At 42.2% G+C, this 115,343-nt stretch carries 92 protein-coding genes and 7 pseudogenes (2 of these 99 running past the window's edge); 60 read left to right on the top strand and 39 right to left on the bottom strand.

Going from position 1 to position 115,343, the window contains the following annotated elements; translation table 11 throughout:
• The 3 genes in view from pglX to brxL are tightly spaced (at most 42 nt apart) and all read left to right on the top strand, a layout consistent with a single transcriptional unit that may run on beyond the window.
• On the top strand, positions 1-1,548 hold the 3' portion of the coding sequence (pglX, locus tag JSY38_RS15150; RefSeq protein ID WP_205113932.1) for a BREX-1 system adenine-specific DNA-methyltransferase PglX. It extends 1,992 nt beyond the left edge of the window; 1,548 of the gene's 3,540 nt are visible here — the last part of the coding sequence; its start codon lies off the left edge, out of view; its stop codon occupies positions 1,546-1,548.
• A 4-nt stretch (positions 1,549-1,552) separates the two neighbouring features.
• Positions 1,553-4,105 carry a BREX-1 system phosphatase PglZ type A gene (gene pglZ / locus JSY38_RS15155; RefSeq protein ID WP_205113934.1) on the top strand — a complete coding sequence of 851 codons (2,553 nt, stop codon included), beginning with the start codon at positions 1,553-1,555 and terminating at the stop codon, positions 4,103-4,105.
• 42 nt (positions 4,106-4,147) lie between these two features.
• Positions 4,148-6,202 carry a BREX system Lon protease-like protein BrxL gene (gene brxL / locus JSY38_RS15160; RefSeq protein WP_205113936.1) on the top strand — a complete coding sequence of 685 codons (2,055 nt, stop codon included), beginning with the start codon at positions 4,148-4,150 and terminating at the stop codon, positions 6,200-6,202.
• Positions 6,203-6,353: 151 nt separating this feature from the next.
• On the opposite strand, the gene JSY38_RS15165 is transcribed toward brxL, so the two are convergent.
• Entirely contained in the window at positions 6,354-6,581 is a 228-nt protein-coding gene (locus tag JSY38_RS15165; RefSeq protein ID WP_338041432.1) for a helix-turn-helix domain-containing protein, read from the bottom strand.
• A 129-nt stretch (positions 6,582-6,710) separates the two neighbouring features.
• On the opposite strand from JSY38_RS15165, the gene JSY38_RS15170 reads away from it, so the two are divergent.
• From JSY38_RS15170 to JSY38_RS15185, 4 genes are read left to right on the top strand one after another with little or no spacing between them, the layout of a single operon-like run.
• Positions 6,711-6,950 (top strand): hypothetical protein, encoded by a 240-nt coding sequence (locus JSY38_RS15170; protein ID WP_067341394.1) that lies wholly within the window; start codon positions 6,711-6,713, stop codon positions 6,948-6,950.
• The gene (locus JSY38_RS15175) at positions 6,943-8,142 is read left to right on the top strand and encodes a site-specific integrase (protein WP_239543992.1); all 1,200 of its coding nucleotides are present in this window, start codon (positions 6,943-6,945) and stop codon (positions 8,140-8,142) included. The genes JSY38_RS15170 and JSY38_RS15175 overlap by 8 nt, the downstream gene beginning before the upstream one ends.
• A complete protein-coding gene (locus JSY38_RS15180; protein ID WP_205113938.1) occupies positions 8,139-8,663 on the top strand; it encodes a hypothetical protein in 525 nt (174 codons plus the stop codon). The genes JSY38_RS15175 and JSY38_RS15180 overlap by 4 nt, the downstream gene beginning before the upstream one ends.
• Before the next feature lie 45 nt (positions 8,664-8,708).
• Positions 8,709-9,107 (top strand): hypothetical protein, encoded by a 399-nt coding sequence (locus JSY38_RS15185; protein ID WP_205113939.1) that lies wholly within the window; start codon positions 8,709-8,711, stop codon positions 9,105-9,107.
• A 109-nt stretch (positions 9,108-9,216) separates the two neighbouring features.
• On the opposite strand, the gene JSY38_RS15190 is transcribed toward JSY38_RS15185, so the two are convergent.
• From JSY38_RS15190 to JSY38_RS15200, 3 genes are read right to left on the bottom strand one after another with little or no spacing between them, the layout of a single operon-like run.
• Positions 9,217-11,784 (bottom strand): site-specific integrase, encoded by a 2,568-nt coding sequence (locus JSY38_RS15190; RefSeq protein WP_205113941.1) that lies wholly within the window; start codon positions 11,782-11,784, stop codon positions 9,217-9,219.
• Entirely contained in the window at positions 11,771-13,855 is a 2,085-nt protein-coding gene (locus JSY38_RS15195; protein WP_205113943.1) for a hypothetical protein, read from the bottom strand. Before JSY38_RS15195 ends, JSY38_RS15190 begins: the two co-directional genes overlap by 14 nt.
• Complete coding sequence (locus JSY38_RS15200; RefSeq protein ID WP_072841228.1) at positions 13,852-14,802, bottom strand: hypothetical protein; 951 nt, start codon at positions 14,800-14,802, stop codon at positions 13,852-13,854. Before JSY38_RS15200 ends, JSY38_RS15195 begins: the two co-directional genes overlap by 4 nt.
• A gap of 469 nt (positions 14,803-15,271) precedes the next feature.
• On the opposite strand from JSY38_RS15200, the gene JSY38_RS15205 reads away from it, so the two are divergent.
• From JSY38_RS15205 to JSY38_RS15245, 9 genes and pseudogenes are all read left to right on the top strand, one after another.
• Positions 15,272-16,216, top strand: coding sequence for an IS1595 family transposase (locus JSY38_RS15205; protein ID WP_114413815.1), 945 nt, complete (start codon positions 15,272-15,274; stop codon positions 16,214-16,216).
• A 116-nt stretch (positions 16,217-16,332) separates the two neighbouring features.
• Positions 16,333-16,978 (top strand): annotated as a pseudogene (locus JSY38_RS15210) (IS5 family transposase); the annotation flags it as partial.
• Between the two features lie 342 nt (positions 16,979-17,320).
• Positions 17,321-18,577 carry a cytosine permease gene (codB, locus tag JSY38_RS15215; protein WP_205113945.1) on the top strand — a complete coding sequence of 419 codons (1,257 nt, stop codon included), beginning with the start codon at positions 17,321-17,323 and terminating at the stop codon, positions 18,575-18,577.
• Between the two features lie 3 nt (positions 18,578-18,580).
• The gene (locus JSY38_RS15220) at positions 18,581-19,732 is read left to right on the top strand and encodes a PucR family transcriptional regulator (RefSeq protein ID WP_205113947.1); all 1,152 of its coding nucleotides are present in this window, start codon (positions 18,581-18,583) and stop codon (positions 19,730-19,732) included.
• 39 nt (positions 19,733-19,771) lie between these two features.
• On the top strand, positions 19,772-21,022 hold the full coding sequence (gene codA / locus JSY38_RS15225) for a cytosine deaminase (protein WP_205113949.1): 1,251 nt from the start codon (positions 19,772-19,774) through the stop codon (positions 21,020-21,022).
• An 840-nt stretch (positions 21,023-21,862) separates the two neighbouring features.
• Positions 21,863-22,552: an isochorismatase family protein gene (locus tag JSY38_RS15230; protein WP_205113952.1), complete on the top strand. Its 690-nt coding sequence runs from the start codon at positions 21,863-21,865 to the stop codon at positions 22,550-22,552.
• A gap of 90 nt (positions 22,553-22,642) precedes the next feature.
• Complete coding sequence (locus tag JSY38_RS15235; protein ID WP_205113954.1) at positions 22,643-24,742, top strand: hydantoinase/oxoprolinase family protein; 2,100 nt, start codon at positions 22,643-22,645, stop codon at positions 24,740-24,742.
• A 13-nt stretch (positions 24,743-24,755) separates the two neighbouring features.
• Positions 24,756-26,519 carry a hydantoinase B/oxoprolinase family protein gene (locus tag JSY38_RS15240; protein WP_205113955.1) on the top strand — a complete coding sequence of 588 codons (1,764 nt, stop codon included), beginning with the start codon at positions 24,756-24,758 and terminating at the stop codon, positions 26,517-26,519.
• An 82-nt stretch (positions 26,520-26,601) separates the two neighbouring features.
• A complete protein-coding gene (locus JSY38_RS15245; RefSeq protein WP_205113957.1) occupies positions 26,602-28,050 on the top strand; it encodes an NCS1 family transporter in 1,449 nt (482 codons plus the stop codon).
• A gap of 561 nt (positions 28,051-28,611) precedes the next feature.
• Here the strand turns inward: JSY38_RS15245 and JSY38_RS15250 are convergent.
• Complete coding sequence (locus tag JSY38_RS15250) at positions 28,612-29,532, bottom strand: LysR family transcriptional regulator (protein WP_205113959.1); 921 nt, start codon at positions 29,530-29,532, stop codon at positions 28,612-28,614.
• A gap of 157 nt (positions 29,533-29,689) precedes the next feature.
• On the opposite strand from JSY38_RS15250, the gene JSY38_RS15255 reads away from it, so the two are divergent.
• Complete coding sequence (locus JSY38_RS15255) at positions 29,690-30,898, top strand: beta-ketoacyl synthase N-terminal-like domain-containing protein (protein WP_205113961.1); 1,209 nt, start codon at positions 29,690-29,692, stop codon at positions 30,896-30,898.
• A 249-nt stretch (positions 30,899-31,147) separates the two neighbouring features.
• Here JSY38_RS15255 and JSY38_RS15260 read toward each other — a convergent pair.
• The 10 genes and pseudogenes from JSY38_RS15260 to JSY38_RS15305 form a co-directional block, all read right to left on the bottom strand.
• Positions 31,148-31,636 (bottom strand): annotated as a pseudogene (locus tag JSY38_RS15260) (transposase); the annotation flags it as partial.
• Between the two features lie 356 nt (positions 31,637-31,992).
• The gene (gene ltrA, locus JSY38_RS15265) at positions 31,993-33,228 is read right to left on the bottom strand and encodes a group II intron reverse transcriptase/maturase (RefSeq protein ID WP_239543993.1); all 1,236 of its coding nucleotides are present in this window, start codon (positions 33,226-33,228) and stop codon (positions 31,993-31,995) included.
• Between the two features lie 609 nt (positions 33,229-33,837).
• Positions 33,838-34,365 (bottom strand): annotated as a pseudogene (locus JSY38_RS15270) (IS5 family transposase); the annotation flags it as partial.
• A 301-nt stretch (positions 34,366-34,666) separates the two neighbouring features.
• Positions 34,667-35,767 (bottom strand): Fic family protein, encoded by a 1,101-nt coding sequence (locus tag JSY38_RS15275; RefSeq protein WP_205113963.1) that lies wholly within the window; start codon positions 35,765-35,767, stop codon positions 34,667-34,669.
• A gap of 322 nt (positions 35,768-36,089) precedes the next feature.
• Complete coding sequence (tal, locus tag JSY38_RS15280; RefSeq protein ID WP_205113965.1) at positions 36,090-37,040, bottom strand: transaldolase; 951 nt, start codon at positions 37,038-37,040, stop codon at positions 36,090-36,092.
• 355 nt (positions 37,041-37,395) lie between these two features.
• Positions 37,396-39,411 carry a transketolase gene (gene tkt / locus JSY38_RS15285; protein ID WP_205113967.1) on the bottom strand — a complete coding sequence of 672 codons (2,016 nt, stop codon included), beginning with the start codon at positions 39,409-39,411 and terminating at the stop codon, positions 37,396-37,398.
• A gap of 180 nt (positions 39,412-39,591) precedes the next feature.
• The gene (locus JSY38_RS15290; RefSeq protein WP_205113969.1) at positions 39,592-40,542 is read right to left on the bottom strand and encodes a D-ribose ABC transporter substrate-binding protein; all 951 of its coding nucleotides are present in this window, start codon (positions 40,540-40,542) and stop codon (positions 39,592-39,594) included.
• Positions 40,543-40,636: 94 nt separating this feature from the next.
• Entirely contained in the window at positions 40,637-41,689 is a 1,053-nt protein-coding gene (locus JSY38_RS15295; RefSeq protein WP_205113971.1) for an ABC transporter permease, read from the bottom strand.
• Positions 41,690-41,716: 27 nt separating this feature from the next.
• Positions 41,717-43,258, bottom strand: coding sequence for a sugar ABC transporter ATP-binding protein (locus JSY38_RS15300; RefSeq protein ID WP_205113973.1), 1,542 nt, complete (start codon positions 43,256-43,258; stop codon positions 41,717-41,719).
• Complete coding sequence (locus JSY38_RS15305; RefSeq protein WP_205113975.1) at positions 43,255-43,905, bottom strand: DUF2291 domain-containing protein; 651 nt, start codon at positions 43,903-43,905, stop codon at positions 43,255-43,257. The genes JSY38_RS15300 and JSY38_RS15305 overlap by 4 nt, the downstream gene beginning before the upstream one ends.
• A gap of 641 nt (positions 43,906-44,546) precedes the next feature.
• Between JSY38_RS15305 and JSY38_RS15310 the strand changes: the two genes are divergently transcribed.
• From JSY38_RS15310 to derI, 7 genes are all read left to right on the top strand, one after another.
• Entirely contained in the window at positions 44,547-46,100 is a 1,554-nt protein-coding gene (locus JSY38_RS15310; RefSeq protein ID WP_205113977.1) for an FGGY-family carbohydrate kinase, read from the top strand.
• A 61-nt stretch (positions 46,101-46,161) separates the two neighbouring features.
• Positions 46,162-47,694, top strand: coding sequence for a glycerol-3-phosphate dehydrogenase (locus tag JSY38_RS15315; protein WP_205113979.1), 1,533 nt, complete (start codon positions 46,162-46,164; stop codon positions 47,692-47,694).
• 10 nt (positions 47,695-47,704) lie between these two features.
• Positions 47,705-48,637, top strand: coding sequence for a sugar phosphate isomerase/epimerase family protein (locus tag JSY38_RS15320; protein ID WP_205113981.1), 933 nt, complete (start codon positions 47,705-47,707; stop codon positions 48,635-48,637).
• A 126-nt stretch (positions 48,638-48,763) separates the two neighbouring features.
• A complete protein-coding gene (locus tag JSY38_RS15325) occupies positions 48,764-49,699 on the top strand; it encodes a sugar-binding transcriptional regulator (protein WP_205113983.1) in 936 nt (311 codons plus the stop codon).
• Positions 49,700-50,216: 517 nt separating this feature from the next.
• Positions 50,217-50,993 (top strand): DeoR/GlpR family DNA-binding transcription regulator, encoded by a 777-nt coding sequence (locus JSY38_RS15330; protein ID WP_114413445.1) that lies wholly within the window; start codon positions 50,217-50,219, stop codon positions 50,991-50,993.
• On the top strand, positions 50,990-51,775 hold the full coding sequence (locus JSY38_RS15335) for a triose-phosphate isomerase (RefSeq protein ID WP_205113985.1): 786 nt from the start codon (positions 50,990-50,992) through the stop codon (positions 51,773-51,775). Before JSY38_RS15330 ends, JSY38_RS15335 begins: the two co-directional genes overlap by 4 nt.
• A gap of 11 nt (positions 51,776-51,786) precedes the next feature.
• Positions 51,787-52,248, top strand: coding sequence for a D-erythrulose-4-phosphate isomerase (gene derI / locus JSY38_RS15340; RefSeq protein WP_205113987.1), 462 nt, complete (start codon positions 51,787-51,789; stop codon positions 52,246-52,248).
• A 476-nt stretch (positions 52,249-52,724) separates the two neighbouring features.
• Here the strand turns inward: derI and JSY38_RS18665 are convergent, their stop codons facing one another.
• From JSY38_RS18665 to JSY38_RS15365, 5 genes are all read right to left on the bottom strand, one after another.
• On the bottom strand, positions 52,725-52,916 hold the full coding sequence (locus JSY38_RS18665; protein ID WP_205113989.1) for a hypothetical protein: 192 nt from the start codon (positions 52,914-52,916) through the stop codon (positions 52,725-52,727).
• Complete coding sequence (locus tag JSY38_RS15350; protein ID WP_205113991.1) at positions 52,901-53,239, bottom strand: DDE-type integrase/transposase/recombinase; 339 nt, start codon at positions 53,237-53,239, stop codon at positions 52,901-52,903. Before JSY38_RS15350 ends, JSY38_RS18665 begins: the two co-directional genes overlap by 16 nt.
• Before the next feature lie 173 nt (positions 53,240-53,412).
• The gene (locus JSY38_RS15355) at positions 53,413-53,673 is read right to left on the bottom strand and encodes a helix-turn-helix domain-containing protein (RefSeq protein ID WP_205113993.1); all 261 of its coding nucleotides are present in this window, start codon (positions 53,671-53,673) and stop codon (positions 53,413-53,415) included.
• Between the two features lie 266 nt (positions 53,674-53,939).
• Complete coding sequence (locus JSY38_RS15360; protein WP_205113995.1) at positions 53,940-55,340, bottom strand: aminotransferase-like domain-containing protein; 1,401 nt, start codon at positions 55,338-55,340, stop codon at positions 53,940-53,942.
• An 86-nt stretch (positions 55,341-55,426) separates the two neighbouring features.
• Positions 55,427-56,344, bottom strand: a complete 918-nt coding sequence (locus JSY38_RS15365; RefSeq protein ID WP_205113997.1) for a LysR substrate-binding domain-containing protein — start codon at positions 56,342-56,344, stop codon at positions 55,427-55,429.
• 111 nt (positions 56,345-56,455) lie between these two features.
• Here JSY38_RS15365 and JSY38_RS15370 point away from each other — a divergent pair, with 111 nt between their 5' ends.
• The 11 genes from JSY38_RS15370 (at position 56,456) to JSY38_RS15420 (ending at position 67,877) form a co-directional block, all read left to right on the top strand.
• Positions 56,456-57,379 (top strand): carbon-nitrogen hydrolase family protein, encoded by a 924-nt coding sequence (locus JSY38_RS15370; protein ID WP_205113999.1) that lies wholly within the window; start codon positions 56,456-56,458, stop codon positions 57,377-57,379.
• A gap of 383 nt (positions 57,380-57,762) precedes the next feature.
• Positions 57,763-58,245: an MSMEG_0572/Sll0783 family nitrogen starvation response protein gene (locus JSY38_RS15375; protein ID WP_100188205.1), complete on the top strand. Its 483-nt coding sequence runs from the start codon at positions 57,763-57,765 to the stop codon at positions 58,243-58,245.
• 14 nt (positions 58,246-58,259) lie between these two features.
• A complete protein-coding gene (locus JSY38_RS15380; protein ID WP_100188206.1) occupies positions 58,260-59,300 on the top strand; it encodes a Nit6803 family nitrilase in 1,041 nt (346 codons plus the stop codon).
• Positions 59,257-60,426 (top strand): MSMEG_0568 family radical SAM protein, encoded by a 1,170-nt coding sequence (locus JSY38_RS15385; RefSeq protein WP_114413690.1) that lies wholly within the window; start codon positions 59,257-59,259, stop codon positions 60,424-60,426. Before JSY38_RS15380 ends, JSY38_RS15385 begins: the two co-directional genes overlap by 44 nt.
• Entirely contained in the window at positions 60,413-61,045 is a 633-nt protein-coding gene (locus JSY38_RS15390; protein WP_100188208.1) for an MSMEG_0567/Sll0786 family nitrogen starvation N-acetyltransferase, read from the top strand. Before JSY38_RS15385 ends, JSY38_RS15390 begins: the two co-directional genes overlap by 14 nt.
• Positions 61,026-62,018 (top strand): sll0787 family AIR synthase-like protein, encoded by a 993-nt coding sequence (locus tag JSY38_RS15395; RefSeq protein WP_114413691.1) that lies wholly within the window; start codon positions 61,026-61,028, stop codon positions 62,016-62,018. The genes JSY38_RS15390 and JSY38_RS15395 overlap by 20 nt, the downstream gene beginning before the upstream one ends.
• Entirely contained in the window at positions 62,009-62,296 is a 288-nt protein-coding gene (locus tag JSY38_RS15400) for an MSMEG_0570 family nitrogen starvation response protein (protein ID WP_100188210.1), read from the top strand. The genes JSY38_RS15395 and JSY38_RS15400 overlap by 10 nt, the downstream gene beginning before the upstream one ends.
• 11 nt (positions 62,297-62,307) lie before the next feature.
• On the top strand, positions 62,308-63,594 hold the full coding sequence (locus JSY38_RS15405; RefSeq protein WP_205114001.1) for an MSMEG_0569 family flavin-dependent oxidoreductase: 1,287 nt from the start codon (positions 62,308-62,310) through the stop codon (positions 63,592-63,594).
• 1 nt (position 63,595) lies between these two features.
• Complete coding sequence (locus JSY38_RS15410) at positions 63,596-64,561, top strand: Pnap_2097 family protein (protein ID WP_205114003.1); 966 nt, start codon at positions 63,596-63,598, stop codon at positions 64,559-64,561.
• Positions 64,558-66,627, top strand: a complete 2,070-nt coding sequence (locus tag JSY38_RS15415; RefSeq protein WP_205114005.1) for a methylmalonyl-CoA mutase family protein — start codon at positions 64,558-64,560, stop codon at positions 66,625-66,627. The genes JSY38_RS15410 and JSY38_RS15415 overlap by 4 nt, the downstream gene beginning before the upstream one ends.
• 2 nt (positions 66,628-66,629) lie before the next feature.
• A complete protein-coding gene (locus JSY38_RS15420) occupies positions 66,630-67,877 on the top strand; it encodes a methyl-accepting chemotaxis protein (protein WP_239543994.1) in 1,248 nt (415 codons plus the stop codon).
• Here the strand turns inward: JSY38_RS15420 and JSY38_RS15425 are convergent.
• The 6 genes and pseudogenes from JSY38_RS15425 to JSY38_RS15450 all read right to left on the bottom strand — a co-directional run bounded on the left by JSY38_RS15425 (position 67,874) and on the right by JSY38_RS15450 (position 72,580).
• The gene (locus JSY38_RS15425) at positions 67,874-68,392 is read right to left on the bottom strand and encodes a sugar ABC transporter (protein ID WP_114413696.1); all 519 of its coding nucleotides are present in this window, start codon (positions 68,390-68,392) and stop codon (positions 67,874-67,876) included. The genes JSY38_RS15420 and JSY38_RS15425 overlap by 4 nt on opposite strands.
• 178 nt (positions 68,393-68,570) lie before the next feature.
• Positions 68,571-68,912: a CoA transferase gene (locus JSY38_RS15430; protein WP_114413697.1), complete on the bottom strand. Its 342-nt coding sequence runs from the start codon at positions 68,910-68,912 to the stop codon at positions 68,571-68,573.
• Between the two features lie 130 nt (positions 68,913-69,042).
• Positions 69,043-69,489, bottom strand: a pseudogene (locus tag JSY38_RS15435) (IS5/IS1182 family transposase); the annotation flags it as partial.
• A 374-nt stretch (positions 69,490-69,863) separates the two neighbouring features.
• Positions 69,864-71,146: pseudogene (locus JSY38_RS15440) on the bottom strand (ISL3-like element ISPpu12 family transposase).
• Positions 71,147-71,167: 21 nt separating this feature from the next.
• Complete coding sequence (lspA, locus tag JSY38_RS15445; RefSeq protein WP_205114009.1) at positions 71,168-71,680, bottom strand: signal peptidase II; 513 nt, start codon at positions 71,678-71,680, stop codon at positions 71,168-71,170.
• Positions 71,681-71,683: 3 nt separating this feature from the next.
• Entirely contained in the window at positions 71,684-72,580 is an 897-nt protein-coding gene (locus tag JSY38_RS15450; RefSeq protein ID WP_205114011.1) for a cation efflux transmembrane domain-containing protein, read from the bottom strand.
• A 97-nt stretch (positions 72,581-72,677) separates the two neighbouring features.
• Between JSY38_RS15450 and cadR the strand changes: the two genes are divergently transcribed.
• From cadR to JSY38_RS15465, 3 genes and pseudogenes are all read left to right on the top strand, one after another.
• The gene (gene cadR, locus JSY38_RS15455; RefSeq protein WP_205114013.1) at positions 72,678-73,085 is read left to right on the top strand and encodes a Cd(II)/Pb(II)-responsive transcriptional regulator; all 408 of its coding nucleotides are present in this window, start codon (positions 72,678-72,680) and stop codon (positions 73,083-73,085) included.
• Between the two features lie 106 nt (positions 73,086-73,191).
• A pseudogene (locus tag JSY38_RS15460) lies at positions 73,192-73,368 on the top strand (copper resistance protein CopC); the annotation flags it as partial.
• A gap of 158 nt (positions 73,369-73,526) precedes the next feature.
• Positions 73,527-74,498 (top strand): IS5 family transposase, encoded by a 972-nt coding sequence (locus JSY38_RS15465; protein WP_067038543.1) that lies wholly within the window; start codon positions 73,527-73,529, stop codon positions 74,496-74,498.
• Between the two features lie 260 nt (positions 74,499-74,758).
• Here JSY38_RS15465 and JSY38_RS15470 read toward each other — a convergent pair whose 3' ends face one another.
• Positions 74,759-75,112 (bottom strand): helix-turn-helix transcriptional regulator, encoded by a 354-nt coding sequence (locus tag JSY38_RS15470; RefSeq protein WP_024024481.1) that lies wholly within the window; start codon positions 75,110-75,112, stop codon positions 74,759-74,761.
• Positions 75,113-75,438: 326 nt separating this feature from the next.
• Here JSY38_RS15470 and JSY38_RS15475 point away from each other — a divergent pair, with 326 nt between their 5' ends.
• The 19 genes and pseudogenes from JSY38_RS15475 (at position 75,439) to JSY38_RS18605 (ending at position 97,995) form a co-directional block, all read left to right on the top strand.
• Positions 75,439-75,858: a PHD finger domain-containing protein gene (locus JSY38_RS15475; RefSeq protein WP_147270570.1), complete on the top strand. Its 420-nt coding sequence runs from the start codon at positions 75,439-75,441 to the stop codon at positions 75,856-75,858.
• A 70-nt stretch (positions 75,859-75,928) separates the two neighbouring features.
• The gene (locus JSY38_RS15480; RefSeq protein ID WP_024024479.1) at positions 75,929-77,302 is read left to right on the top strand and encodes a TolC family protein; all 1,374 of its coding nucleotides are present in this window, start codon (positions 75,929-75,931) and stop codon (positions 77,300-77,302) included.
• Positions 77,299-78,852, top strand: coding sequence for an efflux RND transporter periplasmic adaptor subunit (locus JSY38_RS15485; protein WP_024024478.1), 1,554 nt, complete (start codon positions 77,299-77,301; stop codon positions 78,850-78,852). The genes JSY38_RS15480 and JSY38_RS15485 overlap by 4 nt, the downstream gene beginning before the upstream one ends.
• Positions 78,853-78,861: 9 nt before the next feature.
• Positions 78,862-81,990 (top strand): efflux RND transporter permease subunit, encoded by a 3,129-nt coding sequence (locus tag JSY38_RS15490; RefSeq protein WP_205114017.1) that lies wholly within the window; start codon positions 78,862-78,864, stop codon positions 81,988-81,990.
• Positions 81,991-82,102: 112 nt separating this feature from the next.
• On the top strand, positions 82,103-82,459 hold the full coding sequence (locus JSY38_RS15495) for a copper resistance CopC family protein (RefSeq protein ID WP_239543995.1): 357 nt from the start codon (positions 82,103-82,105) through the stop codon (positions 82,457-82,459).
• A gap of 81 nt (positions 82,460-82,540) precedes the next feature.
• Complete coding sequence (locus tag JSY38_RS15500) at positions 82,541-83,434, top strand: copper resistance D family protein (RefSeq protein ID WP_024024989.1); 894 nt, start codon at positions 82,541-82,543, stop codon at positions 83,432-83,434.
• A 57-nt stretch (positions 83,435-83,491) separates the two neighbouring features.
• Positions 83,492-83,887: a hypothetical protein gene (locus JSY38_RS15505; protein ID WP_024024988.1), complete on the top strand. Its 396-nt coding sequence runs from the start codon at positions 83,492-83,494 to the stop codon at positions 83,885-83,887.
• Between the two features lie 211 nt (positions 83,888-84,098).
• Positions 84,099-86,186, top strand: a complete 2,088-nt coding sequence (locus JSY38_RS15510; RefSeq protein WP_114413438.1) for a copper resistance system multicopper oxidase — start codon at positions 84,099-84,101, stop codon at positions 86,184-86,186.
• 12 nt (positions 86,187-86,198) lie between these two features.
• Positions 86,199-86,912: a copper resistance protein B gene (locus JSY38_RS15515; protein WP_024024987.1), complete on the top strand. Its 714-nt coding sequence runs from the start codon at positions 86,199-86,201 to the stop codon at positions 86,910-86,912.
• Between the two features lie 99 nt (positions 86,913-87,011).
• Positions 87,012-87,239 carry a hypothetical protein gene (locus tag JSY38_RS15520; RefSeq protein WP_100187602.1) on the top strand — a complete coding sequence of 76 codons (228 nt, stop codon included), beginning with the start codon at positions 87,012-87,014 and terminating at the stop codon, positions 87,237-87,239.
• On the top strand, positions 87,232-89,580 hold the full coding sequence (locus tag JSY38_RS15525) for a heavy metal translocating P-type ATPase (protein WP_168827392.1): 2,349 nt from the start codon (positions 87,232-87,234) through the stop codon (positions 89,578-89,580). The genes JSY38_RS15520 and JSY38_RS15525 overlap by 8 nt, the downstream gene beginning before the upstream one ends.
• Before the next feature lie 152 nt (positions 89,581-89,732).
• Positions 89,733-90,047 carry a DUF411 domain-containing protein gene (locus JSY38_RS15530; protein WP_205114019.1) on the top strand — a complete coding sequence of 105 codons (315 nt, stop codon included), beginning with the start codon at positions 89,733-89,735 and terminating at the stop codon, positions 90,045-90,047.
• 286 nt (positions 90,048-90,333) lie between these two features.
• Positions 90,334-90,545, top strand: a pseudogene (locus JSY38_RS15535) (transposase); the annotation flags it as partial.
• Between the two features lie 585 nt (positions 90,546-91,130).
• Complete coding sequence (locus tag JSY38_RS15540; protein WP_236037344.1) at positions 91,131-92,174, top strand: IS630 family transposase; 1,044 nt, start codon at positions 91,131-91,133, stop codon at positions 92,172-92,174.
• A gap of 606 nt (positions 92,175-92,780) precedes the next feature.
• Positions 92,781-93,410 carry a PAS domain S-box protein gene (locus tag JSY38_RS15545; RefSeq protein ID WP_205114021.1) on the top strand — a complete coding sequence of 210 codons (630 nt, stop codon included), beginning with the start codon at positions 92,781-92,783 and terminating at the stop codon, positions 93,408-93,410.
• Positions 93,407-94,744, top strand: coding sequence for an EAL domain-containing protein (locus JSY38_RS15550; protein ID WP_205114023.1), 1,338 nt, complete (start codon positions 93,407-93,409; stop codon positions 94,742-94,744). The genes JSY38_RS15545 and JSY38_RS15550 overlap by 4 nt, the downstream gene beginning before the upstream one ends.
• A gap of 3 nt (positions 94,745-94,747) precedes the next feature.
• On the top strand, positions 94,748-96,301 hold the full coding sequence (locus JSY38_RS18600) for a methyl-accepting chemotaxis protein (protein ID WP_205114025.1): 1,554 nt from the start codon (positions 94,748-94,750) through the stop codon (positions 96,299-96,301).
• 92 nt (positions 96,302-96,393) lie between these two features.
• Positions 96,394-97,362 carry a PAS domain-containing protein gene (locus tag JSY38_RS15560; RefSeq protein WP_205114028.1) on the top strand — a complete coding sequence of 323 codons (969 nt, stop codon included), beginning with the start codon at positions 96,394-96,396 and terminating at the stop codon, positions 97,360-97,362.
• Positions 97,363-97,593: 231 nt separating this feature from the next.
• Positions 97,594-97,995 carry a methyl-accepting chemotaxis protein gene (locus tag JSY38_RS18605; protein WP_420844532.1) on the top strand — a complete coding sequence of 134 codons (402 nt, stop codon included), beginning with the start codon at positions 97,594-97,596 and terminating at the stop codon, positions 97,993-97,995.
• A gap of 326 nt (positions 97,996-98,321) precedes the next feature.
• Here the strand turns inward: JSY38_RS18605 and JSY38_RS15570 are convergent, their stop codons facing one another.
• From JSY38_RS15570 to JSY38_RS15605, 8 genes are all read right to left on the bottom strand, one after another.
• Positions 98,322-99,575: a type II toxin-antitoxin system HipA family toxin gene (locus JSY38_RS15570; protein WP_205114030.1), complete on the bottom strand. Its 1,254-nt coding sequence runs from the start codon at positions 99,573-99,575 to the stop codon at positions 98,322-98,324.
• The gene (locus JSY38_RS15575; RefSeq protein ID WP_205114032.1) at positions 99,559-99,906 is read right to left on the bottom strand and encodes a helix-turn-helix transcriptional regulator; all 348 of its coding nucleotides are present in this window, start codon (positions 99,904-99,906) and stop codon (positions 99,559-99,561) included. The genes JSY38_RS15570 and JSY38_RS15575 overlap by 17 nt, the downstream gene beginning before the upstream one ends.
• 545 nt (positions 99,907-100,451) lie before the next feature.
• Positions 100,452-100,799, bottom strand: coding sequence for a rhodanese-like domain-containing protein (locus JSY38_RS15580; protein WP_168827386.1), 348 nt, complete (start codon positions 100,797-100,799; stop codon positions 100,452-100,454).
• A gap of 28 nt (positions 100,800-100,827) precedes the next feature.
• On the bottom strand, positions 100,828-101,052 hold the full coding sequence (locus tag JSY38_RS15585) for a DUF2798 domain-containing protein (protein ID WP_205114034.1): 225 nt from the start codon (positions 101,050-101,052) through the stop codon (positions 100,828-100,830).
• 1 nt (position 101,053) lies between these two features.
• Positions 101,054-101,638 carry a Crp/Fnr family transcriptional regulator gene (locus JSY38_RS15590; protein WP_205114036.1) on the bottom strand — a complete coding sequence of 195 codons (585 nt, stop codon included), beginning with the start codon at positions 101,636-101,638 and terminating at the stop codon, positions 101,054-101,056.
• A gap of 16 nt (positions 101,639-101,654) precedes the next feature.
• Positions 101,655-103,355: a SulP family inorganic anion transporter gene (locus tag JSY38_RS15595; protein ID WP_168827380.1), complete on the bottom strand. Its 1,701-nt coding sequence runs from the start codon at positions 103,353-103,355 to the stop codon at positions 101,655-101,657.
• 13 nt (positions 103,356-103,368) lie between these two features.
• The gene (locus JSY38_RS15600) at positions 103,369-104,949 is read right to left on the bottom strand and encodes a bifunctional protein tyrosine phosphatase family protein/NAD(P)/FAD-dependent oxidoreductase (RefSeq protein WP_205114038.1); all 1,581 of its coding nucleotides are present in this window, start codon (positions 104,947-104,949) and stop codon (positions 103,369-103,371) included.
• Between the two features lie 37 nt (positions 104,950-104,986).
• Positions 104,987-105,865 carry an MBL fold metallo-hydrolase gene (locus JSY38_RS15605; RefSeq protein WP_168827367.1) on the bottom strand — a complete coding sequence of 293 codons (879 nt, stop codon included), beginning with the start codon at positions 105,863-105,865 and terminating at the stop codon, positions 104,987-104,989.
• 203 nt (positions 105,866-106,068) lie between these two features.
• Here JSY38_RS15605 and JSY38_RS15610 point away from each other — a divergent pair, with 203 nt between their 5' ends.
• Both JSY38_RS15610 and JSY38_RS15615 read left to right on the top strand, forming a co-directional pair.
• Positions 106,069-107,418: a sigma-54 interaction domain-containing protein gene (locus tag JSY38_RS15610; protein ID WP_239543996.1), complete on the top strand. Its 1,350-nt coding sequence runs from the start codon at positions 106,069-106,071 to the stop codon at positions 107,416-107,418.
• A gap of 148 nt (positions 107,419-107,566) precedes the next feature.
• Entirely contained in the window at positions 107,567-108,220 is a 654-nt protein-coding gene (locus tag JSY38_RS15615; RefSeq protein WP_205114039.1) for a peroxiredoxin, read from the top strand.
• Positions 108,221-108,539: 319 nt separating this feature from the next.
• On the opposite strand, the gene JSY38_RS15620 is transcribed toward JSY38_RS15615, so the two are convergent.
• Positions 108,540-109,430, bottom strand: a complete 891-nt coding sequence (locus JSY38_RS15620; protein WP_205114041.1) for a nucleotidyl transferase AbiEii/AbiGii toxin family protein — start codon at positions 109,428-109,430, stop codon at positions 108,540-108,542.
• A 1-nt stretch (position 109,431) separates the two neighbouring features.
• On the bottom strand, positions 109,432-109,956 hold the full coding sequence (gene abiEi, locus JSY38_RS15625) for a type IV toxin-antitoxin system AbiEi family antitoxin (RefSeq protein WP_205114043.1): 525 nt from the start codon (positions 109,954-109,956) through the stop codon (positions 109,432-109,434).
• A 1,477-nt stretch (positions 109,957-111,433) separates the two neighbouring features.
• On the opposite strand from abiEi, the gene JSY38_RS15630 reads away from it, so the two are divergent.
• Entirely contained in the window at positions 111,434-113,065 is a 1,632-nt protein-coding gene (locus tag JSY38_RS15630) for a BCCT family transporter (RefSeq protein WP_239543997.1), read from the top strand.
• 326 nt (positions 113,066-113,391) lie between these two features.
• Here the strand turns inward: JSY38_RS15630 and JSY38_RS15635 are convergent, their stop codons facing one another.
• Positions 113,392-114,348 carry a sugar-binding transcriptional regulator gene (locus JSY38_RS15635; protein WP_110571597.1) on the bottom strand — a complete coding sequence of 319 codons (957 nt, stop codon included), beginning with the start codon at positions 114,346-114,348 and terminating at the stop codon, positions 113,392-113,394.
• A 317-nt stretch (positions 114,349-114,665) separates the two neighbouring features.
• Positions 114,666-115,343 carry the 3' end of an FGGY family carbohydrate kinase gene (locus tag JSY38_RS15640; RefSeq protein WP_110571598.1) on the bottom strand. 807 nt of this gene lie beyond the right edge of the window, so only the last 678 of its 1,485 coding nucleotides appear in the window; the start codon falls outside the window, past its right edge; its stop codon occupies positions 114,666-114,668.

Raw genomic sequence — 115,343 nt, forward strand, 5'->3', positions numbered from 1 at the left:
GGTCTGTCTACGGGAGACAATCCTAGATTTCAGCGTATGTGGTTTGAAATTGCCCGATGTAAGACTGCATTTGGAGCGAAATCCAGTGATGATCTAAGGGTAGAAAAGTGGGTGCCTTGTAACAGTGGTGGTGAGTATCGTCGTTGGTATGGAAATAATGAAGTGGTTGTTAATTGGGGTGACAATGGGCGTGAGTTAAAGGCATTTTCAGGCTCAGCAGTTCGTAATGAAGGTGACTATTTCAGGCAAGGGTTAACCTACAACAAAATTAGTTCTGGTAGATTTGCGTGCAGGTACAAAGACCATGGCTTTATCTTTGACGACACTGGAAGATCGATTTCTGTAAATCAGAAAAATATAGAAATAATTCAAGCGTATCTTTTATCATCTGTTGCCGATTGTTATTTAAAGATACTGGCACCAACTTTAAGCTTTACTAGCAATGAACTTTCAAATCTTCCATTTATAAAAAACATTACGTTTGACAAAAGTTTAGTGGCAAAGCTCATAGACATAGCTAAAGCAGATTGGGATTCGTCTGAGACCTCTTGGGATTTCACTACGAGTCCACTGCTCTCACCTGATTTCTGGGGCGAGAAGCTTGAGAATAGCTATGGTGCCCTCCGAGCTTATTGGCAGTCAGTTATAGATGAAACTAAAACGCTGGAGGAAGATAATAATCGCATCTTCATTGACGCCTATGGTCTGCAAGAGGAACTGTTTCCTGAGGTACCAATTGAGGATATCACCCTAACTTGCAACCCTGCCTACCGCTATGGCGTTAAAGGTACAGAAGATGACCGCAAGAAACACCTACTCGCCGACACTATGTCTGAGTTTATGAGCTATGCCGTTGGCTGCATGTTCGGGCGCTATTCTCTTGATAAGGAAGGCTTAATCTTGGCTAATCAAGCGGATACCCTCGAAGAATATCTTAAGCAGGTGCCTCAACCTTGTTTTATACCAGACGATGATAACGTTATCCCAATGATTGATTTCGAAGGTGACTGGTTCGAAGATGATATAAGCGAACGCTTTAAGCAATTCCTAAAAGTGACTTTTGGTGAAGAAAATTTCGTAGAGAATTTGGCTTTCGTTGAACAGGCTGTCGGCAAAGATATTAAAAAGTACATTGCCAAAGACTTCTATGTCGATCATGTAAAACGCTACAAAAAACGTCCCATCTACTGGCTATTCTCCAGCCCGAAAGGCACATTCAATGCGCTTATTTATATGCACCGCTATCGTCCTGATACGGTGAGCGTGGTATTGAATGATTACCTACGAGAATTCCGCACCAAGTTGCAAGCGCGCAAAGAGAGTTATGAACAAATTGACATCAGTGCCTCAGCCAGCCCAAAAGATAAAACACAGGCTATTAAAGCCATCGATAAGATCAATAAAATACTGGATGAGGTGAACGACTACGAGCGCGATATTCTTTACCCTCTAGCTGGCCAGAATATTGAGATTGACTTGGATTGTGGTGTTAAGCACAACTATCCGCTATTCGGCAAAGCACTAAAAAAAATAGCGGGGTTGAGCTAGAACGATGACTGAAAACCGCATTCAACAGGCGCTTAGCCGATTGTTTCAAAAGCACCGCATCGTTTTCTGGTATGACGACAAACAGGAATTGCGTGATGCTTTTGAAACCCTTGCTATAGAGGGGGTCGAAAAGCTTGAAATTCAAAACAATGAATTTGGCATTAAGCATAAGCTTTTGCGCGAGTGCCCCAAACAGTCCTTCTTGGTTTACAAGGAAGACAAGCAACCCGAGCCACTACAAAATTGGCTGTTAGATGTTGAACTGGCCAACATCACCTTTAGAACCGATCAAGTCGCCATTTGGCTGAGTGAACTGGAACTGCCCAACGAATTCACCGAGATTGTTGAGCAGCATACTGCCTTCTTCGATACAGCCAAGGCCAAGGTGCAAGCCGAAAAGCGTAAAAAAATACTTAAAAAGCTACTGAGTAATGAAGATACCCTAAGCAAGATTCGACTCAAAATGCTGGCCGTGTGTGTGGGTGCAATACAATTAGCCGATGCTCGAATTGACGTGATTTTAGAAGCCTTACTTGCTGAGCTTGTGAAACCAAAACAGCCTTTATTTGGCTTAATTCAGCGCTGCCATTTAGAAGACTTCCTGTGGCAACAGGTAGAGCGATTTTATGGTTACAGTAACGAACATCCAACGGTAAAAGACTTTGCTATAGAGCTGTTTAAATCCTGTTATTCCATGGGTGTGAATTCTTCACTGAATGGCGATGGGATTAATTTATCCAGCGATGCCTTGGTGTTTTTCAAGCGCTGGAAAGACAGCCGAACGCACCAAGAGGTATTCGAGGTACTATCGGATAACTATGCTGAATTGCTATCAGTAGAAGAAGACTTGAATAAACGAAACCTGAAGGAAGTGATCGAACTCGATTATTTTCGTTTAATCGATAAAAAAGTCATCTATGAGCTGGTAAAGACTGTTGAGCAGCGTACCTTGTCTGAAGGTGAGGTAACGCTTTGGTGTCGAGGTAGACGCCAAGGTCATTGGTTTGCTGAGTTCAAATATTTGTATGAAGCAGTAGATATTGCCAGTCAGTTCTTTGCGCTTTTGGATACCATTCAACTGGATATGGCAACCGCAAGTGAGGCTGTGCAAGGTTACGTGAGCCACTGGTATCGGCTGGATCAGCTGTATCGTCAATATGTTTATTGTTTGAAGGTATCCTCTCAAAATACTTTACTGAATTCTCTAAGTGAAAAAATCGAGAACCTCTATACCAATCGTTATTTGTTGCCACTGAATAACGCGTGGCAATCCCATGTGGATGGGATGTCAAACTGGCGAGTGCCAAATGTTGTCCCCCAGACACAATTCTTTGCTAACTGGGTAAAGCCCTATCTGGATAAGAATAACAAGATTTGTGTGATTATTTCTGATGCCTTCCGCTATGAGGCAGGTGAAGAGATGGTAGGCAGGATACGGCAAGAGGATCGCTACCAAGCCAAATTAGAGCATGCCCTTTCATCATTGCCAAGTTATACCCAGCTTGGTATGGCTTCGTTGCTTCCTAAAAGTCAGGTCGTATTAAGCTTCGCCGAGAATAAAACAGGCACTGTAAATGCTGGCGCACTATCCACACAGGGTACAGATAATCGCGATAAGGTATTGAAGTCTATTTTGGGTGAGCGTTCGTGTGCAGTGCAAGCTAAGCAATTCATGGAGATGACAATCCCAGAAAGTCGCGAATTAATTAAAGCGAACGATGTGATGTATATCTACCACAATCGTATTGACCACACAGGTGATAAGATGCAGTCCGAAGGTGAAGCATTTGAAGCGACTGAAAAGACATTTGATGATTTGATGAAGCTTATTAAAAAACTGGCGAATGCTAATGTGAATAGTTTTCTGATTACGGCTGACCATGGCTTCATCTATCAAAACAAGCCATTGGATGATAGTGACTTTCTTGCAAACGATGTTAAAGGCGAAGTGCTCTACAACGACAGGCGTTTTGTGTTGGGTAAGGGGTTGTCCTGTGGCCAGTCATTGAAGTCGTTCAGTGCTGAAGAGCTTGGTCTATCGGGTGACGTTCACGCCGCCATACCTAAAGGTATACAACGGCTTCGATTGAGAGGTTCAGGAAGCCGCTTTGTTCATGGTGGTGCTTCTTTGCAAGAGGTTATTATCCCCGTTATCTCGATTAATAAAAAGCGCCAGAGTGATATCGCTTTTGTTGAGGTCGACATTTTACGGGGTGGCACTAATGTGATTACGTCTGGCCAGCTATCTGTCACCTTGTATCAAACAGAGCCAGTAACCGACAAAATTCGCCCCAGACGCTTAAAAGCTGGGATTTACACCGAGGGAGGCACACTCATTTCCGATAAGCATGATCTGATCTTAGATTTAACATCGGAAAACCCACGTGAACGTGAATTGAAGCTTCGGTTTGTGTTAACTCAAGAAGCGGATGCGGCGAATAACCAAGAGGTGCTCTTGAAGTTGGAAGAACCTGAAGATGGTTCTAGTCAGTACCGAAAATACAAAGAGCTTCGCTATACAGTTCGACGTTCTTTTACCAGTGACTTTGATTTTTAAGTGTGTTTAATAAATAGAAAATGGATTTTCTGAGGAATGACGATGACAGATTTAGATAAAAAAATATGTGATGTGTTTGCGGGTTTAGTCGTTCGCAAAGATTTGGTTAAAACCGTAAAAGGAAATGCCATCGTTCCTTCCTATGTTTTGGAATATCTACTAGGTCAATATTGTGCGACAAATGATGAAGATAGTATTGAGAGTGGTATCCAAACAGTTAAAGAAATTCTTGCTAAACACTATGTACACAGAAACGAGGCGGGACTTATTCGTTCGACTATTCGTGAAAAAGGTCGCCACAAAGTTATTGATAAAGTCAGTGTTGCTCTGAATGACAAAAAAGACTGTTATGAAACCGAATTCGCTAATCTAGGGATCAAAAAAGTACTAATTGATTCAGGAACGGTCAAACAGCATCCCAAACTGTTAGTCGGCGGTGTATGGGTGATTGCCGATCTTGAATATGAGCACACTGAGGATAAAGATGCGAGTCCTTGGATATTAAGTACGATAAAACCAATTCAAATGTCACACTTTGATTATGACAGCTATATCAAAGCCCGTAGCCAGTTTACGTTAGATGAGTGGATTGATGTACTGGTTCAAAGTATTGGGTTTAATCCCGAGTACTTTGGCAAGCGAAGCAAGCTCACACAATTGGTTCGACTGATTCCATTTTGTGAACGAAACTATAACCTGATTGAATTAGGGCCAAAAGGTACAGGTAAGTCCCATATCTATTCCGAATTTTCTCCTCACGGTATTTTACTTTCTGGTGGTGAAGTAAGTGTGCCGAAGTTATTTGTCAATAACTCCTCTGGAAAGATTGGTTTGGTCGGTTACTGGGACACGGTGGCCTTTGATGAATTCGCAGGAAAGCAAAAGAAAGTTGATAAAGCACTTGTAGATATTATGAAGAACTACATGGCAAATAAGTCCTTCTCTCGCGGTGTGGAAACTTTGGGGGCTGATGCTTCAATGGTCTTTGTAGGTAATACTGAGCATAGCTTGCCATACATGCTTAAGCACAGCGATTTATTTGATGCACTACCGGCTAAGTTCTATGATTCAGCATTTCTTGATCGTTTACATTTCTATATACCTGGTTGGGAGGTAGATATCATTCGCGGCGAAATGTTTTCGGACGGTTATGGTTTTGTAGTGGATTACTTGGCTGAAATCTTGCGTCATTTACGCAATCAAGATTATTCAGATCAGTACAAAGAGTACTTCTCTTTATCCCAAAATATGTCTACTCGCGATCGTGACGCTATAAATAAGACATTTTCTGGTTTGATGAAAATACTTTTTCCGCAAGGTGGGGCGACAGAAGCTGAGGTTGAAGAGGTGCTTAAATTTGCAATGGAAGGCAGGAAGCGCGTCAAAGATCAGCTATTTAGAATTGATACAACTTACGCAGATGTAGATTTTTCATACTCTGACAAATTGGGGAAAGTAAAACCCATCGCTACTCTAGAGGAGCTTGAATACCCCAATTACTTTCATAAAACAGTATCAAGTGATGACACTAGCCTGCCTGATATGGATGCCCAAGCGCAGACTACTACTGGATCACCGACCACTGAAGCAGCAAATATAAGTGAGAAACAACCTACGGAAGGCCATTTAACTTTTGCCGAGAATCAGCGAGGTGTTTCTTATGACGACCTTTTCGCACCATATTTAAAGGGCGCTAAACATATCACCATTACCGACCCCTATATTCGCCTCTTTTTTCAGGCTCGTAACTTAATGGAGTTGCTCGAAACTATTATCAGAAACAAGGCAGAAGAGGAGGAGGTGGTTGTAATCTTGGTGACGGTTGAGGATGAATTTAAAGGTGATCAACAACGCGAATTTTTCGAGAAAATTCAGAATGAAATGTTTTCTGTCGGTATCAAATTTGCGTATTCATTCGATAACTCTGGCTCTCAACATGCTCGCCATATTGTCACCAATACTAGTTGGAAAATTTCGCTAGATCGAGGCTTAGATATCTTCCAGCAGTATGATATGGGGGATGCATTTCAACTGGCTAATCGTAATCAGAAATATCGCGCTTGCAAGGCTTTTGAGGTTACATATATTAAGGTATAGATATTTAAAGGCTTTATTCTCAGAATTTAGAACCATTTAAAGTTAATAAAGTATTTTTCTATTTATATAAAGTATTCCTCTATGTCATAACACATAAAGGCTTATTTTATTAGTAATTCATAATAATTAGTAAAGGTTGTTTATATAAACTTTAGTCATTTATATAAACAACCAAGTCCCCAACCTCACACTGAAAATACTTACAAAGTAAATTTATCGTCTCCGTTGTTGTGTTGTAGCCTGTTGGGTTTTGCAACCGTGACAAGGTAGTCTTATGGATCCCTGTAGCCTCTGAAACTTCCCCTAGTGTCACTCTTCTGCCTTCTTTGAAGGATTTATCCTGAATTAGCTCTTTCAGCCTGAATCTTAGCATCTGCATAGTCTCTTTAATTTTCAGCAATAATACCGTTTAAGTTGTTTAAAAAGCAAAAAAGTTCAAAAAGTGCTTGTCAGGAAACTTATTTGCTATATAGTTTCTTCATGAGCAATAAAATTCACTGGAGGAAATATGTCAACATATCTTACAGCACAAGAGTTAGGAAACCGTATTAAGTACCACCCTAAGTACATCAATGACGTTCTTAGAGATAACGTTTTTATTGAAGGCAAGCACTATATTCGCCCTTTCAACGCAAGAAAGGTTCTTTATTTATGGGAGGCAATCGAAGAGCAGATGATGACAAGTGCAAGAGAAAATGAAGTGGATGATTTGATCCCAATGGCCTCAGGAGGTGTTTACCGTGGCTAGTATAGGAGTTCGGCAAGATGGAAAGTTGTATTTCAACTTTCGTTATGAAGGGAAGCGTTTTAAAGAATACACCAAGTTAGAAAATACGCCTGCCAATATGAAGCGTATGGAGGCGGCGGTTAAAAAGATTGAATTAGCGCTCAAAACCGGAGAGTTCGATTATGAGAAGTTCTTTCCGGGCAGTAAAAAAGTACCGAAAGTAAAAAAGGAGGTGGTTCAACACGTTGTCACTGAGGTTCAAAAACGACCGGATACGCCGTTGTTTTCTGAGTTCTCACAAGAGTGGCTTGAAGAGAATGTTCTACGATGGAAACGGTCTTACCGGACTTCTATAAAAGGAACTTTAGATACCCGTCTCGTCCCATATTTTGGGGAAGAAAGAGTCGGCAACATAACCAAAGCCATGATCCTGAAATTTCGTGCATCTCTCGCCAAAGTGAACCACGAAACAGGGAACAGTGAGCTTTCTAACGATAGGATTAACCACATTATGACGCCACTAAGAATGATTTTAGATGATGCCGCCGACCGATATGAGTTTACGTCGCCTGCTATTGGATTAAAACCCCTAAAAGTGCCTAGAGTGGATATTGAGCCTTTTACGCTGGATGAAGTGAAGAAGATTATTCGCTATGTACGTCCAGATTTTCGTAATTACTACATTGTGCGCTTTTTTACGGGTTTACGTACTGGGGAAATAGATGGGCTGCAATGGCAGTACGTTGATTTTGAAAACCGACAGATTTTGGTGAGAGAAACCGTCGTTCAGGGACGTATTGATACAACTAAGACACTTGAATCACGTCGTGAAGTTGAGATGTCTCCACCTGTGTATGAGGCATTATTAGAACAAAAGAAAGTCTCGTTTGGACATTCTAAGTTCGTGTTTTGTAATCGTGCAGGTGGTAGTTATGAACACCGAAATGTTACTCAGCGCATTTGGTATCCAACACTTGAAAAAATTGGCATCAAAAGTAGAAAACCTTATCAAACAAGACATACCGCCGCGACATTATGGTTAGCAGCAGGGGAGAACCCTGAGTGGATCGCAAGACAAATGGGCCATACAACCACCCAAATGTTATTTACCGTGTATTCGCGCTATGTCCCCAACCTGACGCGTCGTGATGGTTCTGCGTTTGAAACACTTTTGATGTCCAGTGGTTTTGAAGTAAGTGGAGAGACGCTATGAGCAGTATTGTTAGTGAATTACCTCTGATCCACCGTTCAGTCCAGGATGTTATGTTCGACCTGTTGCACTCATTGAATGACGACGAACTAAAAAAGGTGGTTGAAAAGTTTGGTACAGGTTTGGGCGTTGTTGATGAATTGGCTTTTAGCTCTTGGGTCTCTACGCAAATAAACAGCTTAAATGAACATGAGGAGATGGTAGGGCTCAGCTTTCTTCTCGGGAGGCTGAATTTAGAGATACACGGTAATAAGGCCTTTTTCAAACCACCACAACTTAATAATGTAATTGGTTTATACCCATCCGTGAAAAGTATCCAGTCTTACAATGCTTTTATTGGAAGTTACCGCCTTGAGGGATTGGATAATAGTGCTTTGAACGAAACAACTCCCATTAAAATTTGTGATGCGAGCGGTGAGCTGTCTGTTTTATTAAGTTCAGGCCATTTGAAGGTCAAAAGCGGCTCAATACAATGCGTAAAAGGCATTAAAAATGGGGCGCATTATCTTATTGAGATAATTTAAAAAGGGCTGATTATTAAAAATAAATGTGTAATGAGGTTAGAACATATGACTAATGAAATCACACCGTATTTAAAAGCCATCACGTTTTGTATTAACTGGTTGGCTGATCAAGCGTCAGATGAAAAATGGGCATTATCTGATGAGGAAGTGTGTCAACTTTTGGGTGGCATTCCTTTATCTTTATGGCATGAGTGGAAGGAAATGGCAAAGGACAAACAGCAGTTTGAACTAAATCAAGATGTGATCGATAGGTTGATTCTGCTGTTGAAGGTCCATGAGAGTATTGCTATGAGCGCGCCTTCTGGTGCAATTTATGATTTTTTTAAAAGACCTATAAATCATCCGACGTTTGAAGGGAAATCCGCTAAGGAAAGCTTACTATTAGACAACTCCATGGATAATTTGAATAAAATTATGCTCTTTTTTAGAAGTAGAATCTTTTAATGCTACAAAGGGCTTGTTTGATTTTTAAACAAGCCCTTTTGCATGAAGAGTCGAAGTTTATGTAAACATCGTAAGATCAAACTTGGGTAGTCTATCCACCTCAATACCATCAGGTTTCTTTAGATTGAAAGAACTCCAATACCCCAACTAAACTTTTTTCTTTTATTTGAGAAATCGTTGTTCTGGACTTCATTTTAGGAATATTGGCTTGAATGAAACCAGTACTCACCGGCAAATTTTCCCATCCACGTTGCGCCATATATTTCTTCTGGGCATGGTTATAGACAACAAAATAAGAATGGCAATAGACTGCGAAAAAAGTGTCGACAAATCGATGTCCCATCGATTTCATGAGATGGACCATGTCCGTCTCTTTTGAATGGTTGACCACGCTTCCATGACGATAAATATGACGCTGTAACGCTAAGGCTTCATTAGAGTAGAACCATTCATTTCGATCCCTTAACTCATTAATGACACCAGGGTAGCGCATAGCATACCAACGTAAGAACATATGTGTGGCATAGCTGTGCCTAAGAAGGTACAAGTCCGCTCCTTCTCCTAAGATTAGCTTCATCTCTTCGCGAGCAATTCTTGTGACCTTTTCAGCATTGCTAAAAAGTGGAAATGTCCTTAAAAACTGTGCCTGCTCATCGCTAACTTCAGCAATTGCCAATAGTCTTTTCCTTGCTTCACTTGGTTTCCTGTCTTTGCCAAATGCTCTGGTCATCTTTAGTTTGCTGAATAGATTTAAGCGCTGAGAAATATATTCGAAGATCTCTAAACAAACCTCTGGTGGCGCTATTAGATGCACTGGAATGGTACGTCTTGATGCCGGTGTTTTAAACCGGCGGACTCTGATTAGTATTTCTTCCTCGCTGTGTGCTGAGATGTCGCCCAGCGTTAGCCGCGCTAACTCCCCAGGGCGAAGACCCGCATAAAAGAGGATTTTAAAAATTATAGTCGACACAGTGACATCAGACTGAACACTGTGATGACGTTTAAATGCGTCTATAAAAAGATTGAATTCTTGCTGTCCGAGGACTTGATTGCGGTTAGTGGTAGTTATTTGTCCGCTTCTTGAGACTGGGAAATGAACATCGTTCCAGATATCCAGATTTCTTCTACTAAAACCTAATAACGTTGAAAATTGAGATAGTCGATTTTTGTTAGTTGCTGAAGCTAAATCTGGGTTTAATAAAACCTCATGTATAAATAAGCTTGCATCTTCTTCATCCCAGTCTTCGATATTGTAAGCTGGCTCATAGTCAAATAGGCTTTTTGAAAAGAGACTGATGATTTTTGATAAAGCTGTATTTACCTTGTTCTTTCTAACAACTAACTCGTTATAAGCAAATGCAAACATCAATGAAATCGCGCAATAATTTCTAGGGCCATCACCAGAGATGAGTAAGATTTCAGCAACGGCAGGAAGTGTCTTTGGGCGTGTTTCACTAAGAGCCACTTGTATTCTATCAAGAGTTGAGTAAACCAAATCACTAACGTAGCGTTTATTGCATTTTGTTCTATTAAATATTCTCTCGATTAAGCCGTCCATTTTAGAGGTAGATAAATTGTACAACGGTTTAGCAAATTCTATTTCACTACTTTTTTTCTTATTTTGAATTTGTATTTTAATCCAATACTTAACATAGCCAAATAAATAGTAAGCCAATTCTTGCCAAGCGAGGAAACGTCTTTGTTTCTCGTCATCATCTAAATCTTCTGCGGACAAGCTTGCTACATTTTTGTCATTTTCTCGTTGATAAGACGTTTTTTCACTTGGTCCCAAAGTACGTTTGTTGCGTTTTCTATTGTATATTTTGTTAGATGGTAGTCCTATTATTGAACCATCCATATCGGCCCATGTTGGTGCTATTGGTAAGCTTATTCCGGATAAACGGCTATAGATAATGGGTTCTGTACCAAAAATACAAAACAGACTCGCTGTAGCTTGATAAAAAGTTTTCAGTTTGATTTTTTGAGTTATTTTCACCTTAGTAGGTGCTGTTAATAATCTTGGAATTGTATGCTTAGCTAGTTTGTGATGTTTAGGTGGCACGTAATTACGAGCATGGAGACACACACAGATAAAACGTGCTGTATTTGATGCGGTAATCGGTAAACATTTATCTGCTCTAGTTGACTCTCCTGACGGAACCAGTATTGAGCACTCAAATGGACTTTTTAGGAGCTCCTGTATGAATGATTCAGCTCTGTTCAGTGGTAGTCCTGTCGTTACACCAACTTCAATGAGTAAACGAACATATAGCTCATCACTATCAATAAGCACTTTTGATTTCAGAATTTTAGGCGTCTGATTAGTGATTGTTTTAATAGCTGCTCTAAGTTGTGCCTCGTCAGAGTTGGGCGATATAACGGTCGGTCGAATGGTTTTTGGGGAGCGATCATAAGATATAGTTGATGTGATAATTCCCTCTAATTTTGCAATGACATCATTAATAAACTTGAGCTGTTTTCTAGTAATTTTAGATTCGCTAGATATTTCGTAATACTCCGAAAATTTTGAAATAATTTCTGATAATGAATCATTATCAATGTTCATTTCATCATTCGCAGAATCGAGAATGATTTCAGCAACTCTTGCACTTTCAATATCTTTAAATTTTATTTTCTCTAGGTCTGGCCATTTATTCAGGAAATCAATCGAAATCATAGGTCAGCTCCTGCAACGAAAATTCTTGAATTAGAGTGTTGTAGTATTCAGATATGTCAGTGTGAATCGAAACGATGTTTGATGAAGACGCAGGAGAAGAATAGTAAAATCCATCCACATTGTGACCAAGTAGTGCTCGAGATGTAATAGCCTTGAATTTCAGTGCATTGCCTGAAAAATGTCTTAATGTATTGTTTGATGGACGTATTTCTTCAAGATTAAATGTTTTCAGAATCTCTAATATCTGTCTGTGAGGTGCTGATTTGATTTGATCATATACTTCGTCATTAAGAATATGAATTATGATTAAGTCATTTTTTGAAATATCTTCATCCGTAAAATTTAAGTGTTTATACAATGAAAATCTTACATTAGAAAGTATATCTTTTTGTTTTAAATATAAATCAGGTATGGGCAGCGCTTTATATTCTTCATAGTTGACAGAGTTTTTATCTTTTCTAATGAAAAAATCAGAAAATGTAGAAATGGATTTTTCGCCATTAGGGCGATTGGAGAAAAATAATAACTCTAAAAAATATGTATGTATTTCAATTAAATTGACTAGATCAACTCTTAGTTGATTCGACCTAGAAAGTGAAAATAATGCCTTTTTACTTTCAAAAATGACGCTTATATCTCTGAAGAAATCGGCTATTGAGCTCTGTGGTAAACGATTAGATCCAAGAGATTGATTTGCCAATGTAGAATCCCACTGCAGCTTTGAGAGTAGCCCTGGTACTTCCAAATGATTGGATAAAACATCAAATCGCTTTTGATATAAGTCTCCAATGTTCTCATTGGTCAGTGCAACGTACGAGAACGGCGCGCTCATGGAGAAACCGATTTTGGCTCTGAGGTAATGAACCCTCATGTCATCGACATGAGGTGTTAATAGTCGATTAGAATTTGATGCGATACGGTCAAAATGCAGAGAGTTACCGCCATTAAACTCCGAAAATTGCCTAGTTAAATAAGAAAATTTGTTAGCAATTTTATCGACTAGCTTTTTTATCGATAATGTCGGTTCATCTAAATGCAGAAGACTCGCTGGCGATATTTTCAATTCGATTTCTGAACATAGGTCCGAATCTGTTGGTGTATTTGAGATAGAAACAGTTAGTGATTTCTTGTTAGTACTAAAACGTATTGCAGAAAGTGCTTTTTTTAGTGTCATGCCCGTCAAAAAGCAAAGTATTAAAAGACTATTTAATTCAGATTTTTTTTCATCGACGAATGCAATAAATCCCACAACAGATTGTAGTGATAATGATGAATAATCAAATACGGACTCAATTTCTTTATTTGCAGTGGTCCAAGATTTCTTCTTTACGAGAAATATTTTCGGTATATAATTATCAGAATCTTGTGATTTTATATCTTGATCTTGATCTTTTTTTTTGCTAGATTTCTTCTTAATTTTTAGTTCTATAGGTTTGTTAGGTTCGTCTTTTTTTGATTCGGGAAGATAGTTAAACCCTCCCCAAAATGAAAATTCTCGAAAATATTCTGTGTTATTAATATAACTATGATATCTAGATATTTCGAAGTCACTTGGTTTTTTTAAAAATGAGACTTTTTCAATGTTACTCATTTTTTTTATTGTCTTTAATCTGCTAATCTCGCGAACAGCCAAAATAAGTTTATATATCTTTGTGTCATTTTCATAATAGTCAACTGTTTTAAGTTGAGTGTAGCAGTCAGAAACAAAAGTAGATATTAGTTCTGATAAATACTCAGATCCGGCTTTTTTATCTCTTCTGTAAACATCATAAACACCAAAATATACTGGATAGTCGACACCTATGTTGAATGACACTTCAGTTGTCTTTTTATACTTTATGTTTTTAAAAATAAATAGAATAGCTTCTATTTCATCCATTTCTAATAAAAAATCCGAATGATAATTTAGCTTAATGATATGTAAAATGGATCTTTGACGTTGTATTGATGGCGGGACTGTTAACAGTGTTAAAAACTTTTTAAGTAATGCTTCGTTGTCTTTCCAAATCCCCAACTCATCCCAGAAATTTATTGTCCATCCTAGTGACTTTGTGAAATTACTTTCGCTCATATGATTTCTTTATTTTTTAAAATTTTCTCAGATAAGAAGTCAACAATTTTTTTAGTTATTTTTTTGTCTGATAATGAATTTTTTATAAAATCATAATTTTCTGAATTGTCTTCTTGATGTCTATTTCTCACCGATTCAATCTTTTTTATCTCAAATATTAGTTCAACTAAACTTAAGTTCGAATTAATTTTTTTATTTATCATAGAAATTAGTTCTCTAAGCTCTTCTAATGTCTGAGTGTTTAGATTATTGTTCTTTTTTAGATAATCTATAGTTAAAAATATATCATTCAATCCCGTTATTCTTGACTCGTAGATTGAATGAATGATTGATAATAAATTAATTTCTAGCTTGTTTGTGTGTTTTTTGTTTAGAAAACCATCTAGCTCCGACGTTAAAAATTGAAAAGAAAGATCATCGAAATTTACTATTCCATTAACGTAAAAAAATTTTAAGCAGAGATTAAAATGAATTTCTTTATTCATTTGAGAAAGTTTTTGTGATGCTATCTCATTATCGCAAAATATTTTGTTAATGAATCCAAGTTGTCGCATTTTTTTTGGACATAGTATTTTTAATGCGGTGTTTTCTGATGTGATTTCTTCAATAATAGATTTGAATTTATTTTTTCTCGGTAGATATTTCAGTGTTTTCAATTTATAAAAATCTTGTATTTCTTGAATTGATCGGTTCGTTTGATTGATTACTAAAGCGAGTGTTCTATAGTTTTTATTAGTTTTTTTAAGTGCTTTCTTTAGTTCATAGTCGCAATCATTAACTAATAAAAACTCATGTTCTTTTTTGAAAATTATTGGGTAGTGTTCCAGGAAAAAATCTGAATTTTCTGCTTTGTTTTTTGATAGTCGATTATAGAAAATACCAATATTCATCATCTCAATTACAAAAAATGTCTCTGATAAGAACAATGTTTCGTCACTATAATTCATTAATAACTCTACTTTTATTATGTCTTTATAAGAATGATATTTAAAAACATATACCATAAAAAATTGAATGTCTAGTCTTTTTTTAAAACTAATTTAAGAGTTGACCTCGCTATATTGTTGTTAATTTATAAATAAACTAAAAAGATAATTTAGTTTATTTAAGTAGTTAATTTATATATAAACTAAAAAGATGGTTTGGATTATTTTAGTAGTTAATTTATATGTAAACTAAAAAGATGGTTTGGATTATTTTAGTAGTTAATTTATATGTAAACTAACTTATAATTTTTTAAAAAGTATAAGTTGTATATAATAGTTTATATTTAAATTAAATATTTTCTCGTCTGCTCATAATCAAATTAAAAAAATCACACTTACAAAAATTAACTTTGTTTTTGATGCTGCTTAAAACTAAACTGTATATCCATAAGGGCTATCCATTTAGAGCAACCAATGTCAATATATAGTGATGAACAAAAAATCTTCTTCACTCAAAGCGGGTATTGATTACCCTAAAAATTGGGGTCAATTTGTTGACTGGTTTCACGATGAGCAAGCTTGTCGTGATTATCTACACACGCTTCGTTGGCCTAATGGTTTCATATGCCCGAATTGTTTAGCAAATAATGTGCCCTATACTCTTCCCAAAAATAAACTTAAATGCGTTCAGTGTCGGAAACAAACTTCTGTCACAGCAGGTACTATTTTTGATAAAACCAGAACGCCTCTTAAGGATTGGTTTGCTGCGATTTGGTATCTCACCAATCAAAAAAATGGAGTGAGTGCGCTTGGCATACAGAGTTTGCTCGGGCTTGGCAGTTATCAAACGGCTTGGGCGATATTGCATAGATTACGTTACGCAATGATCAACCCTGAAAGAGATAAATTATCTGGACTTGTTGAGGTAGACGAAACCTTTGTTGGTGGTGTAGTCGATACAAATCAACAAGATAAGAAGAAATTTGTTGTGTTAATTGCAATAGAGTTAATAGAACCAAAAGGGTTTGGTCGCATTAGATTACGACAGGTCGACAAAGCGACAAAAAACAACATTGAGCAATTCATAAAAGATGTTATTGAGCCGAATAGTCAAATTCACACAGACGGATCGGCGGCTTATGGTTCCGTTGATAACATGGGATATTCAAGAAAAAAGACCGTACATCTTGGTTCAAATATACCAGCCCACGAAACCATGCCAGGCGTACACCGTGTGGCTTCTTTACTGAAACGCTGGTTGTTGGGAACCTATCAAGGTGCAGTTCAATCTAAACAGCTCGATTACTATTTGGATGAATATACCTTTAGATTTAATAGAAGAAAATCTCGGTCTAGAGGGCTATTGTTTTATCGATTACTTGAACAATCAGTCACAACAAAACCCCTAACCTATAAGGGCATTAAAACCAGATAAACACTAGATGTAGTGTCTGGTTGCTCTAAATGGATAGCCCTTATGTATATACAGTATAATTTCATACTTACTCAAATATCAATGATTTTAGAACTACTGCTTTTCGAGCCTGTGGCAATAAGCTCTCCCGTCACCTGCTCAATGAAGCCAACAAGTGCTTGTCCAGCGCTGGAGCTTATCTAAAAGAAGGCACGATTGTCGACGCGACTATTATCGAGGCGGCCAGTTCGACCAAGAATAAAGCGAAAGCACACGATCCAGAGATGCACCAGACTCAAAAAGGAAACAATGGTTCTTCGGTTTAAAAGCTCATATTGGTGTAGACGCGAGAACAGGCCTGACGCACAGTTTAAGTACAACAGCCGTCAACGTACATGACATCACAGAGACAGAAAATCTGCTTCATGGTGAGGAACGCTTTATCTCGGCGGATTTAGGTTATCGAGGTGCACAAAAACGAGAGGAATTAAAAGACATCGAGGCGGATTGCTGATTGCCGCTACTTATAAAAAGAAAGGGCCAAGAAAGGTGCGCCTTCTCAAGAAGCCCACGATAACAAATAAGCAACCTATCCGAACGGAATACATAAAAGCCAGTATCAGGGAAAAAGTAGAGCACCCGTTTCGGATCATAAAGCGTCAGTTTGGTTTTAGGAAAATCGTCTATCGCGGCTTAGAGAAAAATGATAACAAACTGGCGATGATGTTTGCCTTATCTAATGTATTTAGAGTTGACCAGATGATACGGGCAGCGAGGGGTTAATCCGTTTAAAAGCCCTTCAACAAGGTTGAAGGTCTAAAAGTAATGAAGTGGGTGACATTTTTATTAGCCGAGTTAGAAACACTGGCTACTGTTCAACTTCTTAATCCTAGTTTCCTTGGCTGCATCTGCACCAAATTAGTAATTTATGTACGCTGATAGTGCATTGGGATGTAATAAAAAATGATTGTAACAAGCAATAAATTTTAAGGTGTGCAAGTGGTACATTTTAGTGGCTACTAAATGACTTTTTTGTCAGATAATATTTTAATTTTAGGCGAGTAACTTTTTGGCATAAGCATTGCTATTTACTAGTTTTAAACCTTTAAAATATGGAAAATAATTATGAGTCAACCTAGTGATTACCCATTGAGCGCTGTACCAGTTGACCAGCGTAAAGGGATGTGGTCCATGATGTCTGTGCTTCTAGGCTTTACATTTTTTACTTCAACTATGTGGGCAGGAGGAACAATTGGTAGTGCATTTTCATTTTACGAACTACTTGGGGTCATTTTTATTGGCAATCTTCTTCTTGGTAGTTACGCGGCAGGTTTGGCCTATATCGCATGTAAAACAGGGTTAAATACAGTGTTATTAGGTCGCTACTGCTTTGGACTTAACGGCAGTAAGTTATCTGACTTTATATTAGGTTTCACGCAAATTGGCTGGTATGCATGGGGCACAGCGACCATTGCGATTATTATAGTAAAGTTACTAGAGCTGCCTGAAACATGGTTGACACCATTAATGATCTTTTTTGGCTTTGGTTTTTGTATCAGTGCTTCCATTGGTTACAAAGCGCTTGAGCTCCTCTCAAAAATATCAGTGCCTGTAATGTTATTCTTTATTGGGCTAAGCTTTTATAAAGGCATCATCGATGTGGGTGGTATTGCCGAATTTGTTGCCATAAATCCTACCGAAAGTATGCCTATTGCAGCAGCTATTACCATGGTTTTTGGCACTTTTGTTAGTGGTGGTACACAAGCTACTAACTGGAGCCGTTTTGCTAAAACAGGCAAGATTGCGGTTATTTCTACTCTAGCTGCATTTTTTGTAGGGAACGGTTTGATGGTATTTGTCGGTGCGTTTGGTGCATCTATTTATCAACAGGCTGATATCGTTGACGTATTGGTTTCTCAAGGGTTTATGCTGATTGCTATCCTTATGTTGTTCAGTAACATTTGGACTACACAAGATAATACTATTTATAATTTCGCAGCAGCGGGATGTAATTTATTAAGAACGGACAAACGTCGTATTGTGACGTTTTTTGGCGCTGCCTTAGGCACGGCTTTAGCGGTCATGGGAATGTACAACATGTTGATTCCGTTCTTGATTTTACTAGGAACGTTTATTCCACCAATTGGTGCCATTATTATGGCCGATTTCTGGGTGAAGTATAAAGGTAATATGCCCAGTTTAGACACTGTCAAGTTGCCAAAATATAATATGACTGGGTTGTCTGCTTACGTGATCGGCTCTGGTTGTGCCTACTTCTCACCATGGGTTGCACCACTTGTTGGTATTGTTGTCTCTGTTGTTGCCTATACCGTGTTGTTACGCTTTACGTCGGAAACAAAACTACAAGCTCAGGGCGCTTAGTTAATGATTTCAATTGAATCGTTAAACCAAATCAATGGTTTAGAAACACTGCAATTAAGGGCTGGCAAGCAAGGAGAGCGGAATGCTATACGCTGGCCCTATATTGCTGAAAGTACTGCTATTGAAGAGTGGACAAAAGGGGGAGAGCTAATCTTTGTTACTGGATTAAACTGGAATTGGAGCACGGCTGACTTTATCTGCTTAATTCAAAAAGCACAGCAACAATGCGCGAGCGGGATCGTCCTTTTGACACAATCGCCTTATTTAGAAAGTATTCCAAACGAAGTTTTAACTTTTGCCAATGAGCAAGGTTTTCCTCTAATCGAGCAGCCATACTCATTACCAATGGTCAATGTTACTGAACGGCTTTCTAACGCAATTATCATGGATGACCTTAATAACAAATCAAATCGCTGGTTTTTACAGCATCTAGCAGATACCCCTCATCTCTCTGAGATTGACTTGCTTAAAGCTAAGGAATTAGGAATTGCCCCTTGCCAGTCGTTATCAGTTGCATTTATTAATTTAAATAACATCGGTAATGAGGGTCTTATTAAAGTTCAATACTTACTTCGACAATTTATGGCGAATGAAGGTGTTGAATTCCCAGTCTGTGAATTTCATCAGGGCTGGTTAGCTGTAATGCCGATGACACAGTCATGTTCTGAAAAAATTGAAAAGATATGGAATAGCCTATATCAAATACTATCGAAACAAGGGTTTGATTGTAGCATTGGAATCAGTGACGCTCACGATATCAAAGGAATGTACAATACGGTTTCTCAAGCTAAGCAAAGTGCAGATTTTGCTCGTGCTAACCATAAAAAACAGGTCGTACACTACAACACCTTAGGAATCAGTCAGCTATTTACTCATATAAATAGCAGTCATATTCTTGAATCTTTTTGTCATCAGTATCTTGGCGATATGTTTAATAAAAATGATGCACAAACGATTACACTCAAAGCAACATTGCAATGTTATTTTGACAATCTATGTTCAATACGTAAAACCGCAACGGCATTAAATATACACCGTAACACCTTGTCTAAACGATTGGACGCAATTGAACAGATCAGTGGATCGAATTTAGATAATGCACAGCAAAGATTAAGTATACAGATAGCGCAGTTGGCTGAGCGATTTATTAGATAATGTATTTAATATTAGAAAAACGATTGATTAGGGAAAAAAATGATTATTAACAACGCAAAACTTCGTGGTAAACAGGGCATCTATACTATTACCTGTAAGGGCGGTCTTTTCCAGAGTATTGAGGAGCAAACAAATCCAATATTGGTGTCGGAAGAAAACATTGATGCAAAAATGAACTTATTATCTGCTCCCTTTGTAGAGCCACATATTCATCTCGATGCTGTTTTAACAGCCGGTGAGCCAAATTGGAATATGAGTGGTACCTTGTTTGAAGGCATTGAACGTTGGGCCGAGCGTAAACCAATGCTAAATACTAAAGATGTCGAACAGCGAGTATTAAAAACAGTTCAGTTGCTCATTGAAAATGGCATTCAACATGTGCGTACACACGTAGATGTAACGGATCCTGATCTTATTGCTCTAAAAGCGATTGTGGGCTTGAAAGAAAAGCTATCAAAATACATTGATTTACAGATCGTCGCTTTTCCTCAGGAAGGAATATTATCTTTTCCAAATGGTAAGGTTCTAATCGAAAGAGCGCTTGAGGAAGGGGCGGATGTCATCGGAGGGATCCCTCATTTTGAATACACCAGAGAGTATGGTGTTGAATCAATGCATTGGGTGATGGACCTTGCTGAAAAACATAATAAGCTCGTTGATGTGCATTGTGATGAGATTGATGATGGAGCATCGAGATTCTTAGAGGTGCTGGCAACTATTGCATTAGAAAAAGGTATGGGTAAACGAGTGACAGCAAGTCATACAGTGGCGATGCACTCTTACAACAATGCCTATTGTTACAAATTATTTAGATTACTGAAAAAATCAAAAATCAACTTTATTGCCTGCCCTACAGAAAGTACTCATTTACAAGGCCGCTTTGACGGTTACCCTAAAATTCGTGGCATTACTCGTGTTAAAGAGATCAAAGATGCCGGCATGAATATCTGCTTTGCACAAGATTCAATACAAGACCCTTGGTATACACTGGGCAATGGTAAGCTCCTACGAGTCTTAGATTCTGGTATTCATGCTTGCCATATGATGGGCTATGAAGACCTAGAGACAGCATTAGACTTAATTACAGATAATGGCGCAAAGACCCTTAATATTTACGAAAATTATGGTATTGAAGTAGGAAAACCAGCTAACTTCATTATTCTAGAAGGGGGAGATGACCTGGAAGTGCTAAGAAAACAAGGGGAAGTCCTATATTCTGTAAGGGCTGGAGAAATACTAATTTCTAGGCAGCCAGCTACCTTAACACAAACAGTAAATCTGGCTGAATAACAGAGTATGCTAATAAAAGTATAAAGTCAGTTAAGAGCAACTGAATTTCGCGACAGGGTTGCTCTGTATCTTTTTTTAAACATGAAAGTTCTTAGATCATTTTGCTTCTGAGCACTATCATGTTTTTCCCTTTTAGTTTGGTCGAGGTATTAAGAGGAGTAGCCTCTTAGCGAATGGTTAACAGAAATACGTATCAGAGGTTCTCATTAGATATATACTTTTAACCTTCGCGCCTGCCAATGACTACATCAATTCACATTTTCCTAAAGCGATATCTTTAATACGAAAGGCCTATATTAACACGAACTAATAGGTTACGAGCCTCCATGCATCACTATATATAAGCGTTTGATAACTCATGGATATAGCTCTATATCTGCAATTTACAGATAGTTTTCGAAGATACGTTGTTACAGATTCTTATAGGATAGACCGTCTAGCTCACGTAACTTTAAGTCTTTTATTCTATTGTAAAAATATCTAATTTTTCAGAAATTAAATATGTGATTAATCGATACTTATGAAATATTGTGATTTCAAGGTTCAAATTAGATATTTTATAAGTTGGAGTTAATGAATTTAAACTTTATTTACGCACAAGTTAGGAGCATAAAATACAGTTTTAGCCTCTAAGTCAGTCTTTGAGTGGCCCCATTTTGGTGAAATCTATTGATTCTTTTATGGTATTAATTGATTACTAATTAATACTTGTTGGATATCAATTTGATGGATATATTAATTTCCAAGGTACGAAATAAACGTACCTCAGAAAAACATGCAATTGAATTTTTATAGCAAAAATCGGCATGCTTTTACTTATTATTAATTTGGAGAATTATTATGTCAGATAACACTAAGCTAGAAGAATCTTTAAAAGCTGCTTTTGAAGAAGCTACAAAACTTTATCAAAACAATGGTTTTCAACGTCGTGTTGGTTTTGGTAAACGCCCAGCTCTTATTAATGTAGATTTAGCAAATGCTTGGACTCGACCTGGTAATCCTTTTTCTTGCGACAAAATGGATGATCAAATTATCCCTGGCGTTCAAGAGCTATTAAAAGCGTTCCGTGAAAAAAACCTTCCTGTTGTGCATGTTACCACTTGCTATCAAGTAACGGATCGTGAAGATCCAAATACAGACATGGGCTTATGGCATGACAAAATTCCAGTAGAAGTTGTTAATGAGTACGAAAACAAAGATCTATGGGCTATCGATTCACGAATTGCTCCGATCGAAGGCGAGCAAGTGTTGATCAAAAAACGTGCTAGCTCATTCCAAGGAACCTATTTGTCAGGTTTTTTAAAGGCTGCTGGGGTAGATACTATTATTGTCACAGGCGTTACAGCATCAGCTTGTGTAAGAACCACTATATGTGACGGTCTTGCTGATGGTTTCCGTACAATTGCTGTAAAAGAATGTATCGGAGATCGAATTCCTGGTGCAGTGGAGTGGAATTTGTTTGATATCGATGCCAAATTTGGTGATGTTGAAACTGTTGAAACTTGTGTTGATTATCTTAATAAACTTTAACTACTAAAGTTAATTCATTTAGTCGATAAACAGAATTAGGGAGGGCCAAGGAGGGCTCTCTTAATTGACCAACATATAAAAGGTAAAATTATGATTAAAATAGGAGTCGATGTCGGTGGCACATTTACCGACTTAATTTTAGAAAAGGGTAACGAGCCTGATAGTTCTAATAAAGAAGTTTTTGTCCACAAAGTATCGAGTACTCCTAGTGACCAATCAATTGGTGTGTTGAAGGGTATAAAAGAAATTTGTAATAAAGCTTCAGTTAAACCTTCTGAAGTTGATCTTATTGTTCATGGGACCACAGTTGCAACAAATATTACTCTTGAGCATAACGGTGCTGAAGTAGGAATGATAACAACTAAAGGTTTTCGCGATATTCTACACATTGGTCGACATAAACGCCCCCACAACTTTTCATTACAATTCGATGTTCCATGGCAGTCAACGCCTTTAGTTAAACGTCGTAATCGTATTTCTGTAAGTGAGCGAGTTTTACCGCCTACGGGTAAAGTTGAAATATCTTTAAACGAAGATGAAGTTCGTGAAGCCGCAGAATTACTTAAATCCCGTGGTATAAAATCTATTGTTATTTGTTTCCTATTTGCTTTCTTGAACGACAGTCATGAGAAACGTGCTAAAGAAATTATTTTAGATGTTATCCCCGATGCATATGTTTCAACTTCAAGTGAGGTTGCTAATGTTATGCGTGAGTATGAGCGTTTCTCTACTACAGCAATGAATGCATATGTTGGCCCTAAAGTCGCTTTGTATCTTAAAAACCTCGAAAGTAAATTTTCTAATGAAGGAATAAGTGCCAAGCTTCGTATTATGCAATCAAATGGTGGTGTTTCTACTGCTGAAGCCTGCTCTAAAGAAGCGGTTACTATTCTTATGTCTGGTTTGGCTGGGGGAATTATCGGTGGTCGTTATAGTGGTGGCTTGTCCGGTGTTAAAAATATTCTTACGGTAGACATAGGTGGCACATCTGCAGACTTAAGCACTATTCCGAATGGTGAAATTAAGATAATGAACCCACGTGATACCTATGTAGGTGAGTATCCCGTTTTAACTCCTATGATTGATATGATGACTCTAGGTGCTGGCGGCGGTTCAATTGCATATATTGATGAAGGTGGACACTTCAGAGTTGGGCCTCAATCTGCAGGGGCAGAGCCTGGTCCAGTTTGTTATGGAAACGGTGGTACACAGCCAACAGTCACTGATGCACAGGTTGTGCTTGGAAGATTAGACCCAGACCAATTTTTGGGTGGTGACTTAAAAATCGATTATGATTTAGCTTATAAAGCCATTAGAGAGAAAATCGCGGATCCTTTAGGGATCAACGTCATTGAGGCTGCCCTAGGCATTATTCGTATTATGAATTCGAATATGGCTTTAGCTATCCGAGCCAATTCTGTCGCGAAAGGCTATGACCCACGGGATTTCTCGCTCATGCCATTTGGTGGTGCTGGTCCCCTTAATGGTGTCGCACTAGCAAAAGAAATTTGTGCAAAAGAAGTTGTTGTACCACCGGCTCCAGGTATTACCGCTGCTATTGGTTTGCTTGCCACTGATATGCGATATGAATTCACAAGATCTGTCCCTACTGTTATAAGCACGGCTGAACAATCTGATTTCGATCGTATTAATAATGTAATAGAAACTCTAAAAGAACAATGCGCACATCGATTAATGTCTGATGGGGTCGAAGAATCTAAACATGAATATTCATATATTGCAGAATGTCGATATGAAGGCCAAGGGTTTGAATTACGTGCAGAGATTTCTAATGGTATTTTGAATAAAGATTCCTTAGTTGAAGTCGAAGAAAACTTTCATAAGCAGCATGAGCAAGATTATGGGTGGCGATTTGATGAGGTTGGTGTTCAGATAGTTACTATTCGTGTTATTGGTAGCGCTAAATCAGAGCCAGTACAGTGGCCGCGATTAAAAGAAGCTGAAACAGAGCAACCTAATCAGGCTGTAATGTATAGCCGAGACACCATATTTGATGATGGTGAGAAATATGACACACCTCGATATGATCGTAACAAGCTTTTATCAGGTCATAAATTACAAGGCCCTGCCATTATAATGCAACACAATTCAACCACTTTAATCCCTAAAGGCTATACGGCTGAAGTTCATTCATATGGAAACATTCATATATCTGAAACATTGACTTAAAGGAGTAATTAATATGACCGTTAAAAATATAGATCCAATTACACTACAAGTCATAAGTGGTGCACTTAATACAATCGCAGATGAAATGGCGCATGTACTTTACAGAATGTCTTTCTCTTCTATTATTAGAGAATCTCAAGATATCGGTGCAGGGCTTTTTGATACTCAGTTTAATACCTTGACTGAGTCCGAGGGTTCTCCTCTTCATATAGGTTCAATTCCAGGTTATTTGAGGGGAATTGACGAAACACTTCAAGGCGGAGTTTGGAATGAAGGCGATGTGGTGATTCATAATCACCCATACTTTGGTGCAAGTCATAGTCCAGATTTATGTATAGTAATTCCTATTTTTTATAAGGGAGTACTTGTAGGATTTTCTGCAAATACAGCACATCATGTTGATATTGGTGCAGCAACCCCAGGTTTAATTATAGATATCCCAGACGTGTTTGCCGAAGGAATGCTATTTGCCGGCATTAAACTTTTCGATGCAGGTGTCCGTAATGAAGGCATTTGGCAGTTCATTTCACACAATAGTCGAGTTTCTAAGCAGTTAAAAGATGATATTGATGCTCAAATTGCATCTGCAAGATTAGGGGTTAAACGATTTACTGAACTGCTAGATCGTTATGGTCAAGACACCGTATTAGACTCAGCTGCTGAATTAATTTCTTACACAGAAGGAGTTATGCGAAAGCGAATTTCTGAAATACCAGACGGCGAGTACTTTGCAGATGGATTTTTGGATGATGATGGCAAAAATCGTGAAGTACGTTTACCGATTAAAGTTTGTGTTCGTGTAAAAGGTGACAGTATTGAAGTAGATCTCACTGGATCAGCTGATCAAGTAGAAACTGCATTTAATGTACCTTTTGAAGGCTCTACTAAACCGGCATGCTACTGCGCTTTTAGAGCTATACTCATGGATACTTACACTGCTGAATATAAAATGCCACCAAATGAAGGGTCATTTAAACCTATTAATGTAATCGCACCAAAAGGCTCTATTTTTAACCCCACTTTTCCAGCCGCTGCTGAAGCCCGCTTTACACAGTGTAATAGGGTAATCGACTTAATTATTAAAGCATTGGCCCCTGTAATTCCTGAAAAAGTGACCGCTGGTAATTCTGCAAGTATCTCATTCGCTGCGTACTCAGGACTTAAGCCTAATGGTGATTATTGGGTGTTCCTCGAGGTAAATGAAGGAGCTTATGGTGGTCGACCATTTTCAGATGGCCCAGACTCAATAGATAATTTGATGGCAAATACTCGTAATAATCCAATCGAAGACCTAGGTATGAATTTACCAGTTATATGTGATCGATATGAATTACGTGATGATGTTATGCCTGGAGCTGGACTGCATAGAGGAGGAATTGGTGTTGTTAAGTCTCAACGATTACTATCCGAAGGCACACTTACTCATGAGAGTGAACGTCATTTTGATACGCCTTGGGGGGTTTTAGGTGGAACAGAAGGGGTTACTGGTAAGGCAGAAGTTTATCACTACGGTTCTGATACAGAAGCAACGGCAATTCCATCAAAAGTATCAAGCTTAAAACTATCTGCAAACCAAGGTATGACTTACTACTCTCCTTGTGGTGGGGGCTATGGAGATCCATTAAAGCGCAAACCAGAGCAAGTTTTTGAAGATGTATTAGATGAATTTATTTCCATTAAGCATGCTTTTGAGACTTATGGTGTCGTTATAACCCCTGATCACTCGCTAGACCTTGAAGCAACACTAACTCTAAGGGCTCAGTTAACAACTCAATAATCTTCTTATGAAAATGGGCTCGAGTTAAACCCGAGCCTTCCTTCTTTATTTTTTTGCATTGTATTTCCATAGGAGAATTCTAATGGGATCAGATACTCGTGTCCAAAATTTGGAAAATAATCCACTTTTTGAAGAGTCGTTAGCACCAATAACTCAATCGAAAAGAACAATAGGTGTTTTAGGCTACTGCTGGATTTGGGTTGGAATCGCTGTAATGATTGCAACATTTCAGCTTGGCGCAAATGGTGTTCAAGGTTTGTCGTTAATGACAGTTGTATTGACTATCTTTTTTGCCAACGTTGGACTTGCTGTGTTTATGACGTTGACAGCTGATATTGGTACAGAGCATGGCCTTTCCTTTGCTGTATATTTAAGAGCGCCATTTGGGACTGTTGGGACTCATTTTCCAGCGATCTCTAGAGCATTGGTTGCCACTATGTGGTTTGGTATCCAGACTTATTTAGGAGCACTTGCTTTAAATGGTATTGTTGAATATTTAACAGGCTTTAATAATTGGATAGTCTGGTACGCTTTGTTTGCACTGCTACAACTTGTTAATACCGCTTTAGGAATAAAAGCAGTAGAACGTGTCGCAGCCATTGCTGCTCCAGCCATATTAGCTATTTCTGTCTGGATGTACTACACGCTAGAAGGTGTAGCAGATATGAACGGTATTAATATCTGGACTTTTCAAGGCATGAGCGAAATTAGCTTGATCACATTATTCATAGCAAATATGGGATTTTGGTCAACTATGGCAATAGATGTTCCCAACCTAACGCGTTTTGTTAAAACACGAACTGGGACTAAAAAGTTTTTTAAGAGGAATAAATCAGTCCTTTTAGCTCAGCTTTTAGCCTTACCTTTAACCCAGGCTTGGGTCGCTATGATTGGAGCTGTTTCATTTATTGCTACTGGCGATTGGAACCCAGTTAATGTTATTCAAGGGCAGGGTGAAGGAATATCAATGGTTATATTGTTGTTATTGGTTGTTCTTGCTCAATGGTCAACCAATAACTCCGCAAACTTAATACCAGCTGCAATGATTTTTATTAATGTAGCACCGAAAGTATTAAATTATAAGGTAGCTGTTTGCCTGGCGGGCATAGTCGGAACTCTATGTATGCCATGGGAGTTACTTAATAATCTATTTACTTTTTTGTTTTATTATGGTGCATTTTTATCGTCAATAGGTGGCATCATGGTTGCTGATTATTATCTTATTCGAAATAGAAAAATAAATGTTCCAGAGTTGTTCAAAGTGCATGGCCAATATCGTTACTTTAATGGTTTTAACTTGGCCGGATTGATTTCTTGGATCATTTCCGGTGGTATAGCAAGTTATTTCGTTCAGTATTCGTTTGTTATTGGTTTTCCCTTAGGTCTGATAATTTACTTTTTCTCTATGAAATTTATTGTTATGAAAATTTATGATCAACCAGAAACAAGAGACAACTGCGATGATTTATATTTAGCGACATCTATAGGTAAAGACTGGATTATTGAAGGTGAAGAAATAAAGCAGTCTTAAAAATCCAATACTAAAATTTACTTATAAATATCAATAATATAAAGAGTTAAAAAAGTAATTTTTAGCCTTTATTTAATTAAAAGACTTAATTTTTTTCTTTCAAAAAGTAAAGTTAAGTCTTTTTTATAAAATTAATTTAAGAGTACAAGGAAAGTAGGCAGAATTCGCTGTCTACATACTATGTGTCGCACTTATTGCATATAGCATCGGTATGACATGAGCGACCTTGCTATAGAGCATTTATTGTATGCAATGAAGTCAATGTTTGACAAGCCTGCTCCGGAATATGAAAACGCGGCTCACCATATGTTTTCTCAGGCTTAACAGTAAGCAATGGGATAGACTCATCCTCACCTTCGATGCACTACTCTAAATAGAGTTAAAAACATTTTATTTAAAAATGTTTGACTGATTGCTATTACTCGCGTTGGTGTTGATAGTCAGAGTAAATGCTGCTGGTCTAGAAGATACTCTTGTGCTGGATGGGTCGATCAAATTAGGAAAAAAGTGTCTCAAGATGCAGAGATAGCAATGGAAGCTTGCGTGTCTGCTTATTATTAGTCAAGAGTCCTTATGAGGGTCGGATACAGGGACAAATTGTCGTTCCATTATTACCTCTCTAAAGCGAAAGCAACTACTGTTGTCATAATTTTTGTTCCAAATAGCTCGAATATATATCTTATTATGATGATCTTCCAATGGGATAGAGACAAGATCATTTCTCATTCTGTCAGCAAGTTTATGTACATAAAGAGAAATCCCCATTCCTGCTGAAATCAACCCTAAGATACCACTACTAGTTGTGGCCTCTTGTACAATTTTTGGATAAAATCCTGCCCCTTCACATAAAATGAAAATTTGTTCTCGGAATGCTTTCCAGTCACTTTCTGAGCCCATAATAAACGCTTCATCCTTAAGCTCCTTTAACTGAATAGATTTCCTATTTGCTAAAAAATGCTTTTTTGGAACAACAACAGAAATCGTCTCTTCAGATAACAATAAAGAATCTTTACGATATTCATTTCCCTGAAAATCCATTATGAAACCAATATCTATAGAACAGTCTTTTATCGCATCAATTTGCTTGTGTGTGGGCATATAGTTCAGTTCAATGTCAATATATGGAAATCTTTCTTTAAAGTTTTCTAAGACTCTGGGCAAATCTAAGTTAATTGAAAAATCATTATATCCTAAAACTAAATGACCTATATCTCCTGATGATACTCTGTTTACTAGATGAACTCCTTTTTCAAGGGTCTTTAAAGACAGCTCAACTTGTTCCAAAAAAATTTTACCTGCTTCAGTAAGTCGTACATTTCTTGTAGTTCTAATGAAAAGCTCGGCTTTTAGCTCATCTTCTAAATTCCTAATTAAACGACTTAAAGCTGGCTGTGTAATAAAGCTTTTCTGTGCAGCTTTGTTAAAGTGCAAGCACTCTGCAAGTGCTAAAAAAGCTTTCAAATGCCGAATCTCAAATTTCATATTAATTCCAAAATCACATCAATCAATGTTTTTAAATGATTAGACCCTATCAATCACTCAATTTATACTAAGTATTAGTAAGTAGTCAATGTGGAAAGAGTTTACTGTGCATTATCTAAATCCTAGCCACTACACAAAAAATTAACAGGTGTGTTTTATGCGAAGAGTTGTTGTTACTGGTATGGGGATTGTTTCAAGTATAGGAGACAATGTTGAAGAAGTAACAGAGTCTCTTCGTTTAGAGAAATCTGGCATTACCTTCAATCCTGAATATGAGCAACTTGGACTACGAAGCCATGTCTGTGGAAACTTAAAATCTCTTGATAAAGTCAATAGTATCCCCAAAAAAATGAAGCGATTCATGGGTGACTCTGCTGCTTATGGCTATGTAGCAATGCAGGAAGCCCTTGCTTCCTCGGAATTTCCTAAAGAGCTACTAAGTAGCAGTCGTACTGGATTAATATTTGGTTCTGGCGGGGCATCAACTAAGGACATCATTGAAGCCGCTGAATTGTTGCGTACAAAAGGAGTCAAAAAAGTCGGCCCCTACAGGGTCACTGCAACAATGGGCAGTTCAACATCAGCCTGCTTATCAACATCTTTTGGTATAAAGGGCATCAGTGTTAGTATGACTTCTGCCTGTGCAACCAGCGCACACTGTATTGGCTATGGAATGGAATTAATCCAGTTTGGAAAACAGGATGTAGTTTTTGCTGGTGGTGCTGATTCACTACACTGGAGCCAGACTTGCCTATTTGATGCAATGGGTGCGTTATCCAGTAAGTTCAACAATTCACCTGAAACAGCTAGCAGACCTTACGATCAAGACAGAGATGGATTTGTAATTGCGGAGGGGGCGGGTGTATTGATTCTTGAGGAAATGGAACACGCACTTGCTAGAGGGGCAAAAATATACGGCGAAGTGATTGGCTATGGCGCATCATCAGATGGTTACAGTATGGTAGCACCATCAGGAGAGGGTGCTCAACGCTCAATGAAACTAGCCATGGAAACTGTAAAAACCGAAATAGACTATGTAAATACTCACGGTACAAGTACACCGGTTGGTGACTTATTAGAACTAGACTCTATTAGCGAAGTCTTCAAAAATAAACTTCCGTATTTCAGTTCTACAAAATCATTAAGTGGTCATTCATTGGGTGCAGCGGGGGTTCATGAAGCAATATATTCTCTTATTATGATGAAAGAGGGGTTTATGGCCAGTTCTAGTAATGTTTTTCAGATTGACCCTAAAATTGCAGGAAGACCCCTACTGACTTCAGTTTTAGATGTCTCACCTAAAACAATCATGAGTAATAGTTTTGGTTTTGGTGGTAGCAATGTTAGCTTAGTATTCTCAAAGTAATAAGATAGATTTTTTAGTTAAAAACACAAATTACCATCTATTTCAGTACCTTTCCCACCTAAACAAGGTTATTTAACCTTGTTTAGGTGCTCCAAAACGGATCCCCTTGCGGTTCGTATCATTCGGTTGACTATAAAGTCAAATAACATTGCCAGCCTACTGTCACTCTTCGCTAGGGAAACTGCGATTAAGAAGTCGCACAGATGTGAGAGCTTCTAACTCGGTTAAAAAATCACAAAATATCACCCATTACAGTACTTTTAGCTCTTTAATAAGCTCATTCAGCCTTATTATAGCCTTTGCAGCTCGTATCATCTGGTTAATTCTAAACACATTAGCTAAGGCAGACAGCATCGCCAGTTTGTTATCATTTTTCTCTAAGCCGCGATAGATGATTTTCCTAAAACCAAACTGACGCTTGATGACCCGAAACGGGTGCTCTACTTTTGCTTTGATACTGGCTTTTATGTATTTCGTTCGGATAGGTTGCATATTTATTCTTGGATGTTTCTTGAGAGGGCGCACCTTGCTTGTCATTTCAGCAATCAACCAATCCGCTTTGATGTCTGTTAGCTCTTCTCTTTTTTGAGCGCCTCGACAACCTGAATCCGCCGAGATAAAGCATTCTTCACCATGAAGCAGATGTTCTGTTTCTGTGATGTCGTGTACGTTAACTGCCGTTGTGCTTAGACTGTGAGTTAGCCCTGTTCTAGCATCAACGCCGATATGAGCTTTTAGTCGGGTAAGGACAGTGTGTTACCACACCATCCTCCCCTAAGAACCGTACTTGAGAGTCACCCCTCATACGGCTCAAGCCTCTCAACAGCCTTAATATGAACGAGCCTCACAACGGGAAAATCGATCGATGGCGGCGCTCCAAATAAGCGTTCCATGTCGGATTATAGGGATTCACTGCACTACGTATTTTAATGTGCCTTACGATCAGAACGGTCGATGCTGAAAACAGCCGCAACCGTTGGCTTATGCCATTAATCCGATCATCAGACGCAAACACCCAGTGTCTTGGCCCTTCAACATGGAAGTATTTTTTTCTTTACCCATTTCGCACTTTTCATGGCGTGCCTACGCACTGCTCATCGCCACAGAATTCGCCAAATTTGATGGTCAATCCATGTAAAACGAGCCTTAGACACAATATGGCGGTGATACATCGCCCAACCTCGGATGACCGGATTGATATTCAGAATCAGATTCGCCTGTGTTGCCGACTTGTTTCCATTCACTATTTTCCGGACCTTATCTAAAAGCGCCTTCACGCTTTTACGGGCAGGGGTAATCAGTAGCTTGCCCGAATACTTACGTATATTTTGGCCCAGAAAATCGAAACCTTGTGCGATATGCGTGATCCTAGTCTTTTCGTCTGAAAGCTCCAGGCCCCGCGCCTTCAAGAACACCTCGATTGCCGGGCGAACTTGATGCTGCAAGACCTCTTTCGAAGCCCCTGTCACGATGAAGTCATCCGCATATCTCACGACGTGGATTTTAAACGGGCGTCGTGGTGTATCTTTTGGAGACACGCTTATATTGACTGCCTGTTCTAGTCCATCCAACGTCAAATTCGCCAATACCGGGGAGATGATTCCGCCTTGCGGCGTACCGGCCTCGGTAGCGAATAAGGTTCCTTTCTCTACATACCCTGCTTCAAGCCATTTACGCAGCACGACTTTATCCATGGTGATGTTTCTGAGCAGCCAATCGTGACTGATGTTGTCGAAACAGCCGCGAATGTCGCCCTCCAGCACCCACGTAGCGGATGTTCGCTTTGCGAGTGCATTGAAACAATGTGCGATGGCGTCTGCCGTTGAACGCTCGGGCCTAAAACCATAGGAGTTCGGGTCTGCTTGGGTCTCTGCAACAGGTTCCAGCGCTAATTTCCATAAGGATTGCATCGCTCTGTCTCGCATTGTCGGTATCCCAAGAGGACGCTTCTTTCCATTGCTCTTGGGTATGTAGATACGTCTTAGCGGTTGCGGTTGATAGCCGCGATGCTTTAACGTGAGTGCTCCCTTTGATTTGGCGGCCGGAGTCGACCATATCTTGCCGTCGATCCCCGGTGTTCTTTTACCTCGATTTTCCGTCACCCGTTTTACAGCAAGCATTTTGCTGTAAAAGGAGCGGGTTAGTAGGCGCTGCAAGGCTTTCACTTTGCCCCATCTACCTTCCTGTGTTGCTTTAGCGATACGCACTTGGAGTCGCCTCACGTCTTTCTCGATATGACACCAGTCTGCCCAGAGCCATATCAATTCTGCGTGCGAAGGTGCACCCACACCTGAGACCGGCGTCTTCGCGCTGATTGCCGATGCTGTCATCTGCTTTCCTCCGTTAAACAATTTTTCAAGTTATCTCGCTATGAAAGACCTCGTGGAAGTCTGCTCGCTTTCGCGCCGAGTGATGTTTCAACCCGTATTCTCTCGATTACAGAGAGGCATTCGCTTTTTCCACATTCCTTTATCCGCAGTACCAACAATGTTCCTCACGGTTCATCTGCCAACTATGGCAGTACTACGGACTTACCCTGTTCCGCATGTATTTCAGAGCGGAGCGGACCTCCCCATTTCGCCGGTGGCGCATCATTCACGATGGGTTATTGGTCAGAACCCATACCTGGCCACACACCTTTTGGTTCAAGCCTATCAGCATCTTTGGCTTGTCTGGTTTAACGACGTTTATAAGAGATTCACATCTGTTGGCCGTAGCCGCTCATTCCTAGCACCACTCCGCCTTAATGCTGGCAGATTCAGTCTTCTCTCACGGTTCGACTGACCGATAAAAATCGGTGGTTACATTGTCCCCGAAGCTTCGCACGGTGCTGTTACCAGCTCCGCACGTCCGAGTAGGAAACGGTTGGTGAAACAACCGGTTTCGTCAGGTAGACATACCCTGCGAAACAGAAATACTTGCAACTTTCAGGTCGCACAGCCAAAGAACCACTGCTTACCTTTTTGAGTTTGGTGCATTTCAGGGTCTCTTTCTTTAGCTTTGTTTTTCGTTGAGCTGGCCGCTTCAATAATAGTCGCATCCACAATGGTGCCTTCTTTGAGGTAAATGCCTGCATCAGACAGCCATCTGTTCACTTCTTTAAAAAGCTGGCGCGAGAGTTTGTGTTTCTCTAATAAGTGTCTGAAATTCATGATGGTGGTGTGATCAGGAATTGGGTTATCTAACGATAAGTCAGCAAATAAGCGCATGGATGTGATCTCATACAAGGCATCCTCCATCGCTGGATCACTCATGTTGTACCAATGTTGCATGCAGTGAATGCGGAACATGGTTGATAGCGGATAAGGTCTTCTACCGTTCCCTGGTTTAGGATAGAACGGCTCAATAACCGCTTCAAGTTGATCCCAAGGCATCAACTCATTCATGCGAGAAAGGAAAATTTCCTTACGTGTTTTACGGCGTTTGTTGTTGAACTCGCTGTCGGCAAAAGTGAGTTGGTGTGACATGGTTGAGGCTCGAAGACTAAAAAAGAGATTGTCTCATGAGAGGGACTTATTCGCATGTTCCCTAGGCGAGCGGTTGTATTTATGGATTTTATTTCAGAGATTTTTTCTGAAATCCCTATTTTAAATGAAAATGGCTTATCACTTTGAGCTTATTGGCTTAGGTTGATTATTTAGTGATGTTCAATAGGAGGCCATTAAATATCCTCTATTTTTTCGACTTGTGTGATTTTTTATCATTAGCAATCAGTTGATGAAGATGCTAATGAAAAAGCTATAGAAAAGACAGCCATAAGCTCAGTTTTTACTGAGCGAGCAAATACCGAGTACTGCGTCCGCCAGATTCAGATCGAACCAAACAACCTTGTTCAACTAAAGTCGCTAAATGGCGCGTCGCTGTCGGCTTACTGACTTTGGCAACTCTATGATACTGAGTCGTGTTAATACCTTGTTCAAAATCTCCATCGAGCATACGATTTAAGACTTTGACCTGCTCCGACGTTAGCTTTGTTTGGTCGATTTTTCGCCAGTAGTTTGATTTCAAAATGGTCTGATCTATTTCTCTTAGCACGTCATTAAAGGTTTCGTTTAGCGTAGTCAGAAACCACTCTAACCATGCTGTGATGTTTACGCTTCCCTTTTGCGTCTGTTCAAGTATTTCATAGTAGCTTTTACGCTTTGCCAATATGCTCACTGACATTGCGTAAAATCGAACCGATTGGCTCTCAGCTTGAGCTAATGCTAGGTCTGTAAGCAATCGAGTTATACGACCGTTTCCATCATCTAGTGGGTGTATAGTGACAAACCAAATATGAGTGATGGCGGCTCTTAGTAATGGATCTAGTGAAGTGTCTTTTTTTGAGTCATTAAACCATCGGATAAAATGCTCTAATTCTGTATTAAGCACTTCTCGTGGAGGGGCTTCAAAGTGAATGGTAGGTCGATCAATACGGCCAGAAACCACCTGCATGGGTTCACTTCCTCGTAATTGGCCACCCATGATAGGGCTGAGCATGGCATAGCCTTTAGGAAATAGTTTTTCATGCCAATTTAGAATTCTCTTTAGACTTAATGTTGAATCAAGGTTCTCAATGGCATCGATCATTATCTCAGCGATCCCATCGGTTTGCTCAGTAGTAGGATACGTGTTTTCTTCTGTTAAACCGAGTTTGTTAGCTAGTGAAGAGCGTACTGAAAAGGCATTCAGTTTTTCACCTTCAATGGCGCTTGAGTTCACGATGTTGGCCAAAAGTGTATCCAGCATACTTTGCTTTTTATCATGGGATTGACTGGCCATTTTACCCAATAGAACCCCTTGGTTAAGACGCGCTTCTCTTAACATGGGCTCTATAACGTTTTTATCCCATGTAAAGTTAGGCCAATTTTCTTGCTGCCATATCCACATAACACACCCTATAATTTGAATAACATGATTAATCTACTCACACTTTAATGTGAATAGTGTGGTTAATCAAATCAAAGTTTAATCTGAATGATGTTGGTAATCACATCATAGGCGTTGTGAAGAGTTAGTAAATGGAAGTCGCTATAAGGAAAAATTGAGCGTAAATAGAGTGGTGGTCTCGAGCAAATTATTTTATGAATTCTGGACTTCCTTAAACACCTATTAACGTTAAAATCTAGTTAAAAAAGGTGTTTTATGAAGTCCAGAAGGGCGAGGAGAATGCGTCTGCCCTACTCTAAATTAACAAAATTAGTTATATTCCCTAAAGTTTTGTTTCAAGCAATGCTTCCAATTTGCGCTGGTCGACAGCGAAGTTACGGATGCCTTCCGCTAGCTTCTCTGTTGCCATCGCATCTTCGTTTAGCGCCCAACGGAAGGCCTCTTCGGTGATTGCTGCACCTGCCGGTGTAACGTCTGTTGTTGGAACCAGTTTGCGCTCAAGCTTGCCGTCGTCTTTTTTCAGCTCTTCTAGCAGAGCAGGACTGATGGTTAGACGGTCACAACCAGAAAGTTGCTCGATCTCTCCGATGTTGCGGAAGCTGGCACCCATGACGATAGTCTTGTAACCATGTTTTTTGTAGTAATCGTAGATTTCTGCAACAGACACTACTCCTGGGTCCGTTTCCGAAGTGTAGTCTTCGCCGATAGACTTCTTGTACCAGTCTAGGATACGGCCAACGAACGGAGAGATAAGGTAAACGCCGGCTTCAGCACAGGCTTGTGCCTGAGCAAAAGAGAACAGCAATGTTAGGTTACAATTGATACCTTCTTTCTCTAGCTCTTCTGCGGCCTTGATGCCTTCCCAAGTAGACGCAGCTTTGATCAAGACTCGATCTTTAGAGATGCCAGCGTCTTCATATAGCTTAATAATGCGACGTGCTTTCTCAACGGTGGCTTCTTTGTCATATGACAAACGAGCATCTACTTCAGTAGAAATTCGGCCTGGTACGTATTTAAGGATTTCAGTTCCTACAATTACCGCTAGTTTATCGCCAGCATCAATGATTTGCTGTGCTTTGTTGTCGCTTTTCTCTTTTGCCCACTCGATTGCTTGATCGATAAATGGTGCATATTCAGGAATTTGAGCAGCTTTTAGCATCAAAGACGGGTTAGTGGTGGCATCTTCTGGACGGTATTCTTTGATCGCTGTGATATCACCCGTGTCGGCAACAATCGTTGTGAACTCTTTTAATTGAAATAACTTATTACTCATTGGTTTATCCTTTTCTTTATCTAGTTGTTGTTTTATCAGTTCGAAGGCTTCGATTGAGGCGTGTTTTTTTAACATCTTTTCGATGACCATCTTCTGAAAGGTATTGTCTAAACCGTTTTCCACTCGGTGGCCTCAGAAAAAAGGCGAGTATATCGTGGGCCAAGTAAATCAATCGTTTTTCCTTTGAATGTTACTTCTCAACATATGTACTTCAACAGAATATTAAAACGATCTTGGCTAGATTAAGGGCAACCAAACACGTTGATTTACATCGATTATGACCCACGGATGCTCTTCATATCCTTAATAGAATATTGCCTACTCAAACGACCTAGGTAATATTTAATAGGTAGAATTAATGAGCGTTTTGCTGAATGATGCGTTTGCTAGTTTCAACCACCTTTTCTTGTGTGAAGCCGAATAAGGTCATCAATTCACTGGCAGGGGCGGATTCACCAAAACGGTTAATGCCGATTACAGTGCCGTCGATGCCCACATATTTATACCAGTAATCGCTATGTCCGCATTCAACAGCAACTCGAGCGCGAATGTTAGTAGGTAGTACTTTGTCGCGGTAAGATTTTGGCTGTTGGTCAAATCGTTCAGCGCAAGGCATGGAGACCACTTGCACGCTGAAACCTTGTTGCTCTAAATCAGTAGCGCTGTCCATGGCTAATGCGACTTCTGACCCTGTAGCGATTAGGATCACATCTGGCGTACCTTTACACGCTTTGAGGATATAACCTCCTTTAGAAACGTTTTGCTGTTGTAGGCTATCGCGTTTTTGTTGGGGTAGGTTTTGACGTGACAAGATGAATGCGCTGGGGCCTTCGTTTCGCTCAAGAGCAGCTAGCCAAGCCACAGTGGTTTCGAATTGATCACAGGGGCGCCATGTTTGTAGATTAGGCGTTACGCGTAACGCCGTAATTTGCTCTATTGGTTGATGAGTGGGGCCATCTTCACCCAGTCCAATAGAGTCATGGGTGTAAATATGGATGACTCGTTGGTTCATTAAGGCGGACATGCGTACCGCATTACGGGCGTATTCCATAAACATAAGGAAGGTGCCACCGTAAGGAATAAAGCCGCCGTAGAGCGCAACGCCATTCATAATGGCGGTCATGCCGAATTCACGCACTCCATAATGTATGTAGTTACCATCAGGTTGAGCAGGAGAAATGGCTTCAGACCCATTCCACATGGTGAGGTTGGAGGGCGCTAAATCAGCTGATCCGCCCAACAGTTCTGGTATCTTATCACCTAGTAACTGCAGGGTATTTTGGGAGCATTTACGGGTTGCAACATCATCCGTTAGTGTCGATTGCTGGGCCAGAATGTCTTTCTTAATCTCGTCCCAGTCTGCTGGTAATGAGCCCTCGATACGGCGTAAAAACTGTGCTGCCAATTCAGGGTGCTTGGCTTTGTAACCTTCTAACAATTGCTTCCAAAGCGTCTCTAAAGTTTGCCCTTTATCGAAGGCATTCCATGCATGGGATACGTCCTCTGGTATTTCAAAGGGACCATGGTGCCAGTCCAATGCATGCTTGGTGGCTTGAATCTCATCCTTGCCTAATGGTGCCCCATGGCAATCATGACTGCCAGCTTTGTTAGGAGAGCCAAAACCGATAGTAGTCTTACAACAAATCAAAGTGGGTCGGGAGGAATCACGGCGAGCCTCTTCGATGGCGGCAATGATTGCTTTGGCGTCGTGGCCATCCACATTGCTGATTACTTGCCAATTATATGAGCGGAAACGGGTTGGGGTATCATCGGTAAACCAGCCTTCGATTTCCCCATCAATGGAAATGCCATTGTCATCATAAAAGACAATGAGCTTACCCAGCTCCTGAGTGCCCGCTAATGAGCATACCTCATGGGAGATGCCTTCCATTAAGCAGCCATCTCCAACAAAGGCGTAGGTAAAGTGGTTCACTACATCAAACCCTGGTTGGTTGAATTGCGATGCAAGGGTTTTCTCTGCTAGTGCCATGCCTACCGCATTAGCCAAGCCTTGTCCTAATGGTCCTGTAGTTGTTTCAACGCCTTCTGTGTAGCCATATTCCGGGTGACCGGGGGTTTTAGAGTGTAATTGGCGAAATTGTTTAAGGTCTTCTGTGGTGAGTGGGTAACCTGACAAGTGCAGTAGACTATAAAGCAACATGGAACCATGGCCATTAGAAAGAATAAAGCGGTCTCTGTTTGGCCAGTGAGGGTTCGCTGGGTTGTGTTGTAAGTAATCTCGCCATAGGACTTCGGCAATGTCTGCCATGCCCATTGGGGCGCCCGGGTGTCCAGAGTTGGCTTGTTGTACGGCGTCCATACTGAGGGCGCGCACGGCATTAGCGAGGGTTCTTCGTTGTAAAGTACTCATCAATATTTTCCTGCAGCATCATGTTTGCTGAACGGTTCTGTCAAAAAATGGATGGCCTAATTGGCTCTGTGCCTGAGAGGCGACACAGCGGTTTAAGGGTAAAGCGATGTTGAAAAAGAAGGGCTACATGAGTAGCCCTAAAGCTTGATTTTGGAGAGTGCCCTAACAAGAGCTAGTTGCTTAGTATTCAGACAAGGTGAAGGCGGTCGTATAGTTTGCAATGTTGTCTTTAGTGATTAGGTAGCAATCAAACAACTGCTTTTCAGTATCAACACCTGTTTTGCCTGTTTTGATGAAACTGTCCGCTTGACGAATCGCTGCAGCAGCAAAGATGGCAACTGGCTGAAGTACGGTGTATTCCATTTCGCCGTCTAGGATGGCATTAGCGGCGTCTGGAGAACCGTCAAAACCGCCTACTTTTACTTGGTCAAGTTTTCCCGCTTCTTTAAGTGCTGCAATAGCACCTAAAGCCATCTCATCGTTACCAGAGATTACGCCCTTGATGTTTGGGTTAGCCTGCAGGATAGACTGCATTTTGTTGTAGCCTTGTGTACGATCCCAATTAGCAACTTCTTGAGCCACTTTATTTAGATCTGGGTATTGTGTTAGTACTGTTTCGAAGCCATTAGAGCGTGTTGCTGCGTTGTTATCACTCGGTGCGCCGAATAGCTCAACGTAATCACCTGAATCGCCTACTGCGTCAACCCATTGCATTGCACCCAATGCTGCACCTTGTGCGTTGTTGGATACAAGCTGCGCTTTCGCAAGGCCACTTTGGTTCAATTCAGCGTTGATGATGATAACAGGGATGTTTGCTGCAATCGCTTTACGTACCGCACCAATGGAGCCGTCTGCGTTAGCAGGGTCAAGGATGATGGCTTTAGCTCGGTTGGTAATGGCTGTGTCGATCAGCTTACTTTCTGTGTTTGTATCGCCTTTGTGCGCGGCAACGTTTGCGTCGTAGCCCATGTCTTCGGCTGTTTGTTTCGCTACTTGACCCTCAGTGTACCAGTAAGGGTTTGAAGGGTCGTTGACGATAATCGAGATCAATCCATCAGCCCATGCACTGCTGGCCATTAGAGTCAAACTAGCAGTAGAGGCAACTAACAAACGCTTAGTAGTTTTAAACATTGTATTACTCCGATTTATTATTTTATGAGTTTGCCGAAGGTCGGCGACTTGTTTGGCGTGACTGTTGCTCACCAAAAGCCACGCCAGGGTTCATTTAACGACTCTTGCCAGATGAGCCGTATTGCAGGCTGTTAAGCAAAACCGCTAAAACAATAACGGTGCCGGTGAAGACTGTTTGCCAGTACGCCGAAACCCCAATAATGACAAGACCGTCTGATAGATAACCAATTACCAGTGCACCTAAGATGGTGCCGCGTACCGTACCACGACCACCGGTCAGAGCAGCTCCACCAATCACTACCGCAGCGATGGCGGTCAGTTCGTAGGTGGTACCAGCGGTTGGGCCAGCAGAGGTCAATTGTGAAGACAATACCAAGCCGGCTAGGGCAGCACAGACGCCAGACAGAAGGTAAACCGTCACTTTTACACGCTTGATTGGTACACCAGAAAGGTCCGCCGCTGTTTCGTTACCGCCAGAAGCGTACAACCAGCGACCGAAGGCGGTACGGCTGATCATCAGGCCACACAGTACTGCAACCACAACCAATACGATGACACTGATAGGGATGCCTGCTAAACGGTTGAAGCCCAACCATTCAAAGCCGGTGTTGCCAAGTTCAGGTTTGCCGTCTAATTGGTTGTATGTCAGGCCATTGGTCATGAGTAGGGCGATACCACGGGCAACATACATGGTACCTAACGTTGCCACGAATGCTGGGACTTTGAAGTGCGCGACCAGCACACCATTAACTGTGCCCACAGCTGCACCCAATAAGCAGGTCAAAACCACTACAACCCAAAGAGAAGGGTAAAAGGTCATACCAAGAAATTCGATATTGACACCTTGCATCAAGAATCCTGCAAAGACACCACATAGCCCAAGGGTTGAGCCAACGGAGAGGTCGATGCCGCCATTTAGAATGACCAACAACATGCCTAGCGCCAATAGACCAAAAATGGCCACGTGGGACGACATGATTAGGAAGTTGTTAACCGTAAAATAGTACGGCGACATAAAAGAGAAAAAGATGATGATCGCAATCAAAGCGAAGAATGCGCGTCCTTCAAGAAGTAAGCGGCCGATATCGATCTTTTTAGGTGGGGTGCTTACCCCTTGCACTGATTGCTTTTGAGCAGTTGAAGACATGGTATAACTCCAGTTTTTCTTATTGCCTTAATGGGTAACCGATTCGCCAGAGGCGGCCATAATTTGTTCTTTTGAAGCCGTGTGATCAAACTCCGCAGAGATTTTGCCTTTGTGCATCACTATGATGCGGTGGGCTATACTCAAGCACTCCGCTACTTCAGATGTCGAATAGACTACTGCTAGGCCATCTTTTGCGCGCTCGGCCAGCAGCTTGAACACCTCTGCTTTTGCGCCAATGTCGATGCCTCGGCTGGGTTCGTCTAGTAACAATACTTTAGGAGCCGTTGCTAGCATTTTACCGATGACGACCTTCTGTTGGTTACCTCCAGAAAGTGAGCCTATGGCTGCTTCTGAACCAGAGGTTTTCACTGTAACCGCTTTAATGGACGTATCAACTAGGTTGTCTTCATCTACTTTTGAGGTCAGCAACTTGCGAGTAAACTCACTGATGCTTGCCAGGGACAGGTTTTGCCCTACAGACATGGTTTGCACTAAACCGTCTTTTTGGCGATCTTCTGGAACTAATGCCAAACCTGCTTGAATGCGTTCTGCGATAGAGAGTTTATTTACGTCTTCTCCACCCAATAGAATGTGTCCTTCTTGGGCTTTTAAACGGCCCGCAGCACACTCCATAAATTCTGAACGACCTGCACCCATCAAGCCGTAAATACAGACGATTTCACCGGCTTTTACATCAATGGATAAGTTGTCGACGACATTGAAATCACCGCCCCCTGTATCTCTAATCACAAGGTTTTGAACGTGTAAGGCGGTGCCTCCAAAGTTATAACCCGTTGGTGGCGAACCTAGGTCGAAGTTTTCACCCACCATGTTGCGGACAATCCATTCTAGGTCAATGTCTTTGCGTGGGGCGTAAGCCGTCATAGTGCCGTCACGCAACACCACAGCGTGATCGGTAATGGTGAGGGCCTCTTCTAAATGGTGAGAGATGTAAACAATGGATACGTTCTTGGCAGTCAAATCTCGGATTACTTTAAACAGGACTTCTACTTCAGCCGCACTAAGAGCAGAGGTGGGCTCGTCCATGATCAGGATGCGTGATTTCTGGGAAATTGCGCGGGCAATCTCAATGATCTGTTGTTGACCTAAACGCAATTCTTCTAGGGGGGTCAACGGATCTATGTCTTCTTCCAGCTCGGCCATCAATTCACGGGCTTGGCGTTCTTCTTCAGCAAAATCCACCTGGCCACCCTTGATGATCTCCCGCCCCATAAAAATGTTGTCGCGTACGTTCATGTTGGGCGCGAGGCTCAGCTCTTGGTGAATGATAGAGATGCCTTTGGCTCGCGCTTCATTGGCGTTGTTAAAGAGAATGGCTTCACCATCCAAAACGATTTCACCTGAAGTGGGAGTAATCACCCCTGATAGAATCTTCATCAGGGTAGATTTACCCGCACCATTTTCACCGAATAGAGTAGTGACTTGTCCTCGGTGTATATCGAAGTTAACGCCTTTAAGGGCATGGGTGTTTCCGAAAGACTTGGCGATGTTACGCGCTTCCAGTACCACTTCATCCACTTTAGGAAGGTTGTCGTATGCTAGGCTCATTTCACGTCCATCCCTACTGGTGTAATCAGCCAATTTTTGGCGTTAATTAAGCGAAATACGCCCGTGATGGCTACGGTTTTGTCCACCAAGTTATCCCGGTCCAAATCGTCTAGGATTTCCGCTTTCATCACACGGTTCATCGCAGCGCCCACATCTTGGTATTCTATTTGGTTTTTGAATTTGCCAAACTTGATTTCCCCAGTGGCATCACGTAGGTCGGTACCATTTAGGGCTGGGCCAGTTTGTACACGTACTGTTTGATTGTCTGGGAAGTTGGGGATGCTGATTTTGAATATGCCTGAACGGCCTTCGATAACAGTGCCCTCTAGGGTCACAGGGATCACTGGGCCAATGCCTCCACCAACGCCGTATTTTTGTCCCGCTGCCTTCTTGTCTTCGCGTAAAGCGTTAAGGAGAACCGTTGCGTCGACCGCGTTGCTTTCTACATACTGCTTAATGTCTGGGTAATTGATTTTGGCGTAGTTGTCAGGTGAGAACGCTTGTTGGCGAAGGTCCTCAATGGAGCCATTAACGATCACTTTGGTGTCGAGTGCCATGGCGCCAGCGACTGCAGCCATTAGAATGCCCGTAATAAGGAACTTCTTGCGCTTTTTAGCCGCTAACTGGTTAGAAAGTTGAGTTTGCATCGCAACCTCCACCAATTAGGGTAAGCATTTGAGTCGATTCAACATGCGTCAAGCGCAGTAGCGCTGGACGATAGCTGGGTTGCACAGTGGTGTTTATCATTTTTATTTTACTCCGGCTGTTTTGCCTCTAAAAACTCGTGTATGTAGGGCACATAAGTCTTTGATCGAGCCAAGATCATCAATTTATTTTTAGAGGTCTGTGTGATCTTTGTACTTACAATGGGATAAAAATAAATCACTGTCAATGAAATTTATTACACAATGTATAAAAAATATCTAGATGTGTTATTTTTTCAATGATACTAGATGGAATATTGCGTGATGATAATAAGACCTAAATAAACATATTTTACAAACTTAGATTTAGATTAAGTTTTTGTTTTAATTTAACTTAATTTATTGGGATTATAATTTCAGTGTTGGTTTTTAAAGTGCTTATGTTTATTGATTGATATTCTATCTGTATGTGAGATAGGTAGTTATGGAGTTGACAGACGTTTAAAATTAGGAAATTATTATCACAATAAGAAAAATATTTCACAGCGAGGTTTTGTTCGCTGTCACAAGAAACGGGTATCAATCATGCTTCTAATAATAAAGTTGCCCCGCTTCACTTGCCTCTATAACAAGGAGGGTAATAAGTGAACTCACAATTGATCATAGGTATCGATGCAGGTACATCTGTTGTAAAAGCAGTTGCCTTTACAATCAGTGGTGAGCAAGTTGCTACTGCGTCAGTGCGCAACTCCTATCAAACGGGTCTAGATGGCTCGGCTACACAATCTTTATCTCAAACTTGGTCAGACTGCGTTAGAGCTATAAAAGGGCTTAGTGAAAAAATTGAGCGTTTTAAAGAGCGTGTGATTGCTCTGTCGGTGACAGGTCAAGGGGACGGTACTTGGTTAATCGATGAGGCCGGTCAACCAGTGGGTGATGCGTGGCTTTGGTTGGATGGTCGAGCATCAAGTACAGTCGATTTTCTTAATAAAGTAGCCACCGAACGTCAACGATTTGAGCAAACCGGAACAGGTTTGAACACCTGTCAGCAAGGGGTGCAAATGGCCCACATGGCCAAGCATTACCCAGAGTTACTGCAGCAGGCTAGCACAGCGTTTCATTGTAAAGACTGGTTATTCTTCAATTTAACTGGTCAACGGGCAACAGACCCTTCAGAAGCCTCTTTTACCTTTGGTGACTTTCGAACCCGTGAATACAGTGAGTCTGTAATCGAAAGTCTCGGTCTTAGCCAATACCGCACTCTATTGCCCTCCATCATAGATGGCTCCAAACAAACCTTTCCATTGACGTTAGAGGCTGCTGAACTGGCTGGATTGCAGGTAGGTATCCCGGTGTCCTTAGCTTATGTAGACATGGTTATGACGGCCCTTGGGGCTGGCGTTCATACCGGAGAGGATGATGTAGCTTGTTCCGTGATTGGCTCAACCGGAGTTCATATGCGCTCTGTGGCGGATAAAGATGTTTATCTAAACCAAGCTGGTACAGGTTATGTGATTACCTTGCCAGTGGACGGTCGCGTGACCCAGGTACAAACCAATATGGCGTCGGCGTTGAATCTAGATTGGCTATTAAATGTGGCTGCGGACTTGTTGAAAGATTTTGACTGCGAGTGTACCAGTTATAGCTTGGTGGATAGGGTGGAGCGTTGGTTAAAGCAGGCTGAAGCCGGACAACTCTTGTATCACCCATACATTTCTGATGCTGGAGAGCGTGGCCCCTTTGTTAATGGGCAAGCTCGAGCCGGCTTTACTGGTTTAACTTATCGTCATCGTTTTCCAGATCTAGTACGCGCTGTAGTTGAAGGCCTAGGCATGGCAATGCGTGATTGCTACGAAGCGATGGGCGGTACGGCGACAGAATTACGATTAAGTGGTGGCGCTGTACGCTCTCCAACCTTACGCCAGATTCTTGGGGCATCAGTTAATGCCAAGGTACGCGTTTCTGCCAGAGAAGAAGCAGGGGCTGCGGGGGCTGCCATGATGGCTGCGGTGGCCATCGGTTTATATCCAACCATGGATGATTGCATAAAAGAGTGGGTGGTGCCGTTGCTGGGTGACGGTGAAGTCCCTGACCAAGCATTGGCGGCCAAATACGAACGCTTATTTGAGGCGTTTTATGATCAGCGTCAGTCGTTCCCGTCTACTTGGGCCACCATGGAACACATCAAAACTATGTAATCAACAGAATGCACAGACAGATTGCAAGTGCGATCTGCGGCGATTAATTAAGGGGTTCGGTATGAGTAATGAACAAATGTTAGATCTGTTTGTAATCGGTGGCGGTATCAATGGTGCGGGTATCGCAAGGGATGCGGCTGGTCGCGGATTATCTGTGGTCTTATGTGAAAAAGACGACTTGGCACAAGGGACATCTTCCCGCTCAGGTAAACTGGTACATGGTGGGTTGCGCTATCTAGAATACTACGAGTTTCGTTTGGTTCGCGAAGCCTTAATTGAGCGTGAGGTCCTGTTGAATTCAGCCAGTCATATTATCTGGCCCATGCGCTTTGTGTTGCCTCACAGTAAAGAGGATCGCCCAGCTTGGTTGGTGCGTCTAGGATTGTTTCTTTATGACCACTTGGGAGGTCGCAAACGTTTGCCTGGCACTCGTACCTTAAATCTTCACCGTGATCCAGAAGGTGCACCGATTAAAGACCAATACACCAAAGGGTTTGAATACTCGGACTGCTGGGTAGATGATTCTCGTCTAGTGGTTTTGAATGCGTTAGCTGCGGCACAGAAGGGGGCAGAAGTTCTGACACGCACCCGTTGTGTGGCAGCAACGCGTCATGCCGATGGGTATTGGGAAATTACTACTGAAAACGCGATGACCAAGGAAGTGCGTACCTTTAAAGCCAAGCTATTGGTGAACGCAGCGGGACCATGGGTGCGCCGGATCGTTGATGACGTGGCTACATCAAAAAGTTCTCGTAATATTCAGCTGGTCAAAGGCTCCCACATTATCGTGCCGAAATTCTGGCAAGGGCAGCAGGCTTATTTAGTGCAAAACTACGACAAGCGCGTGATTTTCATTAATCCATACGAAGATGACAAGGCTTTGATTGGTACGACTGATATCCCTTATGACGGCAAAGTGGAAGATGTCAAAGCAGATGAGAGCGAAATTGAGTACTTGTTGGCTGCCGTGAATCGTTACTTTAAAGAAACCCTGCGTCGTCAAGATGTAATCACCACCTTCTCTGGGGTACGACCTCTGTTTGATGATGGTCAAGGGAATCCGTCTGCAGTAACTCGAGATTATGTGTTTGATATGGATGAAACCCAAGGAGTTCCTTTGTTGAACGTGTTTGGTGGCAAGCTGACTACTTTTCGAAAACTGTCGGAACATGCGATCCAAAAAATCGAAAAATATTTCCCTGAAATGGGTGGTAACTGGACCAGTGGCGCGGTGCTGCCGGGTGGGGATATTCCGAATGCGGATTTTCAGTCCTACATGCAGGCTTGTAAAGAGGACTATCCATGGATGCCACGGGCGTTACTTGTCCATTATGGTCGTCATTATGGTTCCATTATTAAGCAGATTGTCGCGGGTGTGGTGTCCATTGAAGGTTTGGGCCAGTATTTTGGTGGCAACTTATACGAAGCAGAAGTGCGTTACCTAGTGGAGTACGAATGGGCCATGACAGCGGAAGACGTTCTAGAGCGTCGTACTAAAGAGGGCTTGCACCTATCAGACGAGCAGAAAGCAACCTTCGGCCAGTGGTTTGCATCTCAATTTATCGAACATAACTCTGATCGTAAAATTTCGTAAGGAGGGCATCATGGCATTAACATTAGGATTAAATACCAACCCTTTAGTTAACCGCTTTGCTGAGCCAAAGCACTTAATTGAGACTATTGCACACGACATCAAGATTCGTGATGTGCAGCTGACCCATGAGTTTATTAACCCCAGTTGGCCAGCGTCCTTGATTCGTCGACTGACCCGAGAAATGCAATCCGCTCTGACACAAACAGGTGTACGAATTACTTCTGGAATGACTGGGCCTTATGGGCGCTTAAATCACTTTGGTCACCCTGATGCAGAGGTGCGTCGTTACTACGTGGAGTGGTTTAAGATCTTTGCTGACATTACTGCTGACCTTGGTGGGGAAGCCGTTGGAACCCAGTTCGCTATCATGACCCAAAAGGATTTTGACGATCCCAAGCGTCGCGAAGCACTAACGCAAATTGCCATCGATTGCTGGGCGGAAGTGGCAGAACATGCCAAGCAAGCGGGTTTAAAATATGTTTACTGGGAGCCAATGAGTGTTGGACGTGAGTTCGGTGATACCATTGCTTCTGCAATGAGCTTACAACAACGACTAACCGACGCAAATATGGCAGTGCCTATGTGGATGATGGCGGACATCGACCACGGTGATGTGATGTCCCAAAACCCTGCTGATTTCGATCCTTACGCTTGGGCAGAAGTTGTGCCTAAGGTGTCACCGATTATCCACATAAAACAAAGCTTGATGGATAAGGGAGGACACCGTCCGTTTATTAAAGAGTACAACCTTAATGGTCGAATTCAACCGGAGCCTTTATTGGGAACCCTAGCAAAAGGTGGTGCTAAGGATAATCAAATTTGCCTTGAATTGAGTTTTAAAGAGCGTGAGCCCACGGATCGTCAGGTGGTGGAGCAAATCGCAGAAAGTGTGTCATTCTGGGCGCCGCATATTGATAGTGGAGTTCAGGATTTAAATATTTGAGCCTATGTTATACGGGTTGCACTATGTCGAAGTTTTGTGGTTATTGGTGTAAAGTTCGTTTCGCATTGGAGCAGGTGGCATTAAATTTGATATCGGAGTAGAAGTTTGGATACGAAGGAGGGTCTTGTGGATTTCGATGATTCGTTGGCGATACGGGCTGCTTGGTTGCATTACGTGGGGGGGCTTACTCAAGCTGCTGTAGCTAAGCGCCTTGGGCTCACATCAGTAAAGACTCATCGTCTCATTTCTAAAGCCGTTGCCGAAGGTGCGGTGAAAGTTTCTATCGATGGAAAGATAACAGAATGCGTGAAGCTGGAAGAGCTGCTGATCGCTAGGTTTGGCTTAAAGCAATGCATCGTTGCGCCAGATCTGGGTGAAGAGGGAATCCCTCTGAAAACCCTTGGTCAAGCAGGCTCGACCTACCTTAAGAACCTTCTTACTTCTAAATCAGACATCACCATTGGCTTGGCACTTGGTCGAGCCTTGGCGGCTGTGGTGCATCAGTTACCGCGCCTCGATACTTCAAATGTAAAGTTTGTTTCTCTGTTAGGTGGCTTAACTCGGGATTACTCTATTAATAGGGATGACGTTTTGCATTGGATTGCGGCTAAAACCGGGGCTCCTTCTTACACTATGCCGGTCCCTTTATTGGCTAATTCAGTGGAAGATCGTACTGTGCTGTTGGCACAGAAAGGAGTGAAAGAGGTGTTCACCATGGCTAATAATGCTGATCTTAAGTTCATCGGTATCGGTACCGTAGCGCAAACAGCCCAGCTGGTGGCGTCTGGGCCTATTAAGCCGGAAGAAATTATTGAGATTGCTAGGGCGGGAGCTGTAGGCGAGGCCATGGGGCATTTTTTTGATGAGAAGGGTGAGATAACTAATACGTCTCTTAGCGCTCGTATGTTGTCTGTGTCTTTAGAGGGGAAGAGAGGTGAAATCATTGCCATCGCCGGTGGCGAAGAAAAGGTTGAAGCTATACGCGCAGTTTTGAATGGTAAACTGTTAACTGGTTTGATTACCGACGAAGTCACCGCCCGTGCTATTTTAGCCACTCTTTGAACGCTGCAGTCTTCCTTGGCCTTAATCAAGCAGAACCTTTGAGTTCTGCTTTTTTATTCCTGCAATCAAGGATAAAAATATCCCGCAGTACCTTTAAGGATACCGCGGGATTAAGGTCGAGGAAGATACTCAATGAAATTACATGATGGAATGTTTTAAATGTTACTTTGTTATAAATAACATGAAAATCACTTTTTTGCCTTTCTAAGTGAGATATCTTAGCCTCAGGGTGATCGAAGATCAGCAGAAGATATCTCAAAAGGCCCCATCAAAACCTATAAATTCCGTCAATTCAGCTCCCAAATACCTCCTAAGATGATATTCTTTTGCCTATTGAAACGGCATTAAAGTGTCATTTCCTCACAATTATGTGATTAATCCCGCATCTCTATTGAGTACGATGTTAAATTAACACCAAAAATCACAAAATAAAATAAAAAATGTTAAAAATAACTTTTAAAATGTGATCTTAAGGTTTATAACATACTCAAGAGATTTGCTATCAAGGCGAGTTGTTATGAAACGAGACGAACGAAGACAGCAAATTATCGATCTGTTAGTAGAGAACGGTGTAGTGGACTTAGAAGAATTAGCTCTGCGCTTTGATGTATCTAAAATGACTATTCATCGTGATCTTGACGAACTGGAAGCTGCGGGCTTGCTTAGAAAAGTCCGTGGCGGTGCGACCATCGAAGCAGGCATGCAGTTTGAAAGTGACTTCAGATTGCGTGAACGTCAAGGTGGTCAAGGTAAAGAGCATATGGCTGAGCAGGCTCTGACTTTGGTTGAGCCAGGCATGACAGTGATGGTGAATGATGGCTCTATGGCGGCGGTATTGGGTAAGTTGCTCCCAGCAAAAAAACCTCTGACCGTTATCACCAACAATGCGGCCATTATGGAAGCTCTTAAGTTCGAAAACGGCATCGATTTGATTGCACTGGGTGGAGAGTACTCTGCCAAGTATAACGGCTACTTCGGCGTCTTAGCGGAACAGAACTTAATCAGTTTGCGTGCAGACATTGCGTTTTTGTCTAGCCCAGCAGTGTCTGGAACCCAAGTGTTCCATATGGATGCGGATGTGGTACGGGTGAAAAAAGCAATGTTGAGTGCGGCGGTTAAAAAATGTTTGCTAGTGAATCATACCCGCTTTGATCGCGTGGCATTACACGTTTTGGCAGATCTCGAAGACTTTGACTGGGTCATCACAGACCAGGTTCCAGAGTCGGCTATAGAAGAGAATCTGTCTAATGCCGGCATTCAGTTAACGATAGCGAGATCACCGGAAGCCACATGACAACGACAGCGCAATTTTGGGTAGGCACAAGTTGGAAAATGAACAAAACCTTAGCTGAGGCGCAAGCCTTTGCCGCAGCACTTAAAGAAGTGAATGGGCAAGCCGAGGAGAGCATTCAACGATTTGTAATTCCATCTTTTACTAATGTCCGTGAGGTGAAACAGATCCTCAAAAGCACATCGGTCAAAGTAGGAGCTCAAAATATGCATTGGGCTGATCAAGGGGCATGGACAGGTGAAGTATCGCCACTGATGTTGAAGGACTGCGAGCTTGATATTGTCGAGCTTGGCCATTCGGAGCGACGTGAGCACTTTGGCGAAACCAATGACACGGTGGGTCGAAAGGTTGAAGCGGCGGTTCGTCATGGTTTAGTTCCTTTGATTTGTATTGGCGAAACTTTGGCAGACAAAGACAGTGGCAATGCTGCTGAAGTGTTGGCAGAAGAAGTGCGTGGTGCACTGCAATATCTAACTGACACTCAAAAAACTGCACCGATCTTATTTGCTTATGAGCCTGTATGGGCCATCGGTGAAAACGGCGTTCCGGCTTCTGCCGAGTATGCCGACGCGAGACAAGCTGAAATTCTGGACGTGGCGCACAGTGTATTGGGGCGTAAGGTGCCTTGTTTATACGGTGGCTCAGTGAATCCTCAAAATTGTGAAGAGCTCATCGCCTGTGAGCACATTGATGGCCTATTTATTGGCCGTTCCGCGTGGAATGTTGAAGGTTATGTAGACATTTTAAGCAAGTGTGCAGCAGTCGTTCGAGCGAAATCAAACTAGGAGATCACACCATGAAAATTGCAATTGCTGGCGATAGCGCAGGGGAAGTATTGGCTCAAGCCCTTGTTGAACACCTAAAAGACCGTTTTGAAGTGACGGATTTGTCACGTGATGAAGCGGGGAGCCCAGACGACTTTTATGCCAATATGTCGGATCGTGTGGCGAGTGCTGTACTAGATGGTCAGTATGATCGTGCCATTCTATGCTGTGGTACTGGTATTGGCGTATGCATCGCAGCCAGTAAAGTACCGGGCATTCGAGCGGCATTGACCCACGATACCTATTCAGCAGAACGTGCTGCACTGTCTAATAATGCCCAAATCATCACCATGGGCGCTCGAGTAATTGGCCAAGAGTTAGCGAAATCTATTGCCGATGCATTCCTGAAGGAATCTTTCGATGAGAATGGTCGTTCCGCTAGTAACGTAAATGCAATCAATGCCTTAGACCACAAATACCACACTCAAGTTTGACGTTATTATTAACTCTTCCCGCGCTCCGATTGATGCGGGAAGAGCCTTTATTATTTTTTTTATTTTAATTTTGGTGTCTACCAAAATTAAAATTCGCCTGATATCTATATGGTAGTATGAAGAAGTGCTTTCAACTTAAAGGAAAAGCAATAATTGATTCACATTTGTATGACGTATGGACTTATTCGTATATTTCCTAGATAGGCAGCTATTGCTGGTGATGAAGCGTCAAGCTATTCCTAAACAAACTCTTATTCTTACCTCTATTGAATGCTCGGTTTATTTTATTACTAGTCTTCCTCGTCATTTTGCTCAAAGAACAATAAGCCTAGATAGAACGATCAAAATAAAACTTGGTTCTATGAAGTATGGGTACTTGAAAAATCATTTGAAAGAAAGTCGATTTTTTAAATCGATAAAGAGTCTAGGTTTGCTGGGGCGGATTGCAAGTCTCAATATACCATTAGCATAAACCACTATAGAGCAAATGCTGGGAAGTCCAATTCACGATTTGATTTTTTAAAAGACTCTACAGGTCTCTTTCGATCTAAGCTTTCATGAGAGCGAAGACAATTATACTCATCTTTAAATCGATTAAAGGCTTGCTGTTGAGCAAAAAACGAATACTTCATTGGCTTCATTGTTTCCATCTTCAACGTCCGGTGCATTCGCTCATGACGACCATTTTGGGTAGGCTTTCCTTTTCTATTCGCTCCGGTGTTATTCCCAGCTTGATCAACCAAATTGAAAGATTACTTAGCCCTCCAACCGCACGAGTCGCGAACGGTGTTCCATTGTCACTTTTGATCACATCAGGTAAACCATAATCCGTAAATAGTCGCTCTAGATTTTCTTTGACTGGTTTTGCTTTAGTGCTTTTTTGCGCCTCTAAACACAATAAAAAACGGCTAAAATCATCTGTAATAGTTAATGGATAACACCAATGGCCATTCCCAAGCTTGGCTTGTCCTTTGAAGTCAATATTCCACACTTCACAAGAATGCTCAGATTTGGTTAATTTAGATGGATAGGCGCTGACTTTACTGCTTCTTTTCTTTGCTTTAACTAGCCCTGCTTTCTTCAGTATTTGCCCTGTTGTACTGTCCGCAGGACACTTCAGCCATGGTTTTTGAAGCTTTAATAAGTCATTAATCTTTTTGGGCCTCAGTAAGGAAAACCTTGCTTAAGCTTAATGAGTTCTGCAATCACTTCATCAGAAGTTTGATGAGGGCAGCTATGCGGCTGACGGCTTTGATCATATAAACCTTCAGCGCCACCTTCATCATAGCGACCTAACCATTTATTTACCGTCGGTCGACTAATACCATATTTTTTCGCAAGCATTGTTTTTGTATAGCAACCAGACAACCAATCTGAAACTAACGATACTTTTAAGTCCATAACACAAGTCTCATTCCAAGCCATAAACAGCCCTCCTGCTTATGGCATTTTAACTTATGTAAACTATGTACTCGGTTTGTTTTGGAAAGGATGTGGTCGGTCTATACATGAGGCGACAACGACCCTGACACAGGGGGGAAGCTTATTGAAGGCACGCACTTTTTGTAATAGACAAATTTGTGCTACAGAAAAAGTGCGCATAATAAATGGTGTTATTTATTTAGCATCTTGTTTTACAAGGCCTTTAAAACCAGTTAGGTATTTTATAAAGTTTGGGAAGTCCACCCTTTTTAATACATGACTCTGGCTAGGTGCGCAGGCTGGTTGAGTAGTTCAGATAAAATAGTCATTTGTTCTTGGCAATGTTGTCTTGAAGATGGACCACCAAAGCAAATTCTTAATGCTTGTGGCGGATTGTTGTCCGTGGCAAATGCCGCGCTAGAAACCGCATTAACCCCTAATGAACGAAGCTTTGTAGCCAAATCTGATGGATTCCAACCTAGGTGTTTAGGCAGTTTTATCCAAAAATGAAAGGCGTTTTCTTCCATCGATACACTGTGTATTTTTAACGTTTCTTTGATCATTACTTGCCGCGCATTGGCTTCTCTTTTAATTGATTGGATCATGTGATCTAACGTCCCTTCGTTTATCCAGCGACAGACAATGGCATGCATAATCGGGTTTTCCATCACATTCAAGGAGCGTAATGCGCCGGCTGTGTATTCGGCTTTACGATGCGTCGGGCACAATATAAAACCGGTGCGCATTCCGGGGCCAAAGCACTTAGATAAGCCATTGATGTAATAAGTTAATTCTGGTGCAAGCGTCGCAAAGGTGGGAGCCGAATCATGGCTGATTAAACCATAGGCATCGTCTTCGATTATTGGAATACTAAAGCGCAATGCGACGTCTGCTAACGCTTCTCGACGACTTTTTGAAATACTGGCTGAGGTTGGATTTTGCATGGTTGGGTTGAGGTACAGCGCGGCGACATCGTGGGTTCTGCAAGCGTCTTCAAAGGCATTCACCAATGGGCCGTCACTGTCTCTTTCCAAAGAAAAAAGGGTTTTGCCAAGTTGAGCGGCAATGGTTTTAATGCCCGGATAAGTAAGGCTATCGACACAGATAATTTGCTGATTACTGCATAACTGAGTGACCAAAGCGACCAAGCCACTGTGGATGCCGGGGCAAGAAACCACTCTATCTAAGGTGGCATTCATCACGCGTCGTTTTATTAATCCTAAAAAGCATTGTTTGGTTTCTGGGCTACCGCCAAAATCTTGGTAGCGAATACTGCTTAATAAGTCTGCCGAGGCAATGCTACTTAACGCACCGTCTTTTAGCTCTTCTAATAGCGTTGGAATCGATGGTTCGATCACCAAATTCATGGTCATTTCATAGGGTGCTAGACTCGGTTTTACCGCGGGTACTTTGCCTTTAATAAAACTGCCCGCGCCTGTGGTGGTGTCGATGAGTCCACGCTTTTTCGCTTCGCTATAGGCACGAGAAGCGGTTGAATAATTAATCCCTAAGGCTTCCGCAAGATCTCGCATCGGCGGCAGTTTATCTTGCGGTTGCAGTTTCCCTGACTCGATGTTTTCGTTTATCAGTTCGGCAATACGTTTGTAGGCAGGATATTTGCCTTTGTTATCGAGTTCTTTTTTCCAAGTGGCCAGAAGTGATGTCGACATAGTTGGCTCTTTCAGGTAGATAGATTGATTGGATTTTATTATGCAATCAATTTTATAAATGTCGCAAGTAGTTACTACTTTCTTTGTTAAGACAAAATGCTTTTAAGCACAGTTTTGACCGAAGCCACAACTGTTTGAATGAGCGGACTTTGGTCGTCTTTTGCTCGCCAAGCCGCTTCAACGGGGTAACTTTCTAGCTCAAGAGGACATGGCAGAACTGTAAGATCGTCTAGTTGTGCTAGGGCGGTTGCAGCGTGGGCTGGAATAGTTGCGATACGATTTTCTTGTTGCAAAAAAAAGGGTAAAGCAGCGAAATGTGTGGTTGAAGCAATGATATGACGCTTCAAATGATTTCTTGCTAGGGCATTATCGACAATGCCTACATAACCCGCGGACGACACCAAAACATGATCAAAGCTAATGAATTCTTCTAAGGTCAGTAATGGAAGTTTTTGGGTGTAACGACGGTTAATAATGCAACTGTAATGGCTTTTTCCCAATAATTGGCGGCGAATAAAGCGGCTATTTCCTGTGCCAGAAGTGATGGCAACATCAATAACGTTGTCTTGTAATAAGTCCGGCACAATGACGCTATAGGCTTGGCGAAAAATAGGACGTAAATGCGGTGCATCTAAGGCTAATTTTTCAATCAATTTACCGGCTAGCGCAATTTCAAAATCATCGGATAAGCCGATTACTATGGTGCGGTTTTGATAGTTGGTTGTGTTGTGATTGACCAATTGTAGGGTTTCACGAATTTTATCGAGAGCATCAAAAATCAGTGGTTTTAGCTGATGTGCTGTGGTCGTTGGAGCTAATCCCTTGCCTTCTCTTACAAACAAACGATCGTTATAAAGTGTTCTTAGTCGACGCAAAGAGGCACTCACCGTTGATTGAGTGAGGCCAAGTGTCTGCGCTGCCCGACTGGCGCTGCCTTCTATGTAGAGGGCTTCAAATACTTTTAACAAGTTCATGTCAGTCGATGAAATATTGATGTCATTCATAATGCTTAGTCATGGATTGGGATGTTGGAGTTTATCAAAAGACTTTACTCTGAATAGAGGTTTTGTGACCAATGCTTTCATCAAGAAAACATCGTTAACGAGGTAGTATTTATGTCAGCGTTTATCGTCTGTGCATTACAAATTGGCTCTCATCCTGAGGGCAAAGCTCGCACTTTAGAGCATATCTTATCTTTTGAAGAGCAAATCATTGCCTCTCAATCCAAGCTGGTGGTGATGCCGGAAGCCTTGCTGGGTGGTTATCCTAAAGGAGAAACCTTTGGTACTTACCTTGGTTATCGAATCGATGAAGGCCGCGAGACATTTGCCACTTATTTCGATAACGCTGTGACGGTCCCAGGTGAGGAAACCGATACTTTGGCTGAGTTATCAGCAAGAACCAAAGCGGCGATTGTTATTGATGTGATTGAACGCAGTGGTAGCACGCTCTACTGTACGTCTTTGTACTTTACTCCAGAGAATGGCCTTGAAGCGAAACATCGTAAACTCATGCCCACCGGAACGGAGCGTCTTATTTGGGGGCTGGGTGATGGTTCGACCTTACCTGTGGTAGAAAGTCAAGCAGGCCGATTGGGCGGCGCTATCTGTTGGGAAAACCATATGCCGTTATTACGTGCAGCCATGTATGCCAAAGGCGTGGATATTTGGTGTGCGCCAACGGTCGATGAGCGGGATATTTGGCAAAGCACCATGCGTCATATTGGTCACGAAGGCCGCTGTTTTGTGGTGAGTGCGTGTCAAATTCAGCCTTCGCCAGAAGTACTTGGTATTGATGTTCCTAATTGGGATAATCAACGCCGTTTGATCCGTGGAGGCAGTATTATTATCGATCCTATGGGCAATGTTCTCGCTGGACCATTGCAAGATAGAGAAGGTTTGCTTAGCGCGTCGATTGATCTTGCGGATATTCCTAAAGCTCGTTATGACTTAGATGTATGTGGTCATTATTCGCGTCCAGACATTTTTGAACTTACGGTGGACGAGCGCCCAAAGTCCGGTGTTGTGTTTCAAAAATAGTTTAATCAACAATGGCGCATTTCAAGGCAGGTTCTATAAATCTGCCTTTTTTATTTCTCTTCCTTATTTTTCCACGTTTTTCTAATTATTTACCTCTCCTTTTATGGATTGAGCGTTGTTTTATGTTCGTTTTTTGCACTCAATTGGTGACTGTCTGAGCATAATGAAACTTTATAGTGCGAAGTAGAGGTTAGGCTAGATCTAGCTTTAAACCTATTTTTATCTATTTTTAAAAAAAATTCTTGTGAATTTTTTCACTCATGTTTTGCTTTATCGCACATTGATTGCTTTTTGTCTTACGATCATTGGCACTCCGGTTGCAATACTCAAGTTGAAATTGAACACATCGGTTTCTTACACAACAACTTGATCGGAGAGAAAACATGCCAGAAGTAACACACACACTGAACAAAGATGGTGATTTCCTAGTTGATTACGAAGAAAAAGTCTTTGAAGACGTGAAAGCAGAAGCTGGTGAGAAAGCCTTAGTGACTTTTCACACGGTTGCCTTTGAAGGTTCCATTGGCTTTGTGAACATGCTGCAAGCCACTCGTCTACTTCGTAAAGGCTACGAAACCAGTATTCTACTTTACGGCCCAGGGGTGAACTTGGGTGTACAACGTGGTTTTCCTACTTTGGGTGACGAAGCGTTTCCGGGTCACATGAACTTCAACAATCAGTTGAAAAAATTTATGGCAGAAGGCGGGAAAGTTTACGCGTGTCGTTTTGCTCTTCAAGCGCTTTATGGTCACGGCGAACGCTCTTTGATTGAAGGGATTAGACCGATTAATCCATTGGATGTATTGGATCTTAAACTTCTACATCGTCGTGATAATGCGTTGATCATTGATACCTGGACAATGTAATAGGAGCCGCGGCGATGAGTGATTACCCAATCGTTCGCGCCGCGGCCGTCCAGATTTCTCCTGATTTGGAGAGTTTGGCCGGTACGCTGCGCAAAGTACTGAACATGATTGATGAAGCGGCTGAGAGCGGTGTAGAGCTCATCGTTTTTCCTGAAACCTTCATGCCTTATTACCCTTATTTTTCGTTTGTGCTGCCGCCTGTTAGCCAAGGCCCTGAGCATCTACGTTTGTACCAAGAAGCAGTTGTTGTGCCGAGTGCGACAACAGAAGCTATTGGTCACAAAGCCAAAGAGCGTCAAATGGTCGTCGTGGTCGGCGTGAATGAGCGCGATAACGGCAGCTTATACAACACCCAATTGGTGTTCGATAAAACCGGCGAGCTGATTCTGAAGCGTCGCAAAATCACACCGACTTATCATGAGCGCATGATTTGGGGGCAAGGTGATGCCTCGGGTCTAAAAGTGGTTGATTCTGCAGTAGGGCGAATTGGTGCGTTGGCGTGTTGGGAGCATTACAACCCATTGGCTCGTTATTCATTAATGGCGCAACACGAGCAAATTCATTGCGCGCAATTTCCTGGGTCGTTAGTGGGACCGATCTTTGGTGAACAAATGGACGTCACTATTCGTCATCATGCTTTAGAGTCGGGTTGTTTCGTGATTAATTCCACCGGTTGGCTCACCGAGGCTCAAATTCAAAGCATCACACCCGATCCAGCCATGCAAAAAGCCCTAAGAAATGGCTGCAATACCGCGATCATTTCGCCAGAGGGCAAACACCTTGTTCCACCTATGACTGAAGGCGAAGGTTTTATCTACGCGGATTTGGATTTCCGTTTGATCGATAAGCGCAAACGCATGATGGATTCCGTTGGGCATTACGCACGCCCTGAGCTTTTGAGCTTACAAATGAATGCTCAAGTATCGCAATACGTTGCAGGCTTACCCGAGTCTGAGCCAGACACTTTTCGTACCTCAGTGTTACCTGAATCATTCAATGGAGGAGAGTCACATGACGACACAACTCAAAATGAAAGCATCTCAATTCCTAACTGAGTTACAAACCAAAGGCTTGCGTCTGACCTCGTTGGATCAGGAGCACGTGAGTCGCCGTGGTGGCGCGGGTCCATCCGATCATCAAGCGATCACAGTGGATGGCACCACGTTAATGGTGCCGATTTATACCCAAACCGCATGGGCATCGCCGTTTACGCTTTCGAATGAAGAGATGTCAGATGAAGGTATTCATAATGCAGACGATACGGCACAAAATAAGCCATTTTCTCAATTGTTATCGAATAGTATCCCGCTGGCCGATGTGACTTTTGCCAAAGACCCTGAGTTTTACAAATTATCCACTGCTGATGGCATTCCCTATTCACATATTGCCACCTTGCACAGCACCGATGTGCTTGCTACCACGGTATTACAAACCTGTATTCGTTACGAAAGCCGTCGTAAAGCGTGTCAGTTTTGCTCCATCGGGCAATCGCTACGAGCAGGGCGCACCATTGCTCATAAAACACCGGAACAATTAGCGGAAGTGGCAAAAGCCGCGGTGGAATTAGATGGCATCAAGCACATTGTTATGACCACAGGCACGCCTGCTGGTGCTGATCGCGGGGCGAAAGTCATGTGTGAAAGTGCCAAAGGCATCAAAGCTGTAGTTGATGTGCCCATTCAAGGTCAGTGCGAGCCACCGAAAGATCCTATTTGGTATCAACGCATGAAAGACGCGGGTATTGATTCCTTAGGCATGCATTTAGAAGTGATTACGCCCGAATTACGCAAAACTATTACACCGGGTAAATCGGAAGTGTCTTTGGATGAGTATTTTCAAGCCTTTGAAGACGCAGTGGCGGTGTTTGGGCGAGGCCAAGTGAGCACTTATATTCTGGCAGGCCTTGGTGACACAGAAGAAACCATTATCGACACCTGTCGCAAGCTGGTTGCCATGGGTGTTTATCCCTTTGTGGTGCCTTTTGTGCCGATTTCTGGTACCCCGTTAGAAGATCGTCCTGCGCCAACGGCGTCTTTTATGGAGGCGGTATTGCGTCCTTTGGCGCAAGAATTGGTGAATCTCCATATGACTTCCGACAAAGTGAAAGCTGGTTGCGCACGCTGTGGTGCTTGCTCGTCTCTCTCTCGATTTGAAAAGGAGGCTGCCGATGTCACTGTCTAAACAAGGTCGTGTATTCCAAGTGAAATGGGCGACGAATGATTGGGAAATTGAGCAAGCCAATTGCATTCGCCGTGAAGTGTTCTGCGAAGAACAAGGCTTGTTCCAAGAACATGATAGAGACGACATTGATCTGATCGCGCAGCCATTAATTGTCACCACGTCAATCTTAGGGATGCCAGAAGAAGTGGTGGGCACAGTGCGGATTCATCAACCTGTGCCTGGTTTATGGTGGGGCTCTCGTTTGGCGGTAAAAAAAGCCTTTCGTCGCCAAGGTGTATTGGGCGCGAGTTTGATTCGCCTCGCCGTGTCCAGCGCCAATACCTTAGGTTGTCATACCTTTTTAGCCACGGTGCAAGAGCAGAACGAAGTGCTGTTTAAGCGGCTGCATTGGGCAACGATAGGGTATCAAGATATTCATGGCATGAAGCACGCCAAAATGCAGGCCGATCTTGAGCATTATCCACCATTGAGCCAGCCATCTTTAGGCTTTTGGGTTTCTGGTCGACCAGTTAAGGCGACAGAAGTCAGCCCATATTTGTTGGGTTTGGAACCCAATCTGATCAAATCCGATTTCGCGCACGGTGTTGGGGAGGCGTCTTATGCTTCAACAACTCATTGAGACCGTTCGCCATTACCCAGGAGTGGCATCAAAGGTGGCGTTGGCGCCGGTTATATCTTCATTTGAAAAGCGCAATGAGTCGGGTTTTTCAAATGGCGATGATACAGCGGTGCTGAAAAGCGCCAACGGCTATGACTTGTTTGCGATAGAAGGCTTTCTGCCAGATTTTGTCGCACAGGACCCTTGGTTTTCAGGTTGGTGTGGCGTCATGGTTAACGTCAGCGATATTGCCGCCATGGGCGGTCGAGCAAAAGCGGTGGTGAATGCTTTGTGGAGTGCGCAGGACGACGTCAGTGCGCAAATTTTTGCGGGTATGAACGCCGCATCTACGACTTATGGCGTGCCTGTTGTGGGTGGTCATACCAGCCATAACAGCAAAACCACACAGTTAGCTGTTTCAATTTTGGGTCATGCCAATGAAGTGTTAACCAGTTTCGATGCCAATACTGGAGACGCCATAGTGGTTGCCATGGATCAACGAGGGGCTTTTCGCGCGCCTTATCTTAATTGGAATGCCACGACGAACGCCCCCGCTGAACGGTTGCGAGGCGACCTAGAGTTGCTGCCGTTATTGGCTGAAAAAGGCTGGCTGACAGGCTGTAAAGACATCAGCCAAGCAGGGCTGTTGGGCACCTTAGCCATGTTTATGGATTGCTCGCAAAAAGGTGCGGATGTGTTTTTGCAGCAGATCCCAAAACCCGATCAAGTGAGTTGGTCAGATTGGCTGTGCGCTTTCCCAAGTTTTGGTTTTGTCATGACTTGTCCAGTCGACAAGGTGGATGATGTGGTGGCGCTTTTTCAAAGCCGAGACATTCATGCCGCCGCGATGGGACATGTGACAGAACGACCTTCCATTGAGGTGATAGACGAAGGTCAAAACGTCACCTTTTGGGACTTTGAACAAGCGGCCTTTTTAGGCTTTCGACAAGATAAGCAAGAATCGCGCGAAAAAGAGAGGATGTTATGCCTGTAGTGCAATTTGAAGTGGTTTGGCCTGATGGTAAAACCGAAGCCTGTTATTCCCCATCCAGTGTCATTAAAGAGCACTTTAGTGCGGGAAAAGAGTATCCCTTAAACGAATTTTTGGCGACCAGTGAAACGGCACTAAACGCGGCGAGCAATCGTGTTCGTGAGCGTTTCGGCTATGCCTGTTCTAGTGCCATGGATCAGCTCGGTGTCATCAAGACACGCTGCGCCAGTTATGAAACAACACCTAATGCATCTGTGAAAGTCACACGATTTATCGATTAGAGGAAACCATTATGCCTACTGCACAAAACAGCCAACCAACTCATTATTCCGTATTAATTGTCGGCGGTGGTCAAGCCGGTTTGTCCATGAGTGCTTGCTTGCAAGAGCAAGATATTGACCATCTGATTTTTGAAAAAAACACCATGATGCACAGCTGGAAAACCCAACGCTGGGATTCCTTCACCTTGGTGACACCTAATTGGCAATGTGAACTGCCAAACCATCCTTACGATGGAAATGATCCAAAAGGCTTTATGAAGCGAGAAGAGATCATTGGTTATCTGGATCGTTTCGCGGCCAAAGTTCAACCGCCAATTTTAGAAGGCGTGAGCGTTGAAAAAGTTAGCAAACTGGATAACGGTCAATTCCATGTGGTTACCACAAAAGGGGAATTTACGGGCGACCAAGTAGTTATTGCCTCAGGTGGTTACTTGAAGCCGATTATTCCTCGTATGGCTGAGCGCATTCCAGAAAGCGTACTTCAGATTCACTCTAATCAATATAAAAACTCACAGCAATTGCCTGATGGTGCAGTGCTGGTGGTGGGTTCGGGTCAATCAGGTGCGCAAATCGCCGAAGATCTGCATATTGATGGTAAAAAAGTCTTTCTGGCGACTGGCAATGCACCGCGTGTTGCTCGCCTATATCGCGGTAAAGATGTGGTGGAATGGCTGGATGACATGGGCTATTACCAAAAGTCTGTGGATGAACATCCATTGCGTGAAGGGGTTCGTGATAACACCAACCACTATGTGACAGGGCGCGACGGCGGTCGAGAAATTGATTTGCGTAAATTTGCCTTGGAAGGCATGGAGCTGTTTGGCTTGATGGAAAATTACCAAGATGGCCAATTTATTTTCAAACCCAACTTAGCCGCGAATTTAGACGCCGCTGACGATACTTACAAAAACATCAATGCGCGCATCGATGCTTATATCGAAAAAAACGGCATTGATGCCCCCGTTGAACCGCTTTATCAGCCAGTGTGGGAGCCAAAAGAAGAACGTGAAAACTTGGATTTAGCCGCGTCTAGCATTACCAGCATCATTTGGTGTATTGGTTTTACGCCTGACTTTTCGTGGCTGGATTTACCTGTTTTCAACGGTATGGGCGCGCCGGTTCACCGTCGTGGTGTGGCGAATGAAAAAAGCGTGTATTTTATTGGTTTGCCTTGGTTGTACACTTGGGGATCCGGTCGATTCTCTGGCGTGGCGGCTGATGCGGCGTATCTTAGCAATGTGATTCGTCAGGCTGTAGAAGAAAAAGAATCGACTGAATCTTTGTCTGAGGCGTCTTAATATGGCAGAAAAATCAATGGATTACGTTTCTGTCTCGCAAGACTATTTTATTGGAATGCCACAGTTAGCCTTGGGCGGTTTGAGTGAAAACTGGCTACTCAAGGAATGCGGTCATCAACATTGGCTTGCGTTAGCAAAACGCCTTGATTTACCTACTCCAAACTTTGTCGATCAACAAGGTCGACATATGTACGCCGCGTTTCTTGTGGTGAAAATCAGTTACGCGGCATTGCATCAAGTGACTGAAAACAGCCGATTATGGATAGAGACGCAGCTGACGCGTGTCTCACCATCTCGTTCATATAGCTGTCATGATTTTTATCTCGAAGAAGGCGATATGGATAGCGTTGGGATGGCTAGGCAGCCTATCGCTCAAGTGGCATTGTTATCCAGCTTTGTCAGCCGATCCGAACTTGGTAATAACCAAAGTGTTGCTCGTGGTGAAATGGCGAAGGGTGATTGGTTCGCTTGCGAGGCGGCAAGCCAAATGATGGCACAACACAAAGTAGGGCGAACCTTGTCCGATGTGGCACTGTCTGTCAGTGAGCGGCCTTTTTTGTATCAGCCTTGTCCTTATGCGGATTTTAATGGGGCGGATTTCTTATATTTCGCGCAATTTCAAGCCGTTATAGATCGCGCTGAACGCTTTTTTCAATCAGATTTACAAGCGCTCAATCACACTTCTGAGCGAAACAGTATGGCCTTGTGGCAAACCGTTGAACGTACTATTTGCTACTATGGCAATATCAATCTAGACGATGGATTAGAAGTTGACCTGTACGCCATGCCATCTGCTGATCAAGACTCATCATTGCTGAGCCATTGCGGGCGCCTTTATCGTCAATCGGATCACGCTCTTATTGCCAATGTCATCACTCGAAAACGCTATCTGGATCATTCACTTGTCCGATTTCAAGAGAAGCAAGCTGGTTTAAAAAATTCAACAGATGTAGGGGGCGAATCATGAAAGTGCCTTCTTTAGCCAAGATCGAAGGCGTGTATTCGATGGTGCCAGAAACGGCTGACTCTTGGCGTGATGCCCATGGAACGGCGCCTTTTGTGCGTGGCCCATATGAAAAAATGTATCAGCAAAAGCCTTGGACGATTCGTCAATACGCTGGTTTTGAAGGAGCACTGGAAACCAATGCGTTTTTTAAGCGCGCCTTGTTGCAAGGGCAAACGGGTTTATCGGTGGCGTTTGATTTGCCCACGCATTTAGGCTTTGACTCAGACCATGATCTGGCGGCCGCCGATGTGGGGCGAACGGGCGTTGCCATTGATTCTGTTGAAGATATGGCGGTGTTGTTTGATGGCATTGATCTTGGCAATGTCAGTGTGTCCATGACGATGAATGGCGCAGTGTTGCCTATTATGGCGTGTTATATCGTCGCTGCTGAAGAGCAGGGCGTAGCGCCTGATAAGCTTAGCGGCACCATTCAAAACGATATTCTCAAAGAGTACATCGCCCGCAATACCTATATTCACTCACCGGATTTTTCCATGGAAGTGGTGTCTGATGTGGTGGCTTATTGTTCGGAACACATGCCACGCTTTAATAGCATGTCGATTTCAGGTTATCACTTCCAAGAGGCCGGAGCATCCCCAGAGCTTGAGCTCGCTCTAACCATGGCCAATGCACGAGCGTATTTAACTCACTTTCAGCAGCAAGGTATCGACCTTGAATTCGTTGCTAAACGCTTGAGCTTTTTCTTTGGCCTTGGCATGAGTTTCTATAAAGAGGTGGCAAAGCTAAGAGCCGCGCGTTTTTTATGGAGTGAATTATTAGACGAATTTGGTATTCGTTCCGAGAGCGCAAAACGGCTGAAAATGCATTGCCAAACCTCGGGCGTGTCGCTAACCGAAAGCTCACCGCTCAATAACATTGTGCGTACGACTATCGAAGCCATGGCTGGCGTTTTCGGTGGTACGCAATCCCTGCATACCAACTCTTATGATGAAGCCATCTCTTTACCTTCGGATCAAGCTAGTAAAGTGGCATTAGAAACACAATTTATTTTGCAACATGAAACAGGCATCGGCGATGTGGTTGACCCTTGGGGCGGTTCTTACATGATGGAAAGCGCGACCCAAAGCATGATCGAGTATGTGCGAACCATGCAAAATAACATAGAGATAGAAGGCGGCGTGTTGGCGCTGGTGGCATCGGGCCAATTAACGGCTTTTATTCATCGGCAGGCGTTACAAACCGCCATGGATGAAGAAGCTTTAAACAAAAAGATCGTGGGCAAAAATTGCTATCAAAGTTCGTCATTGAGCCCTCAAAATGAGCGCGTAATCGCCTCGGACAAAACGCTGTTGCTACAATCAAAAAAGCTCGCCCTGTTAAAATTAAAGCGTGATGATGGTGCCGTTAAACGTGCTTTGCAGGCGTTGCAAGCCGCAGCGAGAAGTAAGCAAAACCTCATGCCTTTTACCATTGAGGCGATCCGAGCCAGAGTCACGGTTGGGGAATGCATCAAGGCGCTGACGGATGAAAACTCGCGTTACTTGAAACCAGAGCACATAGAACCAGCACTATTTTGCGCTCATCTTGATGCGGAGATGGTTAAGCGCTATCAAGCATTGTCGAGTCAGTTGGGTCGACCGCTGCGCTTTTTAGTCGCTAAGGTAGGCTTGGACGGCCACGACCGAGGTGCGAAAGTGATTGTTTCTTTACTTCGAGACCTTGGTATCGAAGTGGATTACTTGCCTATTTTTTCTAGCCTTGACGACATTATCCAGCAAGATGGGATGTATCAATACGATGGTATTGGCTTATCGATTTTATCGGGAGCGCATATTCCTTTTGTTACACAACTTACTCAAAAAATCCGTACTGATTGCCCCATTTTCATAGGTGGCGTGATTCCAGCTTCAGACAAAAATGCATTAGAGACGATCGGCGTTGAAGCTGTTTTTACGGCGAAGCATAGCCTAAATGATATTGCTATGAGTCTGTATGACATTCTTGTCGTAGCAGCAAAGATAAAGGTTAATCGGTTTGAAAATCAGCGAATTATGAAAGGATGTTAGAGATGAAAATAACGACTTTATTTAGTCAATTCATTGGTCAGCAAGCTCTTGGTCATCAAGTGATCGAAAACTTATCGTCTCCCGCTTTTATTAATTGCTTAGGTTCAGGTCGAAACAAAGGCTTAGCCTTTGTGAATAGCGCCATGTTGAAGGCGCTAGGTTATAAATCGGCGGCTCAGTTAAAAGGTAAACACCTTAATACGATTTTAAACGAGATTCAGCCAGGCGGAAGAACTCGTGATGAGATGATGGAAAAAGGCAAAGTTCAGCTGAAAAAGTATCGATATTGGCGTGGTGGTTTAACCTATAAAAAAGCCGATGGCAGTACTTTTACCACATCCGCCATTGTGACCTTGAGCATGGTTGGTAAAACGCCTTATACGATTTCGATTTTGGAAAATAAAGAGCTGTTAGAAGGTTTTACTAACCAATTTAAAGACGATGTAGAAAGTGTCGCCAATGACATTAATGATTCGGCAGCAAGCCTCAATACGTCATCTGGGCATTTGGTGACAGCGATTCAAACGACACTAAAAGAAGCGCAACGAACCTCGGAAATAACTGACGTCTCGGCACAAAACATGCAAACGCTTTCGGCCTCAGTTAGTGAGCTTTGGGAAGGCTCGCAAGTGATCTCTGATAAAATCTCTCAAGCTACAGATGCTTCTTTAACGGGTGTCGAAGAAGCAGAACGTTCGGATGCCTTGATTCAAAAAATGTCGTCTGCGGCGGTGAATATTGGTGAAGTGATTGGCTTAATAAAATCCATCGCGGATCAAACCAATTTATTGGCTTTGAACGCGGCGATTGAAGCCGCCCGAGCTGGTGAAGCAGGTCGAGGCTTTGCCGTGGTGGCGTCGGAAGTGAAAAACCTTGCTTCGCAAACTTCCCAAGCCACCGACAGTATTTCGGATCAAATTGAATTGGTTCGAACCACGATAGAACAAACCATCAAAGGATTAGAAAGCACGTCAGTGATTATTAATCAGATTAATAATATCTCCCAAGAAGTAGCCGACAGTGTTCAGCTTCAACGAACGTCAACCCATGACATTCGGGAAAGGCTGAACGCCTTGGTTCATCAAGCAGAGGATGCTCAACAGTCATCTAGTGAAATTTATCATCAAGCGCAAAGCGTCAACGATGAAGCGTTACAGATGAGCCAATCGGTAGAATCACTAAATGGCCAAGCGAAGATGTTAAGGGAAAAGTCTACTTTCTTTATTAATCAGTTATTGCAGCGGTCTTAAAAGCTTTTAAGTTGTTTTCCCATGGCTTGGTAGATATGGATTTTTGCTGAGCCAGCTTTGATTTCATCTAATGAGAGATGGCTAGCTACCGCCAACCAACGCTTTGCAGGATATTTATCTAATGCAATGGCGTTTAACCTAATGGGTTCCAACCCAAGGTCTAGCAAAGCTTGCGGCGATTCTTCGCTACAAAGTAAGTATTCATCGTCATTCACGGCTTGTGCTCGTTTGGGCATATCGTAAATATTGCGGTGCCAATCTGTGATGTGTTCTTGCCATTTAGCAAAGTTACCGCCGCCAGCTTGTTTGTAATGCTGGCTGGTTAGTACGTCTGCTTCGTCTATGCTGTGTATGGCGAGATAACGCGGGCAGTCTTTGGTTAATGCAATGAAGCGTTGAGAGGTGAAGAAACCGTTGACAGAAATAAGTGCGGGCAGTTTGTCGTTACTGTAAAACTTATTCCATTCTGCTTCTTTAGCTGGATCATTGAATGAGCATTCCACTGTGTAGATCATTGTTGTGGCCTTTGATGGAAAAGAAAAAGTACTGTCAAACGGAATTCTAGCGCTGAGTTAAGTTCCTCGTCACGATAAAATTTATGCTTATCTTGAATGTATTTTATACGGTAAAAAGGGCAAATTATCTGGAATGAGTTCGCCCTTTGGAAAAATACGATGGTATTTCGCTAGATACCTAGTTTGTGGCGCCTTGTTCTCGCATCTTGGCGATGTCTTGTTCTGAGTAGCCAAGCTCTTTGAGCAGTTCTGCGCTTTGTGCACCGATTGGCTGAGGGGCTTTGTTCACTTGTGCTGGGCTGCTGGATAAATTAAACGCAGACACTGGCACCTTTAAGCCATTTACTTGGCTGTCTGGATCATTCAGTGTTTGTATTGCATTACGAGCGGCGATTTGCGGATCGGCCATGACTTCTTCCATACGGCGAATACGAGCAGCAGGAATACGTCTTTCATTTAGAAATGCTTCCCAGTAATCGGCCGTTTGCGTTTTGATAATACTGGCTAAGGAACGTGCGATTAAGTCAGATTATTAGCACTAAGTCGCAGCTGGCCTGATTCGCTCTTTAATTTACTTAAAACCTCGGTTTTTAGTGTGTCTATTCCCTAGTTGGAGGCTTAAAAGCTCTAACTACCATCATCAAGACGGATTAACCCCGTGCAGACCTTATCATCTGATCCACTCGCAGTATGTTTCCCAGTGCAAACAACACCGCGAGCTTATTGTCATTTTTTGATAGACCTTTATAGACCACTTTGCGGAAGCCAAACTGGCACTTCAGTATCCGAAACGGGTGCTCTACTTTTGCTCTGATGCTCGCTTTTATGTACTCAGTATTGATGGGGATTTTATTAATACGGGGATGCTTTTTCCATTCCCGAACCTTGCTTGGCATCTCCGCAATCAACCACTCCAACGTCTTATCTTTGGTTTCCTCACGTTTTTCCACGCCACGGTAGCCCGAGTCAGCAGAGACAAACGTCTCATCGCCATGCATGAGCTCAGTGATTTGGTTTAGGTCATGTTCATTGGCAGAAGTGGTGGTGAAACTATGCACCAAGCCACGTTTGGCATCGACTCCAATATGTGCTTTTAGTCGGGTAAGGACAGTGTGTTACCACACCATCCTCCCCTAAGAACCGTACTTGAGAGTCACCCCTCATACGGCTCAAGCCTCTCAACAGCCTTGATATGACCGAGCTTCACAATGGGGAAATCGATCGATGGCGGCGCTCCAAATAAGCGTTCCATGTCGGATTGTAGGGATTCACTGCACTACGTATTTTAATGTGCCTTACGATCAGAACGGTCGATGCTGAAAACAGCCGCAACCGTTGGCTTATGCCATTAATCCGATCATCAGATCGCAAACACCCAGTGTCTTGCCCCTTCAACATGGAAGTATTTTTTCTGGGTATACGGATTTAATGGTTGATGGGGCACCTTCACCCCATCAATCTGATACCACCCTCAGATGGTTGATAGATCGACTCCGTAGTTGAGTTCCTCTGCGAAGTCCGGCAGTCCGTAACCGATGGTTTTCTTGTAGAAAGGAGAGACCTTCGCAGTCGGTGCCTTCTTCTTGTGCTTCGTGGTGTAGAGCATTCGTGCCCGCATCACCTCGAAGGAGTAACCGCGCCCTTCACGGTTCTTGTCCTTGGCCAGTCGGTTGATGGACTCCGTGTAAGCGTTGGTGACGGGCATGTCCGTCTCGAAGTAGGTCATGGTCTCTTCGCGCCAGTTTCCCGCTGCCCTGACCAGATCGCTCCAGACTTCCTTTTGGCCCTTCGGGATGGTGGCTATCCACTCGTCCAGGGCGGCTTCTGCCTGGAGCCGTGTGGTGGCGTCCCAGATGCCGTAGAAGCGCTCCTTGTGCTCGTAGGCGGCCAGCAGTTGCGGGAACGCGCCTGTCCAGGTCTCCATGATGAGGCGCTCCCGGTCTGAGACTTCGTGAGCGCGTTTCAGCAGGATTTTCCGGTCTCCCTTGAGAGCTGGGACGGTTTCAGCTCCTTTCTGAGGCCCTTGCGCACTCTCTCTAGGGCATCGTTGGCCATACGCACCACATGGAACTTATCGACCACGATACGGGCCTGGGGCAGCACAGCCTTGACCGCTGCCCGGTAGGGGTTCCACATGTCCATGCTGACGATCTCGACCTTCTGCCGGTCTTTCAGCTTCATCAGGTAGTTGGTCACCACGTCCTGGCGGCGGGTGGCCAGCAGGTCGAGCAGGGTTCGCTCCTCAATGTTGGTCAGAATGCAGCGGTAGCGCTTGTTCAGGTATAGCTCGTCAATGCCCAGGATGCGGGGCGTCTCGAAGCGGTGCCAGCGCCCCAGGAACTCGGCGCGGGTGTTGAAGATGTCGCGCACCGTCTTCTCGTCCAGGCCGGTCTGTGCCGCCACAAAGGTGTAGGGGTGGTTGAAGGATTCCTTCTCCACGTACTCATGCAGCCGCAGTGTCATACGGAATCCGTCCACCATCTCCGGTAGCTGGGGCCTGAATGTTGTCTTGCAGGCCCGGCAGGTGTATCGGCGGCGGACCACCCAGAGAGTGACCCGCTTGCCGTGGATGGGCAGATCACGATAGGGAACGTCACGCTTGCCGAACCGTACGAACTCACCCTGCACACCGCATTCCTCGCAGGCGATGGGATCGGGCACGTCCACCTGGAAGTGCATTTCGTCGTCGGTTGATTTGCAGCCCAGTACTTGGTATTGCGGCAGGTGAAGGATGTTGTCGGGAAGTTCGGTCATGGTGTTGTATAGGCGTAGGTGTCAGTCAGATCCATCCGACTCGACATTGGTGTTTGCTTTTTTACCCAACAAGCTGCTGGAAACGAAAAGTAAGGCACCGAGGACAATTGCAATATCAGCCAGGTTGAAGGCCGGCCAATGCCAGTCTCGCCAATAGAAATCAAAGGAATCCACAACATAGCCGCGAAAGACCCGGTCAATCAGGTTGCCCATGGCGCCACCGAGGATAAGACTGTAAGCGATGGCTTCTCCTTTATGACGATTTTCAAGGATCAGCTTGATCAGAAAAATCGAGACCACTACCGCGATTCCGATAAAAAAGTAGCGCTGCCAGCCTCCACCATTCGCAAAAAGACTGAATGCGGCACCGGTGTTCCATAGGTGCACCCAGTTAAAGAACGGGGTCACCGAAACATACTCGCCATAGGCCATTGATTGCTGCACCAGCCACTTTACAGCCTGATCAGACGCTGCCAGCAGGCCCGATATGGACAATAGGGCATACGGCGAGAGCTTTTTGCCAATAATGAGCATTATTTAACCCTTCAACGCCAGAATGCGTCTAGCACCGTTAAGTACAATTACCCCCGCGATGGTGCCGATAATCAGATCCGGATAATTGGACCCGGTCCACGCGACCAGAGCGCCGGCGGTGATGACCCCCAGGTTGATCACCACGTCGTTGGCCGAGAATATCCAGCTTGCCTTCATGTGCGCCCCGCCCTCCCGATGTTTGGATATGAGCAGCAGACAACTGGTATTGGCAATCAATGCGACGAATGCGATAGCCATCATCACCAGCGATTCAGGCTCACTACCGAATACAAAGCGTCTCACCACCTCTATGAGTACGCCCACAGCCAAGATCAGTTGCAGTACACCAGCAAGATGCGCGGCACGTACCTGCATTTTCACGCTATGTCCAACCGCATAAAGGGCAAGCCCGTACACCGCCGCATCGGCAAAATTGTCCAGGGATTCTCCAATCAGGCCGGTGGACCGGGCGATCAGACCGGCAGTCATTTCCACCACGAACAGAAGTGCATTGATGCCGAGCAACCAGCGCAGGGTCCCGGATTCTTGCTTAGCAGAAGCTGCCGAAAACTCGGCGGCCTTGATGGTCTCCGGATTTGCAGCGACGGTTTCCTGAAGCGAGGCGCCTAGCCCCAAGGTCTTCAATTTCGAGGTGACGGGCTCGACCTCGCCGTCATGCACGACCTTCAGCCGGCGGTTCGACAAGTCGAAGGACAGCGCCCGAATCTCCTCAAAGCCGTTCAGGGCTAGGCGAATCATTCGTTCTTCTGATGGACAGTCCATCTTCGGCACGGCATAAACACTGACCCATCTCCCTGGCGCCTCGGAGGAGGCCTGTATATCGGTATCCGCTGCGGACGTTGCATCAGCGCCACAGGCGCCACCACAGGATTTTCTCATGATACTACTCCACTTGAACAAAATGTTGTGGTACCATTTAAAACTATAAAGCTACTATAATGTCAATAGAGTAAAGAATCCGTTGGGGAGGAGGCTGATGCGCATTGGTCAGTTGGCGCAGTTGGTAGGGGTCGAAACACAGACGATCCGCTTCTATGAACAGCAGGGCTTGTTGCCGCCGCCTGATCGGCAGGACAACGGTTACCGTGTCTATACCAAGAAGCATGGTGAGGGGCTGGCCTTCATCCGTCGCTGCAGAATCCTGGGCCTGTCACTGGCTGAGATTCACGAACTACAGAGCTATCAGGACGACCCTCATCAGCCTTGTACCGCCGTCAACACCTTGCTCGATGATCACATCTCTCATGTGGGATCGCAGATAACCGCTCTGCAAGCGCTTGAGAAACAACTCGTTTCACTGAGAGCGAGTTGCAACGATGACCGGGAAGTTGAGGCGTGTGGGGTTCTTGCTGGAATTAGCGAAGGAAACATGCACCAGCAGTAGGTGAAGCATCAACCAGATAATCCGATGAGATGCCGGTCTGTCTCACTCTCATGCAAAGGTAAGATCAACCATTTAATCCGCTTACCCGAAAGTTGTAAGTCTCAAGGTAGTAGGATCTAAAGGTAAGCCCGTGTCGGTTCGGTTTAATCGTGACGGTGCAACAACGAAAAATTTTCAAACTATGTTACCAATGTTGGCGCCGGACAGTTATACAGTTCATTGGAAAGCAATGGGCGAAGATGGACACATGATGAAAGGCTCTTATGGTTTTATGCAGCATTAATTTGAACATTTAAACTGTTTAGTTCAACTGGCTAATTAGATTATATCTTTTAGGCTTTTCATTTTATAAAAAAGGGGCTGTATGATGTTAAGGAAACTGCGATTAAGTCCCCAATATGAGACAATGCCGATCTGACCATTACCTCAAGACCGAATGACATGAATCAGCTTTCCTTCGCCGATACCGAATTTACCAGCAAACGCCGCAAGACTCGCAAAGAGCTCTTCCTTGGTCGGATGAATGAGCTGATTCCATGGCTACAGCTCGAAGCTCAGATTGAGCCGTTTTACCCAAAAGCTGGCAATGGTCGGCGTCCATACCCTCTCGCTACCATGCTACGCATTCACTTTATGCAGAACTGGTACAACATGAGTGATCCAGCGATGGAAGATGCCCTTTACGAGATCACCTCTATGCGGCTGTTTGCTGGCCTATCATTAGAAGGTGCGATCCCAGACCACACGACCATCATGAATTTCCGTCACCTGCTTGAGAAGCATAAGCTGGGTCGTAAACTCTTCAAAGAAGTAAACAAATGGCTGTCTGATTCTGGCACCTACTTTAAAGAAGGGACAATCGTTGATGCGACGATTATTGAGGCAGCAAGTTCCACCAAAAATAAATCTAATGCACGCGATCCCGAAATGCACCAAACGCAAAAGGGAAAACAATGGTTCTTTGGCATGAAAGCTCACATCGGTGTTGATGCAAAGCGTGGGTTAGTTCACAGCTTCACCACGACGCCTGCCAATGATCACGATTTAAACCAGTTGACGGAACTTCTTCATGGCAATGAGTCATTTGTATCGGCGGACTCTGGCTACCGTGGCGTAGAAAAGCGCACAGAAACAAAAGATAAGAATGTCGATTGGTTAGTAGCTGAGATGCCCAGCAAGATACGTGCTTGGAAAAAGCACCCCCGCCTCAACAAGCAGCTGATCCGAACGGAATACTTAAAGGCGAGTATCCGAGCGAAAGTCGAGCACCCGTTTAGAATACTGAAATGCCAGTTTGGGTTCCGCAAAGTCGTCTACAAAGGCCTGTCTAAAAATGACAACAAACTCGCCGTGCTGTTTGCACTTGGAAATTTGTTACGAGTAGATCAGATGATACGTTCTGCACGGGGTTAATCCGTCCAAATAACGGTTGTAAGGTGCTTGAAGTACCTTACAAGTGGGTTAAGTGGTGATTAAATGTCGCTTCTGAGGAAATACTGTCACAAGCTGAAAGTCAGCTAAAAATTGTCTTACTTGTTCGTATGTTCCTTAAGCTAAAAGTGGGGCGCGCTATATTAGATTGAAAGCTTTCAGCAAAATGAAGAATATTACGTCCATTTTTTGCCCCCGCCAAATATCCCACTAGATGGCCATGTAACGTCAACTTAAGAACACTAATTTCCGTTGTCATCTTCGTCTCCATCTTTGTCTTCTAGTAATCCTTTCCATGGATCATCCGATAGTTGTTTTTGTTCATCAGAATGATCAGGCTGTTTGTGCGGTAAAGATGTGTTGTTACCATCACTTTCAAGAACAGCTAAAACAGCATTCAGCTTTTCTTTTGGAATCAGCATGACATCGCTATTGAGACCTTTGGCAATCAGTTCAAGAGTATCAAGTCTTGGGTTGCCTTTTGCTTCCAGCCGTTGGTACTGCTGCCTAGAAATGCCAATACGCATTGGCATTTCATTCTGCTTGAGTTTCAGTGCTAAACGACGATTTTTGATTTGCTGTAGTAGATTCATCATAAGGAAACTAATAAGTTGCTTTTTAATTTATAGAAACATATTAGTTGCTATTTCGATGTAAGGCAACTTAAGTGTTTCTTTTTTCGATATCTGAAAGTGCGGAAATATAAGGAAGTATTTTTTTAGTCCATGGATAAATGGAATGATGAAACCAATGGTGACGATATACTTGAAGTTTATGAAAACCTCGATTTAGATAGGTTTTTATGTCAATTGTTGTCTTGTAAAGTCTGGGAAGTCCAAATGATTATCAAAATTTAAGTTTGAGTTGCTTTAAGCTTTTTACTAACATATAGTTTGTTGATTAGTTGCAGAGAGTTTTATAAATGCCATCATTTGTTTTAAATAACATCAGCATATCAGCGAGAAAACACGGTTTCGTGTGCTTTTTGCTGTTTGTACTATCGTTATTTTCGATGGCAATGGCAACGAACAGTATGATGTTATCGAGCTCGAATATGATGTCTATGGAAATGCATGACACGTCAGAATTATCGGATCATGATATGTCTCCTGATAAGGGGATCTCTTGTACGTCTGATTCGATGGACGAATGCTCTAGTTTGACATCAGAGCACAATCACCAAAACTGTATGGACAATCATTGCAGTAGCTTTTCAGGCTTACTGGTCAGCTATCATTCTGATTCTGACAATATTTCTTCTGTTCACACGACTCTGTCGTCTGAATTCTACGTTTCTACCCACCCAAATACGCCTTATTTCCCCCCTATAGTCATTTCTTAAATTCGCAGTTTCACTCATCGCTTTAATGTGCGTTGAGATTTTATGAATTTAAAAATGAGTACTCAAGCCAATGGCCAAAAACAAATTTTTGGCATTCTGTCATGTATTACAGAGTGTCTATTGCCGTCAATTTTTAATCGGTAAAACGAATCGTATTGCCTCCGTTTTCTTATTGTCGTTGCTGCCACTTGTTGCGAGCGCAGAAGTGTTAAGCCTGCAACAAGCGGTGGAAAAAGCCGTCTCCCAAGATGACTGGTTGATTTCCAGCCAGCAGAAAGAGAATGCTATTCGCGCCTTAAGCCAAGGCATGACGGCGTTGCCGGATCCAAAAATCAATGTTGGTTTATTGAATATGCCAACTGACAGTTTTGATTTTAACCAAGAAGCGATGACGCAATTTAACGTGTCGGTATCGCAGATGTTTCCAGCTGGCGATACCTTACGTTTAACAGGGGAAAAGTACGCTGTGCAAGGCGATCAAATGCCCTTGATGCGAGATAATCGTCGCGCGATGTTAGCAATGGAGGTATCGAATCTTTGGCTAACGGTATACAGTTACGAAGAGAGCATCAAGCTCGTGAAGCAAAATAGAACCTTGTTCGAACAACTTCATGAGGTAGTGGAAAGCAGTTATAGCTCGGCGTACGGGCGAGCCAAACAGCAAGATTTAGTGCGTTCTGAACTGGAGTTGATTAAGTTAGATCATCGTCTAACTCAGCTTCGTCAAGCGAAAGAAAATGCACTGAAAAAATTGTCCCAATATATTCTTCCGACCATGGTTGATCAGAACACAGCTGATCAAGCAATCACTCTGAAAACAACGGGTGAACCCATTATGGTAACCCCGTCTAGTATTCTTCCACCAAATTCCTTGGCGGCTCGTCTGAGCCAGCATCCGTTGGTTCGCATTGTCGATGTTCAATCCAATACCGCGCAGATAGATAAATCGATTGCCGAGCAAAAGTACAAACCAGAATGGGGCGTTACCTTGGGTTACGGTTATCGCGGCGATGATCTAAGCGGCAAAGATCGAGCCGATCTGGCGTCGATTGCGGTGAGTGTCAGCGTGCCAATCTTTTCGTCTAGTCGACAGGATGCTCAGGTGAAAGCCGCGACCTTACAAGTCGAGTCTTTTCTTTCTGAAAAGCAGCTTGTGCTGAATGAACTCATGGCGAAATATCGTGTTCTGACATCTGATATTAACTTGCTAGATCAACGAATTCGTCTGTATCAAACCAAGTTACTTCCTAGTTACAGAGAAAGTGCGCAAGCCATGTTGAATGCTTATACCAGCAATGATGGTGTTTTCTCGGATGTAGTTCAGGCGCGCATCGATACATTAAATGCACATATTGAATTATTAAATATTCGTATCGAGCGCTTCAAGCGCTTAGCCGAATTGAATTATGTAATGGCACAAAGTGAAGAGGTGAAACTCAAATGAAAGTAATCGGGTATATCGGTGTATTTGTACTAGGTGGCGTTCTTTCGGCTACGGGTTATCACTTTGGTCTTCAAGCATTTAATGCTATGAACGGGGAAATGAATGCTGGTGCATCAGTCACGAAAGATGAAAAAGCACCTTTATATTGGGTGGCGCCAATGGACCCAAATTACCGTCGTGACAAGCCGGGTCAATCTCCTATGGGAATGGATTTAATCCCTTTTTATGGTGATGACCAAGGTTCCAATAATCAGGGCGCTGGTACTGTAAGCATCTCGCCTGAAGTGGTTAATAACCTTGGTGTGAGAACAGAAAAAGTGTTTGAAGGCGTGCTGAAACCAGACATTCGTACTGTGGGCTATTTGGCTTACAACGAAGACAAGATTGTTCATATTCACCCTCGTGTCGAAGGTTGGATCGAAAAGAGCTTTATTAAATTCAATGGTGATTCAGTTGAAAAAGGTCAGCCTTTGTTCGATTTGTATTCACCAACCTTAGTGAATGCGCAGGAAGAATTTGTCTTTGCGTTAGCGCGCAAAGACCAGCGCATGATCAACGCGGGTGAAGAAAGGCTAAAAGCTCTGCAAGTGTCGAGCAGTTTTATCCAAGCGTTAAAGACAAAGCGCAAAGTGTCTCAAACAGTGCGATTTTTTGCGCCACAAAGCGGCGTTATTGACAACCTTGGAATTCAAGATGGTTTCTATATTAAGCCAGGCACAACTTTGATGTCGATCGCGGATTTGAGTGAGGTGTGGTTGGATGCCGAAGTGTTTGAGCGCCAAGCGCATCTTGTCGCGGTGGGGCAACCGGTTGAGGCTGTTATGGATTTCCTACCGGGGAAAACTTTCAGCAGTAACGTGGATTTTATTTATCCGACTCTAAATGCCAAAAATCGCACTTTGCGTGTTCGCATTCGTTTAGATAACCCCGAGCAACTTCTGAAGCCAGATATGTTTGCCCATGTTCGTATTGAAACCACCGAGCCAGGTAAAAAACGATTGATTCCAAAAGAAGCTTTAATTCGTGGCGGCGAGCAAAGCCGCGTGGTACTGGCATTGGGTGAAGGGCGTTATAAATCGATTGCAGTCGAAACCGGCGCGTTCGGTGATGACTACGTGGAAATTTTAGACGGCTTGGTGCTGGGTGATGAGGTCGTGACATCGGCGCAGTTTTTGTTGGACTCTGAATCCAGCAAAAGCTCGGATTTCAAACGCATGAATATAGACAGTGAGCAGATGGCAATGCCTGCCAGCAGCACTGAAATGGCTAACACGGCAATGTCTGATAATGAAATGTCAGCAGCAGAACCTACCAACAATGTTTGGGTAGCCGCACGCATTAATCGTATTGATGCGACAACGCGGATGGTGAATGTGAATCATGATGCTATTACTGATTGGAAATGGCCAAAGATGACGATGGACTTTGAGTTAGCTGATTGGTTGACGCTGGATGAATTGCCAATTGGTAAAGATATTCAGCTTGAGATTACGCGGGAAAGCAGTGTGAAATTCATGGTCACTGACTATTTTGACGCTGACACGGAGTAGGGGAATATCATGATTGAAGCGATCATTCGTTGGTCCATAAACAACCGATTCATGGTGTTATTGGCTACTTTTATTTTAGTGGGCGCTGGCTTGTATTCGTTAAAGAATACTCCCGTTGATGCCATTCCTGACTTGTCTGATGTGCAAGTTATCATTAAAACCAGCTATCCAGGACAAGCGCCGCAAGTGGTTGAAGATCAAGTTACGTACCCGTTGACCACGGCGATGTTGTCTGTGCCCGGTGCTCAAACAGTGCGCGGTTATTCGTTCTTTGGAGATTCGTATGTCTACGTGATTTTTGATGAAGATACCGATATGTATTGGGCGAGAAGCCGAGTGTTGGAGTATTTAAGTCAGGTTGCGCCATCCTTGCCGAGTAACGCAAGGGCGCAATTGGGGCCAGACGCAACGGGTGTCGGCTGGGTGTATTTATACGCCTTGGTCGATAAAACCGGTCAAAACGACTTGAGTCAATTGCGTTCACTGCAAGACTGGTTCTTGAAGTATGAATTACAAACCGTGCCTGGCGTATCGGAAGTGGCGCCCATTGGCGGCATGGTGAAGCAATATCAGGTAAGTGTGAATCCAGATAAATTGCGCGCGTTAAACATGCCATTGAGTCACATTCAAAATGCCATTAAACGCGGTAATCAGGAAGTCGGCGCGTCGGTCATTGAAATGGCTGAAGCTGAATACATGGTTCGAGCGTCTGGTTATATACAGAGCGTCGAAGATATTGAAATGATTCCGCTTGGCGTCAGTGAAAGTGGCACACCGCTGACGATCAAAGATGTGGCAGACGTTGGTATTGGCCCACAAATGCGTCGAGGGTTAGCGGATCTAAATGGCGAAGGCGAAACCGTCGGCGGCGTGGTGGTGATGCGTTTTGGTGAAAACGCACAGAAAACCATCGAAGGCGTAAAAGCGAAATTGGAAACCTTGAAATCCAGCTTGCCAAAAGGCGTTGAGGTGGTGACTGTTTATGATCGTTCTGGTTTGATTGATCGTGCTGTGGAGAATTTATGGACCAAACTGCTGGAAGAGTTCCTTGTGGTTGCGTTGGTTTGTATGGTGTTTCTTTTTCATGTGCGTTCCTCTTTAGTGGCCATCATCAGTCTGCCTGTCGGTATTTTGACTGCCTTCATCGTCATGCATTTGCAGGGTATTAATGCCAATATCATGTCGCTTGGCGGTATTGCGATTGCCATCGGCGCCATGATTGATGGCGCAATCGTGATGATAGAAAATCTCCATAAGCATATGGAAAAAGTCGAAATGACCAAGGAAAACCGTTGGCAGGTTGTGACCGCCGCGGCTACCGAAGTCGGCCCCGCGTTATTCTTTAGTCTGCTGATTATCACCGTCAGTTTTGTGCCTGTGTTTACCTTGGAATCCCAAGAAGGGCGAATGTTTGGCCCGTTGGCCTATACCAAAACCTATGCAATGGCTGCATCGGCGGCATTAGCCATCACCCTCGTCCCTGTTTTGATGGGGTACTTTGTGAGAGGTAAGGTCTTGCCTGAGCATAAAAACCCTGTTAATCGGGCTTTGATTGCGGTGTATATGCCGGCGTTAAAAGCTGTGTTGAACTTTCCGAAAACGACCATTTTGGTAGCGATTGCTATATTCGCCATTGGTATGTGGCCGTTAAATAAGTTGGGAAGTGAGTTTATTCCTAACTTAGACGAAGGTGATTTGATGTATATGCCAACAGCGTATCCGGGGATCTCCATCGGACAAGCACGTCAGGTATTACAGCAAACCAATAAACTGATTGCGACCTTGCCAGAAGTGAAAACTGTCTTTGGGAAGGTTGGCCGTGCAGAAACCGCGACAGACCCAGCACCTTTGACGATGATCGAAACCTTTATTCAACTCAAGCCTCACTCTGAATGGCGAGACGGCATGACCAGCGACAAGATCAAGCAAGAGCTTGATCAGCTGGTCAAGATCCCTGGCATTACTAACGCTTGGGTAATGCCGATCAAAACACGAATCGACATGCTGGCAACGGGCATCAAAACCCCTGTGGGTATAAAGGTTGCAGGTCCTGATCTGAAAGTGATTCAAGATATTGGTTTGCAGCTAGAGAAAATCTTGAAACCAGTTGAAGGCACGGCATCGGTTTATTCTGAGCGTGTGGCCGGTGGTCGTTACGTCAATATAGACATTAATCGCGCGAAGGCATCGCGTTATGGGTTGAACATTCAAGATGTTCAAGAGCTTATCTCTTCGGCGGTGGGTGGCATGAATGTCACTAATACTATTGAGGGGCTTGAGCGCTATCCCATTAATGTTCGCTATCCACAAGAATATCGTGATTCACCAGAGCAATTAGCCCTTTTGCCAATCGTGACTCCGAATGGTTTACGAATTGCTTTAGGGGATATTGCTGATGTTTATGTGGAAGAAGGTCCGCCAGGATTAAAAAGTGAAAACGCGCGTTTAAACGGTTGGACCTTTGTGGACATTGAAGGTGTAGATATTGGCCGTTATGTCGAAAACGCACAAAAAATCGTAGCAGACCAAGTGCAATTACCAGCAGGTTATTCATTAAATTGGTCTGGTCAATATGAGTATATGCAACGGGCAAAAGAAAAGCTGACCTATGTGGTTCCGCTCACATTGGCCATTATCATTGTCCTCTTGTATATCAACTTCCGTAACTTCTCCGAGGTGGCGATCATTATGGGCACCTTGCCATTTGCTATGGTGGGTAGTATCTGGTTGATGTATTTATCTGGTTTCAACTTCTCGGTTGCAGTGGGGGTTGGCTTTATTGCGCTGGCTGGCGTGGCCGTGGAAATCGGCGTCATTATGCTGATGTATTTGAATCAAGCTTGGGCAGAGACACAAAAAAAATGCGCTGAAAAAGGCGTCTTACCTCGCGCGGACACGCTTTACCATGCGGTGCTTCATGGCTCTGGTATGCGAGTTCGTCCGGTGATGATGACGGCGGTATCCATCATTATCGGCTTGCTGCCAATTCTATATGGTACTGGAACGGGATCGGAGGTGATGAGTCGAATCGCCGCGCCTATGGTTGGTGGTATGGTGAGCGCAGTCGTGCTGACGTTATTAGTGTTGCCTGCGGTGTATTTTCTATGGAAAAAATCGTCATTGAAACAGATGTCTTAATTTAATCAGTATTAAAAGAGTGTTTTTTCGGAACTTTTAGAGATCGTTGATATAAAGAGATCCCCTCTTTGTATCCGTTTAAAAATTTATCAACAACGTAAAAGGTAATAACATGAAAACTATGAAAACTATGAAATTGGCATTTTCTACATTGGCTTTGGTGGCCTCCGTTAACGTATTTGCACACGGTATGATGACCATGACATACCCCAAAGACGGTGCCATGCTAATGGCTCAAGCAGAACGAGTAGAGCTAAATTTCCCGAACCCTATGAAAGTTGTAAGTCTCAAGGTAGTAGGATCTAAAGGTAAGCCCGTGTCGGTTCGGTTTAATCGTGACGGTGCAACAACGAAAAATTTTCAAACTATGTTACCAATGTTGGCGCCGGACAGTTATACAGTTCATTGGAAAGCAATGGGCGAAGATGGACACATGATGAAAGGCTCTTATGGTTTTATGCAGCATTAATTTGAACATTTAAACTGTTTAGTTCAACTGGCTAATTAGATTATATCTTTTAGGCTTTTCATTTTATAAAAAAGGGGCTGTATGATGTTAACGAACTGGGAAATCGCGCAATTATTGACACGTTGGTTATTGTATTTTGGTATATCAAGCGTTGTAGGTGGGCTATTTGCATTTTGTTTGTTGCGTCATCAGTCTGCTTTATTGAGTAGTATAAAAAGGTACGTACGAGGAGGTGCGTTGATTGGTTTAGTGGCGACAATAGCTTATTTTTTTATCCTCGTTGGTGGGGCGATGGAAGAGGGTCTATCGCTCATGTTTGACCCTATGATGGTCTCTATCTATTGGGATTCGCCTGCGGGCAGTACCTTAATCGCTAATGTGATTGGTTATTGCTTGGTGATCATAGCGTCATTTACCCTTGGGTCGGATCGTGCCTTCAGTCTGTGGCCATTTTCACGCCTTGCATTAATGGTCGCTTCCTTGGGCATAGCCAGTTTGATTTATTCGTTTTCATTCACGGGTCATGCGACAGAGCAAGCTTGGTATTATCAAATTATATTCTTTACTCATATCTTGATTGCTGCTTGGTGGTTAGGGTTGCTATTCCCTTTGTGGTTGGTTGCGCGAAAATCCACGCACCAGGAATCTAATCGAATCTTAGAGCGTTTTGGCGAACTTGCAGCGGTTGCTGTTTTGATTTTGATTATCTGTGGAGCATGGATGAGCTATGTTCTGACAGGATGGCAAGACTTATTCTCGTCAGACTATGGTTTCTGGTTGTTGGTGAAACTTGCTTTGGTCGTTGTTATTCTGGTGATGGCGGCATACCATAAATTACATCTTGTGCCGTTAATACTGAAACGCGGTAATACATTTCTTATTCAAAAATCTATTTTAATGGAAAAAATGATCGCTTCTTCTATTTTGGTGGTCACGGCGATATTTACGACGTTTGTTGGTCCTCCAATGCATTAATTAGAGGTGTATTTAAAGTGATGTTGTTTGGGGTGAAAGTTGATTGGGGGAAGAATAATGAGACAAAATAAAATCGTTATCATTATATTTGTTTTGCTCGTGTTTGTTAGCCAGACAATGACTTCTGTGGCTGGTCCAATGGCATATCACTCAATGCAACTTACTGCTACTGCTACTTATGGCTCGATGGTCGATCATAAGGCTTCGTTGCACAACGCGTCTGTTGAAACACACACAGATCAGTATGTTCAAATATTGCCGGTCACGAATGCGTTAGATTGTTGCAAAGACAAAAGCTCGTGTCCGATGAGCGTTTGCATGTCGATGGCCGCGATCATTGATCGTCAGTGGATTTATTACGGCTCTCAACTGAGTCAGAGTAGTGCTCATCTAGTTCAACAAGAGCCACCGTTGAATAGCTCTTCTTTATATCGCCCTCCGATACTTTCTTAATCTTTGGATGAATCCGTCGTTTTGTCGGACGCTCCAAGGTCACTAACCGTTATTTTCTATTATTAACCTTTTATCCACTACAGGGATAATGCCTGTATTGGATCTTCTCAAGAACATTGTTGGAGACAATTATGTCTTTTATTCATTACATTATTTGGTTGCACCTGCAAACAGGTGTTGTGGGTTTAATTAGATTAAGGGAGTTCAGTTTATGACAGTATTCAAACCTTCACACGAAGAGCAGAACAAATCATCGAGCGGTACAGTGCTTAGCCGTCGTCAGTTTGTATTTGGTGCTTCTGCCATGCTGGCTTTAACTACCATTCCGTTTTCAAAAAATGCACTAGCAAGTGCCATTGGCCAATCTTTAACTCAGTTATCTGGGAAAGTTTTTGATTTAAGCATTGATTATAAAACCGTTAATTTTACGGGAACGCCTGCTAGAGCAACGGTCATTAATCAACTGTTTCCCGGACCCTTGTTACGCTGGAAAGAAGGTGAAACGGTCACGCTAAGAGTAAAAAACAATCTTGATCATGACAGCTCTTTGCACTGGCATGGGATGATTTTACCGACAGAAATGGATGGCGTTCCTGGCCTTAGTTTTGCGGGCATCAAACCGGGAGAAACATTCGAATATAAATTTCCAGTTAAGCAAAGTGGTACCTATTGGTATCACAGTCATTCAGGTTTTCAAGAACAAACGGGAGTGTATGGCGCGATTGTTATAGACCCTAAAGAAGCAGACCCTGTTGTGTTTGATCGGGAGCATGTCATCATGCTGTCGGACTGGTCGGATGAGGCGCCTGAAACGATATATGCGAATTTAAAGAAGCAATCAGACTATTACAATTACAGTGAAAGAACGATGTCTGATTTGTTTTCTGATATCAAAAAACAAGGGTTGGTGAACACATGGAGAGCACGCTCCATGTGGAATCAGGAACGTATGAGTGACCGAGATATTTCTGATGTCACGGGCGCCACCTATACGTATTTAATGAATGGGAACCCACCGGCACAACCTTGGCAAGCACTCTTTAAACAAGGAGAAAAAGTTCGTCTTCGCTTTATTAATAGCTCTGCGATGACGATATTTGATGTGCGAATTCCAGGTTTAAAAATGACCGTGGTAGCGAGTGATGGACAAAATGTTCAGCCTGTTACCATCGATGAATTTCGAATTGGTGTTGCGGAAACTTACGATGTGATAGTCGAGCCGAAGATGGAGGATGCTTATTGTATTTTCGTTCAGAGCATTGACCGTTCTGGTTATACCGTTGGTAACTTCACGTCAGATGAAATGTTCACGGCCAAAATCCCTGATATGGACCCTATGCCGATCTTAGGGCATGGCGATATGGGCATGAATATGGAGGGCACGGACCACAGTAAAATGGCGATGGGTTCGGACTCTATGTCGGGCATGGAAGGCATGGACCACAGTAAAATGGCGATGGGTTCGGACTCTATGTCGGGCATGGAAGGCATGGACCACAGTAAAATGGCAATGGGTTCAGACTCTATGTCGGGCATGGAAGGCATGGACCACAGCAAAATGGCAATGGGCTCAGGCTCAATGGCTGGCATGGAAGGCATGGATCACAGCAAAATGGCAATGGGTTCAGGCTCAATGGCTGGCATGGAAGGCATGGATCACAGCAAAATGGCAATGGGTTCAGGCTCAATGACTGGCATGGAAGGGATGGATCTCAGTCAGCCAAGTATGGTTATGCCTACTTTAGGTTTAGCAGGTTACGGCAGTGACAATGAGATTAAGCATCTAGATTCAGAAAATGGTCCTCAAGTAGACATGCAATCAGGCATGCCTCAAAGCGGCCTTAACGACCCAGGTATTGGCTTAAGGGATCATCAAGCGAACTATAACCGTAAAGTACTGACCTACGCAGACCTAAAAGGCTTGCATCCTACTCATGATAAACGTCAACCCACTCGAGAAATCCAGCTGCATCTAACGGGCAATATGAATCGTTATATGTGGTCAATTAATGGAATCAATTTTGCTGATTCCGCTCCACTTGAATTGGCGTATAACGAAAGAGTGCGAATTACCTTGGTGAACGACACCATGATGATTCATCCCATGCATCTACATGGTGTATGGAGCGAGTTAGAAACAGGAGACCCTGATTACATTCCACGTAAGCATACTGTGATGGTTCAGCCTGGTTCAAAAATCAGCTATTTAGTCACCGCAGACGCCTTGGGGCAATGGGCATATCACTGCCATTTGCTATATCACATGCCTGGCATGTTTAGAAAAGTGGTCATCAAATAAGGAGAGTAATAAATGAAAAACTTTAATTCACTAGGCTTTACATTAGTGATGGCAACGGCTTCTGTTATGAGCTCTTTGTCTTATGCAGGTGCGGAAGATGACCCTTTATTAAGTTATGTCGCCATCGACCAATTAGAAAAAGGCCTTGAGTCAGACGATCCAATCAGCTTTAGTTTTCAAGCATGGGTTGGTTATGATATGGATAAAATCTGGCTTAAAACGTCAGGTGAATACCAGAATAGTGACGACCAGGACCTAGAAGTACAGGCTCTATACAGTCATGCCGTAGCGCCGTATTGGGATATGCAGATGGGCGTAAGGCGAGATATTAAACCGTCCCCATCTCGTGATTGGCTGGTGCTTGGTTTCCAAGGTTTGGCTCCGTATTTTTTCGACATTGACGGTGCTTTCTTTGTTGGAGAAAAAGGGCAAACCTCCATTCGTTTAAGCATCGAACAGGAATGGTTAATCACTCAAAAACTGATATTAACGCCTGAATTTGAAATGAACGCCTATGGTAAGAGTGATGACGAGTTAAGCATGGGTGCTGGTCTTACTGATATCAATGCAGGCCTTCGACTAAAGTATGAAATAACACGTAAGTTTGCACCTTATATAGGTATAGACTGGAGTAAAAAGCTCGGTGCTACGGCTGATCTTGCTCGTGATAATGGAGATAGCATTAGCAACTCTCAGTTTGTCATTGGCGTAACGGCTTGGTTTTAATTTTTTTACAAGAAGTAAAAGGGATGTCAGTGAGATGAAAGATAAAAGTCTCACTAACATCACCATTAATTTCTACGATATAAAAGAAAGGACAATACCATGATGAGCGAAAGTATGTTTGGTAGCACTATGTGGGTAGGACACTGGATGTGGATGTTAGTGATTGTGATCTTAGTCGTTATACCTGTCTATAGAATATGCAAGCGAGCTGGATATTCTGGCTGGCTGGGACTGCTGATATTGGTCCCAATGGTCAATATGGCTTTGTTATATTTCATTGCTTTTTCTGACTGGCCCGCGAGTAAAAAAGGAGCACAATATGAGTGAGCACACGAATCATCATGAACATAAAAGCCATGGGGTGCATGACCCTGTGTGCAAAATGTCGGTAGATCCTCAAACCGCAAAGTATAGTAGTCAGCATGTAGATAAAACTTGGTATTTCTGTTCTTCCGGCTGTCAGTCGAAGTTCGATAATAATCCAGAGAAGTATCTCAGCGAAGAAAATGAGCAAACAGAGCCGGTTGCGGCCGGAACCATGTTTACCTGTCCTATGCATCCAGAAGTCCGTCAACAAGGCCCCGGTGACTGCCCGATTTGTGGCATGTCGCTGGAACCTGAGGAAGTAAGCCTCGACGACGGCCCTTCAGTAGAGCTCGCCGACATGACTCGTCGATTCTGGATTGGTCTGGCTCTGGCACTTCCGGTTTTTTTGATCGAAATGGGAGGCCATCTCTTTAAGATTGACCATATTGTGTCGCCACAAATATCCAATTGGATTCAGTTGGCTTTAGCTACTCCAGTGGTCGTTTGGTGTGGTGGACCATTCTTTGTGCGTGGTTGGAAATCTGTACTTAATCGTAACCTTAATATGTTCACACTTATTGCCATCGGTACGGGTGTTTCTCTGTTGTACAGTTTTGTCGCAACCTTGGCTCCGCAGAAATTTCCTGACGCTTTTCACGCTGACGATGGCTCAGTCGCAGTGTATTTCGAGGCGGCCGCTGTCATTGTTGTGCTGGTGTTGTTAGGTCAGGTACTTGAACTCCGAGCTCGAGAAAAAACCTCTGGCGCTATCAAAGCTCTATTGGATCTAGCTCCGGCCACGGCAAGAAAACTGGACGATGACGGCAGTGAGTCTGATGTGGCGCTCGATCAAGTTAAGGTTGGCGATCGATTGCGAGTTCGACCAGGCGATAAGGTACCTCTAGATGGCGAAGTGCTTGAAGGCCGTTCCAACGTTGATGAATCCATGGTCACTGGTGAACCCTTGGCTATTACTAAGAAGACTGGAGATCAGGTAATTGGTGGTAGCATTAATCAGCAAGGCAGTTTTATTTTACGAGCCGACAAAGTCGGACGAGACACAATGTTGTCCCAGATCGTCCAGATGGTTGCCAGTGCGCAGCGAAGTCGTGCACCTATTCAGGGAATGGCTGACAAAGTGGCTGGTTGGTTCGTTCCGGTGGTTCTGTTGGTTTCTATCATTGCATTCGGAGTCTGGTCTATCGTCGGTCCAACGCCACCCATGGCCTTTGGTCTGATCGCAGCTGTGAGTGTGCTGATTATTGCTTGTCCCTGTGCCTTGGGTCTGGCGACTCCTATGTCGATCATGGTCGGTGTTGGTCGTGGCGCTCAGATCGGTGTCTTGATCCGAGATGCTGAAGCGTTGGAGCGGATGGAAAAAGTAGACACAGTGGTAGTGGATAAAACCGGGACCTTGACCGAAGGTAAGCCTCAGGTGACAAAACTGGTCTTGGCAAACGGTTTCAGCGATGAGGACTTGATGCGTTATTCCGGTAGCCTTGAAAAGGGCAGCGAGCACCCTTTGGCACATGCTATTTTGGATAAAGCTAAAACAATGAACCTAACATTACCAGACGCCATAGATTTCGACTCTCCAAACGGCAAAGGCGTTACTGGTGAAGTCGATGGAAAAAGGGTTCTGCTTGGTAATCGATTGTTAATGCAGTCAGAAAATGTTGATACATCCGCCTTTGAGGAAGAAGCCAATCAACTTCGAGAGGACGGTGCAACAGTAATTTTTGCCGCAGTTGATGGAAAGGTTTGTGGTTTGCTGGCGATTGCAGACCCGATCAAGGACACCACTAAAGCGGCAATAGCCGCTCTGCAGAATGAAGGGATTCGTGTGGTGATGCTGACCGGAGATAATCGTACCTCTGCCGAAGCTGTAGCTCGAAAACTCCACATTGATGAAGTGAAGGCAGAAGTATTGCCGGAAGATAAAGGCAATGTTATTCAACAGCTTAAAAATGAGGGTCGTGTTGTTGTTATGGCTGGTGATGGTGTTAATGATGCGCCAGCCTTGGCAACCGCAGATGTAGGTATTGCCATGGGGACAGGAACCGACGTGGCTATCGAAAGTGCGGGTATTACTCTATTACGTGGCGATCTGATGGGCATCGTGGAGGCACGGCGATTATCCCTGGCAACCATGCGTAATATTCGGCAGAACCTGTTCTTTGCATTCATTTATAACATGGCAGGAGTACCGATTGCTGCAGGAGTACTTTATCCGTTTACAGGTATTCTCTTATCGCCTATTTTTGCCGCTGTAGCTATGTCGTTGTCCTCGGTGAGTGTCATACTAAATGCTTTAAGGCTGCGGGCGGTAAAATTATCAGATAGCCAAATTAATAGTAAATAGCTAATTTTGAAAGAGGTGAATATATGAAGGTAATAAATAAAAGCATTGCAACTTCAATCTTAACGTTAGTCAGTGCAAGCGTGTTTGCACAACCTATAATAGATCTCTACAAGTCTCCGACATGTGGTTGTTGTGTTAAATGGGGGGAGCTAATGAAGGCAGAGGGATATACCGTTAATTATCATCACACAGAAGACTGGTCCTCTTTAAAAAAAGATGTGGGTATGCCCATGCAACTACAATCGTGTCACACCGCTGTAATCGACGGTTACTTAATTGAAGGGCATGTGCCAGAACAAGATGTGGCACGTTTAATACTTGAGAAACCTGAAAATGTATCAGGGTTGGCTGTGCCTAGAATGCCAAGGTATTCTCCTGGCATGGCTGAAAAAGGTCAGCAATACAAAGATTTTAATGTGATTCAGTTTAGCCAACAAGGAACGATGACAGTTTATCAACAGTATTGATAAACGAAAATCCAACAGGTTAGTTAGCTAATTTAATAGGGGCTTACTAACCTGCTTTATAGGCGAGTATACAAGACCATTCAGGCTCTGGATGTCTCAGATTTTACTAGATGTTTTTAAACTCGAAAATCCTTATGGCGTTTCTGCCAATGTAATGTGACTTGTTGCGGAACATTTGAATAAGTTCCTCTCATGGGAAAATCGCGTTTTCAGTCTTCGAGTCTCAACCATGTCAGACTAACTCACTTTTGCTGACAGCGGATTCAACAACAATAACCGTAAAACAATACGTAAGGAAATTTTTTCTTTCTCGCATGAATGAGTTGATGTCTTAGTTTCAACTAGAAGTGGTTGTTGAGCCGTTTTATCCCCAAGCTGGCAATGGGATATCCACTGTCTACTATGTTTCGTATTGACTGCATGCAACATTGGTACAGCATGAGTGACCCAACGATGGAAGATGCCTTGCATGAGGTTACTTCTATGCGTTTGTTTGCTCTTGCCAACGTGTCTCGGGTTGATCAGAGGATACGAGCTGCAAGGGGTTAATCCGTTCAAAGATTAATCAATGAGACTAAATTACCGAATTGAGTGACCAGTAAGGGGTAAAACAACTGGGTTGTCTGTTGTGTTTGGTGGTTTGAAGAAAACGAGGGTCGTTGGCTCAACTTGATCGTATGTTTCCTAAGCAGTTTCTTAAAAACCTTATTAATCTCTCTTTGATTGTATGGAATATTGATATTGGCAAGTAGTTTTTTGTTATTTAAAGTCAACCATCCGCTACATAGTAAAAAAATTAATCCCATAAATAACCTATGTCCATATACTATTATCTTCTATTTTACAATTAGCTTTAATGGTAGGTTTATAGTGAATTATACAAAATCCAGGTAATACTGTTTTTCTGCAATTATTTACTATAGAATATATTTATACTGATCAATAAATAAATGTTCTTCTTATGAATTTATGTATGTCTAATGGTTTTAGTGTTACTGCCGAGAGGCGTCTGATCATTACTATACTTTTTTTAATTTCTTTATTATTAACCCGGCGGCAATAATTATCTGATATAATTACCAAATGAACGAAAAAATAGACACCCGAAAACTGACCACTTCCGAGCTTGCTAGACTACGAAAGCAAGTTGTTAAACTGCGTGATAAAGGTTTCTTGTTGAAAGAAATATCAGAAGTGACTGGAGTCCATATCGACACCGTTGGTCGTTGGTATAGAGACTACTTAAAACGTGGAAAAGACAGCTTCGAGTATAAGAAGCGTGGCCGCGAAGAAGGTTCATTTCGCAGCTTAACCAAAGCGCAAGAAGCTCGCATCCAACAAGAAATCACAGATAAAATGCCGGATCAGTGTAAGTTGAATTTTGCTTTGTGGACGCGGCGGGCAATCCAACAACTCATCAAGCAATTGTGGGGAAAGAATATGCCCATTAGAACGATAGGAGACTATCTAAAACGCTGGGGTTTTACACCACAAAAACCATTGAAAAAGGCTTACGAGCAGAACCCACAAAAAGTCTCCAAATGGCTTGAACAAGAGTACCCTTTAATCAAGGAAAGAGCGGAGAATGAAGGCGCGGAGATACATTGGGGTGATGAAACTGGCATTCGTAACGACAGTCAGCATGGTCGTAGTTTCGCTCCCAAAGGCAAAACACCAGTCCAAGTTATTCCAGCGAAGCACTGCCGTCTCAATATGATCTCTTCTGTCACAAACCAAGGAACGGTTCGCTTTATGACCTATTCCGATACGATGACCGCTAAAGTATTAATTCGCTTCATGAAAAGACTCATTTCCTCGTCGAAGAAAAAGATTTTTCTGATACTCGATAACCTTCGAGTCCATCATGCAAAGTTAGTAAAAGAGTGGTTGGCTAAGCCAAAAATCAAAGAGCAAATAGAAGTCTTTTATTTGCCAGCATACTCACCTGAACTTAACCCAGATGAATACCTAAATTGTGATCTAAAAGCAGGTATCCACACTGGTGATGCGCCAAAGAATGAACAAGCTTTAAAAGGAAGAGTGGTCTCACATATGAGAATGTTACAGAAGCATCCAGATCGAGTTAAAAAGTACTTTAAGCATAGGTCAATCTGCTATGCCGCTTAGAAGATATAAAATGCCGCCGGGTTAATAATTAGTGCATCCGTAAAAAAACCTATAAATATTTTTTATAGTTTCTCGTCTGTTGAAAATATATCCAGCATTTCTAAAGTGGATGGTCATCTAGGGTCCAAAGTGGATGGTCATCTAGGGTCCAAAGTGGATGGTCATCTAGGGTCCAAAGTGGATGGTCATCTAGGGTCCAAAGTGGATGGTCATCTAGGGTCCAAAGTGGATGGTCATCTAGGGTCTGACTTTTGTGATTGTGATGATAAATGTCTTGATGGTAATTGTTGTAGTGTATTTAGCTTTGCAAGTAATTATCTATCTAGTATGGATTTTAGATCTCTCGATAAAACTACTTTAGTGTCCGTTTTATATGTTGCATTTTTTATAGATTCTCCATATACCCCACCTATACTTTATTGAAATCATATAATTCGAGAAAATGAACTTTATATTATTTTATAAAAAATAATTTTTTCTCAATCTTTTTTTTGTGCTGATTATTAATAGCATTGTAAATTATATTGATTAATGTCTTTTTTCATATGTCATATTTTTATTTTAAATGTGGTTTTATTTTTTAATACTGTTTAAAAGGATAAGGTTTTGAGTAATTTTTACGACTCAATTTTCAAATCAGCAGTTGATGCCATTATTGTCATTAATAATATGGGTATAATTGAAGCATTTTCACCTTCAGCTGAGAAACTGTTTGGCTATGCAGAAAATATCGTTGTAGGGAAAAATATATCTATTCTCATGCCGAAAAAGATAGCAATGGAGCATGATGGTTATCTTGAGAACTATAGAAAGACGAGTAATGCCAAAATTATAGGAATCGGTCGTGAAGTTGTTGGAAAGAAAAGTAATGGTCAAGAGTTTAACATGCATTTGTCGGTTGGTAAGGCTGAAGATGAAAGTGGTAATTTGAAATATATAGGTATTTGCCATGATATGACGCCTTATTATTCAGTCAAAAATGATCTGAATGAGACAATGGAAAACTATGATAACTTATCTAATTATGAAGGCTTATACATAGCGTCCATTGATAAAAATGGATTAGTGATAAAGTCAAATGTCTTATTTTCTGAAAGCGGATTCTTCGATTCAAATAAATTCGTTATGGATTTTTTTGAAAACTATAAATTTGAACATATTATCCAAAAAACTTTGCAAGATGGTTTTTATTCTATTTCCAAGTCGTCTATTGAAATTGATGAAAAAAACATGTGATAGATTGGAATTTTAAACTTGCATCTAATGATAGGATTCAAATTGTAGGTATTGATCGTACAGAATCTGAAAAAATCAGTGAGTCACTCTTAAAAGCTAAGATGTATGATCCTATTACCGAGCTTCCTAATGTTAACTATCTAAGGTTTTTATTAGAAAGTAAGGGAGTTAATTTAGACGATTATTATTTTTTCCGTGCTCGATTTGAAATGGTTGAAGTGAATAAAAAAATATTTGATCGAGACTTTCTGACGAAGTCAATTTATACCATTTTCAATTTGATCGTGAGTGTGGAATGTGTGGATTACACCATTCAAATTAGTGACTATTCATTTTTAAGTTGCGTGAAAAAGACATATCTTCCAATCCCTAGTCTCTTTAATGAAATTGTAAAAAATATATCGGACTTAGCTCTTTCAACTGATTTTATTGTGAATAAAAAGTTCAGAGTTGGATTCTGTGATTATCATGATAATGGTATAGGGAAAAGTATTGATGAAATTTTGAGGAGAACTGATTTCTCACTTAGATATGCCATTAATAATAATGTTGTTGTTTCTTATTACGATGCTTCAGTCGAGGATAGTATTAATAGAATAAAATACATTGAAAGTAATGTAATAAAAGTTATGGATGATGAAGTTGTTTTGTATTTTCAACCTAAGATAAAATCTGAAGATTTTTCTGTCTATGGTTATGAAGCGTTGATGAGATGGAATAGTAAATTAATAGGATGGGTCTCACCAGTTGAGATAATTAGTGCCGTTAATAATTTAGATTTAATGGAGTTGGTTGATAAGAAAATTATCATCAAAGCTTTTAAAGCTATTTCAGAAAATCCACTGTTACAAAAAATGTCAATTTCTATAAATATGTCGTCTATTTCTATTAATTCATGTTTTATCGTTGGATTAATAGAAGAGAGTGCTAAAGCGTTCGATATTGATTTGGATTATATTGATATCGAAATTACGGAGGATTCTCTAATTGATGACAGTGGTAATGCACGATCTAATATTGATTTATTGCGAAGTAAAGGTGTTAGTTTTTCCTTAGATGATTTTGGTAAGGGCTATTCATCACTAAGTTATCTTACATCATTTAACATTAATTACTTAAAAATCGATAAGCTTTTTATAGATGCTTTAGGCACATATCGAGGTGATGGTATGGTCGAATCTATTATAAAAATTGCGCATCTGAATGGAATGAAAGTGGTTGCTGAGGGAGTGGAAAACAATCAACAGGTGGTGATATTGAAAGAAATGAAATGTGATTTTTTTCAAGGTTATTATTTTGGTAAGCCCACCGATATATCAAATTTGAGAGGTTAAAAAATGAAAAAAAATCTTCCAGTTACCAATCGAGAGGTTACCCTTTCAGCAGGAACAACGCTTGTTACCTCAACAGACTTAAAAGGTGTAATAACTTATTGCAATGATGAGTTTGTTGCAATAAGTGGGTTTGATCGGAGTGAGCTTGTTGGCTCGTCACATAATATTGTTCGTCATCCAGATATGCCTCCTCAAGCATTTTCTATAATGTGGGAGTATCTGAAGTCTGGTAAGCCATGGATGGGATTAGTAAAGAATAGATGTAAAAATGGTGATCATTATTGGGTGAATGCTTATGTAACACCGATAACGGTGTCTGGTAAAGTAGTTGGATTTGAAAGTGTGCGTGTCACGCCTAAACCTGAAGATGTGATTAGAGCAGATGAGTATTACTCAAGACTTAATACTAATAAAAAATCGAAATTGAAAATCCCTCAAGGGGTTTATAGTTTGATGGTTTTTTTAACTTGCTTGATTTCTAGTTTTTTTGTTTTTGAAGATAATAGCGCATTACTACTCTCTGCAATCTTACTAAATGTTTTAGTTTTTTTTAGTTATCAAAATTACTCATTCAAGAAATCATTATCATCTATAGACGATTTACTTAAAGAATCATTTAGCCATCCTGTGGCCGTTGCTACATACACTGATGATGTCTCTTCAATAGGACGTATTAAAGTCAGTATTCTGAGTGAGTTATCTCATTTAAATACAGTGCTAAGTCGTATTGAAAACTCAGCAAATGAATTGAGTAGAGAGTCAAAAGTAGGATTAGATGCGACGAATAATACGAAGTTTTATATGGATAAACAGTCCAGTGAAACAGAGCAAGTTGCAGCAGCAATGAATGAAATGAGCACGGCCATTTTTGAAGTATCTAAACATGTGCAAGAGACCGCAACAAATGCCACTGTTGCACGGGAGAAGGTTACTAAAGGTGTCGAGTTATCCAGTCGATCTAAGCACTCAATAGCTTCTTTAAACGGCAGTGTTGAAGATATTACGAATTCAATAAAAGAACTTGAATCTCAGACAACGAATATTGCTGATGCTGCCGGTATTATTGAGCAAATTGCAGAGCAAACAAACCTGCTGGCGCTTAATGCGGCGATTGAAGCGGCCCGCGCAGGAGAGCATGGTCGTGGTTTTGCGGTTGTTGCCGATGAAGTGAGGCAATTGGCACAACGCACACAAGAGTCGACCAAGAAAATCTACTCGATAATTACTCATTTTAGAGACTCTGTTTCTAATTCTGTTGCTATTGCTGCGCAATGTAGCTCTTCCGCAGAGAATGGTTTAATTAATGTCAGTGAGACAGAAACAATGCTGAATAGCTTTGCTGATGATATGAACTTAATTGTTGATATGTCTGTACAAATGGCAGCTGCAGTTGAAGAACAGGCTCTAGTTTCTGATGAAGTTAATAGGCAGATCATTAACATATCTTCATTGTCTACAGATTGTACTGGGAAATCCATTGAAGCAGGAGAGGCTGTGCAAGAATTAGATAATGTAGCAAATCAACTTAAAGATTTGGTTGTTGGATTTAAGCGATAAGTTGACAATGCCTTTTTGTGATCCACAAACATGTTTTCAAGCGTATCAATATTTGAAAATGCTTAATTAAAACAGTGAAATAGTGGAATGTTATGTGGTTTAGTTCAAAAAATACAAAAATAATGGCAGAGCAAGTAGTTATCACTCATAAAGACGCTGCAGTTATTGTTGATAGAGAACAGAAAGTTATTGCCAGCAATCAGGCTTATGGTTCGTTAAGCCAAAGTTTTAACAAATCCGATGATAATCAAGCCCTTACTTTTTTGTTGAAGCATCACGACAAAAGTAGTGATTACATCAAAGGCGATAAAGGGTTGCATTTTAAGTTGCAAACAACACCTTTTACGATTAAGCATCTTGAGTCTTGTTTGCTTTATGTTTTCGAGCCGGTCTCTGAGCCGATTTTGGCTGAGCTAAGCTGGCAAAAATTAATAGGTTTAGGTCAGGATTCGTATGCGGTTTTTGATCTGAATAACAAGCTTGTTACAGCTAACTTTGATTCAATAAATAGTGATTCTCTGTATTTAGACCAGAAGGACACCCAACTATTGGAAGTTCTTAATACGGCTTCTAACAGCGAGGATGGCTTACTTTGTTTATCTGAAAAGCAAGACGTTTATGTTCATGTTTATCATCATCTTCTTGCTTCAGAAAAAGGAAAATTAAGCGCCTTTGTTCTATCTAAACGTTCTGATAGTACCAATAACAAACAGCTCGAATTGCTTTCTCAGGTGGTCAGTAATACTAGTACAAGTGTATTGATCACAGATAAAAATGGTTTTGTCGAATACGTCAATCCAGGCTTTGAAATTTTATCAGGATATACCTTGGAAGAAGTTAAGGGGAAGAAGCCAAGTGTTCTATTGCAAAGGGAGCAGACGGACAAAGAAACCATTAAGCGGATTTCGAAAAACTTAAAAGCACGACAGCCTTTTTACGAAGAAATATTGAATTTTGATAAGAGTGGCGTGCCTTACTGGATCGTTTTGTCGGTGAATCCTATTTTTAACAAATCTGGTGAACACACTGGCTTTGTTGGAGTTAGCTCTGATGTACGTTAAATTAAACGACAGGTATTGGAGCAAATTAATCAAAGAGACGCCATCAGTAGTCATTCAGCGGTGTTGGAATTTAACCAAAATGGCCAGTTCATTTCTGCGAATGATTACACGAAAAAGCAGTTGAATATTGAGAATGACACTCAAATACAATTGGTGGTTGGCAATTTAAAAGACTACCTAGATAAACCACGTATTCAGAAAATTGAAAAAGGTGAAGCCACAGCAGTAATGATGAAATTGAATCATAATGGCGCTGAGGTGGTATTAGATTGTGTCATTTCGTCAATAACGGATTTTAATGGTGATATTTCTAAGTACATTGTTTTTGGTAGCAATGTGTCATCTCGAAATAAACTTGTTAGTGAAACTCATCATTCTATGTCGTCGGTTCTTGGTAAGATTCAGACAACCGTTACAACGATAAATGCCGTAGCTGATCAAACGAATTTGTTGGCTTTAAATGCTGCGATCGAAGCCGCGAGGGCTGGTGAAGCGGGAAGAGGTTTTGCAGTGGTGGCTGACGAAGTCCGTAATTTAGCGAAAACTTCAAACGAAGCCGCAGTTCAGATAGGTTTATTAATCAATGAGACACAATCTCATGTTAATCAACTATCGTCATTTTTGCAGGAGTAAACTGGAATTATAAGGGTTTACTAGAAGGCTACTAACGTTTAAATAGATAAGCGGTTAATGAGGGCGGTTATTCTGTCGCTGAAGTCACCCAACGACTCAATACTACTGCCCACATTTTATATGCATTAGTCTCGACCTGATCATGTGTTCCTTAGCTGTACTTATCTCAATGTAAATCAAGGTTTTACCAAAAAATTATCGATTCAAACTAGTCGAGAAGTGACTTGTTAATAAGTCTAAGCTATCTAAGTGTCTACTTAACTGAGCTCCGTGTTTATTAAAAGTGTTGTTGGATTCGTGGACTTCCCAGACTTTACTAGACAGTATTAAACTCGAAAATCCTCATGAAGCCTTTGCCAATGTTGTCTTAGCTGTTGTTTGTGATCTTCATTCATTGGTAGGTCTTTTAGCGCGTTCGGCCAAAGTGTTCTGGCTTTTTCCATCACATCGTCCAGATGCGGCTTGATCGCTCGCCATGGAATATCTGATTTAGTAGCCCAATGTTCAAAGTGTTTATATGAGACATCGTACCAAGCCTTTGTCTTTGCAAGGTTAAGGGCAAAGTGTTGTTCGTTTTCAATATAAACACTGGTGGTGACTATGTCGTAAGCAGGCGAGAGTTTGGGGGTTACTTGATCTAAATAGAGTAAACTCCAGTTTTTCAAATGGGCGTCGCCGTTTGCTAATAGGATGTTGGCGAGTAAACGACGAGCAAGTTGCTGGACATCACTTATACTATCACCAGAAAACTGATACAGGATTTTTGCTATTTGTTCGTAGTTGCCTGAATTGTATTTTTCATGTGGGTACTTCACCAGAACTTGAGTAAAGTCTTCCATGTGAATACGTTGGTCGTCATGTCGGTCAAACCGCTTTATGGCGAAGGCCAACTTTTCATCTGGAAGGTTGATTTGTGGAAGGTTATCTAATTGGCCTATCTCGACCAATTTTATTTCAGGAATATCTACACCAATGAGGGAAGCGAGAGTCATGGCTGTGAACTCGTTGGCGGGGACTTCTTTGTGTTTAGTGGAAGGTGTTTTCACAATCCAATCGCCAAGCACATTATCTTTCGATAGATTGTATCGACCGTCTTTTTCCTTCATGGAAAACTTCATTTGAACGCCTGCCAAGGAGAACTTGTTTTCTTGGCTAAGTTTGTCTAATTTAACTGCTTTTACTTGGCCATGAGATGAGAATAAATGTAGAGGCACATCTTCAGGCTCCATCGGTTCAGCGACTAATGCGCCCGGTATATCCATACCGAGATAAGATAAAATATGGAACTCATTATCTACATGGGTTTTGAGCCCTTGAGCGATTAGCTCTCGCAGAGAACCTTCAGGCAATAGATTGGACAAAATAGGATGCAGACGTTGGTTTGTTGCCCATGGCTCAGATAGCATTTTATCGGCACGTGGAAAATTTGGATGGGTGGTTAAGCTAAAAGTAGGGCGTGTTGTGCTTGATTGATAGCTTTCAGCAAAATAAAGAAGATTACGTCCATTTTTTGCCCCCGCCAAATATCCCACTAGATGGCCATGTAACGTCAACTTAAGAACACTAATTTCCGTTGTCATATTCGTCTCCATCTTCTAATAGTCCTTTCCATGGATCATCCGATAGTTTTTTTTGTTCATCAGAATGATCAGGCTGTTTGTGCGGTAAAGATGTGTTGTTACCATCATTTTCAAGAACCGCTAAAACAGCATTCAGCTTTTCTTTTGGAATCAGCATGACGTCGCTATTTAGGCCCTTAGCAATCAGTTCAAGCGTATCGAGTCTTGGGTTGCCCTTTGCTTCAAGCCGCTGGTACTGCTGCCTTGAAATGCCAACACGCATTAGCATGTCATTCTGCTTGAGTTTCAGTGCTAAACGGCGATTTTTGATTTGCTGTAGTAGATTTATCATAAGGAAACTAATAAGTTGCTTTTTATGGAGTAGAAGTATATTAGTTGCTATTTTGGTTTAAGGCAATTAAAGAGTTTCTTTTTTCGGGCTTAATGATTAGTGTAAGTGCATAGAGATGGCCATTCAGTCAACAGTTCGAATCTGCTTAGTCCTACCATATTTGAAAGCCTCGATCTTTTTAAAAGGTCGAGACTTTTTATGTGTCTGATTTTTGTTTCCTCTGATTGGCTTTGGTGAGGGAGCATTTTTCCGATTTTTAATTCTGGGAAAGGCTGAGCGGGTAACTTTTGCCTAGCGCCGCAAAACTATATTATAGGAAAACGCAAAAGGGCGATTAAAAAGCCTTTCTCGTGTTCCTTCCCATTTTCTTCGAAAGGAAAGCTTTTCAAAAGTAAAGCCGCTTTAAAAGCGACTAAACAAGGTTTAATTATCTTGTTTAGTAGAAGAAAATTTAGAATTCAGCTGCATTATAGACGTGTATTTAGCTTTTTAGAGTCTCAAAGCATGGAGTTTAATTTGACTGCATCGACAAATAAGACTTTAGTTTAAGCTAGTTTCTTATATGCGTTCAATCCACCAGCAATGTATTTTGCATTTTTATAACCCATTGATTTTAGTGATGCCGCAGACAGTGCTCCTCGGTTATTGGCATTGCAATAGCATAAAATTTCTGTGTTTAAATTTGGGATTTGATCTTCAATTAGCATTTCTAACTTCCCTCGGCTAATATTCATTGAGCCTTTGATGTGACCATTGATATGTTCATCAGAATCCCGAATGTCTAGAGCAATAGCGCCTGCTAGAATGCGATCATCTACAGAGTCGGGTGTTATGCCTTCAACTTGAGACTGAGCGAAGGTGGCCATAGTTTGAAATTTTTCAGTGTATTTCATTATTTTATCCTTGAGTTAATTTAATAGATTATTTACTACAGATTTTTTGTGATAGCGTTTGTATTCTTTTCCCAAAAATAAAGATGATGCAGAGTGCGATAGGCCAAGAAATCAAATAAGCTTTCCCCCATCTCTCTAAGAAACCTTCTGTGATACCTGTATTTATTATTGTTATGGTTGCCGTCATTATGGTTACCATTAATATTGACATCAGTAATGGAGTGACAATTTTTAGGTATTTTTTGGGGATCATGTTAGAGACTCCTATTTTCCAATTTCTTTTTGTCAATGAGTTTAATACTTCTGCTTTTTGCTTTTATTTCAATTATGCTTTCTTTTTGTAGTTTGCTTAATATTCTGCTGACGGTAAATTCGCTTAGGCCTAGGTGGTTTGCTATATCCTCTCTTGTCATTGACATATTAAAGTAGTCGGGGGAATCTGGGTTTTTATTAAAGAGCTCTAACAGTAAAGAAGATATTTTACCTTCGGATTTTTGAGTGAAAACTCTTTTCCTTATTGTATATTCGGTAACACTCTCACTCATCTTGGTAAAAAAATAATGAAATGACACACTGTTCGATAGCAGTTCTTGAAAATTAAATTTTTCAACGATTGTGTCTTCTAAAGTTAAAAATGACGTCGGGTGATACTCAAGGTCGATTGAATTTAAGCCTAGAACGTCACCTTTAAAATAAAATTTAGTGATAAAACTACTACCATCTTCATTAATGATAACTTCTTTTATTGAACCGCTTTTTAAAATGAAAAGATTTTTTAAAGCATCGCCTTGTTTTATGAGTTGGTGATACTTTTTTAATCTTATAGTTTCTGTCTTCATATAATTTAATTGATATTCAAGACAATGTTTTGAACGCTTGATAATGCGTTAGGTAAACATCTCCAGTTAGATGCTCAATAAAATCGCTTTCTTTTAGCTTGTCCATGACAGGGCCTTTCACTTCAGATAAGGAAAGCTTGATGCTTTTCTCTAGAAGCTGTTGGTTAAGGGATTCGAGCATCTCAAGTGCGCTATAATCAATTTCACTGATTGAATTGCATTGAATAATAATGTGTTGGATTCCAGGCCTATTTTGAACTGTGCTCATAATTTTTTCTTCGAGAAACGCCGAGTTAGCAAAGAAAATACTTTCATCAAGGCGCAAGCTCAATAAATGAGGAAAGGTTTTTACTGTATGGCGCTGCACGTTTCTAAAGTGCTCTGTGCCTTCAATAAGTCCAACTTCGGCAATATGAGGTTCAGACGAATGAGATAAACGCAATAAAATTGATAAAATGACGCCAGAAGCCACACCTATTTCCACACCCAGCAATAAGGTAATCGCAATGGTAGAAAAAGCAGCATAGAAGTCATTGCGTGAGAAATGCCAAGTTTTCTTTAGAATCGAAAAATCGACTAAGCCAGATACGGCAACAATTATCGTTGCTGCTAAAGTAGCTTTTGGCAAAAAATAAAGTATCGGGGTTAGAAAAAGAGAAGCAATCAAGATTCCAATCGCCGTCATGACACTCGCCATTTGGGTCACAGCTCCTGCATCAAAATTGACCACAGAACGAGAAAAACCGCCTGTTACAGGGAAGCCTCCAGAAAATCCCGATGCTAGGTTTGCTGCTCCTAAACCAATCAACTCTTGATTTGGTTTTACTTTCTCGCCGCGTTTTGCCCCCAGTGTTTTACCAACAGAAATGGATTCAACATAGCCAATAATAGAAATCATCAGGGCTGGCAAAGTAAGCTCTTGTAACAGTGACAAGGATGGTAATGATAAACCGAATTGAGGCAATCCTGCTGGAATACTTCCTGTTATCGCGACACCATGAGATTGCAAATCAAATAAGTATACCACGATAATGCTGACTAAAACCCCCATAATAGGTGCGGTTTTGGCTAGAGGAGCAGCGTATGTTTCAGGTAACTTTAGTGCCATAAAAAATGACTTGGCATAGCGTTTTGCGAGCAATAAAAACAGGATAACGGATAGACCAACCGCCAAAGTATAAAGGTTTATCTCAGTAATGCTCTCAGACATGCTGATAATCTGAGAAACAACATTATCTCCGTGAGCACTAATGCCCATGATATGCTTTAACTGGCTTAAGGCGATGATGATGCCAGAGGCAGAGATAAAGCCTGAAATGACAGGATGGGAAAGCAGGTTAGTAATTTTACCTAATTTCATCATTCCCATCCCAAGTAATATGATGCCAGATAACAGTGCGAGTGTAATCGCTCCTGTTAAATAGCTGGCGGTGCCTTGTTCTGCAACGTTAGCCAAGGAAGAGGCTGTCATTAAAGAGGCGACTGCCACTGGACCGACGGATAATGAAGAGCTTGTTCCAAAAATAGCATACAGAATTAAAGGTAAGATACTGGAGTACAAGCCGACTTCTGGCGGAACGCCAGCGACAAGTGCATATGCTAACGACTGAGGTATTAATAGCATGGTGACGATAAACGCCGCCGTGGCATCTTGACCAAACTTACTGTGGTTATAACTCTTTAACCAAGCTGTTATTGGGAGCAAGCTTAAAAACATTCTATATTCTCCGTTATTTACGCATTTTAGGTTTTACAAACCATTCATGGCCCTTAAGCATTCCATGCCAATAGAAAGAAGGTAAAAGGTCTTCTTTTAAAATCCAAGCCAACTTGGTTGCTTTGGTCCCTTTGTTTAACCAATTCGGAAAGGTTGGCATGAGAACACCGCCATATCCGAATTCTGCCAAGACAATTTTGCCTTTTTCAACCGTTAGAGGGCAGGAGCCGTAACCATCATAAATAGCGATTTCTTGTCTGCTCTGTAAGGCATTAACGATATTTTGTGCGACAACAGGGGCTTGTTTACGAACCGCCGCCATGGTTTTTGCATTGGGCGTATTTGATACGTCACCAAGAGACCAAATGTTAGAGAAAGACTTGTGTTGCATGGTTTCTTTATCAACATCGACCCAGCCTGCATTGTCAACTAAAGGGCTGTTTTTTATAAAATCTGGCGTTGTTTGTGGTGGGCAGACATGAAGCATATCAAAGCTTTCTTCGATAATACTGGTATTCCCTTCTTCATCAACGCAGGAGAAGAAGGCTTTTTTATTAGGGCCATCTACTTTTACTAGCTCATGCTTAAAGTGTGTATCGACTTGGTATTTCTCAATATATTCCATAAGAGCAGGAACATATTCGGAAACGCCAAACAAAACTGCCCCAGCATTGTAAAACGACACATTAAGTTTGTTTAATCTGCCTGTTTTAAACCAATGGTCACAGGATAAGTACATGGCTTTTTGTGGTGCTCCGGCGCATTTTATCGGCATAGGTGGTTGAGTAAAAATGGCTTTACCACTCTTCAAATTATTGGTTAGCTCCCAAGTGTACGGAGCCAAATCATAGCGATAATTTGACGTAACTCCGTTATAACCTAAGGTATCCGTCAGACCCTCAATCGCCTCCCAGTTTAATTTTATGCCGGCTGCGACGACGAGTTGCTTGTAAGCAATGGTTTTTCCATTGCTTAGGCTGACGGTGTTGTTTTCAGGTTGAAAATGCTCAACGGACTCTCGTAGCCACTTGGTATTTTTGGGAATAACGTCAGACATATTTCTGCGAGTAGCATTGGCTTTAAAAACGCCGCCACCAACCAATGTCCAACCCGGCTGATAATAGTGATTTGTGGAAGGGTCAATTAAACAGATTCGAGTATTCAATTGACGTTTGAGAATACTTGCAGCCGTTGCAATACCTGCGGTTCCTGCTCCTACAATAACCACATCAAAGGTTTCATTTTGCGTTTGACTGTCGCTGTTTTCTGTTTGCTGAGCAGCTTGCCAAATAATAGATGAACGATTTCCCGTTCGGCAATACGCATGTATGTTATGGCTTTCTCTAATAGCTTGTTTAAACAGAGCAACATCTGAGTCTTGCATCTGACCAGCAGAAAAAGGGATGTGAACGGCCTGTATGTTTTTAGTGGCTGCAAATGCTTTCACGTCGGCAAAAGCAAGCTGTCCTGCTTCTTCATTATCCGGTCGATTACAAATGATCAGAGAAACCCCTGCTTGAGCAAGGGTTTCAACGTCATTTAAGGTGATTTGTTCAGATACAGAAAAATTCTCAGTTATTTGTTTGCGAAGCATGTTGCTGTCCTCTCGATTATTGTTGTCGTTGTTATCGTTATTTGAACGCGTTAACTGGAACTTTTAGGTACACCAAGCCATTTTCTTCAGCTTTTGGGAAATCCCCTGCTCGCATGTTGACTTGCAAAGAGGGCAGAATCAGGCGAGGCATCGACAAGGTTTTATCGCGACTTCCGCGCATTTCAACAAAGGCGCTTTTCTCAATGTCTTTCTTCACATGAATGTTGTCGTTTTTTTGTGATGCAATCGTTGTTTCGTATTCCAACTCGCGACCATTAGGGCAATAGTCATGGCACATAAAGACTCGATACTCTTCAGGAAGAGCCAGTATTTTTTGAATAGAGTCGTATAACACGCCCGCATCTCCGCCAGGAAAATCGGCTCTCGCTGTTCCAGCATCTGGCATGAACAAGGTATCACCAACAAAAACTGCATCACCTAGCACATGAGTAAAGCAGGCCGGAGTGTGTCCCGGTGTGTGCATTGCAGTACATTGTAATTCGCCAACTTGATATTGTTCGCCATCGTGGAATAGGTGATCAAACTGTGAACCATCAAGTTCAAATTCGGTGCCTTCATTAAACACCTTGCCAAATGTTTCTTGGACGATGGTTATCTGTTTACCAATACCGATCTTTCCGCCAAGTTTTGATTTTAAATAAGGTGCGGCAGAAAGATGATCTGCATGCACATGAGTTTCGATGATCCATTCAACATGTAAATTATGTTCATTTACATAGGCGATGATTTCGTTGGCACTGGAGTTCGAGGTGCCACCGGAGGCATAGTCAAAGTTAAGTACGCTATCAATGATTGCGCAGTTATTTGATTTAGGATCCTTTACGACATATGAAAAAGTATTTGAGTCTTTTTCAAAAAAAGCAGCGACATGCGGTTTATTTGAAGTGTCCATCATAGTATCTCCTCTGGTTTTAATTTGAATATTAGAAATATTGCATGTTTAAAACATAGCACGATTTATGCCAATTCAATATAACTATATAAGTTATTGATATATGTGTTTTATTTTTTAATTTCCTGTTATTTATGAATTTAGAATTGACTGATAGCGCAGAAATTGACATAAATGACATAAGTTTTGACAAAAATGGCGGTTTTATGATGCAGGTTATTGCGACTGATGCTTATTCTTATAAACACCTAGCTCAGATGTTAGATGGTTATGATTGCCCAGCGATCTTGGTGTCTCTGGATTATCAAATATTAGCTACGAATCAAAATTACAGAAAAGAATTTGGCGATGTTTCGATTCAGGCTTCACCTCGTTGTTATGAGGTATCTCACGGTTACAGCGTCCCTTGTGACGATGCTGGAGAAGACTGTCCCTTATCCGCGGTATTAGCGTCTGGACATAAAGAAAGAGTATTGCATATCCATCAAACTCCCCGTGGCAAAGAACACGTTGATGTTGAAATGCTGCCAATTTTTGACGACGACGGAAAGCCGCAGTTCTTTATCGAATTATTAAAGCCCGTTGCGGTTACAAGTGTCGGTCATGAAAACGGTACCTTAGTTGGCAGAAGTAAACGCTTTAACGCAATGCTAGAAAAAATCACGAGAGTGAGTAAAAGTGACGCTTCAGTTTTATTGTTGGGGGAGTCTGGTACTGGTAAGGAGTTGGTTGCTCAGGCTATTCATCAATCCAGTGGTAGAGAATCCAAATCCTTGGTGACCCTAGAATGCGCTGGATTGACCGATTCCTTGTTCGAGAGTGAATTGTTTGGTCATGTGAAAGGCTCTTTTACCGGCGCAAACAATAATAAAACGGGTCTTGTTGAGTTGGCTAACGGTGGAACATTATTTCTCGATGAAATAGGGGATGTGCCACTTTCCATGCAGGTTAAATTGTTACGTTTGATTGAGACAGGTACATTTCGTCCGGTAGGGTCGGCCACCGTTAAACATACAAACTTTCGTTTAATTTGTGCGACCCATAAAAACTTGATGAAAATGGTAGGCGAAGGATCCTTTAGACAGGACCTATTTTATAGAATTAATGTTTTCCCGATTTATGTGCCAACCCTACGAGACAGAATGGAAGACATTCCTCTTCTCGTATCAAACTTATTGAATAGGATCAGTAAGCAAAAAGAATACTACCTTACTGACTCCGCTCTACAGCGGCTGAAGGGACATTCTTTTCCTGGCAATATTCGTGAACTCAGCAATATCTTGAATCGGGCAATCGTACTGACTGACACTAATATTATTGATGTTGTCACAATCGATGAGTGCCTGAGTATCGATTATGAGGAGTACGATGATGCATTCCTTGATGTAAAAAAAACCATCACCAAGGGGGAGGAAGAGCCACACCTAGTGGACCTTAAAACGGCGGAAAAAAACTATTTGGCTGAGTTAATGACGATTTTCCAACATGATAAAGATAAGGTCGCAAAGGTGGCGGGTATCAGTCTTCGCTCTTTGTATCGAAAGTTAGAAAATTAGTGGCATAGGAAAGCTGTTTTCACAAAGGTATTTATTAGTGCTATTAAACTTATAGTAAAAGTATATTTCTATTTGGTTATAAACTTATTCTATATTGTTTGTGTAATTTAGATCTTTCTAATATAAAGTCATTTATGAGGTAAATACCATGTCACTACGTATAAACGATATTGTTCCAAATTTAGAGCTTGAAACTGATCAAGGTACTTTTAAATTACATGACTGGATTGGTGATAGTTGGGCCATTCTATTTAGTCATCCTAAAGACTTCACACCGGTATGTACTACTGAGTTTGGTGCTGTAGCACAACTGTCTGCTGAATGGGAAAAGCGTGGTACAAAAGTAATCGGTTTGTCAGTAGATGGGGTAGAAGAACATAAGCAATGGAAAGCGGATATCGAGTCTTTCTCTGGTGCGAAAGCCAGCTTCCCTATCATTGCCGATGAGTCTTGTGATGTGTCGAAAGCTTTAGATATGTTACCAGCTGACGCTTATCTTCCAGATGGTAGCACCGCGGCTGATTCTGCTAGCGTGAGAGTTGTGTTTATTATTAGTCCTGATAAGAAACTGCAGCTTTCTATGACTTATCCAATGTCTGTCGGCCGAAATTTTGCAGAGGTGTTACGAGCGCTTGATGCATTACAAGCAAGCTACGGTGTGCCGATTGCAATGCCTGCAAACTGGGAAGTTGGACAAGATGTTATTGTTTCTTTGTCGTTAAATGATGAACAAGCGAAAGAAAAATTTGGTGAAATAAACGTTAAGCTACCTTACTTACGTACTACAAAAATGCCTAGCTAATAGTTGGGGCATCTTTCTTAAAATACCGGCTAATTGCCGGTATTTTTTATCTATTTCTTATGTTGATGTGGACTTCCCTCATTTTACTAGACAGTATCAAACTCGAACATCCTCATGCAGTCTCTGCCAATGTTGTTTTAGCTTTTGTTCATTGGTAGGTTCTTAGGCCAAAGGCTTCTCGCTTTTTTCATGGCATCATCCAAGTGCGGTTTGATCGCTCGCCATGGAATATATGTGTTAGCAGCCCAATGTTTAAAGTATCTATATGAGACATCGTACCAAGCTTTTGCCTTGGCGAGGTATGGGAAGCCCATACTGTTTAAAGTCCCATATCAAATTTCTTTGTCTGTAAGTCAGGTTTGAGTATCGGGTCTGTCATGCTTTTAATTTCAAGTTGCACGTATTGCCAATATTCTGGATTATCAATTGTTCGCTGTTTAATTTGACTTGGAATGAAACGGCTCATTTCGTTGTTGAAGTCGGCTTTTACCTCTTCTTCGTTGAGTAATTTTTCGACCTGAAGGGTAAGCGACTCTATGAAGTTAGCTTTTGTTTTTTCTCTTGCCGCAAGTTTTTTGTTGATCAGCTCTATGGATACGTCAATACCTCTTTGCTTGATCCAAAGAATATCCCAAACATCACGAGGTTTAATACGTCTGGAACGGTATGCTAGAGCAATGAATTTATCTGCCAAGGTTTCTTCTAACGACTGAACTGGGATCAAAAGTCCTTCTGTCGGAACGACGACATCGTAATGACTTATCAGTGGTCTTCTCTCAATGTCGAAAGAAGGGATAGCACAAATGTCTATATGCATTTTTTGACGTGGTAGGTCAGGGCGGTTAGCTTCTTTTTCGATACTAATTTTCCAAGAAGATGTGTCTCCTTGTTTGTCTTGGTTTGGCTTATTTACCCAGACTTCTGTTTCATATTTTTTTTGTATGTATTTTTGAATCTCGACTTCCAAACCATCAAAGTCATCAGGTTTAAAGTCATGCCCTCCATTAAAATCTAAATCCTCAGATAATCGAGAGCTGTTGTGGCATAAGCGAAGTGATGTGCCGCCAATAAAAGTTAGTGATTGCATAACTCCCTGTTTTACCATGACCGCCATAATATCATGGTGCAATATTTCTTTTTCTATAACAGGTGTTATCCCTGCATGCTCAGGATTGGTGTTAACAATTTGCTTTATGACTTCTTTGAGCATGTTATGCCTCCAGCATGTGCAGATTTCGATTACAGTTTTTTAAATCAATAAGAGCTTGGATTGTTTTGGCCCGATACATTTTTATATCTGAATCGAAATAAATATTAGGAGCGATTGTCTCGATCGTTTTTTTTGTATGTGTAAACTCAATGACGCCATAAGGTGTCGGAAAAATACCACTTCTACCTTTTGTCATCACAGTGAGTCTGTCCATAACAATTTGTGAAATATCGCCTGTATAGCTAAGTTGGCTCTCTAGGCTGATATAGTTAAATACATCTCCTCTGAGCTTATTTACAATCTTGTAAATGGCCGTTGATCCATCAGGCGGAGTAATTGTACTTTCAAAAATACCCGTTGCTACTCTTCGTAAGACACCGTTTTTTACGCAATCTGTGAGGAACTTTGTAAAGGCAGGGGTATGCTTTTCGCCGAGCATAAATGCTATTTCTGTCGACGTATGAACACCGCCACCAGCTTTAGTAGCATCAGATAGTACGGACAGTAGTTTTTCTTTTTTACTCATAGTGGTCTACGTATTATTACTTTAGATGTATTAAAGTGTAGACCTGAAAGGTTGGGGTGACAATGTTTTAGGTCTACAAAATAATACGTTATAGGTTATTTTTTGTAGACCTTTTATAGTGCTGAGAAGGCTTTAATCCCACTGAAATTCAATTTTACTACGAATCAAAGCAACAAAAATGTCCAAAAGTATGCTTTGATTCAAAGCAATTGAAACTATGCATTTATGGGTATTTTGGCCTTTAAAGTATGGGGTAATTTGAGATGCTTTGATTCGAAGTGTAGAGGTCATGGGCCAAGATGGGATCAAAATAGGCCAAAATCCCCTGATATAGAGTTTTATTGCCTTATATTGCTTTGATTCAAAGGATGTGTGTTTACTAAGGCATTGAATATATTATATAAAGTAGTTCATTGTCATGTGAGGGAATATTCAGAGTAACCTTGACATGGTAGAGGTCAGCAGTTCGAATCTGCTTAGTCCTACCACTCTTTTTTACAGTAAAATTATACTTACTACACTTAATTCGTGAGTGTAAGTTACGAAAGCCGAACCCAGTGTTCGGCTTTTTTGTATCTGAAAATGATAAAACTCAATCCCATCAACTTTAGACTCCTGAAACTTCCCCTTTTTAAAGCGCCGGAAAAAACTCCTGTATAAGCTTTCACAGCTGCGGATTCTATTTATCGAGATGCATAAAAACGAGCAGAGCTCAGAGGTATGAAAGCAGATTGGTTGATTGTCGAAATGCTAAGTAAGGTTAAAGTGCGTCTTCTCAAAAAAACCGAAAATAAACAAACAACGAATCCGAATGGAATATCTCAAAGTCAGCATCCCTGCAAGAGTAGAACCCCCATAACGGATCATAAAGTGCCAGTTAAGCTTTAAAAAAACATCTATCGAGGTCTGGCGAACGACGACAACAGGCTCGCCATGTTGTTTGCTCTTGCAAACGTGTTTCGAGTTATCTGATGGTCCGATCCGCAAGGGGTTAATCCGTTAAAAAAACCACTAAACTAGGCTCAATTACCTTGTTTAGTGGTAGAAAGGGGGCAGCTATTGGCTTTTCTGAATGTTATGGCGTGCATCTCGACTTAGACTTCGACTTGATCGCATGCTCCCTAGGAAAAATCCTTAGCATAAGAAAAACTTATGTTAACCATTAGTTTCTACTTAGTTTACAAGCTTCTAAATGTTGCTCATTATCGAGTAACGTATTTCGAATACAAATAGCGATGAATCTAATTTCAACATTAATAATCAATCTACAAAAGACTAAATAAGCAGTTTATTAATTAGTTTTATCAAGATTTTGGATATAGATAAAAATGGAAAGATAATTTGGGAAGGATGAAAAGTAAATAGTAATTAAATAACTAGAATAAAAATTAAATCAACTGATTTAAATAAGGAACACATATGACTCAAAAAAGGTTTTACCTAGAATGTAAGTTACAATACGCAGGGGGGTTGTCAGATGACTGATATAAACAACCCCAACCCCACCAATAATAAAAGTGATATGCAAACAGCTTATGTTGTCGGGCAAGACAACATTGTAGGTTCACTTGGACCATTAGGGTTTGATATCCACAACCGAGTATTCATCATATCCGCCCTTACATCCATCATTTTTATTATACTTACTCTGGTTTTTCCAGCAGAAGCAGGTAATCTCTTTCAATCTATAGTGTCTTTCTCAACCAAAACACTGGATTGGTATTTCTTAGGCCTTGTTGACTTTTTTATACTATTTTGTGTGTTTCTTGCTATTTCCCCCTACGGCTCAGTCCGTCTTGGAGGGAAAAATGCCAAACCTGATCACAGCTACTTATCTTGGTTTGCATTACTGTTCACTGCAGGTATAGGAATCGGGTTGTTATTCTTCAGTGTGTTGGAGCCTGCATATCACGGCAACGTATCTTTACCTTTAGGTATCACATCTCCTTTTTCCCCCGATGGAGAGCTTATCTCAGGCGCTGTTGAAGAAGCGACCGCCATGGGGATTGCCGGAACCTTCCTTCACTGGGGGATTCATGGTTGGGCTGTCTACGTTATCATGGCTCTAGGTCTAGGTATATTCACGTATAACAAAGGTTTGCCATTTTCAATTCGTTCAGTTTTTTTTCCAATTCTTGGTGATCGAGTTTGGGGATGGTGGGGCGACTTAATTGATATTCTCGCCGTATTTTCTACACTCTTTGGCTTGGCGACATCGCTAGGACTTGGTGCACAACAGGCAAACGCTGGAATGAATTTCATATTCGGTATGGAAATCAACACAATAACTCAAGTGATTGTAATCACATTAGTGACGGCCTTTGCATTGGTGTCAGTATGGCGTGGACTAGAAGGAGGGGTAAAAAAACTCTCTGAGATAAATATGGTCATGGCTGTACTCTTTTTCCTATTTGTATTGTTTGCAGGCCCAACTTTGGTAGGTCTAAACGGCTTCTGGACGGGGTTAACTAAGTACGTTACGGAATTTATTCCCTTATCAGCTCCATTTGGTCGTGATGATGATGCATATCGCCAAGGATGGACTGTATTCTACTGGGCTTGGTGGATTAGTTGGGCGCCATTTGTTGGCATGTTCATCGCACGAGTATCACGTGGTCGTACTGTTCGAGAGTTTGTTACTTGTGTACTGATTGTTCCAAGCCTGTTCATCTTTATTTGGATGGGGGTGTTTGGTGGTATTGCACTGGATCAGTTATATGCTGACCCGAGTAACAGTTTGGTCAAAGAATACGTGATAGACAGCTATCGCCCTGAACTATCGCTTTTTGGTATGCTAAATGAATTGCCACTACCTGGTATGACATCAATTTTAGGTATCATTTTAGCGCTGGTGTTCTTTGTAACCTCTTCAGATTCTGGGTCGTTAGTTATCGACACCATAACGTCTGGCGGCAAAGTTGATGCACCGCGTCCACAGCGTATATTTTGGGCTGTAGTAGAAGGCTTAATTGCTATCGTATTGTTGATCGGCGGTGGCTTATCAGCACTTCAGGCGGGGGTAACAGCAACAGCTATTCCGTTCTCTATCTTAATGTTACTTATGTGCTACTGCATTGTTATAGCTCTCAGAGGGGAGCGAAACAAGTAAAGCGCAGTTTTTAGAAAATAGAAGCTTTCAGTGTACTCCCGAACCTTACGGTTTTTGGTACTCTGAAAGCTTTTTTATTATTGACTTCAGGTTGTGTTTTACTGAGTGAGAAATATGCTGCTTTTTAGCTGTTTCCAATACCCATAGTTTAAATTTTTCGGCATTTTGGAACAGAAATTGTTGAGCAGTATGGACTTCCCTGAGTGTCCTTGTTTGCACTTGCAGGTGCGGAAATATAAGGAGGTATTTTTAGTCTACTTATGAAAAATTACAGGTGGTGATGTTAGAGAATTAGTGTCTTCCTAAGTCGTAGACAAGGCATCTTATTAGTCATCTAACTCAAGCAAGGCTTTAGCGGTAATCCTATCTGTGATCAGCACATCTAAATAGCCTCCTTTTAAAGCGCCATGAATAGATGACACTTTTTCATTTCCTCCAGCAAGACCAACGACACGAGGGCATTTTCTTAGCTGCTCTAGTTGCATTGAAATAACTGGATCTTCGTCTTCTGCAAGTATTGCTACGCCGTTTTTATCGTAATAATGTAGGCCAATATCGCCAACCGCACCGCGATTACTTAATAGTTCAGTCATTTCTTCGTGGTAATAGTTGCCTGAGTTGCGTAATAAAGACGATGGCTCTGTTGAACCTATCCCTACAATTGCCAAGTCTACTTCATCAAATTTATTTACAACATTGGCTACTTCAATGCTCTGCAGTAGGCGCTGTTTGTCTTCAACAGAACGCTCGATACTTAATGCTGGAAGTAAAAAGGATTCGCAGCCAAGAATGTTGGCCAGTGACTGAGTGAGCATGGTGGACTGTAAGTTACCATTTTGTCCCACTCCGCCCATAAGCTGAATAACCCCAGAAGCACTTATTTTTAGCGGGTGTAATGCATCAATCATGGCTCGAATGGTAGTGCTCCATGATGAAATGCCGATTAATTCATCTTTCATTAATGTTGTTTGTAGATAGTGGGCTGCCATCGAACCTATGGCTCGTTTGATTTGATCATCGCTTGGCTCTTCATCAACATCAACAACAATGACTTGTCTTAACCCATAAAGTTGCTGAAGTTGGTGCTCAAGACCAATAAAGATATTCGGCGGTTGAACGACGGAGATTTTTACAAGTCCTTCTTTCAGGCAACGGGTAAGAGCACGTGAGACTTGGGATTGAGATACATTTAACAACTGCGCTACTTCAGACTGTTTTTTGCCTTCGTTGTAGTAGAGGCTGGCAATTTTAACCAGCAGGCGTAATTCGCTTTGTGTCGTCATAATGTTCTCCTGAGCAGCGGGCTTTGCATCAGGTTACGTAGGTTAGTTACCTGTATCTGATTGCCGCATTTGGGGTCTAGTTACACGTTGTGTCTATGGAGTGGAAAATCCGAGTAGTATACTAGAATAAATATTCACAATTAGCATCTTAAATCCTATATGATTTTTTATGCAAAACATTCCAAATAACGCTTGTATGCTCTTAGTTTACTGGATCTTGCTGAATCAGCAGTGAAGAGATATCAAGCTAAATTGTAAGGATTCCCCAAATAAACTATAGCTACGTGGTTATTGTGCTTTGTTCTTTTACATCCTTTCTAATTCGTTTTGTAGAGCGTGCGTTCTACTGCTTCTTTCCAGCCTGCGTAGCTATTTATTAGGTCACTTTGTTTGCTAGTAGGTTCGATAATTTCAATATCACGTTTGAGTGAAGCGAGTTGTTCTCGGCTTGACCACCAACCTAACGCTCTGCCTGCTAAATAACCTGCACCCATTGCTGATAGCTCTTCGGTAAGGCTGCGTATAACTGTTTTTTGTAACAGGTTTGCTTGTAATTTCATTAACCAGTGATTTCGCGTGGGACCTCCGTCTACCAGTAATGTATCAAGTTTCACGCCGCCCATTTTTTCCATTAAATAGAAAACGTCAGCTACTTGAAACACTATAGCTTCAAGTGCTGCTCTGGCTAGAATGGCAGGGCTGGAGTTGTCAGTTAAGCCTGTTATTAACCCCCGCGACTTTGAGTTCCAGTGTGGCGCACCTAAGCCTGAAAGTGCGGGAACGAAATAGACGCCATCATTATTTTTAGTGGACGCTGCTAAGTTCGAAAATTCGCTTAAGTCGCTGATACCTAGGAGCTTAGACATAAAACCAACTCCTGCACCTGTGTGAGTAATGTTACCCTCAAGCGCATAGCTCAGAGCCCCATCATTCCAAGCAACTGTGCGTCCTAAGCTAAAATCTGTACTCTGGCTAAGTTCTGCTATAGGTGTCAT

Origin of the sequence: Marinomonas foliarum, from assembly GCF_016906065.1 — a bacterium.
Lineage (GTDB): Bacteria > Pseudomonadota > Gammaproteobacteria > Pseudomonadales > Marinomonadaceae > Marinomonas > Marinomonas foliarum.

Coding starts and splice junctions, on each gene's coding strand:
- codA (WP_205113949.1), top strand. CDS start 19,772: ATGATTATTAACAACGCAAAACTTCGTGGTAAACAGGGCATCTATACT.
- JSY38_RS15560 (WP_205114028.1), top strand. CDS start 96,394: ATGTGGTTTAGTTCAAAAAATACAAAAATAATGGCAGAGCAAGTAGTT.
- JSY38_RS15330 (WP_114413445.1), top strand. CDS start 50,217: ATGAAACGAGACGAACGAAGACAGCAAATTATCGATCTGTTAGTAGAG.
- JSY38_RS15580 (WP_168827386.1), bottom strand. CDS start 100,799: ATGAAATACACTGAAAAATTTCAAACTATGGCCACCTTCGCTCAGTCT.
- JSY38_RS15360 (WP_205113995.1), bottom strand. CDS start 55,340: ATGTCGACATCACTTCTGGCCACTTGGAAAAAAGAACTCGATAACAAA.
- JSY38_RS15585 (WP_205114034.1), bottom strand. CDS start 101,052: ATGATCCCCAAAAAATACCTAAAAATTGTCACTCCATTACTGATGTCA.
- JSY38_RS15235 (WP_205113954.1), top strand. CDS start 22,643: ATGATTAAAATAGGAGTCGATGTCGGTGGCACATTTACCGACTTAATT.
- JSY38_RS15205 (WP_114413815.1), top strand. CDS start 15,272: ATGAACAAAAAATCTTCTTCACTCAAAGCGGGTATTGATTACCCTAAA.
- JSY38_RS18605 (WP_420844532.1), top strand. CDS start 97,594: ATGAAATTGAATCATAATGGCGCTGAGGTGGTATTAGATTGTGTCATT.
- JSY38_RS15255 (WP_205113961.1), top strand. CDS start 29,690: ATGCGAAGAGTTGTTGTTACTGGTATGGGGATTGTTTCAAGTATAGGA.
- JSY38_RS15540 (WP_236037344.1), top strand. CDS start 91,131: ATGAACGAAAAAATAGACACCCGAAAACTGACCACTTCCGAGCTTGCT.
- cadR (WP_205114013.1), top strand. CDS start 72,678: ATGCGCATTGGTCAGTTGGCGCAGTTGGTAGGGGTCGAAACACAGACG.
- JSY38_RS15400 (WP_100188210.1), top strand. CDS start 62,009: ATGCCTGTAGTGCAATTTGAAGTGGTTTGGCCTGATGGTAAAACCGAA.
- JSY38_RS15335 (WP_205113985.1), top strand. CDS start 50,990: ATGACAACGACAGCGCAATTTTGGGTAGGCACAAGTTGGAAAATGAAC.
- JSY38_RS15380 (WP_100188206.1), top strand. CDS start 58,260: ATGAGTGATTACCCAATCGTTCGCGCCGCGGCCGTCCAGATTTCTCCT.
- JSY38_RS15200 (WP_072841228.1), bottom strand. CDS start 14,802: ATGAATTATAGTGACGAAACATTGTTCTTATCAGAGACATTTTTTGTA.
- JSY38_RS15595 (WP_168827380.1), bottom strand. CDS start 103,355: ATGTTTTTAAGCTTGCTCCCAATAACAGCTTGGTTAAAGAGTTATAAC.
- JSY38_RS15385 (WP_114413690.1), top strand. CDS start 59,257: ATGACGACACAACTCAAAATGAAAGCATCTCAATTCCTAACTGAGTTA.
- JSY38_RS15495 (WP_239543995.1), top strand. CDS start 82,103: ATGAAAACTATGAAAACTATGAAATTGGCATTTTCTACATTGGCTTTG.
- tkt (WP_205113967.1), bottom strand. CDS start 39,411: ATGAGTACTTTACAACGAAGAACCCTCGCTAATGCCGTGCGCGCCCTC.
- JSY38_RS15390 (WP_100188208.1), top strand. CDS start 60,413: ATGTCACTGTCTAAACAAGGTCGTGTATTCCAAGTGAAATGGGCGACG.
- JSY38_RS15515 (WP_024024987.1), top strand. CDS start 86,199: ATGAAAAACTTTAATTCACTAGGCTTTACATTAGTGATGGCAACGGCT.
- JSY38_RS15365 (WP_205113997.1), bottom strand. CDS start 56,344: ATGAATGACATCAATATTTCATCGACTGACATGAACTTGTTAAAAGTA.
- JSY38_RS15610 (WP_239543996.1), top strand. CDS start 106,069: ATGATGCAGGTTATTGCGACTGATGCTTATTCTTATAAACACCTAGCT.
- JSY38_RS15195 (WP_205113943.1), bottom strand. CDS start 13,855: ATGAGCGAAAGTAATTTCACAAAGTCACTAGGATGGACAATAAATTTC.
- JSY38_RS15395 (WP_114413691.1), top strand. CDS start 61,026: ATGCTTCAACAACTCATTGAGACCGTTCGCCATTACCCAGGAGTGGCA.
- JSY38_RS15635 (WP_110571597.1), bottom strand. CDS start 114,348: ATGACGACACAAAGCGAATTACGCCTGCTGGTTAAAATTGCCAGCCTC.
- JSY38_RS15245 (WP_205113957.1), top strand. CDS start 26,602: ATGGGATCAGATACTCGTGTCCAAAATTTGGAAAATAATCCACTTTTT.
- JSY38_RS15470 (WP_024024481.1), bottom strand. CDS start 75,112: ATGATGAATCTACTACAGCAAATCAAAAATCGTCGTTTAGCACTGAAA.
- JSY38_RS15630 (WP_239543997.1), top strand. CDS start 111,434: ATGACTGATATAAACAACCCCAACCCCACCAATAATAAAAGTGATATG.
- JSY38_RS15275 (WP_205113963.1), bottom strand. CDS start 35,767: ATGTGGATATGGCAGCAAGAAAATTGGCCTAACTTTACATGGGATAAA.
- JSY38_RS15320 (WP_205113981.1), top strand. CDS start 47,705: ATGGCATTAACATTAGGATTAAATACCAACCCTTTAGTTAACCGCTTT.
- JSY38_RS15485 (WP_024024478.1), top strand. CDS start 77,299: ATGAAAGTAATCGGGTATATCGGTGTATTTGTACTAGGTGGCGTTCTT.
- JSY38_RS15190 (WP_205113941.1), bottom strand. CDS start 11,784: ATGATTTCGATTGATTTCCTGAATAAATGGCCAGACCTAGAGAAAATA.
- JSY38_RS15290 (WP_205113969.1), bottom strand. CDS start 40,542: ATGTTTAAAACTACTAAGCGTTTGTTAGTTGCCTCTACTGCTAGTTTG.
- JSY38_RS15480 (WP_024024479.1), top strand. CDS start 75,929: ATGGCCAAAAACAAATTTTTGGCATTCTGTCATGTATTACAGAGTGTC.
- lspA (WP_205114009.1), bottom strand. CDS start 71,680: ATGCTCATTATTGGCAAAAAGCTCTCGCCGTATGCCCTATTGTCCATA.
- tal (WP_205113965.1), bottom strand. CDS start 37,040: ATGAGTAATAAGTTATTTCAATTAAAAGAGTTCACAACGATTGTTGCC.
- JSY38_RS15575 (WP_205114032.1), bottom strand. CDS start 99,906: ATGATAAATCTACTACAGCAAATCAAAAATCGCCGTTTAGCACTGAAA.
- JSY38_RS15240 (WP_205113955.1), top strand. CDS start 24,756: ATGACCGTTAAAAATATAGATCCAATTACACTACAAGTCATAAGTGGT.
- abiEi (WP_205114043.1), bottom strand. CDS start 109,956: ATGAGTAAAAAAGAAAAACTACTGTCCGTACTATCTGATGCTACTAAA.
- JSY38_RS15475 (WP_147270570.1), top strand. CDS start 75,439: ATGCCATCATTTGTTTTAAATAACATCAGCATATCAGCGAGAAAACAC.
- JSY38_RS15305 (WP_205113975.1), bottom strand. CDS start 43,905: ATGCAAACTCAACTTTCTAACCAGTTAGCGGCTAAAAAGCGCAAGAAG.
- JSY38_RS15300 (WP_205113973.1), bottom strand. CDS start 43,258: ATGAGCCTAGCATACGACAACCTTCCTAAAGTGGATGAAGTGGTACTG.
- JSY38_RS15590 (WP_205114036.1), bottom strand. CDS start 101,638: ATGAAGACAGAAACTATAAGATTAAAAAAGTATCACCAACTCATAAAA.
- JSY38_RS15500 (WP_024024989.1), top strand. CDS start 82,541: ATGATGTTAACGAACTGGGAAATCGCGCAATTATTGACACGTTGGTTA.
- JSY38_RS15165 (WP_338041432.1), bottom strand. CDS start 6,581: ATGCAGATGCTAAGATTCAGGCTGAAAGAGCTAATTCAGGATAAATCC.
- JSY38_RS15420 (WP_239543994.1), top strand. CDS start 66,630: ATGAAAATAACGACTTTATTTAGTCAATTCATTGGTCAGCAAGCTCTT.
- codB (WP_205113945.1), top strand. CDS start 17,321: ATGAGTCAACCTAGTGATTACCCATTGAGCGCTGTACCAGTTGACCAG.
- JSY38_RS18600 (WP_205114025.1), top strand. CDS start 94,748: ATGAAAAAAAATCTTCCAGTTACCAATCGAGAGGTTACCCTTTCAGCA.
- JSY38_RS15410 (WP_205114003.1), top strand. CDS start 63,596: ATGGCAGAAAAATCAATGGATTACGTTTCTGTCTCGCAAGACTATTTT.
- JSY38_RS15465 (WP_067038543.1), top strand. CDS start 73,527: ATGAATCAGCTTTCCTTCGCCGATACCGAATTTACCAGCAAACGCCGC.
- JSY38_RS15295 (WP_205113971.1), bottom strand. CDS start 41,689: ATGTCTTCAACTGCTCAAAAGCAATCAGTGCAAGGGGTAAGCACCCCA.
- JSY38_RS15355 (WP_205113993.1), bottom strand. CDS start 53,673: ATGGCTTGGAATGAGACTTGTGTTATGGACTTAAAAGTATCGTTAGTT.
- JSY38_RS15415 (WP_205114005.1), top strand. CDS start 64,558: ATGAAAGTGCCTTCTTTAGCCAAGATCGAAGGCGTGTATTCGATGGTG.
- JSY38_RS15250 (WP_205113959.1), bottom strand. CDS start 29,532: ATGAAATTTGAGATTCGGCATTTGAAAGCTTTTTTAGCACTTGCAGAG.
- JSY38_RS15180 (WP_205113938.1), top strand. CDS start 8,139: ATGAGCAGTATTGTTAGTGAATTACCTCTGATCCACCGTTCAGTCCAG.
- JSY38_RS15220 (WP_205113947.1), top strand. CDS start 18,581: ATGATTTCAATTGAATCGTTAAACCAAATCAATGGTTTAGAAACACTG.
- JSY38_RS15615 (WP_205114039.1), top strand. CDS start 107,567: ATGTCACTACGTATAAACGATATTGTTCCAAATTTAGAGCTTGAAACT.
- JSY38_RS15170 (WP_067341394.1), top strand. CDS start 6,711: ATGTCAACATATCTTACAGCACAAGAGTTAGGAAACCGTATTAAGTAC.
- JSY38_RS15370 (WP_205113999.1), top strand. CDS start 56,456: ATGTCAGCGTTTATCGTCTGTGCATTACAAATTGGCTCTCATCCTGAG.
- JSY38_RS15600 (WP_205114038.1), bottom strand. CDS start 104,949: ATGCTTCGCAAACAAATAACTGAGAATTTTTCTGTATCTGAACAAATC.
- derI (WP_205113987.1), top strand. CDS start 51,787: ATGAAAATTGCAATTGCTGGCGATAGCGCAGGGGAAGTATTGGCTCAA.
- JSY38_RS15450 (WP_205114011.1), bottom strand. CDS start 72,580: ATGAGAAAATCCTGTGGTGGCGCCTGTGGCGCTGATGCAACGTCCGCA.
- JSY38_RS15620 (WP_205114041.1), bottom strand. CDS start 109,430: ATGCTCAAAGAAGTCATAAAGCAAATTGTTAACACCAATCCTGAGCAT.
- JSY38_RS15530 (WP_205114019.1), top strand. CDS start 89,733: ATGAAGGCAGAGGGATATACCGTTAATTATCATCACACAGAAGACTGG.
- JSY38_RS15525 (WP_168827392.1), top strand. CDS start 87,232: ATGAGTGAGCACACGAATCATCATGAACATAAAAGCCATGGGGTGCAT.
- JSY38_RS15490 (WP_205114017.1), top strand. CDS start 78,862: ATGATTGAAGCGATCATTCGTTGGTCCATAAACAACCGATTCATGGTG.
- JSY38_RS15230 (WP_205113952.1), top strand. CDS start 21,863: ATGTCAGATAACACTAAGCTAGAAGAATCTTTAAAAGCTGCTTTTGAA.
- pglZ (WP_205113934.1), top strand. CDS start 1,553: ATGACTGAAAACCGCATTCAACAGGCGCTTAGCCGATTGTTTCAAAAG.
- ltrA (WP_239543993.1), bottom strand. CDS start 33,228: ATGACAGCATCGGCAATCAGCGCGAAGACGCCGGTCTCAGGTGTGGGT.
- JSY38_RS15605 (WP_168827367.1), bottom strand. CDS start 105,865: ATGATGGACACTTCAAATAAACCGCATGTCGCTGCTTTTTTTGAAAAA.
- brxL (WP_205113936.1), top strand. CDS start 4,148: ATGACAGATTTAGATAAAAAAATATGTGATGTGTTTGCGGGTTTAGTC.
- JSY38_RS15510 (WP_114413438.1), top strand. CDS start 84,099: ATGACAGTATTCAAACCTTCACACGAAGAGCAGAACAAATCATCGAGC.
- JSY38_RS15375 (WP_100188205.1), top strand. CDS start 57,763: ATGCCAGAAGTAACACACACACTGAACAAAGATGGTGATTTCCTAGTT.
- JSY38_RS15570 (WP_205114030.1), bottom strand. CDS start 99,575: ATGACAACGGAAATTAGTGTTCTTAAGTTGACGTTACATGGCCATCTA.
- JSY38_RS15185 (WP_205113939.1), top strand. CDS start 8,709: ATGACTAATGAAATCACACCGTATTTAAAAGCCATCACGTTTTGTATT.
- JSY38_RS18665 (WP_205113989.1), bottom strand. CDS start 52,916: ATGCACCGGACGTTGAAGATGGAAACAATGAAGCCAATGAAGTATTCG.
- JSY38_RS15505 (WP_024024988.1), top strand. CDS start 83,492: ATGAGACAAAATAAAATCGTTATCATTATATTTGTTTTGCTCGTGTTT.
- JSY38_RS15520 (WP_100187602.1), top strand. CDS start 87,012: ATGATGAGCGAAAGTATGTTTGGTAGCACTATGTGGGTAGGACACTGG.
- JSY38_RS15425 (WP_114413696.1), bottom strand. CDS start 68,392: ATGATCTACACAGTGGAATGCTCATTCAATGATCCAGCTAAAGAAGCA.
- JSY38_RS15315 (WP_205113979.1), top strand. CDS start 46,162: ATGAGTAATGAACAAATGTTAGATCTGTTTGTAATCGGTGGCGGTATC.
- JSY38_RS15405 (WP_205114001.1), top strand. CDS start 62,308: ATGCCTACTGCACAAAACAGCCAACCAACTCATTATTCCGTATTAATT.